This is a genomic window from Clostridium sp. TF06-15AC (genome assembly GCF_003481165.1).
Classification (GTDB): Bacteria; Bacillota; Clostridia; order Lachnospirales; family Lachnospiraceae; genus Otoolea; species Otoolea fessa.
In genome coordinates this window covers 2,961-118,303 of the sequence record NZ_QUKS01000002.1, presented here as the reverse complement: position 1 = coordinate 118,303, position 115,343 = coordinate 2,961, and the positions used below count along the sequence as shown (strand labels likewise).

117 protein-coding genes, 1 tRNA gene and 3 pseudogenes (2 of these 121 cut by a window edge) are annotated in these 115,343 nt (G+C 49.2%); 94 read left to right on the top strand and 27 right to left on the bottom strand.

The annotated features are described in order from the left end of the window. The 5 genes and pseudogenes from DXC57_RS04910 to DXC57_RS04890 all read right to left on the bottom strand — a co-directional run. Positions 1–264, bottom strand: partial view of a hypothetical protein gene (locus tag DXC57_RS04910; protein ID WP_002304315.1) — the beginning only. The gene continues 264 nt to the left of window position 1, outside the view; the window shows 264 of its 528 coding nt (coding positions 1–264); it begins with the start codon at positions 262–264; its stop codon lies off the left edge, out of view. Between the two features lie 8 nt (positions 265–272). Next, positions 273–1,199: pseudogene (locus DXC57_RS04905) on the bottom strand (ParB/RepB/Spo0J family partition protein). Beyond that, entirely contained in the window at positions 1,156–1,983 is an 828-nt protein-coding gene (locus tag DXC57_RS04900) for a ParA family protein (protein ID WP_002304313.1), read from the bottom strand. The pseudogene DXC57_RS04905 and the gene DXC57_RS04900 overlap by 44 nt, the downstream one beginning before the upstream one ends. 6 nt (positions 1,984–1,989) lie before the next feature. Next, entirely contained in the window at positions 1,990–2,919 is a 930-nt protein-coding gene (locus tag DXC57_RS04895; protein WP_002304312.1) for a DUF6017 domain-containing protein, read from the bottom strand. Further along, the gene (locus DXC57_RS04890) at positions 2,916–3,119 is read right to left on the bottom strand and encodes a hypothetical protein (RefSeq protein WP_223385014.1); all 204 of its coding nucleotides are present in this window, start codon (positions 3,117–3,119) and stop codon (positions 2,916–2,918) included. The genes DXC57_RS04895 and DXC57_RS04890 overlap by 4 nt, the downstream gene beginning before the upstream one ends. 969 nt (positions 3,120–4,088) lie before the next feature. Here DXC57_RS04890 and DXC57_RS04880 point away from each other — a divergent pair. From DXC57_RS04880 to DXC57_RS04765, 23 genes and pseudogenes are all read left to right on the top strand, one after another. Beyond that, on the top strand, positions 4,089–4,910 hold the full coding sequence (locus DXC57_RS04880) for a ParA family protein (RefSeq protein WP_002569249.1): 822 nt from the start codon (positions 4,089–4,091) through the stop codon (positions 4,908–4,910). Next, the gene (locus DXC57_RS04875) at positions 4,867–5,796 is read left to right on the top strand and encodes a ParB/RepB/Spo0J family partition protein (protein ID WP_006059569.1); all 930 of its coding nucleotides are present in this window, start codon (positions 4,867–4,869) and stop codon (positions 5,794–5,796) included. Before DXC57_RS04880 ends, DXC57_RS04875 begins: the two co-directional genes overlap by 44 nt. Before the next feature lie 11 nt (positions 5,797–5,807). Then, complete coding sequence (locus DXC57_RS04870) at positions 5,808–6,080, top strand: DUF5720 family protein (RefSeq protein WP_007862445.1); 273 nt, start codon at positions 5,808–5,810, stop codon at positions 6,078–6,080. Between the two features lie 28 nt (positions 6,081–6,108). After that, positions 6,109–6,297, top strand: coding sequence for a hypothetical protein (locus DXC57_RS04865; protein WP_006059571.1), 189 nt, complete (start codon positions 6,109–6,111; stop codon positions 6,295–6,297). Positions 6,298–6,364: 67 nt separating this feature from the next. Then, positions 6,365–7,243, top strand: coding sequence for a DUF6017 domain-containing protein (locus DXC57_RS04860; protein WP_118651411.1), 879 nt, complete (start codon positions 6,365–6,367; stop codon positions 7,241–7,243). Positions 7,244–7,279: 36 nt separating this feature from the next. Continuing rightward, positions 7,280–8,047: a phage antirepressor KilAC domain-containing protein gene (locus tag DXC57_RS04855; protein ID WP_002589066.1), complete on the top strand. Its 768-nt coding sequence runs from the start codon at positions 7,280–7,282 to the stop codon at positions 8,045–8,047. 23 nt (positions 8,048–8,070) lie between these two features. Further along, complete coding sequence (locus tag DXC57_RS04850; RefSeq protein WP_008723307.1) at positions 8,071–8,382, top strand: DUF5720 family protein; 312 nt, start codon at positions 8,071–8,073, stop codon at positions 8,380–8,382. Positions 8,383–8,482: 100 nt separating this feature from the next. Beyond that, on the top strand, positions 8,483–8,983 hold the full coding sequence (locus DXC57_RS04845) for a PcfB family protein (RefSeq protein WP_117515807.1): 501 nt from the start codon (positions 8,483–8,485) through the stop codon (positions 8,981–8,983). Continuing rightward, positions 8,980–10,809 (top strand): VirD4-like conjugal transfer protein, CD1115 family, encoded by a 1,830-nt coding sequence (locus DXC57_RS04840; protein ID WP_006059575.1) that lies wholly within the window; start codon positions 8,980–8,982, stop codon positions 10,807–10,809. The genes DXC57_RS04845 and DXC57_RS04840 overlap by 4 nt, the downstream gene beginning before the upstream one ends. Before the next feature lie 219 nt (positions 10,810–11,028). After that, positions 11,029–11,157 (top strand): annotated as a pseudogene (locus tag DXC57_RS04835) (Maff2 family protein); the annotation flags it as partial. Between the two features lie 175 nt (positions 11,158–11,332). Next, positions 11,333–11,638 carry a desmoglein-4 gene (locus DXC57_RS04830; RefSeq protein ID WP_118651409.1) on the top strand — a complete coding sequence of 102 codons (306 nt, stop codon included), beginning with the start codon at positions 11,333–11,335 and terminating at the stop codon, positions 11,636–11,638. Between the two features lie 114 nt (positions 11,639–11,752). Then, positions 11,753–12,241, top strand: a complete 489-nt coding sequence (locus DXC57_RS04825) for a hypothetical protein (RefSeq protein WP_002569239.1) — start codon at positions 11,753–11,755, stop codon at positions 12,239–12,241. A gap of 627 nt (positions 12,242–12,868) precedes the next feature. Then, positions 12,869–13,264: a plasmid mobilization relaxosome protein MobC gene (locus DXC57_RS04815; protein ID WP_002594236.1), complete on the top strand. Its 396-nt coding sequence runs from the start codon at positions 12,869–12,871 to the stop codon at positions 13,262–13,264. Further along, on the top strand, positions 13,236–14,861 hold the full coding sequence (locus tag DXC57_RS04810) for a relaxase/mobilization nuclease domain-containing protein (protein ID WP_118651407.1): 1,626 nt from the start codon (positions 13,236–13,238) through the stop codon (positions 14,859–14,861). The genes DXC57_RS04815 and DXC57_RS04810 overlap by 29 nt, the downstream gene beginning before the upstream one ends. Then, complete coding sequence (locus DXC57_RS04805; protein WP_002594234.1) at positions 14,851–15,237, top strand: cysteine-rich VLP domain-containing protein; 387 nt, start codon at positions 14,851–14,853, stop codon at positions 15,235–15,237. Before DXC57_RS04810 ends, DXC57_RS04805 begins: the two co-directional genes overlap by 11 nt. Positions 15,238–15,367: 130 nt before the next feature. Then, positions 15,368–16,108: a replication initiator protein A gene (locus DXC57_RS04800; RefSeq protein WP_002594233.1), complete on the top strand. Its 741-nt coding sequence runs from the start codon at positions 15,368–15,370 to the stop codon at positions 16,106–16,108. Next, on the top strand, positions 16,105–16,959 hold the full coding sequence (locus tag DXC57_RS04795) for an ATP-binding protein (protein WP_002594232.1): 855 nt from the start codon (positions 16,105–16,107) through the stop codon (positions 16,957–16,959). The genes DXC57_RS04800 and DXC57_RS04795 overlap by 4 nt, the downstream gene beginning before the upstream one ends. Next, positions 16,956–17,150: a transposon-encoded TnpW family protein gene (locus tag DXC57_RS04790; protein ID WP_002594231.1), complete on the top strand. Its 195-nt coding sequence runs from the start codon at positions 16,956–16,958 to the stop codon at positions 17,148–17,150. Before DXC57_RS04795 ends, DXC57_RS04790 begins: the two co-directional genes overlap by 4 nt. Positions 17,151–17,277: 127 nt before the next feature. Further along, entirely contained in the window at positions 17,278–18,903 is a 1,626-nt protein-coding gene (locus tag DXC57_RS04785) for a recombinase family protein (protein ID WP_002594230.1), read from the top strand. Positions 18,904–19,182: 279 nt separating this feature from the next. Then, on the top strand, positions 19,183–19,455 hold the full coding sequence (locus DXC57_RS04780) for a helix-turn-helix domain-containing protein (RefSeq protein WP_110441883.1): 273 nt from the start codon (positions 19,183–19,185) through the stop codon (positions 19,453–19,455). Next, positions 19,415–19,792 (top strand): TnpV protein, encoded by a 378-nt coding sequence (locus DXC57_RS04775; protein ID WP_118651405.1) that lies wholly within the window; start codon positions 19,415–19,417, stop codon positions 19,790–19,792. The genes DXC57_RS04780 and DXC57_RS04775 overlap by 41 nt, the downstream gene beginning before the upstream one ends. 50 nt (positions 19,793–19,842) lie before the next feature. After that, the gene (locus DXC57_RS04770) at positions 19,843–20,247 is read left to right on the top strand and encodes an SRPBCC family protein (RefSeq protein WP_117554236.1); all 405 of its coding nucleotides are present in this window, start codon (positions 19,843–19,845) and stop codon (positions 20,245–20,247) included. A 21-nt stretch (positions 20,248–20,268) separates the two neighbouring features. Next, positions 20,269–20,733, top strand: a complete 465-nt coding sequence (locus DXC57_RS04765) for a hypothetical protein (protein WP_117554235.1) — start codon at positions 20,269–20,271, stop codon at positions 20,731–20,733. Between the two features lie 110 nt (positions 20,734–20,843). On the opposite strand, the gene DXC57_RS04760 is transcribed toward DXC57_RS04765, so the two are convergent. Then, positions 20,844–21,650, bottom strand: coding sequence for a helix-turn-helix domain-containing protein (locus DXC57_RS04760; RefSeq protein ID WP_003020299.1), 807 nt, complete (start codon positions 21,648–21,650; stop codon positions 20,844–20,846). A gap of 483 nt (positions 21,651–22,133) precedes the next feature. On the opposite strand from DXC57_RS04760, the gene DXC57_RS04750 reads away from it, so the two are divergent. The 23 genes and pseudogenes from DXC57_RS04750 to DXC57_RS04630 all read left to right on the top strand — a co-directional run bounded on the left by DXC57_RS04750 (position 22,134) and on the right by DXC57_RS04630 (position 43,534). Continuing rightward, positions 22,134–22,322 carry a hypothetical protein gene (locus DXC57_RS04750; protein WP_005930722.1) on the top strand — a complete coding sequence of 63 codons (189 nt, stop codon included), beginning with the start codon at positions 22,134–22,136 and terminating at the stop codon, positions 22,320–22,322. After that, the gene (locus tag DXC57_RS04745; protein WP_117762298.1) at positions 22,319–22,660 is read left to right on the top strand and encodes a DeoR family transcriptional regulator; all 342 of its coding nucleotides are present in this window, start codon (positions 22,319–22,321) and stop codon (positions 22,658–22,660) included. Before DXC57_RS04750 ends, DXC57_RS04745 begins: the two co-directional genes overlap by 4 nt. Beyond that, positions 22,653–22,949 carry a DUF3847 domain-containing protein gene (locus DXC57_RS04740; protein WP_118651404.1) on the top strand — a complete coding sequence of 99 codons (297 nt, stop codon included), beginning with the start codon at positions 22,653–22,655 and terminating at the stop codon, positions 22,947–22,949. Before DXC57_RS04745 ends, DXC57_RS04740 begins: the two co-directional genes overlap by 8 nt. 298 nt (positions 22,950–23,247) lie before the next feature. Continuing rightward, complete coding sequence (locus DXC57_RS04735; protein WP_118651402.1) at positions 23,248–23,577, top strand: hypothetical protein; 330 nt, start codon at positions 23,248–23,250, stop codon at positions 23,575–23,577. A 154-nt stretch (positions 23,578–23,731) separates the two neighbouring features. After that, on the top strand, positions 23,732–25,312 hold the full coding sequence (gene mobQ, locus DXC57_RS04730; RefSeq protein WP_118651400.1) for a MobQ family relaxase: 1,581 nt from the start codon (positions 23,732–23,734) through the stop codon (positions 25,310–25,312). A 65-nt stretch (positions 25,313–25,377) separates the two neighbouring features. Continuing rightward, entirely contained in the window at positions 25,378–26,022 is a 645-nt protein-coding gene (locus DXC57_RS04725) for a CHC2 zinc finger domain-containing protein (protein ID WP_109258349.1), read from the top strand. After that, positions 25,991–27,328, top strand: coding sequence for a virulence-associated E family protein (locus tag DXC57_RS04720; RefSeq protein ID WP_117452251.1), 1,338 nt, complete (start codon positions 25,991–25,993; stop codon positions 27,326–27,328). Before DXC57_RS04725 ends, DXC57_RS04720 begins: the two co-directional genes overlap by 32 nt. Before the next feature lie 241 nt (positions 27,329–27,569). After that, positions 27,570–27,767 (top strand): hypothetical protein, encoded by a 198-nt coding sequence (locus DXC57_RS04710; protein ID WP_003020324.1) that lies wholly within the window; start codon positions 27,570–27,572, stop codon positions 27,765–27,767. Further along, the gene (locus DXC57_RS04705) at positions 27,768–29,438 is read left to right on the top strand and encodes a recombinase family protein (protein WP_007887864.1); all 1,671 of its coding nucleotides are present in this window, start codon (positions 27,768–27,770) and stop codon (positions 29,436–29,438) included. It abuts the gene before it with no gap. 90 nt (positions 29,439–29,528) lie between these two features. Beyond that, positions 29,529–29,615 (top strand): annotated as a pseudogene (locus DXC57_RS04700) (Maff2 family protein); the annotation flags it as partial. Positions 29,616–29,684: 69 nt separating this feature from the next. Further along, complete coding sequence (locus DXC57_RS04695) at positions 29,685–30,554, top strand: VirB6/TrbL-like conjugal transfer protein, CD1112 family (RefSeq protein ID WP_024724981.1); 870 nt, start codon at positions 29,685–29,687, stop codon at positions 30,552–30,554. A 13-nt stretch (positions 30,555–30,567) separates the two neighbouring features. After that, positions 30,568–31,113: an MT-A70 family methyltransferase gene (locus DXC57_RS04690; RefSeq protein WP_002589060.1), complete on the top strand. Its 546-nt coding sequence runs from the start codon at positions 30,568–30,570 to the stop codon at positions 31,111–31,113. A 14-nt stretch (positions 31,114–31,127) separates the two neighbouring features. Then, a complete protein-coding gene (locus DXC57_RS04685) occupies positions 31,128–31,583 on the top strand; it encodes a PrgI family protein (RefSeq protein WP_117515823.1) in 456 nt (151 codons plus the stop codon). Next, positions 31,540–33,939, top strand: a complete 2,400-nt coding sequence (locus tag DXC57_RS04680; RefSeq protein ID WP_006059580.1) for a VirB4-like conjugal transfer ATPase, CD1110 family — start codon at positions 31,540–31,542, stop codon at positions 33,937–33,939. The genes DXC57_RS04685 and DXC57_RS04680 overlap by 44 nt, the downstream gene beginning before the upstream one ends. 2 nt (positions 33,940–33,941) lie before the next feature. Then, positions 33,942–34,316: a DUF3851 family protein gene (locus DXC57_RS04675; protein WP_002569211.1), complete on the top strand. Its 375-nt coding sequence runs from the start codon at positions 33,942–33,944 to the stop codon at positions 34,314–34,316. Further along, on the top strand, positions 34,309–36,018 hold the full coding sequence (locus tag DXC57_RS04670; protein ID WP_117470827.1) for a CHAP domain-containing protein: 1,710 nt from the start codon (positions 34,309–34,311) through the stop codon (positions 36,016–36,018). Before DXC57_RS04675 ends, DXC57_RS04670 begins: the two co-directional genes overlap by 8 nt. A 29-nt stretch (positions 36,019–36,047) precedes the next feature. Then, the gene (locus DXC57_RS04665) at positions 36,048–36,299 is read left to right on the top strand and encodes a DUF4315 family protein (protein WP_002589133.1); all 252 of its coding nucleotides are present in this window, start codon (positions 36,048–36,050) and stop codon (positions 36,297–36,299) included. Beyond that, complete coding sequence (locus tag DXC57_RS04660; protein ID WP_002589132.1) at positions 36,289–37,041, top strand: DUF4366 domain-containing protein; 753 nt, start codon at positions 36,289–36,291, stop codon at positions 37,039–37,041. The genes DXC57_RS04665 and DXC57_RS04660 overlap by 11 nt, the downstream gene beginning before the upstream one ends. 147 nt (positions 37,042–37,188) lie before the next feature. Further along, positions 37,189–37,887 carry a hypothetical protein gene (locus DXC57_RS04650; RefSeq protein ID WP_008723343.1) on the top strand — a complete coding sequence of 233 codons (699 nt, stop codon included), beginning with the start codon at positions 37,189–37,191 and terminating at the stop codon, positions 37,885–37,887. Further along, positions 37,874–39,982, top strand: coding sequence for a type IA DNA topoisomerase (locus DXC57_RS04645; protein ID WP_040381961.1), 2,109 nt, complete (start codon positions 37,874–37,876; stop codon positions 39,980–39,982). The genes DXC57_RS04650 and DXC57_RS04645 overlap by 14 nt, the downstream gene beginning before the upstream one ends. Beyond that, positions 39,979–40,257 carry a hypothetical protein gene (locus DXC57_RS04640; protein WP_002570998.1) on the top strand — a complete coding sequence of 93 codons (279 nt, stop codon included), beginning with the start codon at positions 39,979–39,981 and terminating at the stop codon, positions 40,255–40,257. Before DXC57_RS04645 ends, DXC57_RS04640 begins: the two co-directional genes overlap by 4 nt. 6 nt (positions 40,258–40,263) lie before the next feature. Next, a complete protein-coding gene (locus DXC57_RS04635; protein WP_118651396.1) occupies positions 40,264–43,317 on the top strand; it encodes an LPD28 domain-containing protein in 3,054 nt (1,017 codons plus the stop codon). A gap of 1 nt (position 43,318) precedes the next feature. Continuing rightward, positions 43,319–43,534, top strand: a complete 216-nt coding sequence (locus DXC57_RS04630; protein ID WP_008981161.1) for a transposon-transfer assisting family protein — start codon at positions 43,319–43,321, stop codon at positions 43,532–43,534. A 434-nt stretch (positions 43,535–43,968) separates the two neighbouring features. Here the strand turns inward: DXC57_RS04630 and DXC57_RS15650 are convergent, their stop codons facing one another. Beyond that, on the bottom strand, positions 43,969–44,397 hold the full coding sequence (locus DXC57_RS15650) for a hypothetical protein (RefSeq protein ID WP_243101288.1): 429 nt from the start codon (positions 44,395–44,397) through the stop codon (positions 43,969–43,971). Here DXC57_RS15650 and DXC57_RS15645 point away from each other — a divergent pair. From DXC57_RS15645 to DXC57_RS04590, 9 genes are all read left to right on the top strand, one after another. After that, a complete protein-coding gene (locus DXC57_RS15645) occupies positions 44,384–44,740 on the top strand; it encodes a TnpV protein (RefSeq protein ID WP_024739421.1) in 357 nt (118 codons plus the stop codon). The genes DXC57_RS15650 and DXC57_RS15645 overlap by 14 nt on opposite strands. 1,496 nt (positions 44,741–46,236) lie before the next feature. After that, positions 46,237–52,401, top strand: a complete 6,165-nt coding sequence (locus DXC57_RS04625; protein WP_347501865.1) for an SNF2-related protein — start codon at positions 46,237–46,239, stop codon at positions 52,399–52,401. 1 nt (position 52,402) lies between these two features. After that, a complete protein-coding gene (locus DXC57_RS04620; protein WP_118651392.1) occupies positions 52,403–53,221 on the top strand; it encodes a DUF3849 domain-containing protein in 819 nt (272 codons plus the stop codon). 2 nt (positions 53,222–53,223) lie between these two features. Continuing rightward, the gene (gene mobC / locus DXC57_RS04615) at positions 53,224–53,562 is read left to right on the top strand and encodes a plasmid mobilization relaxosome protein MobC (RefSeq protein WP_117552757.1); all 339 of its coding nucleotides are present in this window, start codon (positions 53,224–53,226) and stop codon (positions 53,560–53,562) included. A gap of 155 nt (positions 53,563–53,717) precedes the next feature. Further along, positions 53,718–54,017 carry a CD1845 family protein gene (locus tag DXC57_RS04610; protein ID WP_117552758.1) on the top strand — a complete coding sequence of 100 codons (300 nt, stop codon included), beginning with the start codon at positions 53,718–53,720 and terminating at the stop codon, positions 54,015–54,017. 121 nt (positions 54,018–54,138) lie between these two features. Then, a complete protein-coding gene (locus tag DXC57_RS04605) occupies positions 54,139–54,735 on the top strand; it encodes a type IV toxin-antitoxin system AbiEi family antitoxin domain-containing protein (RefSeq protein ID WP_002595843.1) in 597 nt (198 codons plus the stop codon). Continuing rightward, complete coding sequence (locus tag DXC57_RS04600; RefSeq protein ID WP_002595844.1) at positions 54,732–55,586, top strand: nucleotidyl transferase AbiEii/AbiGii toxin family protein; 855 nt, start codon at positions 54,732–54,734, stop codon at positions 55,584–55,586. Before DXC57_RS04605 ends, DXC57_RS04600 begins: the two co-directional genes overlap by 4 nt. Beyond that, positions 55,583–55,909 (top strand): hypothetical protein, encoded by a 327-nt coding sequence (locus tag DXC57_RS04595; RefSeq protein ID WP_006773027.1) that lies wholly within the window; start codon positions 55,583–55,585, stop codon positions 55,907–55,909. The genes DXC57_RS04600 and DXC57_RS04595 overlap by 4 nt, the downstream gene beginning before the upstream one ends. Positions 55,910–55,963: 54 nt before the next feature. Continuing rightward, positions 55,964–57,376, top strand: coding sequence for a relaxase/mobilization nuclease domain-containing protein (locus tag DXC57_RS04590; protein WP_118651390.1), 1,413 nt, complete (start codon positions 55,964–55,966; stop codon positions 57,374–57,376). 188 nt (positions 57,377–57,564) lie between these two features. Here DXC57_RS04590 and DXC57_RS04585 read toward each other — a convergent pair whose 3' ends face one another. Further along, positions 57,565–57,879 (bottom strand): helix-turn-helix transcriptional regulator, encoded by a 315-nt coding sequence (locus tag DXC57_RS04585; RefSeq protein ID WP_002576937.1) that lies wholly within the window; start codon positions 57,877–57,879, stop codon positions 57,565–57,567. 157 nt (positions 57,880–58,036) lie between these two features. Between DXC57_RS04585 and DXC57_RS04580 the strand changes: the two genes are divergently transcribed. The 27 genes from DXC57_RS04580 to DXC57_RS04460 all read left to right on the top strand — a co-directional run bounded on the left by DXC57_RS04580 (position 58,037) and on the right by DXC57_RS04460 (position 81,903). Further along, positions 58,037–58,579 (top strand): SLOG family protein, encoded by a 543-nt coding sequence (locus DXC57_RS04580; RefSeq protein WP_006059597.1) that lies wholly within the window; start codon positions 58,037–58,039, stop codon positions 58,577–58,579. Positions 58,580–58,686: 107 nt separating this feature from the next. Continuing rightward, positions 58,687–58,857, top strand: coding sequence for a hypothetical protein (locus tag DXC57_RS15425; protein ID WP_008723379.1), 171 nt, complete (start codon positions 58,687–58,689; stop codon positions 58,855–58,857). Between the two features lie 15 nt (positions 58,858–58,872). Further along, positions 58,873–59,988 carry a hypothetical protein gene (locus DXC57_RS04575; RefSeq protein WP_024724971.1) on the top strand — a complete coding sequence of 372 codons (1,116 nt, stop codon included), beginning with the start codon at positions 58,873–58,875 and terminating at the stop codon, positions 59,986–59,988. Between the two features lie 60 nt (positions 59,989–60,048). After that, a complete protein-coding gene (locus DXC57_RS04570) occupies positions 60,049–60,282 on the top strand; it encodes an immunity 17 family protein (RefSeq protein ID WP_002576934.1) in 234 nt (77 codons plus the stop codon). A gap of 13 nt (positions 60,283–60,295) precedes the next feature. After that, positions 60,296–60,508 carry a hypothetical protein gene (locus DXC57_RS04565; protein WP_008982527.1) on the top strand — a complete coding sequence of 71 codons (213 nt, stop codon included), beginning with the start codon at positions 60,296–60,298 and terminating at the stop codon, positions 60,506–60,508. After that, entirely contained in the window at positions 60,505–61,662 is a 1,158-nt protein-coding gene (locus DXC57_RS04560; RefSeq protein ID WP_024724970.1) for a hypothetical protein, read from the top strand. The genes DXC57_RS04565 and DXC57_RS04560 overlap by 4 nt, the downstream gene beginning before the upstream one ends. 130 nt (positions 61,663–61,792) lie before the next feature. Next, positions 61,793–62,770 (top strand): hypothetical protein, encoded by a 978-nt coding sequence (locus tag DXC57_RS04555; protein WP_024724969.1) that lies wholly within the window; start codon positions 61,793–61,795, stop codon positions 62,768–62,770. Between the two features lie 42 nt (positions 62,771–62,812). Further along, positions 62,813–63,283 carry a DUF4259 domain-containing protein gene (locus tag DXC57_RS15640; RefSeq protein ID WP_006059608.1) on the top strand — a complete coding sequence of 157 codons (471 nt, stop codon included), beginning with the start codon at positions 62,813–62,815 and terminating at the stop codon, positions 63,281–63,283. A 3-nt stretch (positions 63,284–63,286) separates the two neighbouring features. Further along, on the top strand, positions 63,287–69,505 hold the full coding sequence (locus tag DXC57_RS04550) for a DUF2185 domain-containing protein (protein ID WP_243101285.1): 6,219 nt from the start codon (positions 63,287–63,289) through the stop codon (positions 69,503–69,505). A gap of 15 nt (positions 69,506–69,520) precedes the next feature. Next, a complete protein-coding gene (locus tag DXC57_RS04545; protein WP_117552760.1) occupies positions 69,521–70,384 on the top strand; it encodes a CbrC family protein in 864 nt (287 codons plus the stop codon). A 9-nt stretch (positions 70,385–70,393) separates the two neighbouring features. Beyond that, on the top strand, positions 70,394–70,945 hold the full coding sequence (locus tag DXC57_RS04540; protein WP_006059611.1) for a DUF4304 domain-containing protein: 552 nt from the start codon (positions 70,394–70,396) through the stop codon (positions 70,943–70,945). A 26-nt stretch (positions 70,946–70,971) separates the two neighbouring features. Beyond that, the gene (locus DXC57_RS04535; RefSeq protein ID WP_006059612.1) at positions 70,972–71,508 is read left to right on the top strand and encodes a hypothetical protein; all 537 of its coding nucleotides are present in this window, start codon (positions 70,972–70,974) and stop codon (positions 71,506–71,508) included. A gap of 11 nt (positions 71,509–71,519) precedes the next feature. Next, positions 71,520–71,879 carry a hypothetical protein gene (locus tag DXC57_RS04530; RefSeq protein ID WP_006059613.1) on the top strand — a complete coding sequence of 120 codons (360 nt, stop codon included), beginning with the start codon at positions 71,520–71,522 and terminating at the stop codon, positions 71,877–71,879. Between the two features lie 15 nt (positions 71,880–71,894). Beyond that, positions 71,895–72,539: a DUF3885 domain-containing protein gene (locus DXC57_RS04525; RefSeq protein WP_008723402.1), complete on the top strand. Its 645-nt coding sequence runs from the start codon at positions 71,895–71,897 to the stop codon at positions 72,537–72,539. 27 nt (positions 72,540–72,566) lie between these two features. Then, positions 72,567–73,346, top strand: a complete 780-nt coding sequence (locus tag DXC57_RS04520) for a hypothetical protein (RefSeq protein ID WP_117552761.1) — start codon at positions 72,567–72,569, stop codon at positions 73,344–73,346. Positions 73,347–73,372: 26 nt separating this feature from the next. Continuing rightward, on the top strand, positions 73,373–74,248 hold the full coding sequence (locus DXC57_RS04515) for a hypothetical protein (protein WP_007862356.1): 876 nt from the start codon (positions 73,373–73,375) through the stop codon (positions 74,246–74,248). Further along, on the top strand, positions 74,245–75,123 hold the full coding sequence (locus DXC57_RS04510) for a DUF4261 domain-containing protein (RefSeq protein ID WP_118651388.1): 879 nt from the start codon (positions 74,245–74,247) through the stop codon (positions 75,121–75,123). The genes DXC57_RS04515 and DXC57_RS04510 overlap by 4 nt, the downstream gene beginning before the upstream one ends. Further along, the gene (locus DXC57_RS15420) at positions 75,124–75,264 is read left to right on the top strand and encodes a hypothetical protein (RefSeq protein ID WP_006059618.1); all 141 of its coding nucleotides are present in this window, start codon (positions 75,124–75,126) and stop codon (positions 75,262–75,264) included. A 28-nt stretch (positions 75,265–75,292) separates the two neighbouring features. Then, positions 75,293–76,255 (top strand): WYL domain-containing protein, encoded by a 963-nt coding sequence (locus DXC57_RS04505; protein WP_006773000.1) that lies wholly within the window; start codon positions 75,293–75,295, stop codon positions 76,253–76,255. Positions 76,256–76,386: 131 nt separating this feature from the next. Beyond that, positions 76,387–76,755: a helix-turn-helix transcriptional regulator gene (locus tag DXC57_RS04500; RefSeq protein ID WP_002569119.1), complete on the top strand. Its 369-nt coding sequence runs from the start codon at positions 76,387–76,389 to the stop codon at positions 76,753–76,755. An 11-nt stretch (positions 76,756–76,766) separates the two neighbouring features. After that, positions 76,767–77,381 carry an ImmA/IrrE family metallo-endopeptidase gene (locus DXC57_RS04495; protein ID WP_002592912.1) on the top strand — a complete coding sequence of 205 codons (615 nt, stop codon included), beginning with the start codon at positions 76,767–76,769 and terminating at the stop codon, positions 77,379–77,381. 99 nt (positions 77,382–77,480) lie between these two features. Beyond that, the gene (locus DXC57_RS04490) at positions 77,481–78,017 is read left to right on the top strand and encodes a hypothetical protein (protein ID WP_002592913.1); all 537 of its coding nucleotides are present in this window, start codon (positions 77,481–77,483) and stop codon (positions 78,015–78,017) included. A gap of 300 nt (positions 78,018–78,317) precedes the next feature. Continuing rightward, positions 78,318–78,866: a sigma-70 family RNA polymerase sigma factor gene (locus DXC57_RS04485; RefSeq protein ID WP_006059623.1), complete on the top strand. Its 549-nt coding sequence runs from the start codon at positions 78,318–78,320 to the stop codon at positions 78,864–78,866. A 487-nt stretch (positions 78,867–79,353) separates the two neighbouring features. Further along, positions 79,354–79,734 (top strand): type II toxin-antitoxin system PemK/MazF family toxin, encoded by a 381-nt coding sequence (locus DXC57_RS04475; RefSeq protein WP_002569115.1) that lies wholly within the window; start codon positions 79,354–79,356, stop codon positions 79,732–79,734. A gap of 30 nt (positions 79,735–79,764) precedes the next feature. Then, on the top strand, positions 79,765–79,992 hold the full coding sequence (locus DXC57_RS04470) for a helix-turn-helix domain-containing protein (RefSeq protein ID WP_002569114.1): 228 nt from the start codon (positions 79,765–79,767) through the stop codon (positions 79,990–79,992). Positions 79,993–80,096: 104 nt separating this feature from the next. Continuing rightward, positions 80,097–80,534: a helix-turn-helix domain-containing protein gene (locus DXC57_RS04465; RefSeq protein WP_002569113.1), complete on the top strand. Its 438-nt coding sequence runs from the start codon at positions 80,097–80,099 to the stop codon at positions 80,532–80,534. Next, on the top strand, positions 80,512–81,903 hold the full coding sequence (locus DXC57_RS04460) for a tyrosine-type recombinase/integrase (RefSeq protein WP_007862346.1): 1,392 nt from the start codon (positions 80,512–80,514) through the stop codon (positions 81,901–81,903). Before DXC57_RS04465 ends, DXC57_RS04460 begins: the two co-directional genes overlap by 23 nt. A gap of 348 nt (positions 81,904–82,251) precedes the next feature. Here DXC57_RS04460 and DXC57_RS04455 read toward each other — a convergent pair. The 6 genes from DXC57_RS04455 to DXC57_RS04430 form a co-directional block, all read right to left on the bottom strand. After that, positions 82,252–82,328: transfer RNA gene (locus DXC57_RS04455), tRNA-Arg, on the bottom strand. Positions 82,329–82,949: 621 nt separating this feature from the next. Next, positions 82,950–83,828 (bottom strand): DUF3881 family protein, encoded by an 879-nt coding sequence (locus DXC57_RS04450; protein WP_022359164.1) that lies wholly within the window; start codon positions 83,826–83,828, stop codon positions 82,950–82,952. Between the two features lie 74 nt (positions 83,829–83,902). After that, positions 83,903–84,406 carry a DUF4446 family protein gene (locus DXC57_RS04445; RefSeq protein WP_107000950.1) on the bottom strand — a complete coding sequence of 168 codons (504 nt, stop codon included), beginning with the start codon at positions 84,404–84,406 and terminating at the stop codon, positions 83,903–83,905. A 51-nt stretch (positions 84,407–84,457) separates the two neighbouring features. After that, positions 84,458–85,633: a ParB/RepB/Spo0J family partition protein gene (locus DXC57_RS04440; RefSeq protein ID WP_118651386.1), complete on the bottom strand. Its 1,176-nt coding sequence runs from the start codon at positions 85,631–85,633 to the stop codon at positions 84,458–84,460. A 77-nt stretch (positions 85,634–85,710) separates the two neighbouring features. Next, a complete protein-coding gene (locus DXC57_RS04435; RefSeq protein ID WP_107000951.1) occupies positions 85,711–86,481 on the bottom strand; it encodes an AAA family ATPase in 771 nt (256 codons plus the stop codon). A 158-nt stretch (positions 86,482–86,639) separates the two neighbouring features. Beyond that, positions 86,640–87,179 carry an HD domain-containing protein gene (locus tag DXC57_RS04430; protein WP_243101281.1) on the bottom strand — a complete coding sequence of 180 codons (540 nt, stop codon included), beginning with the start codon at positions 87,177–87,179 and terminating at the stop codon, positions 86,640–86,642. A 294-nt stretch (positions 87,180–87,473) separates the two neighbouring features. Here DXC57_RS04430 and DXC57_RS04425 point away from each other — a divergent pair, with 294 nt between their 5' ends. Together DXC57_RS04425 and DXC57_RS04420 are read left to right on the top strand one after the other, a co-directional pair. Beyond that, on the top strand, positions 87,474–87,677 hold the full coding sequence (locus tag DXC57_RS04425) for a hypothetical protein (RefSeq protein WP_118651384.1): 204 nt from the start codon (positions 87,474–87,476) through the stop codon (positions 87,675–87,677). 219 nt (positions 87,678–87,896) lie between these two features. Next, positions 87,897–88,847 (top strand): alpha/beta hydrolase, encoded by a 951-nt coding sequence (locus DXC57_RS04420; protein WP_022358786.1) that lies wholly within the window; start codon positions 87,897–87,899, stop codon positions 88,845–88,847. Here DXC57_RS04420 and DXC57_RS15585 read toward each other — a convergent pair. From DXC57_RS15585 to rpmH, 10 genes are all read right to left on the bottom strand, one after another. Beyond that, positions 88,844–89,110: a hypothetical protein gene (locus tag DXC57_RS15585; protein ID WP_118651382.1), complete on the bottom strand. Its 267-nt coding sequence runs from the start codon at positions 89,108–89,110 to the stop codon at positions 88,844–88,846. The two genes, DXC57_RS04420 and DXC57_RS15585, sit on opposite strands and share 4 nt — an antisense overlap. A gap of 190 nt (positions 89,111–89,300) precedes the next feature. Then, positions 89,301–89,429: a hypothetical protein gene (locus DXC57_RS15825; protein ID WP_279221078.1), complete on the bottom strand. Its 129-nt coding sequence runs from the start codon at positions 89,427–89,429 to the stop codon at positions 89,301–89,303. A 96-nt stretch (positions 89,430–89,525) separates the two neighbouring features. Beyond that, positions 89,526–90,293, bottom strand: coding sequence for a 16S rRNA (guanine(527)-N(7))-methyltransferase RsmG (rsmG, locus tag DXC57_RS04410; RefSeq protein WP_118651380.1), 768 nt, complete (start codon positions 90,291–90,293; stop codon positions 89,526–89,528). Positions 90,294–90,553: 260 nt separating this feature from the next. Then, positions 90,554–92,461, bottom strand: coding sequence for a tRNA uridine-5-carboxymethylaminomethyl(34) synthesis enzyme MnmG (gene mnmG / locus DXC57_RS04405; RefSeq protein WP_118651378.1), 1,908 nt, complete (start codon positions 92,459–92,461; stop codon positions 90,554–90,556). Positions 92,462–92,809: 348 nt separating this feature from the next. Continuing rightward, a complete protein-coding gene (mnmE, locus tag DXC57_RS04400; protein ID WP_118651376.1) occupies positions 92,810–94,189 on the bottom strand; it encodes a tRNA uridine-5-carboxymethylaminomethyl(34) synthesis GTPase MnmE in 1,380 nt (459 codons plus the stop codon). Positions 94,190–94,376: 187 nt separating this feature from the next. Beyond that, entirely contained in the window at positions 94,377–95,045 is a 669-nt protein-coding gene (gene jag / locus DXC57_RS04395; protein ID WP_107000956.1) for an RNA-binding cell elongation regulator Jag/EloR, read from the bottom strand. A gap of 14 nt (positions 95,046–95,059) precedes the next feature. Continuing rightward, positions 95,060–96,313 (bottom strand): YidC/Oxa1 family membrane protein insertase, encoded by a 1,254-nt coding sequence (locus DXC57_RS04390; protein ID WP_347501752.1) that lies wholly within the window; start codon positions 96,311–96,313, stop codon positions 95,060–95,062. A gap of 19 nt (positions 96,314–96,332) precedes the next feature. After that, entirely contained in the window at positions 96,333–96,542 is a 210-nt protein-coding gene (gene yidD, locus DXC57_RS04385) for a membrane protein insertion efficiency factor YidD (RefSeq protein ID WP_347501864.1), read from the bottom strand. Beyond that, positions 96,538–96,897, bottom strand: coding sequence for a ribonuclease P protein component (gene rnpA / locus DXC57_RS04380; RefSeq protein ID WP_118651372.1), 360 nt, complete (start codon positions 96,895–96,897; stop codon positions 96,538–96,540). The genes yidD and rnpA overlap by 5 nt, the downstream gene beginning before the upstream one ends. Positions 96,898–97,212: 315 nt before the next feature. Beyond that, positions 97,213–97,347, bottom strand: coding sequence for a 50S ribosomal protein L34 (gene rpmH / locus DXC57_RS04375; RefSeq protein WP_087225913.1), 135 nt, complete (start codon positions 97,345–97,347; stop codon positions 97,213–97,215). A gap of 599 nt (positions 97,348–97,946) precedes the next feature. Here rpmH and dnaA point away from each other — a divergent pair. The 6 genes from dnaA (at position 97,947) to gyrA (ending at position 106,617) form a co-directional block, all read left to right on the top strand. Next, positions 97,947–99,317, top strand: a complete 1,371-nt coding sequence (dnaA, locus tag DXC57_RS04370; protein WP_022358493.1) for a chromosomal replication initiator protein DnaA — start codon at positions 97,947–97,949, stop codon at positions 99,315–99,317. 285 nt (positions 99,318–99,602) lie between these two features. Beyond that, positions 99,603–100,721 carry a DNA polymerase III subunit beta gene (gene dnaN / locus DXC57_RS04360; protein ID WP_022358494.1) on the top strand — a complete coding sequence of 373 codons (1,119 nt, stop codon included), beginning with the start codon at positions 99,603–99,605 and terminating at the stop codon, positions 100,719–100,721. A gap of 60 nt (positions 100,722–100,781) precedes the next feature. Beyond that, on the top strand, positions 100,782–100,988 hold the full coding sequence (locus tag DXC57_RS04355; protein ID WP_107000960.1) for an RNA-binding S4 domain-containing protein: 207 nt from the start codon (positions 100,782–100,784) through the stop codon (positions 100,986–100,988). 11 nt (positions 100,989–100,999) lie between these two features. Further along, on the top strand, positions 101,000–102,109 hold the full coding sequence (recF, locus tag DXC57_RS04350) for a DNA replication/repair protein RecF (RefSeq protein ID WP_118651368.1): 1,110 nt from the start codon (positions 101,000–101,002) through the stop codon (positions 102,107–102,109). Between the two features lie 22 nt (positions 102,110–102,131). Next, the gene (gyrB, locus tag DXC57_RS04345) at positions 102,132–104,045 is read left to right on the top strand and encodes a DNA topoisomerase (ATP-hydrolyzing) subunit B (RefSeq protein WP_118493319.1); all 1,914 of its coding nucleotides are present in this window, start codon (positions 102,132–102,134) and stop codon (positions 104,043–104,045) included. 46 nt (positions 104,046–104,091) lie between these two features. Continuing rightward, the gene (gene gyrA / locus DXC57_RS04340) at positions 104,092–106,617 is read left to right on the top strand and encodes a DNA gyrase subunit A (protein ID WP_117796769.1); all 2,526 of its coding nucleotides are present in this window, start codon (positions 104,092–104,094) and stop codon (positions 106,615–106,617) included. Positions 106,618–106,912: 295 nt separating this feature from the next. Here gyrA and DXC57_RS04335 read toward each other — a convergent pair whose 3' ends face one another. Further along, on the bottom strand, positions 106,913–107,926 hold the full coding sequence (locus DXC57_RS04335) for a LacI family DNA-binding transcriptional regulator (protein ID WP_118469371.1): 1,014 nt from the start codon (positions 107,924–107,926) through the stop codon (positions 106,913–106,915). A gap of 184 nt (positions 107,927–108,110) precedes the next feature. On the opposite strand from DXC57_RS04335, the gene DXC57_RS04330 reads away from it, so the two are divergent. The 4 genes from DXC57_RS04330 to DXC57_RS04315 all read left to right on the top strand — a co-directional run bounded on the left by DXC57_RS04330 (position 108,111) and on the right by DXC57_RS04315 (position 113,455). Next, positions 108,111–109,682 carry an AbgT family transporter gene (locus tag DXC57_RS04330; RefSeq protein WP_107000965.1) on the top strand — a complete coding sequence of 524 codons (1,572 nt, stop codon included), beginning with the start codon at positions 108,111–108,113 and terminating at the stop codon, positions 109,680–109,682. 127 nt (positions 109,683–109,809) lie between these two features. Beyond that, a complete protein-coding gene (locus DXC57_RS04325) occupies positions 109,810–111,627 on the top strand; it encodes an aminopeptidase P family N-terminal domain-containing protein (RefSeq protein WP_243101274.1) in 1,818 nt (605 codons plus the stop codon). Positions 111,628–111,895: 268 nt separating this feature from the next. After that, positions 111,896–112,738, top strand: coding sequence for a fumarate hydratase (locus tag DXC57_RS04320; protein ID WP_022358414.1), 843 nt, complete (start codon positions 111,896–111,898; stop codon positions 112,736–112,738). A 150-nt stretch (positions 112,739–112,888) separates the two neighbouring features. Beyond that, complete coding sequence (locus DXC57_RS04315; RefSeq protein WP_333549073.1) at positions 112,889–113,455, top strand: Fe-S-containing hydro-lyase; 567 nt, start codon at positions 112,889–112,891, stop codon at positions 113,453–113,455. 128 nt (positions 113,456–113,583) lie between these two features. On the opposite strand, the gene DXC57_RS04310 is transcribed toward DXC57_RS04315, so the two are convergent. Beyond that, positions 113,584–114,507: an AEC family transporter gene (locus DXC57_RS04310; protein ID WP_118651364.1), complete on the bottom strand. Its 924-nt coding sequence runs from the start codon at positions 114,505–114,507 to the stop codon at positions 113,584–113,586. Beyond that, a protein-coding gene (locus tag DXC57_RS04305) for a 2-dehydropantoate 2-reductase (RefSeq protein ID WP_118651362.1) crosses the window boundary here: on the bottom strand, positions 114,489–115,343 show its 3' portion. It continues 78 nt past the right edge of the window; the window shows 855 of its 933 coding nt (coding positions 79–933); its start codon lies off the right edge, out of view — the gene reads right to left on this strand; it ends in the stop codon at positions 114,489–114,491. Before DXC57_RS04305 ends, DXC57_RS04310 begins: the two co-directional genes overlap by 19 nt.

Here is a 115,343-nt window from a genome sequence, read left to right as displayed (position 1 = left end):
CATATCTTCTACATAGGACAGAAGCCGCACGGCTCTGCTGTTCAGAAGTACCTTTCCCTGATAGTCGATACCCTCACCAGCAGAGGACAATACTCGATACTCGCTAATCATCTCGGCATTTTTCTGAAACGACTTTGCCAGAAGCGCAGGAGAAATATCATCGAACTCCTCACTGTAGTTTACGAGCATATCTACCATATAATCAGGATCGCAAAGGTCGTAGAGTTCTTCCAAAGCGCCCTGAATGTTTTTGGGTGTAAACATTTTTTACCTTACCTTTCCATTGATTTTTCTCTTTTTTTCTGCCATTGCTCCAAAAGCTGAATGATTTTATCCTCCATCTGCTTGTTGGTATAGGACTTCGGGAAGTATTTTCGCAACGAATCCGTTTTGAAGGTTACTCTGTCCAGCTCTCCCTTCTTGATTTCATTCATAATCTCGCACATCGCATCCAGCGTACACTCGCCCTCCTGTGCGAGCTTTTTAATTCGCTGTGCTTGCGAAAGGGAAGGAGCTGCTTGAGCATAATCCATTGCAGAAAGAAAATCCTTCTGTTCTTCACTTGCCAGATAGGAAAGCTCCACCGCAGGATTGAATTTGATCTGACCCGTATCTACCATATCCAGCAGTTCCGGAATCAGTTCGGTCAGACGGATATAACGGTGTACCTGATTTCTGCTTTCTCCTGCCTCCTGACCGACTATATCCATTGCCTGCAACTTCATCCCAACTTGGGATGAAGTTAAATCGGTGCGTTAACCTTGATGTTTAATCGCATCCAGCTTCATCTTATAAGCAAATGCTCTTTCACTCGGCAGGATACTCTCCCTCTGCAAATTCGCATCAACCATCAAAATAATGGCTGCATCATCGTCCAGGTCACGAACAATCGCAGGCATGGTTTCCTTACCCGCAAGCTCCGATGCCCGGTGCCGCCTGTGACCAGAAACGATTTCATAACCACCGTCGGGGTCAGGACGGACAATCGCAGGAGTGAGAACTCCGAAATCTCGGACGCTCTCTGCCGTTTTCATCATTTCTTCATCATCAACCACACGGAAGGGGTGTCCCTCAAAGGGGTGTAGCTCAGAAAGCGGAATTTCCTGCACACGCTCCTGCTGGGCTTCAGCTCTGGATTGATCGGTGGAGAAAATATCATCGTACCCCTTCAAGCTGATGTTTGCGCCTTTTTTCTGCATTGTTTAACACCTCCTTCGTCAGAATTTTATAGGCTTCGGCAACTTTGCCTTTGGGATCATGCTTGAAGATACTGGTTCCCTCTGCGCTGATTTCCTCTGCACGGACAGAGCGGGGAATGTCGGTCTTGTAAACCTTCAGCTTTCCGCCGTAGCTCTCCCGAATCAGATTGCTGATGTCTTTGGAGTAGTTGGTGCGGCTGTCCACCATCGTCAGAAGAATCCCTTCAATCCTCAGTTTCGGGTTGATTTGCCTCTTGACCTTGTTGATGGTTCCAAGCAGCTGTTCCAGACCCTTTGCAGGAAGGTATGCTGCCTGAACCGGTATCAGCACATTGTCGGCAGCTGCCAACGCATTGACGGTCAGCATACCCAAAGACGGCATACAGTCAAGAAGAATGTAATCATAATTCTGTTTGACTGTATCCAGGTATTGCCGGAGAATGGTTTCCCGGCTCATGGCATTGACCAGTGCTACCTCCATACCTGAGAGTTCGATGTTGGACGGCACCAAATCAACGCCCTCCGGATGATGAAGAATCCCTTCATCGGGAGTAATAGGGTTTTCCATCATAATCTTTCCCATCAGATCGGAAAGTGTCGGAGACAGATCATCCGGGCAGGGATTGCCCAAACTGACCGTCAGGGAAGCCTGGGGATCGGTGTCTACCAGAAGCACCTTTTTTCCTTCAAGAGCCAAGCCAACGCCCAGATTCTCGGTGGTGGTGGTCTTTCCAGTGCCTCCTTTCTGATTGACCACCGCAATGATGGTTGCTTTTTTCGACATTTATCGTCACTCTCCTTCCTCTCGCTTCATTTTCAATTTCTTAAATCCTCCTTCCAAATATCCGTGTGACATATCGTGCCGAACAAGAGCATCGTAGTAGGTGTCTATTGTCGTCGGCGCATTGTATATCGTAGTCAGCATATACTGACGGATATTTCTAATCTTTGTGGTGTTCTCCTTGAAGCAGTCCATAACATATCGAATGTGTTCGGCATTCAGTTTCATAAACCGACTGCGGACAATTTCTGCCGGACGCTCCTCTGCACCAATGCGAATCAACGGTCGCTTCGTGCAAACTGTTTCAACGATCAACTCCAGAATGTTATCCAGCATTTCGGAATCGTAAGGGTAATCCTTCTTCAACAAATCCATACTGAGCTGATCCGAGAAATAATCAAAGTATTCTTGATACCGGTCATTCTCGTCCATCATTCCACCATTTCCGGAAGGAAAGATAGAATCAGTATCACTAAATTCAGTATTTTTAATATCAGTATTATTACATTGTGATTTCGGAAGTTCTTGAGTTGTGATTTCCATTGTTCCAGAATTGTGATTTTCACAATTCAAGAGTTGTGAATCCACAGCAGAGATAAAGTTCTTCACATAGATCAGGTTGGGCTTTCCCAAACCCTGGCGCTTACGTTCAATCAATCCTGCTTTCTTCTCAAGTTCACTGAGCAGCTTGATAGCCTTTTGTTCAGCACAGTTCAGAGCCATCTTCGCTTCGTCGATTGTAAAAATGATATACACTCTACCGTTTTTATCTATCCAACCATTCTTGGCAGACAGGCTCATGCGGTCAAGCAAAATGCCATACAGCATCTTGGCATCGGCAGAAATATTCCAGAACCTCTCGTTCGTGAACAACACCTTCGGAACTCGATAGAATGTGAATAGATCGGATTGCTGACCGTAAAAATAATCAAAACTCACACGGCTTCACCACCTTCTTTCTGCGGAAAACTTTCTGTTGTCAGCGGAATGCTGCGGAAAGTCGTATCCGTCTTTTCGTAAGGACATCGGGCAAAATAGTAGAAGCGGTATTCCTGTTCATACACATCCATATCAACGAAGCCCCACTTCACGCATAACCTTCTTCGTACACCAACCAATGCACGGGTGATCTCGCCCATAGGGACAGCCATCACATTCCGACTTGGGTTTCGGCGGCAAAGAGATTAAGTAGTAGCAATTATTTCTACCCAGACGGCAGCCCTTTCTGCCATTCGTCCAGAAGTAGCAGTAATGACAGTCGCTCGGCTTGTCTGCGGTATAAACAGGCTTGCTCAAATAAAACACCTCCAATCTCTTGTATTTGCCCATGGGTTTGGGCATAAAAAAAGAGCGCCTATCCATCCCCAATGCGGGGCAAATAGACGCTCTATGTACATAACGATATTTAATTTTATCTGCTATAACTGCATGGTATTCAAAACATCCGCCTTTTTTGATTAGCTGGATTTTTGGCACGATTTTGGGGCTGATTAGCAGGAAGGGCATTTTCATTAGCAAGAACAGCCCGTTTTCTGCTAAAAATTAGCTGGCGATTTTGTCTTATAACAACCGTTCGATTCTGGAGGGGTTGTCAAAAATCAAATTTTGGAGTAGAATTTTATCTCATACAGTGAAAGAGCTTTTTCGTAGCTTTTTATATAAGAAAAGCCGAAAACCCTTGAAAACAAAGGCTTTCGGCGTTGTTCACTGGCGTCCATAAGAGGATTTGAACCTCCGACCCCACGCTTAGGAGATGGACCCAGTGCATATATTCCCTATCAACAGGGATAAAGAAAATGCAGTTATATCAAGGCTTTTCTCCATGTTCTCTATAAACCTTGTACAAGCAAAATCAAGCAAAAACAAAGGATTTTAGCCCCCTATTGTTTGCACTCTGTTTGCAAAGGCGCGAAATTTGGCGTTAGCCAAAAGTTCAATTCCCGTCGAGACTTAATTATATTCATGGTATCGTGGACATAGTTTACCATACATAGAGGTTCATTACAAGAGGTATTGAGCCAGTGAAAGTGCCTGTTTTATCTTTCTCAGGAAAGGTAAAGCAGGCACTTTTTTTCATATCTAAACTTAGAAAGAAATGAGGTGAAATCATGAATACACAGATTATTGCCATAGCCAACCAAAAAGGTGGTGTCGGCAAAACAACCACTTGTGCCAATCTTGGAATTGGTCTGGCGCAGTCCGGGAAGAAAGTCCTTCTGATTGACGGAGACCCACAGGGAAGCCTGACCATCAGCTTGGGCAATCCTCAGCCTGATAAGCTGCCCTTTACACTGTCAGACGCTATGGGCCGTATTTTGATGGATGAACCAATTCGTCCCGGCGAGGGTATCCTGCACCACCCTGAGGGCGTAGACCTGATGCCTGCGGACATCCAGCTATCTGGTATGGAGGTATCTCTGGTAAACGCTATGAGCCGAGAAACCATTCTGCGACAATATCTGGACACGCTGAAGGGGCAATACTCCCATATCCTTATTGATTGCCAGCCCTCCCTGGGTATGCTTACGGTCAATGCACTGGCTGCCGCTAATAGGGTTATAATCCCCGTCCAGGCAGAGTATCTTCCAGCTAAAGGTTTGGAGCAGCTTTTGCAAACTATCAATAAGGTTCGCAGACAAATCAATCCCAAGCTGCAAATTGATGGGATTCTGCTGACGATGGTAGACAGCCGAACCAATTTTGCCAAAGAAATCTCCGCTCTTCTGCGCGAAACCTATGGCAGTAAGATCAAGGTGTTTACATCAGAAATTCCTCATTCTGTCAGGGCTAAAGAAATCAGTGCTGAAGGAAAAAGCATTTATGCCCATGATCCTAATGGCAAAGTGGCTGAGGGCTACAAAAATCTGACGAAGGAGGTATTGAAACTTGAAAAGCAGCGCGAAAAAAATAGAGCTGGCCTCAGTAGATGACCTGTTTTCTACAGAAGAAAGTCGGCAAGACGAGCAACTGGAAAAAATTCAGGAAATTCCCCTATCTGAACTGCATCCGTTCAAGGATCACCCCTTCAAGGTCAAGGATGATGATGCAATGATAGAAACCGCAGACAGCATCAAAAAGTATGGTGTGTTGGTTCCTGCGATTGCCAGACCACTGCCTGATGGCGGTTATGAGCTGGTAGCCGGTCACAGACGCCGCAGAGCCAGCGAATTGGCCGGAAAAGAAACCATGCCTGTCATTGTGCGCGACTTGGATGACGATGCTGCCACAATTATTATGGTTGACAGCAATTTGCAGCGAGAAAATCTGCTCCCCAGTGAAAGGGCTTTTGCCTACAAAATGAAGCTGGAAGCCATTAAACATCAAGGAGCAAGAACAGACCTGACTTCTGTTCAAGTTGAACAGAAGTTGAGCGCCAGAGACCAGGTGGCAAAAGAAGCCGGTGAACGAAGCGGTATCCAGGTAATGCGATATGTTCGTTTGACTGAACTGATTCCAGAGCTTTTGGATATGGTGGATGAAAAGAAAATCGCATTTAACCCAGCCTATGAACTCTCTTTTTTGAAACCGGACGAACAGCAAATGCTGGTGGAAACAATGGACTATGAGCAGGCTACCCCTTCTCTCTCTCAGGCTCAGCGAATGAAAAAGTTCAGCCAGGAAGGGAAATTGTCAGAAGATGTGATGCTTGCCATCATGTCAGAGGAAAAAAAGGGTGATCTGGATAAAGTGACCTTGAGCAGCGATACCTTACGAAAGTATTTCCCCAAAAGCTATACACCGGCCAAAATGCAGGAAACCATTATTAAACTGCTGGAACAATGGCAGAAAAAACGCCAACGAGATCAGGAACGATGAAGGGAGAGCCTATGAAAGATATTGCAGCAAGGGAACTGAAAGGCCACAACATTCTTGCAGTGGAGCGATTTTGGGACAGCACTTTCTGGATGATTGAGTTTACTGTCTTGCGCCCTACTGCTTATGGAGAACCTGGTGACGAAATGAGGCTTTTTCTCACAGAGGACGGGTATCAGTCAGCTCTGCAAAGCCAGCAGCGTCGAGAAATCAAAATTAAGAGATATGCCCATGTTATTGAGGGGCATATCCTCGACTTCAAGCCTAAAAAACACCGTCGTTCATAACCGATACAACGAAAGGAAAGGAATGAATATGTGTACTGTAAGAGAAATCCGAGAAGCTATTCAAGAAGATTGCCGCTCACAGCGTGATATGGAATCCACCGAGATTGACCGTGTTTTTCAAACCTTACCATTTTCTCAGGAAAGGGATCTGTTTGATAAACCACCAATGCCAAAACGCCCCTACCGACGCAAGAAAAAAGATACAGACAGACCCTAACCGCTGCCACAATTCTTTTATGAATTGCGGCTTTTTTCATACCTGAGAAATGAAAGGAGTGAAGTAAATGGCTGTTTTTCGTGTAGAACGCACTGGCGATTACACGGTTATGAGCAATTTTCATCTAAAAGACAAACGACTTTCTTTGAAGGCAAAGGGTCTCTTGCCGCAAATGTTATCTCTGCCTGATGACTGGGATTATACGCTGTCAGGACTCAGCTATATCAATCGAGAAAGCAAAGATGCAATCCGCTCTGCTGTCAATGAGCTTGAAACAGCCGGATACATTCGGCGCAGACAGACAACTGATGCTTCTGGTAAATTCGCAGCCAATGAGTATACCATTTTTGAGCGTCCCATCGAGGGAGAACCGATGTTGGATAAGCCGTTGTCGGAAAACCCGATAACGGTAAACCCGTCAGCGGTAAATCCGTTACCGGAAAATCCAACACAATTAAATACTAAGAAATCAAATACCCAAAAACAAAATACTCATGGATCAAATACCGATTCCATTCCCTTCCGGGAAACAGCGGCGGTAATACCGCCGGAACGGAAAGGAAGGGATGCGATGTCTGTCACAGAGATAGAAAATTATCGGGAATTGATTTTGGAGAATATCGAGTATGATTGTCTGAAGCAGCGTTATCCTCTCTACCTGGATGACCTGAATGAGATCGTAGAGCTGTTGGTAGAAACGGTCTGTGCCAAACGAAAGACCACCCGGATCTCTGGTGCGGACTTTCCTCATGAAATTGTACGCTCCCGCTTTTTGAAGCTGGACAGCTCTCACATCGAGTTTGTCATGGACTGTCTGCAAAAGAACACCACCCAGGTACACAACATCAAGCAGTACCTGCTTGCAGTGCTGTTCAACGCTCCTACCACCATGAATAACCACTACACTTCACTGGTAAATCACGATATGCACGCAGGCGGCTGGTAATCAGCCGCTTTTGTATTACACCAAAGGAGGCACAGCATGAATCAGATTGAAATTTTCAATAGTCCAGAGTTCGGAAGCATTCGCACTTTGGAACAGAATGGCAAAGTATTATTTTGCGGTACAGATGTGGCAACAGCGCTGGGATATACCAATCCACGCAAAGCCGTCCGCGACCATACCAGGGGTGGAACGAAATGTTCCATAGGGGTCCAGACTGGGAAAAAGGCAGATGGAAGCCCCGCGGTACAAATGGTCGAAATGCTCTTTATCCCCGAAGGTGATCTATATCGTCTGATCGCCCATAGTAAACTGCCGTCAGCGGAACGGTTTGAACAATGGGTGTTTGATGAAGTTCTACCTGCCATTCGCAAGCACGGAGCCTATCTCACAAAAGAGAAGTTGTGGGAGATAGCCACTTCTCCGGAAGCTCTGATAAAGCTCTGCTCCGAGCTGCTTGCTGAGCGGGAAGAAAATGCGTCGCTACGAGAGGAAAATGCCCTGCTGGAGAGTAAGGCAGCCTTTTATGATTTGTTCATCGACCTCAATCACAGTACCAACCTCCGCACCACCGCCAAAGAGTTGCTTGTCCCGGAGCGTCGGTTTGTCCGTTTCCTTCTGGAAAAGCGTTTTGTGTACCGCACCGCATCCGGTAATGTACTGCCCTATGCAAAGCCAGCCAATGAAGGACTGTTTTGTGTCAAAGACTACTGCAATCACGGGCATATCGGCTCCTATACGCTGATAACCCCGCAAGGCAAACTCTACTTTGCTCAGCTGAGAGACATGATTTTGATGGTTGTATGAGAGTGGGAAAGGAAGTGAGTTTTATGCCAGAAGGCAAAACAATCGGTCAGCTGATGGAAGAAATGCGCCAGAAAGCTGGAGCGCAGAACTATCACGGCCATGACTACATGGATCTCCAGCGATTTGCTGAGAACACCCGGCACATGATTATTTTTGATGTGCTGACGCATGACTCCCCGGTGGGCTGGAAAGGTGAACGAACCCGCCTGTTTTTGTCAGATAAGGGCTATGAAAAAGCTCTGGACAGTCAGGCAAAGGGACAGATCAAGATTCTCAGTCATGCAAAGGTCAGAAATGGAGATTTGCTCTATGACCGTTCTGAGCAAATTCGTTGAGGGCGGTTCGATGAAGAAATACCTTCTCCGGCGGCTGGTGGTCCCGCCTTAGAAATAAATGCACCACCCCTGCACATTTTGTGGAAAGGAGGCGATGAAAATGCAGGAAGAAGTGGAAAACAGGACTTTAACGCTGGTTGTCAGCGGAACAAAGTTCACCGGCAGGCTGCTCAAAGCCGCCATCAGCAAGTACCTTGCCCACCGCAAGGAAAAGAAGCTGCAAAAGCAGAGAAGCCGTGACGCGCCTGTGAAGCCCCAGGGCAAGCAGACGGTGAAACAGCTGATTGGTCAAAACCAAGGGGTTTCCAACATCGAGATCACCGACCCCTCCATCAAGGAGTTTGAGAAGATCGCCCGGAAATACGGCGTGGACTATGCGGTGAAGAAGGACCGCAGCAGCTCCCCACCCAAGTACCTGATCTTTTTCAAGGGTCGGGACGCGGATGCCCTGACCGCTGCTTTTACCGAGTACACCGGGAAAAAGGTCAGAAAGGCGGAGAAATCCGAGCGCCCGTCCGTGCTGGCAAAGCTGAGCCAGTTCAAAGAACTGGTAAAACACGTCGTCGTGGACCGGAACAAGCGGAAGGAGCTGGAACGATGAAAAAGCAGCTGAACATCAAAAAGCTCATTTTGCTGAATCTGCCGTATATCCTGATGGGGCTTTTCTCCACCAACTTCGGTGAAGCGTGGCGGATGGCCGTGGGTGCGGACGCTTCGGCAAAAATGCTCTCGTTCTTCTCCACGCTGCCGGTGGCGCTGGCCAGCTGGTGGCCCAGCCTGCACCCGCTGGACCTGCTGGTGGGCCTGTGCTGCTGCGGCGGCCTGCGGCTGGCTGTGTACCTGAAAAGCAAGAACGCCAAGAAGTACAGGCACGGCATGGAATACGGTTCCGCCCGGTGGGGAACCCATGAGGACATTACACCCTACATCGACCCGGTATTCCAGAACAATGTGATTCTGACGAAAACGGAGAGCCTGACAATGAACAGCCGCCCCAAGGACCCAAAGACCGCCAGAAACAAAAATGTGCTGGTGATTGGCGGCTCCGGTTCCGGTAAGACCCGCTTCTGGCTCAAACCGAATCTGATGCAGATGCACAGTTCCTATGTGGTCACAGACCCGAAGGGAACCATTTTGGTGGAGTGCGGAAAAATGCTCCAAAGGGGCGCACCCAAGCTGGGGAAAGACGGAAAGCCTATGAAGGATAAGCACGGCAAGGTCATTTATGAGCCGTACCGAATCAAGGTCCTAAATACCATTAACTTCAAGAAGTCCATGCACTATAACCCTTTCGCCTATATCCATAGCGAAAAGGACATCTTGAAGCTGGTAACAACGCTGATCGCCAATACCAAAGGCGAAGGCAAGGCCGGAGACGATTTCTGGGTAAAAGCAGAAACCTTGTTGTACTGCGCGCTTATTGGCTATATCCATTATGAGGCTCCGGTGGAGGAACAAAACTTCTCCACCCTCATTGAGTTCATCAACGCCATGGAAGTCCGTGAGGATGACGAGGAGTTCAAAAACCCCGTAGACCTGATGTTTGATGCACTGGAAGCCGAGAAGCCAAACCACTTTGCGGTGCGCCAGTATAAGAAATATAAGCTGGCCGCCGGAAAAACAGCCAAGTCGATTTTGATTTCCTGCGGCGCTCGCCTTGCCGTGTTCGACATTGCAGAGTTGCGTGAGGTCACGGCTTATGATGAGCTGGAGCTGGATACTCTGGGAGACAGGAAAACTGCCCTGTTCCTCATCATGAGTGACACTGATGACAGCTTTAATTTCCTTATATCCATGTGTTATACCCAGCTGTTTAACCTGCTCTGCGAAAAGGCCGACGATGTGTACGACGGCAGACTGCCGGTTCATGTGCGCTGTCTGATCGACGAGTGCGCCAACATTGGCCAGATACCCAAGTTGGAAAAGCTGGTGGCCACCATCCGAAGCCGTGAGATCTCCGCCTGTCTGGTGTTGCAGGCGCAGAGTCAGCTCAAGGCGATTTATAAGGATAACGCAGATACCATTATCGGAAACATGGATACTTCCATCTTTCTGGGCGGTAAGGAGCCGACCACTCTCAAGGAGCTGGCCGCCGTGCTGGGTAAGGAAACCATCGACACCTACAACACCGGAGAGAGCCGTGGGAGGGAAACATCCCATTCACTCAACTATCAAAAATTGGGGAAAGAGCTGATGAGCCAGGATGAGCTTGCTGTTATGGATGGCGGCAAGTGTATCCTCCAGCTGCGCGGTGTGCGTCCTTTCCTTTCGGATAAGTACGACATCACCAAGCACCCCAATTTCAAGTACACTGCCGACGCGGATGACAAGAACGCTTTTGATATTGAAGCATTCTTGTCCGCAAGGCTGAAACTCAAGCCCAATGAGGTCTGCGATGTATATGAAGTAGACACAAAGGGCGCTTAATTTCGTTCCGCTTTAGAAGGGAGTGATCTTATCTATTCGCCGCATCTGCCCTCTATGGGCCATTGGCGTACAAAGCGGACAATCGCGAGAAAAAATAATGAAAAAGGAGGACAGCCGGAATCATGCCCCCGGAAACCGGGCGGCAGATTGTTCCGGCTTTTGTATGCCTATGAAACATGACAAACCTATTTTTTAATCAGATTCCGGCTAACAAACTATATGGCATTTTTTGAACAGGCAATCACCGTTCTTCAGACCCTCGTTATCGCGCTCGGTGCCGGTCTCGGTATCTGGGGCGTTATCAACCTGCTGGAAGGTTACGGCAACGACAACCCCGGCGCCAATGCTCATGTGCGGTAAAGTAATAAAAAGATTTAGGTAGCCGCCTTAACTATTCCTAAATAAGATAATATGCACAGTATTTTCTCGTAAATAGAAAATAAATTATTGCATTTTACCAATTATTATGTTAAAATGACAATGTAACAAAGAGCTATGTATTTTTAAGGAAAGGGAGGAACTTATGAATTTAAGAAAATCTATTTTAGCACTTTCAGTAGTAGCTGGAATTGTAGCTGCTCCAATGACTGTATTTGCCGCTCATACTCATAGTTGGGGTTCTCCCCAGTACTATGGATATGAAGATGAAATGCCTGGTATATATGATGACTGGGATAAATGTGCGACACGTCATGTATATAGTTACAAACAATGTTTAATTTGTGGAGAAGTAAGCATTTATGAAGTTGAGACGATTGAAATGTCTCACAAATGGGTGAATGGTGCATGTGTATATTGCAACAAAGGTTACGCGAAAGAGATAAATTAACATAGTATCATTACCGGCAAGTTTATGATCAAAAAATAGAAAGCATTGAGAATATTTCAAAATTTCTTGAAAGTACTCTCAGTGCTTTCTTTGATAATATGAAAGGAGAAATAAATGCAAAAAAAACAACTTTCTGTATTAGTACTAATTATTTTATGCTTTTTATTAGGATGTAACAGAGAAACACCAAAAGATGAATCTCAACAAAATTATGAAGATGAATCTAATATTTCTAAAACAAATGGAGAAGAACTTGTAAATATAAACAGTGAATTGTTAGGTTCGACTCCTTTTGATATCCAAATCGATAAAACAGCATTGCAGACTAGAAAAGAAACAGAAACAGAAGTTACAATAAAGACAAATTTAACAGACTGGGGTTATACTGTTTCTTCTGAAAAAGGGAAAATATCTGATATAAATAAAAATTCATTCATATATATAGCACCTAAAGATGAGAGGGATGATACTATAAAAATACAATTATCGGACTATGAAAATGGCATATCATATGAATATACAATTCCACTTATTTTTGCGGGAAACAATGAACATTCTTTAGATAAATTCAAGGAAAATCTTTCAAGATTACCTAATAGTTAGTAAAGAGTCGATAGACTAAAGTACCACCATCCTCTTTTATTTCAACTGAATATCCATCCCGCCGCACCGCAGCGGCACATGAAGCAGTAAATCCGAAAAAGATTTGCTGCTTTTTTTGCGTCCATTTTTGGCAAATTTCCAAAAGTTCCGTATTAGACAGTGAAACCAAAAAAGGCTGCCATTTTTTTCAGACAGCGGGCAAAACGCAGCTTCCGAAACGCCTTATTGTCGGGAAAGACCGAGCCGCCGGAAAAGTTCTTGCCGGAAAGTCCGTCCATTCTGCTCTTTTGTGGTTTGTAGGGAGTAAGGGAAAAACGCCAGCCCGCAGCCTTTTATAAAAAAAGCTGGTTATAGATTTTCTGAAAAAGTGGCAGTAGCAAGTGAACGGCAGGCCGGCAGTTTCTTAGAGCAAGATTCTACCGAGGTGCCAAAATTCGCTTATCGCTCATTTTGCCCCTGCGGGAATCTTGTTGGGGAGTGCCTTCCCCAAACCCTGCTTATGCGGCTTGCGCCGCTGAAAAACCCCTCAAAATATTTTTCGGATTTTTCAAAAACAGTTCCGCTTCACACCCTGTTTTTCTCCTATTAGTGAGAGGACACCACGCACAGAAAGGAGGTCAACCACCTATGAAACGATACAACACGCCGCACCGCAGCCGGGTAGTCAAAACACGCATGACCGAGGAAGAATACGCCGAGTTTGCCCAGCGGCTTTCTGCTTACCACATGAGCCAAGCCGAGTTTATCCGGCAAGCCATAACCGGGGCAGCCATACGCCCCATCATAACCGTTTCCCCCATCAATGACGAGCTGCTTGCCGCTGTCGGGAAGCTGACCGCCGAATACGGGAGGATCGGCGGCAACTTAAACCAGATAGCCCGGACGCTGAACGAGTGGCACAGTCCCTATCCGCAGCTTGCCGGGGAGGTACGGGCGGCGGTTTCCGACCTTGCTGCCCTAAAGTTTGAAGTCTTGCAGAAAGTGGGTGACGCTGTTGGCAACATTCAAACATATCAGCTCTAAAAACGCCGACTATGGCGCAGCGGAAGCCTATCTCACATTTGAGCATGACGAGTTTACCATGAAAGCCACCCTTGATGAAAACGGGCGGCTGATACCGAGGGAGGATTACCGCATTTCTTCCCTCAACTGCGGGGGCGAGGATTTCGCTGTTGCCTGTATGCGAGCCAATCTCCGCTATGAGAAAAACCAAAAACGGGAAGATGTGAAAAGCCACCACTATATCATCAGCTTTGACCCACGGGACGGGACAGACAACGGCTTGACCGTAGACCGGGCGCAGGAGCTGGGCGAGCAGTTCTGCAAGGAGCATTTCCCCGGACACCAAGCCCTAATCTGCACCCACCCGGACGGGCATAACCACAGCGGGAATATCCATGTGCATATCGTCATCAACTCCCTGCGGATTTACGAAGTCCCGCTTCTGCCCTACATGGACAGACCAGCCGACACGCTGGAGGGCTGCAAGCACCGCTGCACCAACGCCGCTATGGAATATTTCAAGAGCGAAGTCATGGAAATGTGCCACCGGGAGGGGCTTTACCAAATCGACCTCTTGAACGGCAGCAAGGAACGGATAACCGAACGGGAATACTGGGCGGCAAAGAAAGGGCAGCTTGCCCTTGACAAAGAGAACGCCGCCAGAGAAGCCGCCGGACAGCCGACCAAGCCCACCAAGTTTGAAACGGACAAGGCGAAGCTGCGCCGGACGATACGGCAGGCACTTTCCCAAGCTGGCAGCTTTGACGAGGTTTCTTCCCTTTTGCTGCGGGAGGGTGTGACCGTCAAGAAGAGCCGGGGGCGGCTTTCCTACCTCACGCCGGACAGGACAAAGCCTATCACAGCACGAAAGCTGGGGGACGATTTTGACAAGGCTGCTGTCCTTGCCCTGCTCACGCAGAACGCCCACAGAGCTGCCGAACAGACCAAAGCCATACCCGAATACCCTGCCGCAGTTAAAAAGCCGTTACAAGGGGAAAAAGCTGCAAAAACCACCCCGGCAGACAACACCTTGCAGCGCATGGTTGACCGGGAAGCCAAGCGAGCCGAGGGCAAGGGCGTGGGCTATGACCGCTGGGCGGCAAAGCACAACCTAAAGCAAATGGCAGCTACCGTTACCGCCTATCAGCAGTACGGCTTTTCCTCCCCGGAGGAACTGGACGAAGCCTGTTCTGCCGCCTATGCCGCCATGCAGGAAAGCCTTGCGTGGTTGAAGCAGGTGGAAAAGACGCTGAACGGGAAAAAGGAGCTGCAACGGCAGGTGCTTGTCTATTCCAAGACCCGCCCTGTCCGGGACGGGCTGAAACAGCAGAAAAACGCCAAAGCAAAAGCAGCCTACCGTCAGAAGCATGAAAGTGACTTTATCATAGCAGACGCAGCCGCCCGCTATTTCAGGGAGAACGGCATTTCCAAGCTGCCGAGCTATAAATCCCTGCAAGCAGAGATTGAAAGCCTTATCAAAGAGAAAAACAGCGGCTACAACGATTACCGGGCAAAACGGGAGGAGTACCGCCGCTTGCAGACTGTCAAGGGCAATATCGACCAGATTTTACGCCGGAGCGAGCCGCAGCGCAGAAAGGAGCAGAGCCATGAACGGTAATATCCCCCGCATGGACTACCGCCAGTACCGGGCAGCCCGCCGCCTTGTGCATGAGTGCTGCAACTATGACAGCGGGAACTGCCTGCTGTTGGAGGACGGCGAGCCTTGCGTGTGTGTACAGAGTATCAGCTATTCGCTGCTCTGCCGCTGGTTTACCGCCGCTGTCCTGCCCCTTGATGAAGCACTGGAAGCCGCCCTCTTGCGCCGGGGAAGCCGGAAACGCTGCGCTGTCTGCGGGGCGTTCTTCTTCCCAAAATCCAACCGGGGGAAATACTGCCCGGACTGCGCCGGACGCATGAAGCGGATAAACGCCGCCAAACGGAAGCGGAAACAAAGGGAGAAATGTCACGCTTTAGGGCATTTCAAACCCGCATAAATCAAGGCTTTTTTGGAGGGTGTCAAAGGGTGCGTGATACATTTATCCTTTTCCCTTAAAAACGCCCCCTAAAAGCGTAACAGAACCCACAGACAGACACCACAAGGAGGTGAACCCTATCGCTGATTATATGACCGCAGGAACGGAGCTGCCCGCTTACCTGCCTTACCCCCGTTTCCTGCTGGAAACAGACCTATCCCACACCGCAAGAGAGTTATATGCGCTGCTGTTAGACCGTTCCACCCTTTCGCAGAAGAACGGCTGGCAGGACAGCGAGGGACGGACATACATTGTCTACCCCATAGCAGAGATAGCGGAAATGCTGGATAAAGGCTGCACCACCATAAAGGGCGCACTGAACGAACTGGACGCTGCCGGGCTGCTGGAACGCAGACGGACGGGCTTTTCTGCCGCCAACCGTCTGTATGTGAAAGTGCCGCCTATCCCAGTGGTACAGTTTTCCGACCAACTGACGGACGGAAAACCGCCCCTCATAAGGGCGGGAAACCGACCAACTGACAGCCGGAAAACTGACCTTATGACGGTCGGAAAACCGTCCCCTAACCAAACTAATATAAACAACCTAATAGAGAGCCAAACAAAAGGAGCGAGTGAGGGGCAGCCCCCCGCCGCTTATGGCAGATATAAAAATGTATTTCTTTCTGACACAGAACTTTTGGAGCTGGAACAGGACTTCCCCGGCAAGTGGGAGTATTACCTTGACCGCCTTTCCTGCCACATCGCTTCCACCGGGAAGCAGTACCAGAGCCATGCAGCCACCATTTACAAGTGGGCGCAGGAGGACGCTGCCAAAGAGAAGCCAAAGAAAGGCATACCGGACTATTCATTCAAGGAGGGAGAAAGCCTATGACCGATACAATCCACAACACCATACTGCCTATGACCGACACCACAGCCGAGCCGGAGGATTACACCGGGGAGGACGGGCTTTTATACTGCGGCAAATGCCGGAAACCCAAAGAAGCCTATTTCCCGGAGGGCAAGACCTTTTTCGGGCGTGACCGCCACCCGTCAGAGTGCGACTGCCAGCGGGCAGCCCGTAAGGAACGGGAAGCCGCCGAGAAGCGGCGCAGCCACCTTGAAACGGTGGAACGGCTGAAACGGCAGGGCTTTACAGACAAGACCATGCAGGACTGGACATTTGCCAACGATAACGGCAGCTGCCCGCAGATGAAGAACGCCGCCGGATATGTGGCACGCTGGGAACAGATAAAGGACGGGAACTACGGGCTGCTCTTGTGGGGCAGGGTAGGCACTGGGAAAAGCTATTTTGCCGGGTGTATTGCAAACGCCCTCATGGAGCAGGAAGTCCCGGTGTGCATGACAAACTTTGCAGCAATATTAAACGACCTTGCCGCCAGCTTTGCGGGCAGGAACGAATATATTTCCCGCCTTTGCAGCTTCCCCCTGCTCATCATTGACGATTTTGGAATGGAGCGTGGCACAGAATACGGTCTGGAACAGGTCTACAATGTGATTGACAGCCGCTACCGGAGCAGGAAGCCGCTGATTGTGACGACCAACCTCACGCTGGAGGAATTGCAGCACCCGGAGGACACCGCCCACGCCCGGATTTATGACCGCCTGCTTGAAATGTGTTCCCCTCTCTGCTTTACCGGGGAGAATTTGAGGAAAGCCGCCGCACAGGGAAAAATGGAACAGCTGAAACGGCTGCTTGCCGGAAAGGAGATTTGCCTATGACCGACACCCAGAGAAACAAACGCCCTGCCCGCCGCCCGGACTGCGTGACCGAAACGAGGATAGGCAACACAATCCTTGTGGTGTCTGGCTTTTTCAAGGAGGGGGCGACCGACACCGCCGCTGACAAGATGATGAAAGTGCTGGAAGCAGAAGCCGCCGCCGGATATTTGACCTGTGATAAGCCTGATTGAAAAACCGTCATTTTTACCGACCGTAAAGAAGCAGATTTGACGCTTTTGCCGCTATACAGACAGCCGCCCCATGTGGTACAATCAAGGTACGGAATAGTGGGGCTGGCTGTCGGAAACGGAGGAATTTATGTTAAGACAGACCACCCAGCAACTCATTACCGCCCTTTACCCAAGACTGTCCCATGAGGACGAGCTGCAAGGCGAGAGCAATTCCATTTCCAACCAAAAGAGGATTTTGGAAACCTATGCCAAACAGAATGGATTTTCTAATCTGCGCTGGTACACCGACGACGGTTATTCCGGTGCGAACTTTCAAAGACCCGGATTTCAAGCCATGCTTGCAGACATTGAAGCAGGGAAAGTCGGGACAGTTATCGTCAAGGATATGTCGAGGTTAGGGCGAAACTACTTACAGGTGGGAATGTACACAGAAATGATTTTCCCACAGAAAGGTGTCCGCTTCATCGCTATCAATGACGGAGTGGACAGCGCACAGGGGGAAAATGATTTTGCCCCGCTGCGGAACATTTTTAACGAATGGCTGGTGAGAGATACGAGCAAGAAAATCAAGGCAGTAAAACGCTCTAAGGGCATGAGCGGAAAGCCCATCACAAGCAAGCCCGTCTATGGCTACCTCATGGACGAGGACGAAAACTTTATCATTGACGAGGAAGCCGCCCCGGTGGTACGGCAGATTTACAGCCTTTGCCTTGCCGGGAACGGTCCGACCAAGATAGCCCGTATGCTGACCGAGCAGCAAATCCCCACGCCGGGGACGCTGGAATACCGCAGGACGGGCAGCACCCGCCGCTACCACCCCGGCTATGAGTGCAAGTGGGCGACCAATACCGTGGTTCATCTGCTGGAAAACCGGGAATATACGGGCTGTCTGGTAAACTTTAAGACCGAGAAGCCGTCCTACAAGCTGAAACACAGCATAGAAAATCCCCCGGAAAAGCAGGCGGTTTTTGAGAACCACCATGAGCCTATCATTGACCGGGAAACGTGGGAACGGGTGCAGGAGTTACGCAAGCAGCGCAAACGCCCCAACCGTTATGACGAAGTGGGCTTGTTCTCCGGCATACTCTTTTGTGCCGACTGCGGCAGCGTCATGTACCAGCAGCGATACCAGACGGACAAGCGCAAGCAGGACTGTTATATCTGCGGAAGCTACAAGAAACGCACCGCCGACTGCACAGCGCACTTTATCCGCACTGACCTCTTGACCGCTGGCGTACTCTCCAATCTGCGGAAAGTTACCAGCTATGCGGCAAAGCATGAAGCCCGGTTTATGAAGCTTTTAATCGAGCAGAATGAGGACGGGGACAGACGCAGGAACGCCGCCAAGAAAAAGGAGCTGGAAGCCGCCGAGAAACGCATAGCCGAGTTATCTGCTATCTTCAAGCGGCTGTATGAGGACAGCGTAACCGGGCGCATATCGGACGAGCGTTTCACAGAGCTGTCGGCAGACTATGAAGCCGAGCAGAAAGAACTGAAAGAACGTGCCGCCAGACTGCGGGAAGAACTTTCCAAAGCGCAGGAAGCCACCGCAAACGCTGAAAAGTTTATGAATGTGGTACGCAGGCACACTACCATTGAAGAACTTACCCCTACTCTGCTGCGGGAGTTTGTGGAGAAAATCGTTGTCCATGAAAGCGTTGCCCTTGACGGGAAACGCCGGGGCAAGTTACGCAGACAGGAAATCGAAATCTATTATTCTTTTGTCGGCAAGGTAGAACTGCCCGACACCTAACCGCCCGACCTATCCGACATACCTCATGTGCCGGATAGGAACGGCAAAATTTTTTACACTTCTATTACTTCTTTATCACACATAAGCAAAGAGCCAGGGCATGAAGCAGTTCATGGCTAATTAAAGGGAACAAAAAGAAAGGAAAAGCACAATCCAGACGGTATCAGCGGCAGTCCACAAGAATAAATTGTGATTTCACAAGATTGGTGCTATAATAAGAGAAAAGTTCCTGCCGGGGCAGCCGCCCCGGCGGTATGGATAGAAAGGCAGGAAAGCAATATGCACATCAGCTATAAACCACTCTGGCACACACTGTTAGAGCGTGATATGAGAAAAGAAGATTTAAGGCTTGCCGCTGGTATGACAACGAATATGATTGCCAACATGAGCAAAGAGGGAAAGCACATCAGCATGGACACATTAGCCCGTATCTGCGAAACGCTGAATTGTGAGATTACCGATGTGATTGAGTTAGTACCAGACGAGCTTGCTTCCACAGGAGGTAAGGAACATGAACGAATTGAAACCAAGAATAACGGAAAACGGAATTGATTATATCCTTGTCGGAGATTACTATATCCCGGATTTGAAGCTGCCGGAGGAACACCGCCCTATCGGAAAGTACGGACGGATGCACCGGGAATATTTAAGAGAAGTCCACCCAGCCAGATTGAACACATTGACCCTGACCGGGGAGTTATGGACATACCTTGCAGACCTGAATGAACAGGCACAGGAACGGTTAGACACCATCATAGAGCAGATGAAAACTGCCGAGGGCGTAACCGAGGAATTGAAGCGTACTTCTCAAATGGAATGGGTGCAGCGTTGCAATAACATTCACAACCGGGCAGAAGAAATTGTATTGCATGAGATGATTTATTCATAATGGTATGGTAGAATGATTATGACAAAATAGAGTTTGAAGGGGGCATGAAAATGGCAATCTCAAATATAAATACGATTATCAATGATGATATTCATAAAGTTTGGGATATTGTTTTTGCTGTTGATAAATATAGTGAGTGGCGAAGCGATTTAAGCAAAACAGAAATCATAAATGATAAGCAGTTTATTGAGTACACGAAAGACGGATATGCAACTATATTTTCTATTACTGCTGTTGAGCCATATAAACGTTGGGAATTTGACATGAAAAATAGCAATATGACCGGGCATTGGATTGGTATTTTTACAGCTAAGGGAAATGAAACACAAATTGATTTTACAGAAAATGTGACACCTAAAAAGTGGTTTATGAAACCTTTTGTAAAACTCTATTTGAAGAAGCAGCAAACTCAATTTGTTCTGGACTTAAAAAAAGCATTGGAACAACAATGTTGAAGTTGTAAAGGAGAGAATACTATGAATAGAATCAAATATGCAGAACAGTTATATGCTCTTATTTCTATGTGCTTAGGCTGTGCTTTTATCGTTTTTGGTTTGCTTAGTTTTATTGGAATATTACAGCCTACATCAACGTCAATAGTCCAAAGTCAAAGGAACATTGGGATTGTTTTTTCTGTACTTGGTGTCGCTTTTTTAATTGCACAAGCAATTTTTACAGCTCTTGCTTCTGCAAAGAAGAAATCCTATTACGAGTTGATTTCTAACGGAATTAAAGTTAATGGGATTGTAGAAAAAGTATATATGCAGAAGTTTCTACAATATGGGAAAAAGTCCCCGTACAGAGTTCTTTACAGCTATACATACGGAGGGAAGATTTATCATCACAAAAGCCATCTCTTATGGGATAAGCCGTATATGAAAGAAACAGATTCGATTGCAGTATATATAAATGATTCAGAGAAATCGGCAATTCAATTATAGGGCGTATTTTAGTTGTATCCTTAGTTTATCGCCCTAAATTTTAACTGAATAACCACAGCACAAACCGCTGCTACATGGAAGCCAACAAACCATGCAACAGCGGTTTTTCTTTATCGTTTTTTCCTCTGGCTGATAGGCGTTCCCATTTTCTTTGATTTTTTGAGAATCCGAATGAGCCAGCGAAATTCTTCATCTGACAGATTTTTATAGTTGATACCAAGCTGCTTGCAGTAAAGTACAACGAGCTTTTCATCCCGGCTGCCCTTGAAATTTTCGACCGCTTCCAGATTTTCTTTCAGTTCATCGGCAACGGTGGTCTGGGGTGCACTCTCACTGTCCTTTTTGTGGGCTTCCCGAATATCCCGGATAATGAGGTTGAGGTCATCCAGAACCATGTGACTAAAATACTCATCATCGCTGATATGGGCGGCTTGCAGCACTTTCAAATGCGGGTCATCTTCGCCGGGGCGATACCGTTCAATGATTTCATGCCGGACGGTATCGACAAGTGCATTGAGATTTTGAATCTGCATGGTGGCAATCCCGTCCACATAAATCTCAATGTCTGCAAGAAACTTGATAAAATCTTTATGTGTGGCAAGCTCACAGAGCAGACGGTTGTTAATCCGACCGCTTTTCAGCAGTGCTACCATCTCATCATTCAAATGCAGCTCCGTCAATGACGTGTTGATCTGCTCCCTGTTCTCTGTCCGGCACAGTAGATAATCAACGGAAACCCCATAGAAGTCTGCCAGCGTGATAAGGTTGCCATGATTGATTTCCTTAAAATCCTCTTTTTCATAACTTCCGAGAGCAGATTTGGAAATACCCGTCAGCTTTGATAGTTCTTCCAGATTTAAGCCTTTGTCCTTGCGGAGTTCCCAAAGGCGTTCCTGTATGCTTGTTGCTCCTTTCATGGGCGCACACTCCTTTCCGGCGGTTTCATTGCTGCCGCTTAACTGGATTATATCACACTTTCCGCAATCGTGGAAATTTCTGATTTTTACTCCTAATTCCTACTTTGTGGACATACGGCACAGGGCACAAAAATGTTCTATGATACAGGTAGTTCATCGATGGATTATTCCAATCGAATGACCAGCCTGTGTGGGATATGCTTCCCCGGCGATGTAGTGCCATGACTTTTGGCAGGGATATGGAGGAACCCTGACCGAAACGAGCATACCAAAGGGAGCGATACGCCGCTGTGAGATTCAGGGGAGGAACGACACCGGGGAGAACTGGCGAACTGACACCGAAATGATACCGAAACACGACAATCTGATAGGGGGATAGTCTACCCTATCGCTGATACTTCGGGAGATTTTAGGCGGTTCTATGACTGTAATTTTGCCGAAAATCGCCCCGAAACCATACACTAAAACGGGAGGAAACACAATATGCCGAGAATGAGCAAAAAGAGGAAGCATGAGCTTTCCTTTTACCTCAATGACCGGGGGCGTGTCACTTACAACGAATTATGCCGGAAATGCCAGCATGGGTGCAGGCAGAGCTTCCGGGCAGTTGTGATTGACTGCCCCCGTTATTTATCCAAACGAGCAAAGAAAAAGGAGGAACACACCGAATGAATTTTGAATTTATGACGATAGACACACCATTGCCGCCCTGTATGCCCTTTCCCATAGCGTTGACAGGCTTTCCAGTCAGCAGCACCGCAAAGGTCATGTACTGCCGGATGCTGGACGCTATGCTATCCAAAGGGCAGGAGGACGAGAACGGAATCCTGTTTGTCTGCTTCCCTGTCACAGCCATTGCCGCAGTCTTGTCCCGCAGCCCCATGACGGTCAAGCGTTCTTTGAATGAACTGGAAACCGCCGGACTTATCATGCGGGTGCGTCAGGGCGTTGGAGAACCAAACCGGATTTATGTACTGATACCGGGAAAGGGGGACGCTGCCCTTGCCTGATACCTCAAAGCTGGAAAAGCTAAACCGGGAGCTGGAGAAAAGCGAAAAGAAACTGCGGAAAGCAATCAATGATGAAAAGGCATTGCAGCACCAGTTAAAGCAGCTTACCCGAAAGGAACGGACGCACCGGATCTGTACTCGTGGCGGTATGCTGGAAAGTTTTCTGCAAGAGCCGGAACGCCTGACAGATGATGATGTCATGCTGTTGTTGAAACTCATTTTTCACAGGCAGGACACGCAGGAACTATTGAAAAAACTGCTGGAACGGGAGAAGCCGGAAACCCCTTAGTTTACTAAGGGCGCAATTATACACCACCCAGAGGTTGGTGCATTGCGTTCTCCGAAGGCTCCTCGCCGGAGGGCTGTGATTTTCCGCAGTCATGGTCTGCTCCAAATCATACAGGGGACGCTACGCTTCCCCTGCGCTGGCTGCCGCCAGCTACCCTTTTGTGGACTTGCCATCTGGGGACACCTTGCGATGCAAGCTGTTCCCAGCCGACAAGTTTCATAAAATACGCTATCTTTTCGATAGGCGATGCAGTATAATAAAGTCAGTGACAAATTAGAAGTTGCGAAAGGAGAACAAAATGTGGGGAGTATGTCTTGATAGTAACGCCATACAAGATGGATTATTTCAGACCGTTATTCAATACAAAAGAAAAGAGAATGGTGAAGTGGTGATTATATCCCCAAAAACTACATACAAACTGGATATTAAGCATGTTAAAGAATTGTCAGCACCTCCCCAATATATTTATGGAGAATGTGTTTCCCCTTGTAATCATCCCGATATGATAGGTATAGTTTGTGATATTGCTTGGCATTTCAAGTTAAACTGCTATTTCTATATAATTAAAGTCAATGGTAGACCGAAAAGCAAACGATACTACGATGGTGATTTGAACCCTATTGTATAACTTCCAGTTTGACGCTCTCCCCTTACATCGGGACAACTTGTCCCGAACTTTTACAACTAAATACCCGCCGCCCACACAGCGGCACATCAAGCAGGAAATCTGAAAAAGGTCTCCTGCTTTTTTTCTGCCAAAAATCGGAAAGGAGGAACACAAAATGCCCTGTCCACACAATCAAATCTCTATTGTACAGCGCAGCAATCGCCAGTCTGCTGTTGCCGCCGCTGCTTACCAGAGTGGCGAAAAGCTGTTCTGTGAATACGACCAGCAAGTGAAGCACTACCCAGAAAAGCGTGGTATCGTCCACAATGAAATCCTGCTCCCGGCAAATGCCCCACAGGAATATACAGACCGCAATACCTTATGGAACGCCGCCGAAGCGGTGGAGAAGCAATGGAACTCTCAGCTTGCAAGGCGGTGGGTGCTTACCATCCCAAGAGAGATACCACCCGACCAATATGCTGTCCTTGTCCGGGAGTTTTGTGAGCAGCAGTTTGTTTCCAAAGGCATGATTGCTGATTTTGCAATCCATGACCCCCATCCGCCGGGACACAATCCCCACGCCCATGTCATGCTCACTATGAGGGCAATGGACGAACATGGAAAATGGCTTCCCAAGAGCCGCAAGGTTTATGACCTTGACGAAAACGGGGAACGGATCAAACTTCCGTCCGGCAGGTGGAAAAGCCACAAGGAGGATACGGTTGACTGGAACGACCAGAAGTATTGTGAAATCTGGCGGCATGAATGGGAGGTTATCCAGAACCGCTATCTGGAAACCAATGACCGCCCGGAGCGTGTGGACTTGCGTTCCTATGCCAGACAGGGGCTTGATATAGTCCCCACTATCCATGAGGGTGCTGCTGTCCGCCAGATGGAAAAGCGTGGTATCCAGACGAATATCGGCAACCTGAACCGGGAAATCAGAGCCGCCAACAATCTGATGAAGTCCATCCGGCAGCTTATCCAAAACCTCAAAGGCTGGATTACCGAGCTGGGAGAAAAACGGAAAGAGCTGCTTGCACAAAAAGCGGCGGAGGAAGCGACACTTCTTCCCAATCTGCTGATGAAGTACATGGAGATACGAAAGGAAGAACGGAAGGACTGGACGAGGGCTGGACAGAACCGGGGGACTTCACAGGACTTAAAGGCAGTCAGCGAAGCCCTGTCCTATCTCCGGCAAAAGGGGCTTTCCACTGTGGAGGACTTAGAAGCATTTCTGGAATCTTCCGGGAAATCAGCCGCAGATTACCGCAATCAGATGAAGCCAAAGGAAGCCCGAAGCAAAGTGATTGACGGGATTCTTGCCAGCCGGACAGACTGCAAGGAATGTAAGCCTGTCTATGAGAAGTACCAGAAGATATTTTTCAAGAAAACAAAGGAAGCGTTCAAGCAGGAACACCTGGAGGTTGCCCGGTATGAGAAAGCCGCCGCCTACCTTGCCAAGCACCCGGACGATAAGGATAAAACGAAAAAGGAGCTGCAACAGGAGCAGGAAACGCTTCTCAGCGAAATCGCAGACCTGAAAGTACCGCTGACCGAGGTACAGGAGGACTTGAAGAAACTGCGGGACATCCGCTACTGGGTACGGAAAGCCACACCCGGCACAGAGGAAAGCAAAGAGCCGCCCAAGAAGCAGCCTATCAAGGAAGTCTTGCAGGATAAGGCGGACGAGAAAAAAGCACAAAGAACTGCCCCGGTGCAGACAAAACACAAACAACAGGATATGGAACTTTAACAGGCACTTGCCATTTTCAGATTGAGAATGTCAGGTGCTTTTCTTTTTTTCAAGGAGGGATAGATTTGAATGTATTTGAAGCTGTGAAGCAGTCCGTCACAACAAGACAGGCTGCGGAGCATTATGGAATCCGTGTAGGCCGGAACGGGATGGCTTGCTGCCCGTTCCATAACGATAAAACCCCAAGCATGAAGCTGGATCGGCGTTACCACTGCTTCGGCTGCGGTGCGGATGGGGATGTGATTGATTTTGCCGCCGCCCTGTATGGGCTGGGAAAGAAAGAAGCTGCCGTACAGCTGGCACAGGACTTCGGGCTTTCCTATGAGGACTGGAAACCGCCGGGGAAGGTAAAAAAGCCCAAGCCCCGGCAGAAATCCCCGGAGGAACAGTTTCAGGAAGCAAAAAACCGTTGCTTCCGTATTCTTACCGATTATCTTCACTTGCTTATGGCATGGAGAACGGACTACGCCCCGCACTCCCCGGAGGAAGCCTTTCATCCCCGGTTTGTGGAAGCCTTACAGAAGCAAGACCAAGTGGAATATCTGCTGGATGTGCTGCTGTTCGGGGAGACAGAGGAAAAAGCGGCTTTGATTACGGACTACGGAAAGGATGTGATACAGCTTGAACAGCGAATGGCAGAGCTTGCAGCCGCAGACGCAGCAGGAACTAAAAAACACCATGAACGCCATGCAGCCGCCCCAGAGCATTGAGGAAATCAAGGCGGGGCTGGAAACCACCGAGAAAGGCGGTGTCCGTCAGAGCATCCGGAACTGCCTGACCGTATTCCAGCGTGACCCTCTGCTTTCCGGGGCTATCGCATACAACATTCTAACTGACCGCAAGGACATCATAAAGCCCATCGGCTTCCACAGAGAAAGCACCGCCCTGAACGATACGGACATGAAGTATCTGCTTCTCTATCTGGAAGAAACCTACGGGCTTACCAATGAGAAAAAGATTGATAACGCCATCGGGATTGTGGCGAATGAAAACAAGTACCATCCCATCCGGGACTACCTAAGTGCCCTTGTGTGGGACGGGACAGAACGAATCCGTTTCTGTCTGCGGCACTTTCTGGGGGCTGACGCAGACGATTACACCTATGAAGCGTTGAAGCTGTTCCTGCTGGGTGCAATCTCACGAGCCTTTCAGCCGGGGTGTAAGTTTGAAATCATGCTCTGTCTGGTAGGCGGTCAGGGGGCTGGCAAGTCCACCTTCTTCCGTCTGCTGGCAGTCCGGGACGAGTGGTTCTCCGATGATTTGCGGAAGCTGGACGATGACAATGTGTATCGCAAGCTGCAAGGTCACTGGATTATCGAAATGTCGGAAATGATGGCAACCGCAAACGCCAAGAGCATTGAGGAAATCAAGTCATTTTTAAGCCGGCAGAAAGAGGTTTACAAGATACCCTATGAAACCCACCCGGCAGACCGCCCCCGTCAGTGCGTGTTTGGCGGCACTTCCAATGCCCTTGACTTCCTGCCCCTTGACCGTTCCGGCAACCGCCGCTTTATCCCCGTCATGGTGTACCCGGAGCAAGCCGAGGTTCACATTTTGGAGGACGAAGCTGCTTCCAGAGCCTATATTGAGCAGATGTGGGCGGAAGCGATGGAGATTTACCGAAGCGGCAGGTTCAAGCTGGCTTTCAGCCCCGCCATGCAGCGGTATCTCAAAGAACACCAGCGGGATTTTATGCCGGAGGACACCAAAGCCGGGATGATACAGGCATACCTTGATAAGTACACCGGGAGCATGGTCTGCTCCAAGCAGCTCTATAAGGAAGCCTTGAACCATGCTTTTGACGAACCGAAGCAATGGGAAATCCGGGAAATCAACGAGATAATGAACCAGTGTATTGACCGCTGGCGGTACTTCCCGAATCCAAGAATGTTTTCCGAATACGGCAGACAAAAGGGCTGGGAGCGTGAAAACCCGGCAACGGACTCCGGCAACCCGTCTGAAAAAACGATGGACGGTTTTGTGGAGGTCACAGAACAGATGGAGCTTCCATTCTGAAAATGACAGCCCGTTGCACCCCCTGTTGCTATCCCGTTGCCGAGCCGGTTGCCGGGGAGAATCCCGAAACTATCGGCTTTTCTCCCTTATAACAACCAAAACAACAGAAAAATAAAAGAAAAGTATAAATAGTAACCACCGCCAGATTGAGATTGTTTGCAAGGTCTTTTGAAGCCCGTTGCCGGACTTCGTTGCCGACACCCTCTGTCTGGCTATTTTCATGTATGGAGGATAACTGCCTATGGCAAAAAACAAAACAGAGATTCATGTTACAACGGTATTTGACGGGGAACTGGACGCAACCGATGTGTTCGTCAGCCTGATTTCCCAGAAATACGGTAAGACAAATACGAAAGAATATCTTGCTAAAAGGAAAGATATGAGCTATAATGAAGATGAGGTTCAAAAGAGCCAGATACCGTCTGGATTGTGTGGGTAAATGGCTATGATGAACGAAATGGAATACAGAACAATCGGTTCGGCACTTGCCGGAGGGTATCGTGCAGCGGTCTATTGCAGACTGTCAAAGGACGATGACCTGCAAGGCGAAAGTGCCAGTATCGCAAACCAGCGGGATATGCTGGAAAAATACTGCGAAAAGCAGGGATGGGAGGTTGTGGCAGTCTATCAGGATGATGGCTTCACAGGTCTTAACATGGAGCGTCCTGATTTACAGAGAATGTTGAGAGCCATTGAGCGCAGGCAGATCAACCTTGTCATCACGAAAGACCTCAGCCGACTGGGGCGTAACTATCTGCAAACCGGGCATTTGATTGAGGACTTTTTCCCAAGAAACGGTGTCCGCTATATCGCCATGAATGACGGTATCGACACCCTGCGGGATAACAACGATATTGCCCCGTTCAAGAATATCCTGAACGAGATGTACAGCAAGGATATTTCCAAGAAAGTCCATTCCTCTTATCTTCTGAAAGCGCAGAAAGGACAGTTTACCGGGTGTCTTGCCCCCTTTGGGTATCGGAAAGACCCAGAGGACAGAAACCATCTGCTCATTGACGAGGAAACCGCCCCGATTGTGCGGCTGATTTTCGGATATGCCCTGAACGGTCATGGTCCGAACTATATCCGCAGACGGCTGGAGGAAGAAAAAATCCCCTGCCCCACATGGTGGAACCGGGAACGGGGGCTTCGCAATACCCGCACCAAATGGGAAAAGAAAGACCCAGAAAACGGACGGTATATGTGGGACTTCTCCGTTATCAAAGACCTCTTGATGAATCCCGTCTACACCGGGGCGATTGCTTCCCAGAAAAAAGACTACCGTTTCAAAATCGGCACGATTGGAGAAAAGAAGCCGGAGGACTGGATTGTGGTGGAGGGACAGCATGAACCGCTGATTGACCGCATGAGCTTTGACATTGTGCAGAACAAGCTGAAATCCCGCCAGCGTCCGGGGCAGACCAATGAAATCAGCCTGTTTGCCGGACTGATAAAATGCGGCGAGTGTGGGAAGTCGCTGACGATACGCTACACAAACGCAAAACATCCCCAGCAGATTTATTCCTGCAAGACCTACAATGCCTTTGGAAAGAACCACTGCACCCAGCACCGGATTGACTATGACACCCTTTACAGCCATGTGCTGCGGAAAATCCGGGAATGTGCCAGAGCTGCCCTGATGGACGGGAAAGCGGTTGCCGACCGCCTGACTAATACCTGTGAAGCCGAGCAGCGGGAACAGCGGGAAGCAATGGAACGCTCCCTTACAAGGGACGAGGAACGGATTGAGGTTCTGGATAAAATGGTCATGCGGCTGTATGAGGATATGATTGCAGGGCGTATCAGTGAGCAGAATTTCAACACCATGCTGGAAAAGACACAGACCGAGCAAGCGGAGCTTAAAGCAAAAGTGTCCGAGGGCAGAAAGCGGCTGTCCGATGAAGTCCAGCTTGCCAATGACGCAAAACAATGGGTGGAAGCCATTCAGGAATACGCCAATATCACAGAGCTGGACGCAGCCACCCTTAACCGCTTAATCAAAGAAATCGTCGTGCATGAGCGCATTGACGAAGATAAAACAAGACACATTTCTATCGAAATTCATTTTAATCTCAAACCCATCCCAGAGGTGGAACAGGTCACTGCCTGACCTGTCCCGCCGGGACGGTTCTCTTAAAAACACCATATAGATTTTTTGTACGCCGCCGCCCGCCATCGAGCAGAGTTTTACACCTAATTGGGTATAAAACAGCTCATGGCCGGTGCTGGTGTAGCCGTGGTAGGCATGGTCCTTGTACCTCTGCTCTCCGGGCTTTTCTCTGTCTAAGCGTCTCCGTATGAAATCCTTGCCGCTCCCGCAGTTTTGCGGGGGCGGCGGAAAGGAGGTTGACACCGTATGGATTTCTTACTTGAAGCCCTGACAAATTGGCTGAAAGAAATGCTGGTGGGCGGCATTATGAGCAACCTTTCGGGGATGTTTGACAGTGTAAACCAGCAGGTCGCGGATATATCCGTACAGGTAGGCCAGACCCCACAGGGATGGAATGGCAGTATTTTCAGCATGATTGAGAATCTGTCCAACTCCATCATGGTGCCGATTGCAGGCGTGATCCTGGCTATCGTGATGACCGTAGACCTGATCCAGATGATCGCAGACAAGAACAACCTGCATGATGTGGACACCTGGATGATTTTCAAGTGGGTGTTCAAATCAGCCGCTGCCATCCTCATTGTCACAAATACATGGAATATCGTGATGGGCGTCTTTGATATGGCGCAGAGCGTAGTGGCGCAGGCGGCAGGGGTTATCAATTCGGATGCGTCCATTGACATTTCCTCAGTTATGACCGATCTGGAACCGAGGCTGATGGAAATGGATCTGGGACCGCTGTTCGGACTGTGGTTCCAATCCCTCTTTATTGGCATTACTATGTGGGCGTTATATATCTGTATCTTTATCGTTATTTATGGCCGTATGATCGAAATCTACCTTGTGACTTCGGTGGCTCCCGTTCCAATGGCTGCAATGATGGGTAAAGAATGGGGCGGTATGGGACAGAATTACCTCCGATCCCTGCTGGCGCTGGGCTTTCAGGCGTTTCTCATTATCGTCTGCGTGGCAATTTATGCTGTGCTGGTGCAGAACATCGCTCTGGAAGATGACATCATCATGGCAATCTGGAGCTGCGTGGGCTACACCGTACTGCTGTGCTTTACGCTGTTCAAAACCGGCAGTCTCGCAAAATCAGTCTTTCAGGCGCACTAAAGGAGGGTTCTGTATGAAAAAATATCAAATCATTTACGCAGACCCGCCATGGAACTACAAAGTATATTCCAAGAAAGGATTGGGACGCAGTGCAGAAAGTCACTATCCGACCATGAGTATCGAGGATATTTGTGCGCTGCCAGTAGGCAACTTGGCGGATAAAGACTGTGCCTTGTTTTTATGGGTCACGATTCCATGTTTACTGGAAGGTCTCTCAGTTCTGAAGGCATGGGGATTTACCTATAAAACCGTCGGCTTTGTTTGGGTAAAGCAAAATCGAAAGGCAGATAGCTTGTTCTGGGGAATGGGATATTGGACGCGCTCCAATGTGGAACTTTGTATCCTCGCAACGAAAGGACATCCCAAGCGTATAAACGCAGCTGTTCATCAGGTCATTGTCTCTCACATTGAAGAACATTCAAAAAAACCGCAGGAAGCCAGAGAACGCATTGTCTCATTGATGGGTGATCTCCCGCGCATAGAACTGTTTGCTCGTCAATCCACACCCGGTTGGGATGTGTGGGGAAATGAAGTGGACAGCTCTATTTCATTCCCATAAAGGAGGTGGATAATATGGCTTATGTACCCGTACCCAAAGATTTAACCAAAGTCGAAACCAAGGTCATGTTCAATCTGACACGAAGGCAGCTGGTCTGCTTTACCGCCGGGGCGCTTGTAGGTGTACCGCTGTTCTTGTGGCTCCGTGAGCCTGCGGGAAACAGCATGGCTGCCATGTGTATGATGCTGGTCATGATGCCCTTCTTCCTGCTGGCAATGTATGAAAAGCATGGACAGCCCCTGGAAAAGATCGTGGGCAACATCCTCAAAGTAGCTGTGATCCGTCCCAAGCAGCGTCCCTACCAGACCAATAACTTTTATGCCGTATTAAAGCGGCAGGAAATGCTCGATAAGGAGGTGTATGACATTGTTCACCGCAATGAAAAGCTGGCTGCGCCGTCTGCTGGGAAAACCGGAAGAAAAGACCGTGCATCCGGTAAAGACAAAGAAAAAGCTGTCCCGCGCCGATAAGAAGCAGATCGAAGCGGCCATTGCCCGCGCCAACCGCACGGACAAAAAAGGAAAATCGGCACAGGACAGTATCCCCTATGAACGAATGTGGCCGGACGGGATCTGCCGCGTATCGGACAGCCACTACACAAAGACCATTCAGTTTCAGGACATCAACTATCAGCTCTCCCAAAATGAAGATAAGACCGCGATCTTTGAGGGCTGGTGTGATTTCCTCAATTATTTCGACAGCTCGATTCACTTCCAGCTGTCTTTTTTGAACCTTGCGGCATCGGAGGAGACCTTTGCCAACTCCATTTCCATTCCGCCCCAGGGGGATGCCTTTGACAGTATCCGTGAGGAATATACCACGATGCTGCAAAATCAGCTGGTCAGAGGCAACAACGGTCTCATCAAGACCAAATACCTGACCTTTGGTATCAACGCTGACAGCATCAAAGCCGCCAAGCCCCGTCTGGAGCGTATTGAGACCGATATACTCAATAACTTCAAGCGTCTTGGTGTAGCCGCCAGAACATTGGACGGTAAGGAAAGGCTTTCCCAGCTTCATGCGGTATTCCACATGGATGAACAGCTCCCGTTTCAGTTTGAATGGGACTGGCTGGCTCCTTCCGGCCTGTCCACGAAAGATTTTATTGCACCAAGCTCCTTTGAGTTCCGCACCGGCAAGCAGTTCCGTATGGGCAAGAAATACGGGGCTGTTTCTTTTTTGCAGATTTTAGCCCCAGAGCTGAATGACCGTCTGCTGGCTGATTTTCTGGATATGGAAAGCTCGCTCATTGTGAGTATGCACATTCAGTCGGTGGATCAGGTGAAAGCCATCAAAACGGTAAAGCGTAAGATTACCGATCTGGACCGCAGTAAGATTGAGGAACAGAAAAAAGCAGTCCGCGCCGGATACGACATGGACATCATTCCTTCTGACCTTGCCACCTACGGCAGCGAAGCGAAAAAGCTGTTGCAGGATTTGCAGAGCCGAAACGAGAGAATGTTCCTGGTCTCCTTTTTGGTGCTGAACACAGCGGACACCCCCCGTCAGCTTGGAAACAACATCTTTCAGGCAGGCTCTATTGCCCAGAAGTATAACTGCCAGCTGACCAGACTGGACTTCCAGCAGGAAGAAGGGCTGATGAGCTGTCTGCCCCTGGGACTCAATCAGATCGAGATTCAGCGAGGGCTGACCACCAGTTCTACGGCTATCTTTGTACCATTCACCACACAGGAATTATTCCAGAACGGCAAGGAAGCCCTGTACTACGGCATCAATGCCCTGTCCAACAACCTCATCATGGTGGATAGAAAGCTGCTGAAAAACCCCAACGGCTTGATTTTGGGTACGCCGGGTTCCGGTAAGTCTTTCAGCGCCAAGCGTGAGATTGCCAACTGCTTTTTGCTTACCAATGATGATGTCATCATCTGTGACCCGGAAGCGGAGTACGCACCTCTGGTGGATCGTCTGCATGGGCAGGTCATCAAGATCTCGCCTACCTCAACCAACTACATCAATCCGATGGATCTGAACCTGGACTATTCGGATGATGAAAGCCCGCTGTCCCTCAAGTCTGACTTTATCCTCAGCTTGTGTGAGCTGATCGTGGGCGGTAAGGACGGATTGCAGCCGGTGCAGAAAACCATCATCGACCGTTGTGTGCGTCTGGTCTATCAGACCTACCTCAATGACCCGCGCCCGGAGAATATGCCCATACTGGAGGACCTATATAACCTGCTCCGTTCACAGGAGGAAAAGGAAGCCCAGTATATCGCCACGGCCCTTGAAATCTATGTAACCGGCTCCCTCAATGTGTTCAATCACCAGAGCAATGTGGACATCAATAACCGCATTGTCTGCTATGACATTAAGGAGCTGGGCAAGCAACTCAAGAAAATCGGTATGTTGGTGGTCCAGGATCAGGTGTGGAACCGCGTTACCATTAACCGCGCTGCCCACAAGTCCACCCGTTATTACATCGACGAGATGCACCTGCTTTTGAAGGAGGAGCAGACCGCCGCTTATACGGTGGAAATCTGGAAGCGATTCCGCAAATGGGGCGGTATTCCGACAGGTATCACCCAGAATGTCAAAGACCTTTTGAGCAGCCGCGAGGTGGAGAACATCTTTGAAAACTCCGACTTCGTGTATATGCTCAACCAGGCAGGCGGAGACCGTCAGATTCTCGCCAAGCAGCTGGGCATTTCCACGCACCAGCTTAGCTATGTGACCCACTCCGGTGAGGGCGAGGGCCTGCTGTTCTATGGCTCCACCATCCTGCCCTTCGTTGACCACTTCCCGAAGAATACTGAGCTTTACCGCATTATGACCACCAAACCCCAGGAACTGAAAAAGGAGGATGAATAACTATGAAACAGAATATTTGCGAACTTGATACCATGATTTTTTTCCGTGAGGCATTGGAGGCTCACGAATTCATGTTGCTTCCGGTAATGGCCTCCGCTGTTGTTGAGTGTCGTACCGCTGACAAAGAACTCAAAACCTTGAATGAGGATGGCGAAATTGGTCTTGCCCGTCTCTTTTCGATTTGGGCGAATATGATGTGTGCCCCTGGTGCAGCAACCATTGTAGGGTGCAGACCTATCACAATGCTCTCTGAGATTCTGGCGCAAGTCCATGCGTATCTCACCGTGCATCCGCTATATGATCCGGAAGGTTTGGCCCTCTATGTGGAGCTGCACCACATGATGGATGCCATCCTAATGGGTGATTGGTTTGAATAAAGAGCCGCGCCTGCGCTTTACTGATGAGGAACGGGCTGACCCTGCACTGGAAAAGCCGATCCGCAAAACGGAGAAAGCTACGGCCAGAGCAGATAAGGCGCAGGCCAATATTCCAAAGAAAAAAGTCAGACAGACGGTCATTGACCCGGACACCGGGAAAAAGACCTCGAAGCTGACCTTTGAGGACAAGAAAAAACCACCTTCCAAACTTTCTCAAGGGGTTAAGGAAGCTCCCGTCCATCTGGTCGCGGGCAAGTTTCACAAAGAGATCCGGGAAACAGAACAGGACAATGTGGGCGTGGAAAGCGCCCACAAGTCCGAGGAGGCGGTGGAGACCAGCGCTTATCTGGTGCGGGAGGGCTATCGCAGCCACAAGCTGAAGCCGTACCGCAAAGCAGCCCAGGCCGAGCAGAAGCTGGAAAAGGCAAATGTAAATGCCCTGTACCAGAAGTCCCTACGGGAAAATCCTCAGTTTACCAGCAACCCTCTCTCCCGCTGGCAGCAAAAACAGAGTATCAAAAAGCAGTATGCCGTCGCCAAGCGCACCGGTCAGACTGCCGGAAATACCGCCCAGGCTGCGTCCAAAACCGGAAAAGCCGCAAGGACGGTAAAAGAAAAGGCACAGCAGGCAGGGGCATTCGTCATGCGCCACAAGAAGGGCTTCCTGATGGCAGGGGTTTTTTTCCTCATCGCCTGTATGCTGATGAATACCATGTCCTCCTGCTCTATGATGGCACAGAGTATTGGTTCTGTAATTTCCGGCACTACCTATCCATCGGATGACCCGGAAATGCTGGCGGTGGAGGCAGATTATGCAGACAGAGAAGCTCGGTTGCAGGAGAAAATCGACAACATCGAAAGCAGCCACCCAGGGTATGACGAGTATCGCTATAACCTGGATATGATTGGCCATGACCCCCATGAGCTGGCGGCAGTTCTCTCTGCTGTCTTGCAAGGCTATACACGCCACAGCGCACAGGCAGAGCTGGATCGTGTGTTTGATGCACAGTATCAGCTTACGCTGAGAGAAGAAATTCAGATTCGCACTTACACTGACGAAGATGGTGATGAGCATGAATATGAATATCGTATTCTCCATGTAACTTTAACAAGCCGTTCCATTGCCTCTCTTGCGCCAGAACTACTGACTCCGGAGCAGATGGAGATGTACCAGGTCTACCGACAGACTATGGGCAATAAGCCGCTGTTATTTGGTGGCGGTTCTCCCGATACAGGTGTTTCTGAAGATTTGACTGGTGTTGAATTTATCAATGGCACCCGCCCCGGCAATCCGCAGCTGGTGGAACTGGCGAAAAGTCAGGTGGGCAATGTGGGAGGACAACCTTATTGGAGCTGGTACGGCTTTGACTCCCGTGTGGAATGGTGTGCCTGCTTTGTATCATGGTGCTATGGTCAATCCGGTCGAACGGAACCACGCTTTGCTGGTTGTCAGTCTCAGGGTGTTCCGTGGTTCCAGTCTCATGGACAGTGGGGCGCACGAGGATATGAAAACATCGCCCCCGGTGATGCCATTTTCTTCGATTGGGATCTGGATGGTTCCGCAGACCATGTGGGAATTGTTGTCGGCACCGATGGCAGCCGTGTTTATACCGTGGAGGGAAATTCCGGCGATGCCTGCAAGATCAAAAGTTATGACCTGAATTATCAGAGTATCAAGGGCTACGGCCTGATGAACTGGTAACAGAGATTTTTTAGAAGGAGTGATAGACGATGGCAAAGAACAAAATTGAACGCATTGACCAGGAGATTGCTAAGGTCCGCGAGAAGATCGCAGAGTATCAGGAAAAGCTCAAGGCGCTGGAGGTACAGAAAACCGAGGCAGAAAATCTGGAGATCGTCCAGATGGTGCGCGCACTGCGTATGACCCCGGCTCAGCTGAGCGCCATGCTGTCCGGAGGCACAGTTCCCGGCAGTTTTGCTGATGACAACAACGAACAGGAGGAAAACAGCTATGAGGAATAAACGATTGCTCCGAACACTTTCCGCCCTTTGCCTGACGCTGGTGCTGGCATCGGGCTTTACCGTTCCCGCTTTTGCCCAGGGCGCAGCGCCGCCCCCGGCAGAGGATACCACCAATGACAGCAATGTGGTGGTGGAAGAAACGGAAAAAGCACCTCCGCTGACCCCGGAGGGCAACGCCGCTCTGGTGGATGATTTCGGGGGCAATAAACAGCTCATTACCGTTACCACCAAGGCGGGCAACTATTTTTATATCCTGATCGACAGGGCCAACGAGGATAAAAAGACTGCTGTTCACTTTCTGAACCAGGTGGATGAAGCGGACCTGATGGCGCTGATGGAAGATGGAAAACCCAAAGAGGAGCCGCCTGCTGTGTGCAGCTGCACGAAGAAATGTGAAGCAGGGGCAGTTAATACGGCCTGTCCGGTCTGTGTAACTGATAAGAGTAAATGTACGGGAAAAGCACCGGAACCTCCGGCAGAAACACCGGAGCCGGAAAAAGAGAAGCCTGCCGGACTGAACCCGGCTGCGCTGATCCTTCTGCTGGCTCTGCTGGGCGGCGGTGGCGTATTTGCCTACTTGAAGCTCGTTAAGAATAAGCCTAAGACCAAGGGCAATGACAGTCTGGACGATTATGATTATGGTGAGGAAGATTCCGAGGAATGGGAAACCGAAGATGAGGAAGTCCTTGAGGATGGTTTTGAGGGTTCTGACCCTAATGAGGAACGCGATAGAGCAGATTGAACCATTTGAGCGTAGCGTATTTCAAATCATTGCGGGATAAGGGACAGAGGACAGGGAGAAATTCCTGTCCTCTGCTGCTCTACTCACTCTCTTACTGTAAATCCACACCCAAAATCAGCACATGGTCAAAGAAAGGAGGACCTCACAATGAACACATGGAACTGGTTATTACACTTTCTGATTATTTTTGATCTGGTCGCCTTCGGAATTTACTTTGGAGGAGACATTCTTTTCACTGCTATCAGCAAAGTTCAAAAAAAGTCAAAGAAGGACGATGACTTGGATCTTTATGATTTTGAAATTGAGACCGCACCCCAAAAGCGCTCTTTATGTGTGGACTCAATCCGAATGCTTTATTCTGGTGAGATAGATGAATTTGTGGAAAAGGAACTGTTGCCTGATGCAGCGGAGACCATGAACGCTTTATCTGAAGCTGAAAAAACAGCAGTTAGCCTGTTACTAAAAGCTTATATCGGTTTTTTGAGCGAAGAAGCAACGGTAGATGAACAAAGTTTTCCCATGGTTAAGGAACTGTTGTCTTATACACAGGGCAGCAAAGAAGATGGTGAAAAAGATGCCATAGATTGTCTGATGGAAGATACGGTCAGCAGAACCCACAGACATCGAGAATATTACAACAATTATCAACGCTATCAACTGATGCAGGTGGATAAAGAGCGTGTGATTATGGCCTGCAATATCATAATCAATGATTTGATTGGCAGGTTGTACCGATATGATTATCGCTTTGGCTATGACATTACACTTGCCTCAGAACACAGCATTGCAAAAAAACTGTCTGATAATTGGCAGAATGAATGGGAGGCTGAAGATGATGAGATATAAACTGGTAATCGCTGAAAAACCATCGGTTGCACAAAGTCTGGCTGCGGTAATCGGTGCAACTGCTCGTAAGGATGGGTATCTGGAGGGTAACGGCTGGCGTGTCAGCTGGTGCGTGGGCCATCTGGCTGGTCTTGCGGATGCAGACAGTTATGATCCCAAGTATGCCAAGTGGCGATATGATGACCTGCCTATCCTGCCGGAGCATTGGCAGATGGTGGTGGGAAAGGATAAGAAAAAGCAGTTTGATATTCTCAAAAAGCTGATGAACGCCCCAGATGTGACCGAAGTGGTAAATGCCTGCGATGCCGGACGCGAGGGCGAGCTGATCTTCCGCAGCGTCTATGAGCTGGCAGGCTGCCAAAAGCCGATGAAAAGGCTCTGGATTTCTTCAATGGAGGACTCCGCCATAAGGGAGGGCTTTGCAAACCTGCGTCCAGGTGTAGATTATGATGGACTTCGGAAAGCTGCTCTCTGCCGTGCCAAGGCCGACTGGCTGGTAGGGATCAATGCCACAAGGCTTTTTTCCGTGCTGTACCACCGCACCCTCAACATCGGGCGCGTGATGTCCCCAACGCTGGCACTCATTGTCCAGCGAGAAGCTGAAATCGACACATTTAAGCCGGTTCCTTTTTATACCGTGGCGCTGGAGCTGCCCGGTCTTACCGTATCCGGGGAGCGCATAAGTGACCGAGCAAGCGCAGAGCAGCTGAAAGAAGCTTGCCAGGATGCAGCTGTCACAATCAAAAAGGTGGAGTGCAAGGAAAAGTCTGAAAAGCCGCCTGCCCTCTATGATCTGACTACTCTGCAAAGAGATGCCAATCGCCTGCTTGGATTTACAGCCCAGCAGACCCTGGACTATCTGCAAAGCCTGTATGAAAAGAAGCTCTGCACCTATCCCCGTACTGACAGCCGCTATCTGACCGGTGATATGGCAGACAGCCTGCCGGTGCTGGTGAATCTGGTTGCCAATGCTATGCCGTTTCGCAAAGGGATCGCCATTACCTGTGATCCGCAGACGGTCATCAACGATAAGAAAGTAACCGACCACCACGCAGTAATTCCCACCCGAAATCTCAAGGATGCAGACCTTTCTGCCCTTCCTGCGGGAGAAAAAGCAGTGCTGGAGCTGGTGGCCCTGCGTCTGCTGTGCGCCGTGGCCCAGCCCCATATCTATTCGGAAACCGTTGTGATTGCAGCGTGTGCCGGTGGGGAATTTACCACCAAAGAAAAAACGGTGAGGCACCCCGGATGGAAAGCACTGGAGGACGCTTACCGTGCCAAAACGAAGGATGCAGAGCCGAAAAAAGAGGGTGCAGAGAAAGCCGTGCCAGAGCTGACTGAAGGACAGACCCTTTCGGTTTCTGCGGCAATCGTCAAAGAAGGCAAAAGCAGTCCGCCCCAGCACTTTACGGAGGACACCCTGTTGTCCGCGATGGAGACTGCCGGAAAAGAGGATATGCCGGAGGATGCCGAGCGAAAAGGTCTGGGGACACCGGCCACTCGTGCCGGTATTTTGGAAAAGCTGGTATCTGCCGGTTTTCTGGAACGAAAAAAGAACAGGAAAACGGTGCAGCTTCTCCCTTCCCACGATGCAGTCTCCCTGATCACAGTCTTGCCGGAACAGCTGCAATCGCCGCTTCTGACTGCCGAGTGGGAGTACCGCCTGGGAGAGATCGAGCGCGGGCAGCTTGCCCCGGAGGAGTTTCTGGACGGGATCAGCACCATGCTGAAAGATCTGGTGGGAACTTATCAGGTCATCAAAGGAACTGAGTACCTGTTCACTCCGCCCCGTGAGGTGGTGGGCAAATGCCCTCGCTGCGGCGGTGAAGTTGCAGAACTGCAAAAAGGCTTCTTCTGTCAGAATGATTCTTGCAAATTTGCAATCTGGAAAAATAACAAATGGTGGGCTGCCAAGAAAAAACAGCCGACCAAGGCTGTGGTGTCTGCACTGCTTAACGATGGCCGTGTCCGTGTGACGGGGCTATATTCGGAGAAAACCGGCAAGACCTACGATGCCACTGTGGTTTTGGAGGACGATGGACAGTACGCCAACTTCAAGCTGGAATTTGATCAGCGGAAAGGAGGCAGCCGATGAAGCTCTCTTTAGTGGAACGGGAAACCATTCTCCTTTATAACCAGGCAGAACCAATGGCTGAGGTCTACACCCACGATCCCCGTCTGATGGAGAAGCTGGAACTGCTGGCAAAAAAGCACCCCGACCAGATCACCCGAAAGGACGCCCATAACTTTACCGTCCCAAAGCGGTGTGTATCAGTCCGGGAGCCATATAGCGCAGAACGCCGCAAAGCCGCCAGTGAGCGTGCGAAAGCTGCCGGATACCAGCCCCCTGTGAGAAAGTCCAGCAGTTAAAGGCACATGGCAGAGAATGTATTTGAAGCAGTCAAGCAGTCGGTCAGCACCAGAGATGCGGCAGCGTTTTATGGGATCGAGGTCAAACGAAATGGCATGGCCTGTTGTCCCTTTCACGATGATAAGAACCCCAGCATGAAGCTGAACGAGGAATATTTCTACTGTTTCGGCTGCGGAGCTACTGGCGATGTGATCGACTTTACCGCAAAGCTCTTTGACCTCTCCCCAAAAGAAGCGGCAGAGAAATTGGCACAGGACTTTGGCCTGATCTATGACAGTCAGGCCCCTCCCCGCAGGAGGTATGTCCGGCAGAAAACCGAGGCACAGCAGTTTCGTGAGGATCGGCAGCGGTGTTATCGCGTACTGTCCGATTACTACCATCTGCTGAAAAAATGGGAGAGCGACCATTCTCCCCGGACACCGGAGGAGAAACCGCACCCCCGCTTTGTGGAAGCAATCCATAAGAAAATCTATGTGGAGTACCTGCTGGATCTTTTTCTTTATGAAAGTGAAGAAGAACAAAAGGCATGGATTGCAGAACACACAGCAGAAATCACACACTTGGAAAGGAGATTGAAAATCATGGCTGAGAACAAACCCACCAACCGAGAGCGGCTAAGGGAAATCACAGACGGCATCGAGCAGGGCATCAAGGAACTGTTTGAGAGTGAAAAGTATATGCGCTATCTGTCCGTTATGTCCCGCTTCCACCGCTATTCGGTAAACAACACCATGCTCATCTATATGCAGAAGCCGGACGCCACTTTGGTAGCCGGATACAATAAGTGGAAAGCCCAGTTTGAGCGTCATGTTAAAAAGGGAGAACATGGCATTACCATCATCGCCCCCACACCGTACAAGAAGAAAATCGAGGAGCAGAAACTGGACCCGGATACCAAGGCTCCGATTTTGGATAAAGACGGAAAGATCATCACAGAGGAAAAAGAAATCGAGATCCCCATGTTTCGCCCGGTCAAGGTCTTTGATGTGAGCCAGACTGATGGGAAACCTTTGCCGGAGCTTGCTTCCTCCCTTTCCGGAAATGTGCCAAATTATGAGGCATTCATGGAGGCCCTGCGCCGCAGTGCGCTGGTGCCGATCACTTTTGAAGCAATGGCCGCCGATACGGACGGCTATTTTTCTGCCGATCATCAGAAAATTGCCATTCGCCAGGGCATGAGCGAGGTGCAGACGGTTTCGGCCACGGTTCATGAGATTGCCCACAGCAAGCTCCACAATCAGAAAAAGATTCAGATTGCCAATGACGAGCAATATCAGGAGATCGAGCTGTTTGATAAACCCGGTCTGTTCTCCAATGGGCGGATTGTCCGTGATAATCTGCCGGAGGACGTTTATTGCTATGACCTGCGCGGTTCTGACTACGACCCCGGAGAGCAGGTCTGTGTAGAAGAACGAGTGGTTGTAAACCATGCAGGTTCCGTTCTGCTGACAGAGCCGTTGGAGCTGGCGGAAGATGGACGCCTGATGCTGACCGAGGAAGAAGGGCTGAATTTTGTTGGCGGCTTTTCTACCCTCGCCCAGTTTTTGCAAGAACAGAGGAAAGACCGCCACACGGAGGAAGTGGAGGCTGAAAGCATCTCCTATGCAGTCTGCAAGTATTTTGGCATCGAGACCGGAGAAAACAGCTTCGGCTATATTGCAAGCTGGAGTCAGGGCAAGGAACTGAAAGAGCTGAGAGCCAGTTTGGAAACCATCAACAAGACCTCCGGCACTTTGATCTCTGACATTGAGCGCCACTATAAGGAAATCTGCAAAGAGCGTGGAATTGACCCCAATGCAAAAAAAGAGCCGGAAATGGCGGTTCTTGATGCGGAGGCAAACCAGCAGGAGGCTTTGTTTCTAATTGACGATGCCACCTATCTTCATATCCAGCCTTGTGACAGCGGCTGGGACTACACCATTTACGATGCCGCGTCCATGAAAGAGCTGGATGGCGGTCAGCTGGATATGCCGGAGCTTTCCCGCATGAAGGCAGTTCTCCAGATTTGTGATGACAACGATCTGGACAGAGACTCTGTAAAATACGCACCGTTGTCCATGATCGAGACTTTGCAGGAAGCTGCCTACCAGCAGATGCAGGCAGAGGCCAGTCAGATGACTGCTTCTTCTCAGCTGCCGGAAGCACAAGAGCAGGCGCTGGATGAATACCCTATGCCTGATGAGCAGGTATCCACACCGGATATGCAGGAATACGGCTACTTCTATGATGGGATGCTCCCTGTCACCAGAGAACGGGCGCTGGAACTGGATGCCGCTGGTTTGACCGTCTATGTGCTGCATGAGGACAATACGGAGAGCATGGTGTTTGACCCGCAGGAAATCATGGATCATGGCGGTCTTTTTGGCGTGGACCGTGAGGAATGGGAGAAAAGCCCTCAGTTCCACGAAAAGGTCATGGAGCGTCAGGAACATCAGCAGGAACGAGAACAGGCATTTCTCTCCCAGAATAGAGATTGCTTTGCCATCTATCAGGTAAGCCGTGACGATCCGCAGAATGTGCGCTTTATGAATCTGGATTGGTTAAAGTCCCATGACATTTCCATAGACCGCAGCAATTATGACCTAATCTACACCGCTCCGCTGAGTGAGTCTGGCACTGTGCCGGAGCAGCTGGAAAAACTCTATCAGCAATTCAATCTGGAAAAACCCGTGGACTTTCACAGTCCCTCCATGAGCGTCAGCGACATCGTTGCGATCAAGCAGGACGGTAAGGTATCCTGTCATTACTGTGACAGCGTTGGTTTTACCCAGATCCCCGGATTCTTGCCGCAAAATCCGCTGAAAAATGCGGAAATGGCCATGGAGGACGATTACGGCATGATCGACGGTATCATCAACAATGGCCCAAAAGAGCCGACCGTGGCAGAGCTGGAACAGCAGGCCCGAAGCGGTCAGCCCATTTCCCTGATGGACTTGACTGACGCCATTCATCGGAAGGAACGGGAAAAGAAAAAGTCCGTCATGGAGCAGCTGAAAAGCCAGCCCAAAGCAGAACACAAAAAGACAGCGCAAAAAAAGAGCGCAGAAAGGGAGATTTGATATGGGAAACTTTACTTTTGAGGAAATGAACCTGATGTGCATTTACAATACCGGCAGCCGCACCGGGCTGATCGACAGCCTGCGTGAAATGCGCGGCGAGCTTTCGCCGGAGGAAACGGAACTGAGGGAGCTAACCGACAGCGCCCTTACGAAGCTCTGTGCGATGACCGATGAGGACTTTGACCAGCTGGAGCTGTACCCGGATTTTGACCAGTAAACACCATAACCGCAGGGATGGGGTGGCAATTTGCCACCCCACCTTTTACCCCAAAACTGAAAGGAGGACAGAATACCATGCCAACCAAAGCTGAACTATATGCACAGATGGCGGACAAGGTGGCAACACAGCTCACGGGGAGCTGGCAGGAATGGGCAGAGTTTCTCACCACTGCTTCTCGCCTTTACAAGTACCCGTTCCATGAGCAGCTGATGATCTACGCCCAGCGACCGGACGCTACCGCCTGTGCAGAGTACGATTTGTGGAATGAAAAGATGGGCCGATATGTAAGGCGCGGTTCCAAGGGAATCGCTCTGGTGGATGATTCCGGGGACAGACCTCGCCTGCGTTATGTCTTTGACATTTCAGACACCGGAACCCGTGAACATTCCCGCACTCCCTGGCTGTGGCAGCTGGAGGAGCGCCATCTGGATTCAGTGCAGGCCATGCTGGAGCGCACCTATGATGTTTCCGGTGATGACCTTGCAGGACAGCTTACCGAGGTAGCCGGAAAACTGGCTGAGGAATACTGGACGGAGCATCAGCAGGACTTCTTCTATATCGTTGACGGTTCCTTTTTGGAGGAATATGATGAGTATAACATCGGAGTGCAGTTCAAGGCAGCCGCCACCGTCAGCATCACTTACGCTTTGATGTCCCGCTGCGGACTGGAGCCGGAACGCTACTTCGACCACGAAGATTTCATGGCGATCTTTGATTTCAACACCCCGTCCACCATCGGGGCGCTGGGAACAGCGGTCAGCCAGATCAACCAACAGGTGCTGCGGCAGATCGGCGTCACCGTCCGAAATGCAGAGCGCGAAGCCAACCAAGAAAGGAGCAAACAAGATGAACAATCCCATGACCTATATCCAGAACGGAGACTATCTGATTCCCGACCTGAAGCTGAGCCAGCAGCCGGAGAAACCTCTGGGCAAGTACGGCAGGATGAGGAAAACCTACCTGAAGGAACACCATCCCATCCTCTACAACCAGATGTTGCTGAGCGAGAAGCTGTACCCGCACCTTCTGGAGATCGACGAGACCGCCCAGAACAGACTGGAGCAGATGATACCCCAGCTGGCGAAGGAAGCAGGAGCCACCGAGGAACTGAAAGCCAGCGATCCCATGAAGTGGGTGGGGCTGATGAACACCTGCAAAGCCCAGGCAGAGGAAATCCTGATGGCGGAGCTTATCAACAGCTGACCCTAAACCTGTTCCTCTCCGAAGCGGAACAGATCCAATCCATAGATGAAGCAGAGAATGTAGCGCATACATCCTCTGCTTTTTCTTTTACCCAAAACGACATTGACCATGTGCTGCGTTTGGGCGGCAATACAGACCGCCAGAGGGAGTGTGTGGTTGCAGCCTTTGAAAAGCAGAAAACCACCGCTGAGATTGCCGAGATACTGAAAACGCTGTACCACGGCGGCAACGGCCTTGGTAGTGTGAGCGCATGGTATGCTGAGGATGGTATCCATCTTTCCCACGGGAAGTCTGTCCGTTATGACAGGTCTGCTCAGGTTGTTTCCTGGGAGAGCGCCGCAGAGCGTATCGGGGAGCTTTTGGAGAGCGGCCAGTTTGCCTCCAATGTGGAACTTGCAGAAGCGGCAGGCTATGAACGCTCCCTCCTTGCCACAAAGTTCTGGAACCTATATCACGATCTCAGTGAGGACGCCAGAGAAGCCGGATATTTGTCCTGCCTGTCAGAGATCAAAGGCAATGGGTTCCCGGAGGAGACCCACCGCCTGACGGAGCAGTTGAATGACCCGGCTTTCCGCCAGACACTCAAGGAAGAATACGCCGCCTTCTGGACTGCCTATCAGCAGGACCGTGACCTGTTGCGCTTTCATTACCATAGGCCAAGGGAAATCTGGGAGAACCTGAAAGACCTTGACCTGCCCCGCAGGACTTTTTCTTCGGACCTTTCCCAAGTGCCAACCGTCCAGCATTTCATTACAGAGGATGAGATCGACACCGCCATGACCGGCGGCAGCAGTTTTGCCGGAGGAAAAGGCCGTATCTATGCGTTCTTCATGGAAAACCATACGGATAAGGAAAAAGTGAGATTCCTTAAAGACGAGTATGGCATTGGCGGACGCTCTCATGCCCTGTCCGGCGCAACACACAGCGGCGAAGATCACGATGGGAAAGGACTGCACTATAAAAAGCAGGACTGCCCGGATGTTCACTTGAACTGGGAAAAGGTTGCCAAGCGCATTACCTTACTTGTCCAGAAAGGCCGCTATCTTACCGAACAGGAACAGGCGCAGTATGACAAAATCCAGGCTGAAAAGGAATTGGCCGAAGAAGATGCCATCCAAGCCCAGCAGCCGGAGGTGGAGGAAGAAACGCCAAAGCCTACCCTTCGGGAGCAGTTTGAGCAGTATAAGCCTGTGGTGACTGCCGCCATATCTGAGGATGTGGCATATCGAAATGCCTGCGGTCATTCCGACCGTGAAAATGCTGTCATCGAGGGCAATGCCGCTGTGCGCCGTGTAGTCCTTGGTTCTAAGGATATGGAGCTGATCCGACTCTATTCGGATGTGCCGGAGTTCCGACAGCGACTGCACCGGGAAGTGATCGACGAAACCTATCCAAAGCTCCATGAACTTCTGCGCCCTCTTTCTCAGGAAGATATTGATACTGCCATTTGTGCATGGAACGGCAATATCGAGAGTAAACACGCTGTCGTCCGTTATATGAAAGACCATGCAAGAGAAAAAGATACCGCTGCATGGCTGGCTCAGGAATACGGCGGCAGTAACAGCAACAGCCTGTTTGTTGTCCGTGCCGGCAGCCCGGAGGAAACGCAGCTGCCCTGGCCGAAGGTACAGCGCCGGATTGCCCAGCTCATTCAGGAGGACCGGTTCTATACCGAAGAAGAACAGAACCGCTTTGACGACATCGACCCAATCGCCATCCGGGAAGCTCTGGAAGAAAGAGGGATCGTCAACGGACAGGTGACAGACCCGAAAAAACTGGACAATGCCCCGTTTATCCAACAGGTGATGTCAGATGCAGAGCAGATCGCAGATGCCGAGACAGAGCAGACTTCCGAAGTTTCCATTTCCGATGAGGAATATGACGCAGTTCGCCGCCCAATTCCGCAAAAGACTTCTTACGACCCAGCCGCCCCGGTCTATGCCGTGGGCGATACCGTGTATATCGAGGATGACGCCTATCAGATCACAGAGCTGCGGGAGGACACCGTACAGCTTCTGCCCACCGGCATGGTATATCCCATCTATCGGGCAGAGCGCAAAGAACAGTTCGAGCAGCTGCTTCGGGCAGACCGCCGCAATGCTTACTATACCGAGTTTCTTCCCATTGACCCGGACAAGGCAGATCAGGACTTGCGGGATGTATTGGCTCATGGACTGATGGATGAAGCGGATAAAAAGCAGATTTCCACACTGCTGCAATCCGGCAGGAGCAACAGCGAGATCGCCTACTGGCTGAGCAGAGCCTATTCCGGTGGGATTGAGACACTGAATCTGGAGACCGGCGATATTGCCGATTACCGTACCACGGCACAGGGCGTAGAACTGGAAGTCATGGATGCAGAGGAAAAGCGTCTGGCTATGCTGTATTTCCGCTGGGATGAGGTTGCGCCTTTGCTGCGCGGGATGTATGCCCGTCAGCAGGACGGTTTTGGACAGGAACAGCCCCAACCGGCTACCGAATCCCCGACCTTCCATTCCGAGACCATGGCCGTCTATCCGGGCGATAAGAACCATCTGCCTTATGATGTGGTGGTGGAACGACTGCATATCGAGGAGCCGGAGCCACCAGCCCCTGTGACTGAGCCGGAGAAAACCTTTGAGGAAGTGTTGGATGAACACCCGGTTTCCATTCAGGTCAATGGCCAGTGGCAGACCTTTCCCAATGCCAAAGCTGCCGAGGAAGCCTCCTATGAGGAATACAAGGCTAACCTGCGCCGCAATGCAAAAAACTTCCGCATTACCGATGAGCATTTGGGCGAAGGCGGTCCGAAAGCCAAGTTCCAGGCAAATGTCAATGCGATTCGTTTGCTGAAAGAGCTGGAAGCTGCCGGACAGCAGGCAAGCCCCGAACAACAGGAGGTTCTTTCCCGCTATGTGGGCTGGGGCGGTCTCTCTGATGCGTTTGAACCGGAGAAACCGGTATGGGCTTTAGAGTATGCCCAGCTAAAAGAACTGCTGACCCCGGAGGAATATGCCGCCGCCAGAAGCTCTACCCTCAACGCCCATTACACCAGCCCTACGGTCATTCAGGCCATCTATGAAGCGGTGGGGCGCATGGGCTTTGAGACCGGAAATATTTTGGAGCCATCTATGGGTGTGGGCAACTTCTTCGGTATGCTGCCGGAGGAAATGAGAAACAGCCGTTTGTACGGTGTGGAGCTGGACCCGGTTTCCGGGCGTATCGCAAAGCAGCTCTATCCCAAGGCGGACATCACAGTAGGCGGCTTTGAGACCACTGACAGGCGTGACTTCTTTGACCTTGCCATCGGCAATGTGCCTTTTGGTCAGTATCAGGTCAATGACAAAGTCTACAACAAGCTGAATTTCAACATTCATAATTACTTTTTCGCCAAAGCACTGGATCAGGTGCGTCCCGGCGGTGTGGTGGCTTTTGTGACCTCCCGCTATACCATGGATGCCAAGGATTCCACCGTGCGCCGCTATCTTGCCCAACGTGCCGAACTGCTGGGTACTATCCGTCTGCCCAATGATGCGTTCAAAAAGAATGCCGGTGCCGAGGTTGTATCGGACATCATTTTTCTCCAAAAGCGGGACCGTCCGCTGGACATCGTGCCGGAATGGACTCAGACCGGACAAACGGAGGATGGGTTTGCCATCAACCGGTATTTTATCGACCACCCGGAAATGGTGCTGGGCAGACAGGAGCCGGTAAGCACTGCTCATGGTATGGACTACACTGTGAATCCTATCGAGGAACTGGAGCTTTCCGACCAGCTGCATGATGCCGTGAAGTACATTCATGGCACTTATCAGGAGGCAGAGCTGCCGGAGCTGGGCGAAGGCGAAGCTATTGACACCTCCATTCCTGCCGACCCCAATGTGAAGAACTATTCCTATGCCATTGTAGACGGGCAGGTGTACTACCGGGAAAACAGCCGTATGGTGCGCCCTGACCTCAACGCCACCGCCGAAGCCCGCGTGAAAGGTCTTGTGGGACTGCGTGATTGTGTGCAGGAACTGATCGACCTTCAGATGGATGCAGCGGTTCCGGACAGCACCATTACCCAAAAGCAGGCGGAACTGAACAGCCTCTATGATAGCTTTTCTGCAAAATATGGCCTTATCAATGACCGTGCAAACCGACTGGCCTATGCAGATGATTCTTCCTATTACCTGCTCTGTGCGCTGGAAGTCATTGACGAGGATGGGAAACTGGAACGCAAGGCAGATATGTTCACCAAGCGGACCATCAAGCCCCATCAGGCGGTGGCTGTGGTGGATACGGCAAGCGAAGCACTGGCGGTGTCCATCTCGGAAAAAGCCTGCGTGGATATGGACTATATGAGCCAGCTTACCGGAAAAACAAAAGAAGCACTGGCCGGAGAACTGCAAGGCGTGATCTTCCGTGTACCGGGACAGTTGGAGCAGGACGGAACGCCCCATTATGTGACTGCTGATGAATACCTCTCCGGCAATGTACGCCGCAAACTGCGTCAGGCGCAGCGGGCCGCACAGCAGGACCCGGTTTATGCAGTCAATGTGGAAGCTCTTACCGCCGCCCAGCCCAAAGACCTGGATGCGTCGGAGATTGAGGTGCGTCTGGGCGCTACCTGGATTGACAAGGAATATATCCAGCAGTTTATGTATGAGACCTTTAATACCCCGTTTTATCTCCAGCGCAGTATCGAGGTCAACTATTCGTCCTTTACCGCTGAATGGCAGATCAAGGGGAAATCTTCTGTATCCTACAACGATGTGGCAGCTTATACCACCTATGGGACCAGTCGTGCCAATGCCTACAAGATTTTAGAGGACAGCCTGAACCTGCGGGATGTCCGCATCTATGACACCATAGAGGACGCAGACGGAAAAGAGCGCCGCGTACTGAACGCCAAGGAGACCACCCTGGCGGCTCAAAAACAGCAGGCGATCCGGGAAGCCTTTAGGGACTGGATCTGGAGAGACCCGGAGCGCCGCCAGACTTTGGTGCGCCAGTATAACGAAGAAATGAACTCTACCCGTCCCCGCGAATATGATGGCAGCCACATCACTTTTGGGGGCATGAACCCGGCCATTACCCTGCGGGAACACCAGAAAAGCGCCATTGCCCATGTGCTGTATGGAGGAAATACCCTGTTGGCACATGAAGTAGGCGCAGGCAAAACCTTTGAGATGGTGGCCGCTTCGATGGAAGCAAAACGCCTGGGCTTGTGCCAGAAATCTCTCTTTGTGGTTCCAAATCACCTGACCGAGCAGTGGGCGTCGGAGTTTCTGCGTCTCTATCCTTCCGCCAACATCTTAGTCACCACCAAAAAGGACTTTGAGACCCATAACCGAAAGAAGTTCTGCGCTCGTATTGCGACGGGTGATTATGATGCCATCATCATGGGACATAGCCAGTTTGAGCGTATCCCCATCAGCCGGGAGCGTCAGGAACGGCTTCTCTATGAACAGATCGACGAGATCACCGAGGGGATTGCAGAGGTACAGGCCAGTGGCGGCGAGCGTTTTACCGTCAAGCAGCTGGAGCGTACCAGAAAGTCTCTGGAAGCCAGACTGGAAAAGCTGCAAGCCGAGGGACGAAAAGACGATGTGGTGACTTTTGAGCAGCTGGGTGTGGATCGGCTGTTTGTGGACGAGGCCCATAACTATAAAAACCTGTTTCTATACACAAAAATGCGGAATGTAGCAGGTTTATCCACATCGGACGCGCAGAAATCCTCCGATATGTTTGCCAAGTGCCGCTATATGGATGAGATCACCGGAAACCGTGGCGTGATCTTTGCCACCGGCACACCGGTCAGCAATTCCATGACCGAGCTTTACACCATGCAGCGTTATCTTCAATATGAACGCCTGCAAGAGCTGAACATGACCCACTTCGACTGCTGGGCTTCTCGATTCGGGGAGACCGTCACAGCATTGGAGCTGGCACCGGAAGGCACCGGCTACCGGGCAAGAACGAGATTCAGCAAGTTCTTTAATCTGCCGGAGCTGATGAACCTGTTCAAAGAAGTGGCCGACATTAAGACTGCCGACCAGCTGAATCTGCCTACCCCGGAAGTGGAATACCACAACATCGTGGCGCAGCCTACCGAACATCAGCAGGAAATGGTCAAGGCCCTTTCGGAGCGCGCATCGCTGGTACACAGCGGAACCGTTGACCCGTCCCAGGACAATATGCTCAAGATTACCTCGGATGGCCGTAAGCTGGGGCTTGACCAGAGGATCGTCAACCAGATGCTGCCGGACGAACCTGGCACAAAGGTCAATCAGTGTGTGGACAACATCATGCAGATCTGGCGGGACGGCAAAGCTGACAAGCTGACCCAGCTGGTGTTCTGCGACATTTCTACACCACAGGCCAAAGCTCCTGCAAGCAAGGCGGCGAAAACGCTGGATAATCCACTGCTTCACGCATTGGAAGGCGCTGTGCCTCTGCCGGAGCAGGAACCGACCTTTACGGTATATGACGATATTCGTCAGAAGCTCATTGCCCAGGGGATGCCTGCTGATCAGATCGCTTTTATCCATGAGGCCAATACCGAGGTGCGGAAAAAGGAGCTGTTCTCCAAAGTCCGTACCGGTCAGGTGCGTGTGCTTATGGGCAGCACCGCCAAGATGGGCGCAGGCACCAATGTGCAGGACCGTCTGGTGGCACTTCATGACCTGGACTGTCCGTGGAGACCGGGAGACCTTGCCCAGCGCAAGGGCCGTATCGAGCGCCAGGGCAACCAGAATCCCCTTGTCCATGTGTATCGCTATGTGACCGAGGGAACTTTCGACGCATACCTCTGGCAGACAGTGGAGAATAAGCAGAAATTCATCAGCCAGATCATGACTTCTAAATCGCCGGTGCGCTCCTGCGATGATGTGGATGAAACGGCGCTTTCCTTTGCCGAGATCAAGGCTCTGTGCGCCGGAGACCCCCGTATCAAAGAGCGTATGGATCTGGATGTGGAGGTATCCCGCCTGAAGCTGATGAAAGCCGACCACCAGAGTAAGCAGTACCGCTTGGAGGATCAGTTGCTCAAATATTTCCCGGAGGAGATTGAAAAGCACAAGGGCTTTATCAAAGGCTTTGAATCTGACCTGGAGGTTTTGGCAGCTCACCCGCACCCGGAGGACGGCTTTGCCGGTATGGAGATTCGTGGAGATCTGCTGACCGATAAGGAGAACGCCGGTGCTGCCCTTTTGGATGCCTGCAAGGAGGTCAAAACCTCCGATCCGGTGCAGATCGGCAGCTACCGGGGCTATGCCATGTCTGTGGAATTTTCCGCTTGGAAACAGGAATATACGCTCCTGCTAAAAGGACAGATGACCCACAGGGCAACCCTTGGTACAGACCCTCGCGGAAATCTTACCCGTATCGACAATGCCCTCGCCCAGATGCCGCAGCGTCTGGAGGCGGCAAAGGCCCAGATGGATAACCTCTATCAGCAGCAGGCTGCGGCAAAGGAGGAAGTTGGAAAGCCATTCCTTTATGAAGAAGAACTAAAAAGCAAAAACGCCCGTCTGGTGGAGCTGGATACCCTGCTCAACATCGACGGAAAGGGACCGGCACACGATGAAGCTGTCGTTGCCAAAAGCACACGGCCTTCGGTATTGGACCATCTAAAACGCCCGGTGCCGCCCCGCAGTACAGACAAGAAGCCAAAACAGCATGAGGAGGTGCGATAACATGAATACCAACGATCTAAATACAGCCCTTTATGAAAAGATGGCTGCCGAACAGGACAAGTTCCGGGACTGGCTGAAAAGCCAGTCCCCGGAAGAAGTCTTAAACCATGCCTATGAGTACACCATCCGCGAGGACATTGTGATGGCGATGGAGGAACTGGAGCTGACTGATGCCCAGGCTCAGGCACTTTTGGAATCTCCCTCTCCGCTGGCGGATGTGTACCGTTATTTTGAAAAGCTGGAGACCGGCTATATGGATGTGATCCGGGACAGTATTGAGAACCGTGCCGACGATGTGTGCAGAGCTAAAGAGGAACTGCGAACAACACCGGTCTATCCCCATTCTGCCGCCTATGCGAGAGAACATGGGGAGTTGGAGCAGTACCGGGCTTCCAACAATGCAAATCTCCAATGCAAGGAGTCCATTGAAGCGGCGGTGCGGGAACACTTCGACGGAATGTATCTCAGTCACGATGCGGCAAAGGGTGTGATCGAGATCTATGGCATGGAGCGTGTGGCTATGGTTCTGGCTAACACCGTCCAGCTTCAGGACTGGGATGGGCGCTACTCCCGACGCAACAAAGAATGGGCTAAGACCATTCCCAACGATAATCCCGAAACTGTCCGTTGTGGTTATGCCTTAAACAGCCACCCTGCTGTGCTGGATGGCTTTATTGATCTGGTGCGTGTAGAACAGCAGCGCAGCCGTACTCAGGGAGAAAAACTGCAACCGTCCCGCCCCTCAGTACGGGATAAGCTCAAACAGGAGCTGCCTGCCCATAAGCCTGCCGCCCCGAAGAAACGGGAGCCGGAGCGATAACTATGGCAAAGCGTAAGCGGGATATGCAATTAAACTTTAGAGTTTCAGCGGAGGAGCTTGCTGTGATTGAGCAAAAAATGTCTCAGTTTGGAACCTCCAACCGTGAAGCCTATCTAAGAAAAATGGCGCTGGATGGGTATGTAGTCAAGCTGGAGCTGCCGGAGCTGAAGGAGCTTGTTTCCCTGATGCGCCGAAACAGCAACAACTTAAACCAGCTGACCCGTAAAGTGCATGAGACTGGGCGGGTTTATGATGCTGACTTGGAGGATATATCCCAGCGGCAGGAACAGTTATGGGAGGGTTTGAAGGAAATCCTTACCCAGCTTTCCAAACTCTTATAACAGGGATAGATACTCCATTTGCGGAGGGAGGAACGGCATTACTTCGCTGCTCCTCTCTCCGCTTTTTCTTTTTATCGGTATCCTTGTCTTTTGCCTGCCCATGCCGGATAATATGATTAGAAAAGATACCAAGAACGCTGCAAGGAGGAAATAACATGAAGATTTTGAAAGGGCTTTTGATGATTATAACTGCACCGGTCATTTTGGTGCTGACGCTTTTTGTCTGGCTCTGCACGGGGCTGATCTACATATCCGGTCTGGTGCTTGGTCTGCTCAGCACTGTAATTGCTCTGCTTGGCGTGGCTGTGCTTATTACCTATTCCCCGCAAAATGGTGTGATTTTGCTGGTTATGGCATTTTTGATTAGCCCTATGGGGCTGCCGTTGGCTGCAATCTGGCTGATGGGTAAGGTGCAGAGTTTGAAATTTGCCATTCAGGATTGGATTTATGGATAAAAAATACGCAAAGCCACAAAATGCCAAACACCGTCTGTTAAATTTGGAAAGAGAAACTATATATCCACGACTTTACTTTTGAACTAATATTGAATATAATATTAGTACGAAAGGAAGTGACATGATGGGACAATTTGAACAGCTGGATCAGATGCTAACAGCACAAGAAGGAATGCTGCGAACATCACAGGTCGTATCCTCTGGAATTTCAAAGCCGGTATTTTATGATTATGTGCGTTCACGAGATTTGGATAGAGTTGCACATGGGATTTATCTGTCCAAAGATTCCTGGGTGGATGCCATGTATCTGCTTCATTTGCGATTTGAACAAGCAGTATTTTCACATGAAACAGCTTTATTTTTTCACGATCTGACAGACCGTGAACCAATAGAATATACAGTTACGGTCAAAACTGGATGCAATCCAAGCAAAATGAAAGCAGAAGGCATTCAAGTTTTTACGATTAAAGCAGACTTACATGATGTAGGACTTACAACAGCGAAAACTCCGTTCGGGCATACTGTGCCGGTTTATGATATGGAGCGAACGATCTGTGATTTGCTCAGAAGCCGTAGCAGAATTGAAATTCAGACCTTTCAGGGAGCACTGAAAGCGTATGCCCGTAGAAAAGATAAGAACCTGCGAGCTTTAATGCAATATGCCGGGATGTTCAAGGTGGAAAAAATTTTACGACAGTATTTGGAGGTACTTTTATGATAAAAACAGCAAGGCAGCTTAAAGATTTAATACGAAACCTTTCCAGAGAAAAATCCGCAGATGCTCAGATTTTAATGAGGAACTACATGATGGAGCGTTTTTTGGAGCGTATTTCTCTTTCTGAGTATCGTGATAAGTTTATCTTGAAGGGTGGTATGTTGGTAGCGGCTATGGTTGGATTGGATGCCCGCTCTACGATGGATTTGGATGCAACCATAAAGGGAGCTAATGTTAATGTGGAGGATATTGAGAATCTAATTTCATCAATCGTAACTGTTCCGATTGATGATGGTGTTAAATTTCAGCTGAAAAGTATTTCGGAGATTATGGATGAAGCAGAGTATCCGGGGATTCGTGTCAGCATGAGTACAACATTCGATGGTGTAGTGACCCCTTTGAAAATTGATATTTCTACGGGAGATGCAATCACTCCAAGAGAGGTTCGGTATTCATTCAAACTTATGCTGGAAGATCGCTCCATTGATATTTGGGCTTATAATTTAGAAACTGTGCTGGCAGAAAAACTGGAAACCATTATTACCAGAACCACAACCAATACCCGCATGAGAGATTTCTACGATATTTACATTTTAGAACAGCTGCATGGAACCACGCTGAACCCGAAAATTTTACATGATGCGCTTCTGGCAACTGCTCATAAACGGGGATCGGAGAAGTATCTTAACCAGGCTGAAGAAGTTTTTGACGAAGTGGAAAATGATTCGGTTATGCAAAAACTTTGGGAGGCATACCGTAAAAAGTTTTCTTATGCTTCTGATTTGGAATGGGATGTGATTATGAAAGCAATTCGCAGGTTATATGTTCTTTGCGAGAAGGGCATCAGCTTATGAAAAAGCATGGACACTATTGTAAAGTTTGTGGTGAATACAAAGCCAACGAAAAATTTTCAGGCAAAGGTCATGCATCCCACATTTGTAAATCCTGTGCTTCGCTACCAGCAGAAAAGCAGGCTGAACTGATGACACTGAATCGTCTTTTGAATCTTCCATGGAGGCTATCGAAAGAGCAGTTGTCCTGGCTGAAAAATCGACTAAAGGATAGGCGGCCTGATGTCCGTGCATTGGCGCAAGAGCAATATGAAATGAGATTTCCACCAAGACACTTAGAAGATGATGAGTTCAATTTTTTCGATGAAGAAAGTTTTATAGAATAGTGAAAGCGGTCTGCTATGGCAGGCCGTTTTCTTTTCGGGAAGGAGGTCTGACCTATGGCAACCACGAGAATCATGCCGCTTCATGTCGGCAAGGGCCGCACAGAAAGTCGGGCGATCAGTGACATCATCGACTATGTGGCCAATCCCAAAAAAACAGATAGCGGCAGGCTTATTACCGGCTATGCGTGTGACAGCAGGACTGCGGATGCAGAGTTCCTTCTGGCAAAGCGGCAGTACCTTGCCACGACCGGACGAGTGCGCGGTGCGGATGATGTGATTGCCTATCATGTGCGCCAGTCCTTCCGCCCCGGAGAGATCACTTCGGAAGAAGCAAACCGGCTGGGCGTAGAATTTGCCAAGCGTTTTACCAAGGGCAATCATGCCTTTGTGGTCTGCACCCACATAGACAAGTCGCACATTCACAATCACATTATCTGGTCATCGGTCAGCTTAGAATATGACCGGAAATTCCGAAACTTTTGGGGCAGCACCAAGGCAGTCCGACAGTTAAGTGACACCATCTGCGTCGAAAACGGACTGTCCATTGTGGAGAATCCGAAACCTCACGGAAAGAGCTATAACAAGTGGCTGGGCGATCAGGCAAAGCCCTCTCACCGAGAGCTGCTGCGTGTAGCGATTGACAACGCATTATCACAAAGTCCTGCTAATTTTGAGGAACTGCTAAAGCTGCTGCAAGAGTCCGGCTGTGAAGTATCAAAGCGCGGAAAATCGTATCGTTTGAAACTCCCCGGCTGGGAGAAAGCCGCCCGAATGGACAGCCTGGGCGAAGGATATGGATTAGATGATTTGCAGGCGGTTCTCTCCGGGAAGAAAACGCATACCCCACGAAAGAAAATAGTTACACAGGCAGAGACGCAGAAGGTCAATCTGCTGGTGGACATTCAGGCAAAATTGCAGGCTGGAAAAGGTGCTGGCTATGCTCGATGGGCCAAGGTGTTCAACCTCAAGCAGATGGCGCAGACCATGAATTACTTGTCAGAGAATAACCTGCTGGAGTATGCGGTTTTGGAAGAAAAGGCTGCGGCTGCCACGGCACATCACAATGAGCTTTCGGCGCAGATCAAAGCGGCTGAAAAGCGCATGGCAGAGATTGCTGTTCTGCGTACTCACATTGTAAATTATGCCAAGACCCGTGAGGTCTATGTGGCATACCGCAAGGCAGGCTACTCTAAGAAATTCCGGGAGGAACATGAGGAAGAAATTCTGCTCCACCAGGCTGCTAAGAATGCCTTTGATGAGATGGGCGTCAAGAAGCTGCCCAAGGTCAAAGAGTTACAGACGGAGTACGCGAAATTGCTGGAAGAAAAGAAAAAGACCTATACCGAGTACCGGCGTTCCCGTGAGGAAATGCGGGAGCTTTTAACGGCAAAGGCCAATGTGGATCGAGTGCTGAAAATGGAGGTAGAACAGGATGTTGAAAAAGAAAAAGACCACGGCCAGCGATAAGCTGGTCCTGGTCAAAAGCGTTCGTAGAACGCGCAGCCACAGAATGAAATTCTGTGTTCAAAGGGGCTTGGGGGCACTGCCCTCAACAAGCAGTTTGTGGCGAAATGGATAGCCACAAGCATTGCTTGCCACAATATGCTGCGCATAAAATAAAAAACTAACGACGGGACATTTACTGCCTCCTATCGTTAGTTTTCTGTGTTTAAGCGACTTATAAAACCAATCAGCATAATCAGATCGTCATCTGACATCTTTCTCATTCCGTCCAAAGCCTTCTTGATAAGCTGAGGGTTATTTTCCTGTGCATCAAAAAATTGAAGCGGTGTGATTTCAAAATATTCACAGATGTTGAGAAACTGCTTCATAGACGGCATAGAACGCCCAGAAGAAATCGCCTGAATATAGCTTCTGTTCTGCCCTAACTCCATGCTCATCTGATATTCTGAAACGCCTTTTTTCAATCGTAATTCTGTGATTCGATTGCGGATAAATTCTTCGTCCATACGCTCACCTCTCTGCTCTTTTAGCATAGCAGAAAGCAATTCTTGATACTTCGTATGTGTTGTGTTATAATTTTATAATACAACCTTTATACGCATTATTATTTGCGTTATTTTTGCTTTATATGCGTAATCAAGGCAGTTATCAAGGGTGATTTATATGAATCAGTATGCCTGCGCCATTACCGGCCACCGACCAACAAGATTTTGCTTTGGATATAATGAGGAAGATCCCCTATGCCAAAAATTAAAAGAATGTCTCCTGGAGCAGTTTCGGATACTTCATGACGAGAAATTTGTCCGTACTTTTTTTGTCGGCGGTGCTCTTGGTGTGGATATGTGGGCTGGAGAACAGCTGCTGACATTGAGGGCACAAACGGGATACGAAGATATTAAAATTGTCGTTGTAGTTCCCTTCATCGGTTATGACTCTAAATGGCCGGATCAGAGTAGACATAGATTGAAAAAGCTGATCCAAAACGCAAACGATTCCATTGTTATTTCACATTCTGCGGATGTTTCCAGTTATAAAAAAAGGAATTACTATATGGTCGATCATGCAGAGTACCTCATCGGTGTGTTTGATAATCAGAAAAAGCTGCGTTCAGGCACAGCACAGACAGTCAACTATGCCTTACATCAGGGAAAAGTAATCACTCTGATCCATCCAGACACTATGGAGATAACAGCCCCTGCGCCTTAACAAATTCACAAAAATTTTTCATTAGCATTTCCAACAAAATATTTTCATTGAAGGGGTGCTGTGATATAATAAGATATAAAACTACGCTCAGAATAAATGGTGCCGCTATGAACAAATATATTGGACAGCAATTTGCTGCTTTAAGATACGAAAAAAATATTTTGGTTGTTGAAGAAACTACATCTGCTGGTGGATGCGGCTCCTTCAACGCGGCTTCTTCATGTCCTGCGTCAGCCTGTCTTTATGACAGTGCGGCGTGGGGCTTTTTTATTGCCTGAAAGGAGTATGAGAACATGAGTCTGAAATATACCTGCCCCAGCTGTGGAACCCCATTGGGTTATGAGGGATTGTGTTGGAAATGTAAGTGCGAGCAAGAACGGCAAGCTGCTCTGGCCTGGATGCCGGAACAAATTGTCGAAAAACAAAGAAACTTGATACAGAACATCCAGAGGCTGGCTGATATGGAGGACCCAGAGTTCGCCGACTTTTGGCAGCTGCTTGGCTACCATGATGCCATCACCCCGGAGATTCAGCGAGTGGCACTGGCCGCAGAGGTGTTCTGGCCCTGTGAGATCTATTATCATGCTCCCGCCGATGTGCGGGATGGTCTGATCCATGCGCTGTTGTCCGCAGAATATTCCAGCGCGGCCTCCAACCTGATGAGTTGCCTTGCTATGCAAGGAGATGACAAGGCAATGGAGACTCTGCTGGAGCTGGAGCGAAATCCCCGGCCCTGGCGCAAGGGCCTCTATGTAGACCCATCCAGCTATGCGCAGATCGGAGGCTGGACCTTCGACAAGGAGGGCCAGAAAATCCAGCTCAACTTCGATACCTGCTATCCTATGGTCAAAGGAACCACCAGCGAGAAATCTCCCGTCCGCATTGGCCGGGCACGGGAGGACACATGCCCCCACTGTGGCGGACGCATGGTGGACATGCTGGTGCTGGATGGCCGGGATGAGCGGCTGAAATTTCTGGGGTTGGATGGTATTCTGACTGCCACCTGCTGCCCCAACTGTGTGGGATTCTTGAAAGGTCCAGCCTTTAACAGTTTTACCCTGGATGGCGGCGTGGAAGTCTTTCCCTCCGAGCTCTTTGACGGGGCGGAGAAAACGGATTGCTATGTCAGTCCCGAGGACTACAAGGCCCTCACGGAAAATCCCTTTGTGCTGGGCGAAGCGCCCGTGCCCCTGTTTTACGGTGCGGCCTGCCAGGATGTGAACACGGTGGGTGGCTTTGCCAACTGGGTACAGGACGCGGAATATACGACCTGCCCCCACTGCGGGAAACCTATGAAATATCTGGCCCAGATCCAGTGGGATACGGTGTTTGACTGTGCGGAGGGCACGCTCTATGTGGAATTCTGCCCGGACTGCCATATCGTGTCCATGCAGCACCAGCAGACCTAAAAAAGTCGCACGGTATGAAAAGAGAAATACCAGCAGGTATTTGCGTAAGGAGGAAGTAGAATGAACAGCGAACAGATCACAGCATTTTTGCAAGAGCATTGGTACATTGCCTCGGTGCTCATCGGGGCCGTGATTTTAATTGGAGCAATCCGCAACTGGAACTGGCTCTGCGACCCCACTGGTACGCGGGATGCCCACCGCCACAGCAGAGGATACCGGCGGGTGGTGTTCTTTCTGTTGGGTGTCCTCCTGATTGTGGTGAGTATCTGGGGATTTGTGCTGAAGTTGAAATAGGAGGAGCAATCCCATGACCCAAGAAGAACAGATCCGACTCTATCGGCTGATGGAAAAACTCAACTGGTTTTTCCACCAAGAGATGCACTACCTGAATAGAGATATTGCGGAAAAGACCGCACGGGAGTGTTACCCGGAGATTCGGGATTTTACATACGATATTTTGTGGAACGACCTGCCCAGAGAGGTGCAGGGACAACTTATGAACGAGGATGAGACGCTATGAATACTACGATGACTTTAGAACAACTGCCTCCCAAGGGTGTAAAGCGAGAACAGGCCATTTTGGCGCTGGGCAAAGAGGAAGCAAACGGCGAACTGCTTCTCCAGCTTGTGAATACAGAAAAGGGCAAGTGCAAAACGGCTGCTCAAAAGGCTTTGGCGCAGCTGGAGTATGCCCCTGCTGCCCCACTGTGGGCCAAGCTGGTCAAGGGCAAATGGATGGGCAGCCATATCATGTCGGATGCCTGCTCGGATTGTGTATCGGAGCAGATTGCCCCAGTCATCCTGAAAACCCTCTCCCTGCTGTTGGATGAGGCGGATACAAAACCGCTGGAAGAGGGACAGGTGGAACAGATGAATTTCTGTTTTCATTTGATGCTGGGCAAAGCCTCCCCCAAGATGTTGGAGGTGTACCGTTTTCTGGCGGAAAATGCGGAACGGATCGGCCATCTCAAGCACACCCCCTTTTATGATGGTGACAAATGCACTACATGGCACATTTCCCAAGGACTGGGGCTCTATAAAGTAAAGCCAAAGGAAATGGAGAAGATTCCGGCTTTGATTCTGACCGCCTCCTTGATTCGAAACCCGGATACACGACTACAAGCACTGGCCGATGAACTATATGAACGCTATGGCGGCAGTTGGCTGATTCCAGTCTTTATGAAAGCAATTATCACCCAGCCCAAGGAACAGGTGTATGAAACCTATTCGCTCCTGCTGGGCACTCCCAAAGAAATCTACCTGTTCAATGCTCTGGGGATGCTGGATTACCGCTGTTATCCGGAGGACTGGATCTATGAACGCCTGGGGCCTGATGGAATGACTGCGTTCATCTTTTGGGGCTATGACCGCTACGGGTCCTATGACACGACCTTTATGTTTGAACGCTATGTGGAGCTGGATGAGCGGTGGCTTTTTGATCTGGCCAAAGACCCTGAAGGTCGAAAGCCTACGGTGACTTGGCAAAGTTACAACCGGAGTGGTGTTCTGTACGAAAGCTACGACGAAATGTTCATCAGTCTGCTGCCCCGCAAGGTGGAAAACCCGGAACTGAAGTGCGTTCTGCGGGACTACTTCCGCATCCGCAGCCAGAAAAAGAAAGTGGCTAAGAGCATCACCGTTTACCAGGATGCTGCGGAGCGATTCGGAGATTAAGCAGGAATGGAGCGACTGGTATGATCGGAACAGATGAAAACCGGGCAGTGCTCCATGTGGAGGTCATCTTCTGGAGCGGCAAACGAAAAATACCGCCCAGCCTGGTCAGCGGGAAGTAGGAGGACTTGCTATGAACGAAAAACTATTTCGCACCCAATTTAATCAAATGGAAACCACCGAGAAGCAGGCGCTGATGGAAAGCCTGGCTGCTCGTTATGATATGACCTTTCTCGGTCTACATACCTTTGACCGCTGGGGCCAGAACTGCACCACCGGCATCTTCAAGAAAGATGGCCGGGAGTTCGTCTTTGTCCCCGGCGATACCGTCACCCTGGGCTGGGAGCAGTTTGCCGTGGGACTGAATCAGGAGAGCCGGGAGGAATTAGAGTATCTGTTCCGGGAATGGGAAATGGAACCGCAGAACCCGGAGGAGATGATCCGGGAAAGTATGGCTCCCGTTCGGCAGGCGGCCATTGGCCCCATGCTGGTGGGCCGGGAGCTGGAGGAACTCTGCTGGGAGCCAGTCAAGATGGACGATCCCAGGCTGACCGCCCACCCTGACTGGCTGAAGGAATTTCGTGATTTTGCCTGGAGTGACAGCAGCAGTCTTACCTTGCATCAGTCGGCCCGCATTGAGCGGACGGAAAAGGGCTTTCAGATCTGCATCTATAACCGCACAGACTACGATGCGCTTCTTGCCGGGCTGGAAAAGCAGGGGCTTTCGCTGCCTACGGCGGACGAGTGGTCCTACCTGTGTGGCGGCGGGTGTCGGACCCTGTTCCCGTGGGGAGATGGGTTAGACTACTCCATGCGTCTGCGCTGGTTTGAGGACATGGATGAGGATGAGAACCGGCCCTATGACATGGAGGAACCCAACTTCTTCGGCCTGTCCATCGCCTACGATCCCTATATGCGGGAAGTGGTGCAGGCTGATAGACTTACCACCTGTGGCGGCGATGGCGGATGCAATATCTGCGGTGGGCTGGGCCCATTTCTCGGTTTCCTACCCTGTTCGCCCCACTGTAAGCCGGAAGTGCAGGAGGACAATGAACTAAACGGAGATTATGACTTTTATCGGCCTATCATTCGGCTGGAGAACCATGATTGACAATAGAAGCTTGATACAAAATAAAGAAAGAGAGGTGCCGACATGGGAGCATGGGGCATAAAAGCATTAGAGCGTGACGAAGGGCTGGATGTACTGGACATCCTCAAAAATGAATATGTACCGGAGCATCCGGTAATGGATCTGGGCGAGATGATCGAACTGATGAAAGAGGAAGTCATGCTGGGAGCTGACTTCTCACAAATCGACTTCCTCTTTGACAATACTGCGATGGCTCTGGCGGAGCTGTATTTCCAATGGAAGGATAATGGCAAGCTGGACTACGATTATGAAGAAGCTATATGGGATAAAGTCACCGGTTTCACAGCATCCAAAGAAGCCCTTGCTTTCCTGCTGCGGCAGCTCACCGACATCAAAAACGAGGTGCCGGACGAGGACGGCATCCGTGAGATTGTGGATCTTTGGAAGAACGAGGACAGCGGTGAGATCGCTCCTGTGTGGTCAGAGCATTTGGACTGGCTCATCAAGCGGCTGATCTCGGAACAGGAGGCATGACGCATGTATATCAAAAAATACTGGGGCAACTTTATCGGAGGCTCGGACGACAGCCTGAACCTTATGGCATTTTTGGAGGATCAGAAACAAGAGGAGATCCCCCTCAGCGAGATTTTCGCCAAGATTGGTCTGGACAAGCAGAACTGGGACTTCCGCCAGACCGTGGAGTATCTGGAGTTCACCCATTCGGACGGCGTGGAGATGGACTTCCACTTCGCCATTGATGTGGTCACCGACCTGGCCGCCATCCTGCTGGAGTGCAGCGTCAGTGGCAGTGTAAACCTTCAGGATCTGGACGAGTACAACACCCCCGCCCGCCGTATCCGCATCACTGCTACGCCGGAGGAGCACGAGGCCATGGACAAGGCCCTGGCGGACTTTGTCCATGCCCCGCTGGAATACGACATCAGCGAGATGATGGGCGAGGATGAGATCACGGATATGGCTTCTCAGGTGGAGATGCTGCGGAAGGAGCTGTACGAAGCCTCTGGCCGCAACCGGAACTACCATGTAAAGGCGGAAGATGTAAAAGATCTGCTCCCCGACTGGGAGGGTGCCGATGGCTGTATCGCCACCAACCGCATCACAGTGGAGGGCTGCAAGGTTGGCTACTGCTACAGGGAGAAGCCGGACGGCGGCTGGGACAGTGGCTGGCGCTTCACCGCTGGTGACGAGAGCGAGGCGTACATGGACGACCCCAACAACGCCGGGATTTACAAGCTGAACACAATTTGCAACGACGATCCCGACATCATTCCTCTGCTGAACACCCCCGCCCCCTGCGCCTTTGAGCGGGATGAGAACGGAGTGTTCCAGCAGATCAAAAACTGGAAACCGGATGAGGACGAGGAGGACCCTGATATGGACATTTTGAAGCAGTGCCAGAAGTGGCATGAGGAGGACAAACACCTGAAAATCGTTGACGCGCTGGAGGCCATCCCCGCCGAGGAGCGTACCCCGGAAATTGATATGGAGCTGGCCCGCGCCTACAACAATCTGGCGGACCCCAGCGAGCCGGAGGGAAGGAAGCTGCTTCACCAGGCACTGGAACTGATGCAGTCCCATGAGGAGGAACTGGGAGATACTTATTCCTGGAATTTCCGTATGGGGTATGCCTATTATTATCTGGATCAGGAGGGCCGCGCTCTGCGGCATTTTGAAAAAGCTCTGGAACTGCATCCCGGTGATGATCCGAAGCTCAACACCCGACAGGACATGGAGGAACTAATTGACTCGTGCAAGAAGGGTATTTCTCTGCCTCAGTTCTCGGAGTGCTTCCGGGAAAGGACAGAGGACTGGTGGGAAACCTTTGCCGAGATGGAAGCAGAGCTGCGCCAGATGATGGACGAGGACAAAGACCATACCCGCGGCGCAGAACTCGTGGCCCAAATGCAGGAAACCCTGAATCTGGTTTTTGATGAAATCTCCTTCGAGATGGGCTTCAACGGCGAGAAGTACGAGCTGATCCTCACTCCGGAGGGTGACAAGGTCAAGCTGTTTGAGCTGGTCTACTTCCAGAAACACGCCTCCAAGGAGGTGCTGGAGCACTGGAACATCCTTGTGGGCCGTCAGCCCCTCCCGAACATCGGCCTGCGTACCGAGGACGGATGGAATATCTCTGGGGATGATGTGCAGATCTGGCTGGAGGAACAGGGTGAAAACAGCTTCGCCATCTCCGCTTACTGTGAAAAGCTGCTGCCTAAGCTTCAAGAGGAAGAAGGCCGGGCCTGGTGGATGCTCACTACCCTCACCGACCAAGTGCTGGGCGAGATCTCCCACATGAGATACATAGACAGCTTTGATGTGCTGGAGGAACCCAAGGCAGAGCCGTCCTTCCTCCTGTCCCAGCTGCCCGACAAACTGCGGGAGCAGGGCCTGGAGCTCTCCACCGACCCGGAAGCCTATCTGGAGAGCTACCTTGGTTACAAAATGGAACCCAAACAGGACCCGGACGCCGATTGGCGGCTGGATGTAATGGCCGGTTCCACCTGCTGTGTGCCGCTCATCAACGGCTATCTGAATGCCGACAATGATTTTATGGACGATCTCCATGCCGACGGCGCGGTGGCGGGCTTCTTCTGCTATCCCCTGGATACCCTGCGGGAGGAGGAAGGCAGTCAGAAAATTTTCGACTTCCGGGACAAACTGGAGGAAGTGCTCACCGGCGGGGATGGTTCGGAAGTGCTCACTCTCACCGGCGGGGCTACCGGCCTCTACTGTGGCTATGTGGACTTCATCGCCTGGGACATCCAAGAGGCGCTGAACATGGCGAAAGAGTTCTTTGAAGGCACGGACATCCCATGGGCCATCTTCCACACCTTCCGCCGTGAAGCCGGTTCTGTACCCCTAAAGCAACAAGATGATGGGACAGAAACTGAGAATCAGGATGACGAGTTGGACGAAACGCTGACGGGCATGGACTATATTCCTTACACCCAACAGAACGCCGAAGCATTCTTCGCTCAGCTGGAGCAGTGGAACGACGAAGACGAGTACACCCGCTGTATCCAGGCACTGAATGCCATCCCGGAGGACTGGAGGAACTATCGCACCGCCTACGCCTTGGCACGGGCGCTAGAAAACTACGCCATTATCGGGGACCATGACGAGGGCACCCCTCGCTATAAGGGAGACAAGGCCCTGTGCCGCGCCATCGAGGTGCTGGAGTCCGTCCGGGAGGAAGGCCAGGACAAGGCGGAGTGGAATATGCGGATGGCCTATGGCTATCAGTATCTCTACGGCCAGGAGGAAAAGGCCATTCCCTACGCTCAGCGGTGGGCAGAGTTGGACCCGGAGGATGAAAATGCCCCGGCAGTAATTCGGGAGTGTAAGGCGGAGATTCGGAAACGCCAGCGCAGCCGGAAGAAGAAGGCCAAATTCGTGCCCGGTGATACTCCATTTGAGGGCTTCGACCTCACCAACTTCTGGGATGATAATTGGTATGCACTGAAAGAATTTGTCAGTGAGCCGCCTTCCGATGAGCTGATCGCCAGCGTAGAGGAGGAACTGGGCTACAAACTGCCCGCCGCCTACATCTGGCTGATGAAGCAGCACAACGGCGGCATTCCGGTGAACACCTGCTATCCCTGCGATGAACCTACCTGCTGGGCAGATGACCATGTGGCCATCACCGGCATTTTCGGCATCGGACGAGAAAAGAGCTGCTCCCTCTGCGGAGAGCTGGGCAGCCAGTTTATGATCGATGAGTGGGAGTATCCTGCCATCGGTGTGGCCATCTGTGACTGTCCAAGCGCCGGACACGATATGATTTTCCTGGACTACCGAGCTTGCGGTCCCCAGGGAGAGCCTGCGGTAGTCCATGTGGATCAGGAAAATGATTACAAGATCACCCATCTGGCAGATAGCTTTGAGGAATTTATCCGTGGACTGGAGCATGAATCCCTCTATGATCCGGATGAAGATGTAGAGGATCTTGAGGATGACGCCGACGAGGAGGGAACCGACCATAAGGGTTCCTTTGCCGGGTCTGTGCTCCTCTCCAAAGCGGAATGGGACAAGGAGCAGTTGATCCGGAATCTACGGGAAGAATGGGGCATCGTAGATGAGGAGCCGGATGAGGGCGACGAAGATGATGAGAACAGCGATGACGCTGTGGTAATGCGGGTCGGCGGCATGATGCTGATCGTGACACTCTTCCACGGTCACATCCCGGACAATGAAGCGGAGATCAACGCCGAAAACAACTATATGTGGCCAGAGGCCGTAGAGGTGGCCAAAGCGCACAAGGCCCATATCGTGGTGGCTGTATTGGGCGAGGAGGAAAAACTGCTGGAACGGGGTAAGCTGTTCACTAAGGCGATGGCAGTGTGCTGCAAGCAGAAATATGCCACCGGTGTCTACACCAGCGGCGTGGTATTTGAGCCTCGTTTCTATGAGGGCCTTGCCGATATGCTCAAAGAGGACGAACTGCCCATCTTCAACTGGGTTTGGTTCGGCCTGTACCGGAGCGAGGGGGGCCTAAACGGCTACACCTACGGCATGGATGTGTTTGGCAAGGAGGAAATGGAGGTGTTGAACACCGACGCTGAGCCGGAGGAACTGCGGGACTTTTTGGCCAGCCTTGCCTCCTATGTGCTGGCGTGTGATGTGACACTGCAAGACGGCGAGACCATCGGTTTTTCTGCGGACGATAAGCACACCATCACCCGCAGCCCCGGCGTCTCCCTGCCGGAGGAACAGATGACCCTGAAGATCGGTTACGAGCCTATAAAGGGAGATCCGGAGGATGACAGCTGCGACCACTCAGACAATGATGACACGCAGGATGAGGAAGAATTCAGTAATCCCGAAGTCTACACCGAGGAGGAGATGGAAGCCGTCGAGGGGCACATTGAGCAGTATTTCGGCAAGTTCGAGAATGTGTTCCATGAGCTGGTTTCTCCCGACATCCATGTGGACATCTGCGTGGTGCCGCCCTCTGAGGAGCGGGACTACTGCACCCTGGTCACCATGGGCATGGGCGCTCACCGGATGAATGTGCCGGAGGAACTGGCGGAATATAAGCTGGAGCGGGCGGAGCTGGCCATTGCCCTGCCTGCGGACTGGAAGCTGGATCAGGAGTCCATGAAAGACGAAAAGTGGTACTGGCCCATCCGCCTGCTGAAATCCTTGGCCCGCCTTCCCATTGCCAGCGATACCTGGCTGGGCTTCGGCCATACCATGGACAATGAGGAGGATTTTGCAAAGGACACAAAGCTGTGCGCCGCCATTCTGACTGGTCCCCAGGATACCGAAGATGGCAGCGAGGTCTGCATCCTGCCGAGTGGCGAGGAGGTCAACTTCTATCAGGTGATTCCTCTCTACCGGGATGAATTGGAATATAAGCTGGCCCATGACGCGGACGCCCTGCTGGGCAAAATGAACGGCATCAGCTTTGTGGTGGAGCCTGATCGTCAGGATGCTATCACCCGTGGCACCCTTTCCAATGATGATTTTGACGGTGAGATGGACGATGCCTCCTATCATATCGAGAGCATTGAGGAGAAGGAACTGCCAATTGACCCCATCAACGCTTATAACCACATGGCCATCTACCTGCGCTGGTGCATGGAGCACGACCTGATGGGTGAGGACTTCCTGAAAGAATACAGCGAAGTGGCCAAACAGGTCAAAGCTGATCCTGCCAGTGTGGATCTGCGGGAGTTTATCCGGGATGAGCTGGACGGCTGTCTGTTCTCTGTGCTATTCAATCAGCAAGGCCGTGCCTTTGCAGGCTATTACTACGGAGAGGGCGACAGCCCCTACTATCCTGCCGATGTTGACGACAACGCCCTCCGCTTCTTCGGCCCGGAGCGGTATCACTCTGATGAGTTCCAGGATGAAGCCTACCTGTTCATCCCCTTTGACGAGGACTACTATCAGGCTATGGCAGAGGTGATCGGGGAACGGTTTGAAAACTGGCAGGGACAGGACTTCGACGAGGACACGCTGGAGCCTTCCGAGGTTGCTCAGGCCATCATGGAGTATCTGGACTGCGAGTGTACCTATTTCCCATCCATGGCAGATGATGACCCCATCATGTCGGCATACAGCTACGCCCAGCGGCTGGGGGTACGGGAGGGCTTTGTTCCCGTGCTCATCAAGGCGGATGATGAAACGCTGTTGGAGTGTCTGGTGATGAACGCCGATCCGGAGCACAATGCGGACTTCTACGAATTTGACCTCAAAACAGTAGAGGAGTATCGAAAGAAGATGCTCTCCGCTCCCATCAAGGACGGAAAGGCGGTTCTGGAGGAATTGACCGGCCAGCGCAAGGAAGAAGCCGAGGACGATGACATGGACTGGGAGGCGGAAGTCCTGGGCGAGATGGAGGGCGGCTATGACAATGACCGCTTCTCCTGCTATTGGGATTCGGATAGCCACATGACCTATCCGCTCATTCTGGCCAAAATTCCGGTCAAGAACCCCTGGGAGATCTTCGCCTATCTGCCCTTTGGAAATTGGAATGAGTGCCCCGACACGCCGGACCTGATGGCAGTGGCGAAATACTGGTTCGAGCAGCATGGTGCCATCCCTGCCGCCATGAGCCACGATGAATTGGAGTTTGAACTTCCGACTCCGATCTCCAAGGAAAGAGCTATGGAAGTGGCTGTGGAGCAATATGGCTTCTGCCCAGATCTGGATCAGAATGAGGATGGAAGCATTGGCTCCTTGGCAGATGTCCTGTGGCAGTCCACTGTCTGGTATTTCTGGTGGGATTGATGGGAGGTGCGACCAATGACAGAATATCAGAAAACCTATATCGAACTAAAAAAACAGTTTGTTGCGACCAATGAAGGTCCAGACAATGTCCGCGCTCTATATACCTTCAAGGAAGAACTTGAGCAGAGTGAGGATCAGCAGGCCAAGGAAGTGCTGGTGGATGTATATGACCTGCTGGACTTTAAGAAGGACGCCTACGAACTGCTCTGCCAAATCGGAAATCGTTCCGATAAAAAGACCCTCAAGCGGCTGGGCACGCTGAAGGACTATGCGGAAAACTGGGGCAATCATTATGCCCTCCCCAAGCCCAAAACGCCGGAGGAAAAGCAGAAAGAGAAGGAACGGCAGGCCCAGCTGGGCCTGCCCGCCTTCCGGTATCACCCAAACCCTCTGGAAACTGGGGCTTTTGAGGAATCCGCAGACGGCGTTGTCTGCGACTGCTGTGGCAAGACGACCCATATTTTCTATACAGCCCCCTTTTACGCCGTGGAGGATATTGCATATCTGTGCCCAGAGTGCATCGCCAACGGCGAAGCAGCCCGGAAATATGACGGCTGCTTCCAGGACGATTGCTCTCTGGATAATGGTGTAGACGATCCAGAGAAGCTGGACGAGCTCATCCACCGAACTCCCGGCTACTCCGGTTGGCAGCAGGAATACTGGCGCGCCCACTGTGGCGACTACTGCGCCTACCTGGGCCATGTGGGTGCCAGAGAACTGCGGGCGCTGGGTGTGCTCGAGGAAGTGTTGGACGATCCCATGTGGGATGACGAACAGAAGAAAATGATTCAGGAATCCGTCAATGGCGGGCATCTGCAATGCTATCTGTTCCAGTGCCTCCACTGCGGAAAACACCTGGTCTGGATGGATTTTGATTGAGGTGGCAACATGGAGAAGAAGGATTTTCCCAAGGGAACCAAGCCCCGTGAGATCTTCGTCTATACCTGTGAGCGGATCGCGGAGCCTTTGAACCCGCTGGGCTACAAATACCGCAAGAGCAAAAATGACATCTACAAAAAAGACGGCATCTTTGTGTTCTCCTTTTACTTTTCCCCCTCCATCCGCTTTGGCTCCACCACTTTTACTGCCTTCTTCGATGTGAGTTCCCCGGTGATTGCCCAGTGGCGCAGTGAGCAGGAAGGGACGGAGGAAACCTATGATGGTATCGTGGGTACCTCCATCGCCCGGCTGACCCACCGGTATGATGACTTCCCCCGCTATGAGGTATCTACTCTGCTGGAGCGGGAACGCTCTATCCAGGAAATTTCCGGGCAGATCCAGGACTATGCACTACCATTCTTTGCCCGGTTTTCCAATCTGCCCAAGCTGCTGGACGATGTGGAACAGGAGGGGTTCTTCCCCCATCGGAAGGGGTTCGATGTCCCTAAGCGGAATCGGGAGTTCATCGAATGCTTCCGGGAGTATCTCCAAAAGCAGTAGGAATCAGCAGAAAGGAAACAACACCTATGTCAAACAGTAGAGTATCCACTTGGAGTGGAATCCGGAACAAATTGGAGAATGACTACCTGTGCCCGGCACTCCGGGGCCACATCCAGTATTTTGCCACCAGTTACAGCAAAAGCGCCGACCATGAGGGCCGGGCCGCCATTCGTGTGGACGGCGTGGAAGTGCTGCGGAGCAACTACTACACCTATTTTGAAAATGTGTGGACGAAATTTCATCACTTGCGCTCCACCACGCTGAAAGATCACGACTCCGCAAAAGAGGCCATCAATCAGGCTCATGCCTATGCGCTGGAGCAGGGCACCTTTGACCAAAAGGTGTTCTATGAGGCGTTTGGGATCTTTGACAACCAGAGCATCGAGAAAAGCCTTGTCAGCGAGAATCCCCTTGTCCGTATCTTTGCCCTTCTGGATCGCAGGCTTGGCAAGCGCCGCCTGCTGGCTTTGGAGGACTCCATGGAGCAGGAACTGGACTGGGTGCGGGCTTTCTATGTGATCCGGTTGCAGGCCGAAGGGCTGATGGAAGCGAATAACATTTAGGAGGAACCACCATGTCACAGATCGCGTCCTTTTATCTGATAAAAAATAACCAGCGGCAGGAGTTGTCCGACGGTGACTGCTCCGGCGCGGTCTATATGGCCATCTGGGACTGGTGTGAGAGCGAACTGGATCTGGATGTCCGTTTTCCTGCTCCCCAGACGGAAGACACCCTGGACTGCGCTCTGCTGGAGGGAGAGCTGGCGTCTCAACTGCTGGCAGCTCTGCGGGAGCAGGATCTCCCGGAGCTGGCCGCTGAAATTGCCCCGGACTGGGATCTGCCCACCGAGGCGGTGCAAAGCGGGCTTAATACGCTGCGCTCCCATCTGGAACTGGTGCAGGGCGATGCTGCTCTGCTGTATGAAATGACATGAGAACGGAGGGATACCATGCTGGCAAAGCGGTTTGAACACATTTTACATGATCTGGGCATGGCTGGGCTGGAACACCCTCTGTTCTACCATGCACCGGTGGGCATTCGTTTTAAGATCGGCGGGGAGGAACCAATCTATCTGGATAGGCGTGCGGCGAAGCTGAAAACCAACCCCGCTTATGTTCAGGGGGCGCTGGACCGAGCCGCCGCGATCTATCGGGCACTTCCGGCGGTGCCGGACCTTCTGCGGATCGACGGGTATCCCGATGAAGAACCCGCCGAGTCCCTGCTGACCGTTATCCGGCAGCGAGTGGGCCTCCCAGTTCCCGATGAACAACTTTCGGCCACAGAGCAGGATGAAGATGGGGATACCCATGCACAAGTGCAGTTTTACTGGGATCTCAGCAAGATCAGCTTTCAACCAGAGCTGCTTCTTCGGGAAATCATTCTGGGGGACATCGGCGGCTGGAACGGCTTTGTGTCCAGCGTCTATCTGGCTGGGCCGGGGCCGTTCCTCTACCATTTGTACGATGACCGTGGGCTGGATGTGCTGGGCGGCTCACAGAAGCTGCTATTGCCTCTCTATCATCAATTTCATGACTGGATTTTGGAATACGATCTGGAGAAGATTGACCAGATGTTCGCTCCAGCAAAAGAATGACTGCATAACAGAAAAGGAGACATTGCTATGGGACTTGATATTTACGCCGGGCCGCTGACCCGGTACTATTCTCACAACTGGAAAACTGTTGTTCAGCAGTGGGCGGAGGAAAACGGATACACCTTTAACCGCATCACCCCGGACGGGGAACCTGCTGATAACGAGGAAGAAATGTCCCCGGCTGAGGTCCAGGCGGCGGTGGAGAACTGGCGGGATCAGATCTTGAGCGCCATTTCTCAGCCGGGCCAGCCCCCCTACGCTCCCTGGCTTGAAGATAATGAGAAACCTTATTACACCGACAAGCCGGATTGGGATGCCTTCGGCGCTATGCTGCTGGTGGCCGCCTGTCGTACATACGAGGAACCGGTGCCTTCCACCGTGGAGAAGGACTGGATCTTCGGGGAGCATCCTCTGGTCGCCCGCCTTGCATCAGATGAGGAGCGGGTGTGGTCCCTGTTTCGTGGGGCTACCTGGTGGCTCCCTCTTTCTGACAGCTTTCTGTTCCAAGGGTCCTTGCCTACCGATGACACCGCCGCTATCGCCACCTTGGGCGGACTGCGGAAGGAGCTGGAAAAGCTGAACCAGCTGGCGTGGCAGGCCGATGAGGACACTATCCTTGGCTGGGCAGACACGGAGGGATACCCGGTAGACGGAACCGTAGACTCAGATGGACAGTACAGCAAGGCAGACATCCCGGAACACACCCAGTATGACACTCAATCCCTTGCCAAGTTTGCCTTCTCCATGTTCTGGCGGGCCATGCGGTTTGCCGAGGAGCAGCAGGTGCCTATCCTGCTTGACTATTAAAGAGAATTCGTCAGGGGGTGGAGACCGTGGAACAAAAACGGCCGGCAGATATAATTCAGGAACTTCTGGACTACCTGTGGAACGGCCTGGGCCTGGAGGAAAAGGGCTGGAAGCGTCTGAAAAAGGGCGACTTCAAAAAGAAAATGAAAAACGGGCTGACCTATCAGATCTGGTTTGACCGGAGCCGCTACAATTACATAGACTACGAAATCGGCCATGGGAATGTGGAGGTGGGCTTCAGCTGTATCATAAAGCAGGGAGATGACTACCTCTACTCTTTCAGAATTGAACCCACAACAGGCGGTTCATTCTTTCGGATGCTGACAGAGGACCTGCGGCTGAACACCGGGCTGCTGGACACCTTTCTGCCCCTGGTCAAAGCCAACTACCTCGACTTCATCGACCGCTTCGAGGCAGACCCCGTGGAGGCATTACAGCCGGTCTGCGCCCCCTTCACCGAGGCGGAGGACTACAGCTGGTTCATCTATGTGCGGGAGCAGATGGTGGAACGGTACGGAACGGCGGAGCAGATGGAGGAGTACCGCCGTCAGGCGGAATTGCGCGGAACGCCTGGACACAAGGCAAAGAACTGGATGGGTTCGATGTTGTTCCACCTCTCCCACGCCAATGATGTGGATCAAGCCTGGGCCTCAAGCCGCACCAGAGAGGAACTGGACCAGGTGGTGGAACCCTTTGTGCAGGCCAAGCGGCAGACAGGACAGTGGACACAGGAGGATGAGGCGGGCTATCAGCTCTACCGGCAGGAAACAGATCCGAAGAAGCGCACCTTTCGGGTATGGTATCTCATCGCCAACCCCCGCGGCCTGCCGAAAGAGTTTGTCCAGAAAGAGCTGGAGTTTCGGTGGAAACTGTTCCCAGAAAAGAAGGAGGAACCCAAATGAGCAATAAAGCTTTCCAGCAAAATCTGGACGACAAAAAAGGCCCCCAGCCCGGAGGTCCCTATCTCATTCAGATGCTGTTCAAAGAGCCGGTAGAAATGCCGGATAAAGAAAAAATGACTGCCATAATGGAGAAGCACATCGGATCAACAGAGTGCTTCTGTTATGATAAGAAAATGGCCGGCTTTGCCGCCCTGGATCATGTCGCGGAATTTCAGGACGGCAAGTGCCCGGTACAGCTGATGGTGATGAAATGCGACAAGTTCAAGGGCAAAGGCTTTGATGCCTTTCTGATGAGCCAGATGTGGGACTGCCAGGAGGACCGTGACCGGATCTTCCGGGAGTGCAAATATCAGGTGGTGGCCACCGATATGCTGACTGCGGCGCTTCCAGCGCTGGAGCGTGCCAACCTGGATGCCGACTTTCTGGAGGCTCTGGCAGAGCTGTACCCCACCTGTGAGGCGTTCTATTTCCAGAACTGCGGCAAGCTGTTTCTGGCAGAGGATGTGCGCTCCCATCAGATTGAGGGGCCGGATCGGTTCATCCGCTTTGGCGTCAATGTCCGTTTCTTCAGCATCGAGGGCACGGAGGATATGCTCATCGACACGGTGGGCATGAGCACCCTGTTTTTGCCGGATCTCCAGTACCACTTCCACGGCATGGACCCCAACTGGGTGGTAAACCACGCCTATAATGCAGCGTCCTATATTCTGGAGCATGATAACCCCATTGAGGATGGGGAAACCATAGACGGCGTGGCGGATGGCCAGATGTGCCGGGAGATCCAGTGGAAGTGCCAATATGAAGATGCCTTGATCCAGCCGCCCAGAGGGGTGCTGGACATCAACATGGGAAACTATGCTTCGGGAGGACGCTGAATGAATGGCGTTGTGCTCCTGGTAGGCGGACTTCTGCTTGTGGCGGTGATCAAGCTGATTATAGATCGAAATTGGATCGGCCTGCTTCTCTGTGCTGTCGCCCTGCTTCTGGTCTTTGGGGCTGGACACCATACAAAATAGGCCATTTTAAGAATCGAGGAGGTGAAGTATGCAGAATTCAACAAATATGCGGATACTGGAATTACTCCGGTTTCTCTATGAGCGGACCGATGAAAACCATCCCGCCACAGTATCTGACATCATTGCCCATCTGAATGGAAAAGGAATTCAGGCAGTGCGGCAGACTGTTTACGCAGATACCAATGCGCTGATCGATGCGGGGATTGATATTGTGGTGGTTAAGAGTACCCAAAACCAATATTTTATGGGAAACCGCCTGTTTGAGTATCCAGAACTGAAAATGCTGACAGACGCAGTAGCATCCTCGAAGATCATTTCTGCCAAGAAGTCTGAGGAGCTGGTGCAGAAATTATGCCGTCTGACCAGTCTACATCAGGCAAAGCAGCTTCAAAAATTTGCTGCTTTATCCAGCCGTGTCAAACCGCATAATGAAAAGGTTTACTACATCATTGACAATATCCAAACAGCGATTGGAAACCATCAGCAAATTCGGTTCCAATACTATGAATATACTCAAGAAAAAAAGAAAATCTTAAAGCATGATGGATATTATTATGTCGTAAATCCTTATGCGCTTGAATGGAAAAATGACCATTACTATTTGATTGGATTTTCTCTGAAGCATCAGAAAATTGCTCACTTCCGTGTAGATCGGCTAACAAGTGTAGAAAATCTGGAAACTTACTTTATGCCGATAGAGGGATTTGATGTAGCCTCCTATACAAATAAAATGGTTGATATGTTTACATCGGAGTCATCGAAGGAAGTAACCCTTCTATGTGAAAACGAATTGATGAGAGTAATCATAGATCATTATGGAGAAGATGCTGCTGTTGATAGGTATGATGATACACACTTCACAGCCAAAATTGAAGTGAACCCCAGTGGAACTTTTTATGGCTGGATATTCAAATTCAAAGGGAAAATAAAAATTCTCTCTCCCAAAGAGTGCATTACGGAAATGCAGCAAATCGCTCAGGAATTTATATAGCGCAAAAGAGGTGTTATTGATTTTTAACACCTCTTTTCAAATGAAATTTTTATCCTTGAAGTGAACAGATGTTCGATATACAATATAAGCAAGATGTTCGCAGTTCGTCGAACAAATGAGAGGTGAATGCTGTGGGCAATATAACTTTTGGATCATTTATAGCCGAGAAACGCAAGGCGCACAAATTCAATTTACGCGATACAGCCAAGCATTTGAATATTGCTTACGGTTATCTGTGTGATATTGAGCAAAGCCGCCGTCCTGCACCCAATGGAGATTTTGTGGAACGCATCTCTGCCTTTCTGAATTTGGATAAATCAGAACATGAGTTGCTTTTGGATCTGGCTGCAAAATCACGCAATACAGTATCTGCTGATTTGCCAGACTATATCATGGAAAAAGATATTGTTCGGGCAGCCTTGCGTGTGGCAAAAGAAGTAGATGCTACCGATGAAGAATGGCAGACATTTATGAAAATGCTAAAGGAGCGTAAACGATAGGGGGGAGAGCTTTGTCAATTCCACAAATCCGTACAGAAGCAATCGAGGCAGTAGGGCGAAAAATCCTGATGGAATATGATCCCTCTCTGCTATCCGGGCAACCATGTCCTGTGCCAATCGAAACCATTATCGAGACAAAGTTTGATCTAATCCTGGAGTTTCATACACTAAGAAAAAACCCCAAGATATTAGGGGAAACAATTTTCGATGACGGTGCTGTTGTCTTATATGACCAGATACAGAGACAGTATCGAATGATTGCAGTAAGAGCCGGTACAATCTTAATTGATGAACGGCTTTGTGATCCGTCAAAATTAGGGCGGCTCCGTTTTACCTGTGCCCATGAGCTGGCTCATTGGGTACTACATAAGAAGTTGTACTCCGGTACTGGAGATGTTGCTGCTTATAACGGAAATGTTTCTTCCGACGAAAGTCATGGCATAATTGAGCGTCAGGCGGATACTCTGGCTTCTGCTCTGCTGATGCCTTTACCGCAGATCAAAAAATGTTTTTACCGGCTTAAAATAGGCCGGACAGATGAACAGCTCATTGCTGAAATGGCAAATATTTTTGAGGTTTCCAAGCAAGCAATGCAGATTCGTCTAAAATCCAGAAACCTGATATAACCAAATGGGGGAATAGAGAGAGGCACTGCCCTCTCTCACGCTGCTATGCTATTTTGTACCTAATATGTTCGCAATATTGCGAACAAGGAGGGATGTTCTATGAGAAAAGAAAGCACAACAATCCAAAAATGTAACAGCAGGCTAACAGCTTTGGGGCTTAACAGCGACGCTGCGTTTCATAGAAGTAAGCTGATTCTAAAGATTTACCGTGATGTAGTCTGGGTTCTGAGTGAACGGGCAGAAGAATTACAAGAAACTGCTTGGATTATGGGAGAACAAGATATAGAGTCTGGCCTCTGCTATCTTGAAAATTTTGCACCAGATATTGAACTGCAAGCCTTTGAAGAAAAAGTTTGCTGCCTTGTTCAAAATCAAATGCTGGTCAATATTATTGACCGTGCACTCCTTCGTCTGAAACGGTATCCGGATCGAGGAGAACTTTACTATGAAATTTTGACTAAGCAATTTATCTATCGGTTCAACAGTACAGAGAAAGAATTGCTGGAAGAACTAAATATAGAGCGCAGTGTCTTTTATGACCGAAAACGAGAAGCCATCTATTTATTTTCTGTTTGCTTGTTTGGATATTCTATTCCAGAAGTCCTGGAGGAGCTGCCCCGACTAAATCCCGACTAAATCCCGACAAATCCCCGACCTAATCCCTACTCCCTTCCGACTTCCGACCTGCTATACTTGTTATAGTGGCAGGAATGCGCTAAATTGAATACTTTTCTACATAAGGCCCGGCATTAACCGGGCTTTTTTCATTCCTGCTGCAATATGGCGGCAGGAACATGGCTGGAGGTGAAAACACTTCCGGCCTTTTTCTTTGCCCGGTATTAGGAGGCCGGTATGCGCTGGGAGGCGTACATAGCAAAATATCCATGACACCGTTCAAATTCGCTGACTACCAAGAATTTGAACGGAGGAAAGGATATGACGAGAGTATTCATTTGGAAAAATAACAGCCCACAGGAATGGGAGGAAATCAGTTTTTCAGCGTTCAGTAAGGCACGCCGCAATGGTTGCTTTACTGGGCGCTTTTTTGTTGAAACAGTCAAAATGTTCCGTGATGAAGATGACCGCATTATCATGGAATGTTCTCGCAAAGATTTTGAAAAATACCAACAGGAGGACCGCCACAGCCGCTATCTCCAGGAACATGAGAAAAGTCGCTCTATATTCCCGGCTTCTCATGTGGGAGATCGTGACGGCACAGAGGAAGGTTATCAGGATACAGATTTGTTTGTGGATGAATCTGTTGATACTGCGGAACAAGCTATTCAGAATTTACTTCTTGAGGATTTACACCAAGCTCTATTGAAACTGAGTCCGGCAGAACGAGATTTTATATTGTCCTATTATGAAATGAAAATACCAAATGCAACTTGTTTAGCCCAACGATATGGTATTACTCGGCAAGCCGCAGATAAGCGATTGAAAAAAATTGAAGAAAAAATAAAAAAGTTGGTTGCGATTTTCTAAAAAAGTGGCAGTAGCAAGTGAGAGGGAAATCCTTTCACTTGCACCTTGACAACCTCATATACGAATCATTAAGTTTGATCCTCTTTGGGCGTAATAGCCGCTACATCAGCGGTATATTTTCTGAGAGCTGCCACTCGCATAACAGGCCAACCCATTTTTGCTGTATAGATGAGTTTTCGGTTTATCAGAAATATATCAGGCTGGAATACATCGGATGGCATCCGGTCATGGCATAACAAGGAGGAAAGCTCTCTTACAGCCATAGTCCGAGCGTGATAATAACCGTCGCAGGCCATGGGTAAGACCAAACGAAGTGGAGGTGAAACTCCTGAGAAGCAGGCCAGCCACCTGCGGCTTAATGATTACCCAAATCCCTGGGGTGTCGTGGACAAGTAAGGGATAAAACAGGCGCTAAATTGAAGGAGACTCTGTAATTTGCAGAGCCTCCTTCTTACATAATCAAATCTCAAAACATAGGAGGATGAACATGAAAGAAGATTGGATTTATAAGCGTGGGGATTTATATTATGCCAATTTGAACCCTTATTTTGGATCAGAGCAAGGCGGCACCCGTCCTGTCCTGGTTCTTCAAAACAATGTGGGGAATTTTTTCTGCCCCACTTTGATCGTAGCTCCACTCACCAGTAAATGGATTAAGAAAAAGGAGCTGCCCACACACTATGCACTGGAGAGCGTTCCAGAGCTTGGACTGAAATCTGTTGTTCTGCTGGAGCAAATTAAAACGATTGATAAAAGGCGTGTTTTATCGTACATTGGGCGCGTATCTCGCGAAGAAATGAGAGCGATTGATGATGCTCTGCAAGTTAGTTTAGATATTCATATTCCGGAGGAAATGGAGGCTCCGTAAGGCCACTTACCGGATAAAGGAGGCGTTTTTATGTTTGAAGCAAGAATTGCGGAATTGAACCGCTTTAATGAACAAAATCCTGTCAGCTATGACAAAAGAACCTATACGGTCGATGAGATTCAGGACATTTTGGGTATCAGTCGTCCCACAGCATATAATCTGGTAAAACAGGGTGTATTCCACAGCGTCAGAGTCGGCGGTCATATCCGCATTTCCAAAAAGAGCTTTGATGACTGGCTGGATCACGCAGATGAATGATTTGTCAAGGATGCCGATCTCCAAATCGACATCCTTAACTTTTTTTCTGCTTTCTCTTACAATGAGGCCATAGCAAGAAAAACTTTATAGAGGAGGCAAAAGCCATGCAAAAACAAAGAGTAAAGACCAGTATGTCTGTACCAGAGATGGGCAAAATGCTTGGGCTTGGTAAAGTAGAATCCTACTGGTTGGTTAAAAAGAACTATTTCAAAACAATTCAAGTGGCCGGACGAATGAGAGTTATGCTGGATAGCTTTGAAGATTGGTATGCCGGCCAGTTCCACTATAAAAAAGTGGATGGTACACCGCCCGGAGAGAAATGGAGGCATACTACGATGTCAGTTCCGGAAATGGCGGATCTTTTGGGGCTGAAATCTGGCACAGCTTATGACCTTGTTAAAAGGGGCTATTTTGAGACGACCTTGATTGATCGAAGAATTCGTATCATTACCAGCAGTTTTGAAGCCTGGTATCAAAAGCAAACTCATTATGTGAAAATCTCAGAAAGGAGCAATGAAAATGGCATCTATCGTGAAGCGTAAAAGCAAATATTCTGTGGTGTATGATTACACAGATGAAAACGGAAAACGCAGACAGCGTTGGGAAACCTTCAGCACAAATGCAGAAGCAAAAAAACGAAAAAAGCAAATTGAGTATGAGCAGGACTCTGGAACCTTCTTTATTCCTACGGCAAAGACCCTGAACGATCTGCTCGATGAATATATGTCCATCTATGGTGTAAATACCTGGGCAATGTCAACATATGAAAGCCGCCGTGGTCTGGCGAGAAACTACATAACTCCTATTATCGGAGATATGTTACTATCCGACATCACTCCAAGGATGATGGATAAGTATTACCGTGATCTGCTCTCTGTGAAAACGGTAAGCGTCAACAACCGCAAACCCACAAGCGAATATCTGACCCCGCATACAGTAAGAGAAATTCACAAGCTACTTCGCAGTGCCTTTAATCAGGCGGTGCGTTGGGAACTAATCAGCCGTAACCCTGTCCTGAATGCGACACTTCCCAAAGAAGAACATAAAGAACGGGATATATGGACTGCCGAAACGCTGAGCAAGGCTATGGAAGTCTGTGATGATCCTATCCTCTCCCTTGCCTTAAATCTGGCGTTCTCCTGCTCTTTACGCATTGGCGAAATGCTGGGCCTTACCTGGGACTGCATTGATATTGCACCACAGAGCATAGAAAATGGTTCAGCTTATATATTCGTCAACAAAGAGCTGCAACGGGTTACACGAGGTGCATTGGACGATTTGAGCGACAAAGGTGTTATTAAGAAGTTTCCACCTTGCATAGCCAGTACCCATACTGCTCTGGTCCTGAAAGAGCCTAAAACCAAAACCAGTATTCGCCGCGTGTACCTGCCGAAAACAGTTGCCTATATGCTGGTAGAGAGAAAAAAAGAAATTGATGAGCTGATGGATCTGTTTGGAGATGAATACATCGACAATAACCTGGTCTTTTGCTCCAGCAATGGCCGTCCGATGGAAAGTCAGGTGATTAACCGTGCTTTCAATAAACTTATCAAAGAAAACGGACTGCCTCATGTTGTGTTCCATTCTCTTCGCCACTCCAGCATCACCTACAAGCTGAAACTCAATGGCGGCGATATGAAATCAGTCCAGGGTGACTCTGGTCATGCTCAGGTTAAAATGGTTGCGGATGTCTATTCTCACATCATCGACGAGGATCGGTGCATAAACGCTCAGCGATTGGAGGAAGCTTTTTATTCCTCTAAGACTCCTGACCCTGTTGAAGATACAGAGCCTAAAACTGCGGATACTGCCGTCACTGAAAGTGATGAAAGTGATGCAGCGAAGATACTGGAACTGCTTAAAAATCCCGAAACTGCCGCACTGCTCAAGCAGCTGGCAAAAGCTTTATAAAGTCCCTCCCTCAGAAGAACGCCTCTCACTTTGTGAGAGGTTTTCTTCGTTTGAACCACTTTGCACAGTGACCAAACACTTTTTTTGTTAGCAAGGTTCTGAAAGCATTTTTGAGCGATGTTAGCAAATTCGCGATTTTGTTTGCAACTTCCTCTAATTTCTGCTAACAAATGTTTGCAAGTTCCTTTGGTAAAAATCGAACCTCTGACTTACCGCCTTTCTTAGCAAAAGGCCAAATCTCGTTAGCAAATGTTAGCAAACCAAGGTTTTTTGCAAAAAAGCCACAAAAGCCGCAGAAATAAGAAAAGCCGAAAACCCTGATAAATCAAAGGTTTTCGGCGTGTTTGCTGGCGTCCCTGGCGGGATTCGAACCCACGGCCTTTCGCTTAGGAGGCGAACGCTCTATCCTGCTGAGCTACAGAGACTTATATTAAATTGAGACTGGCAACGATCACTTTTCCCCGTAAGGCAGCTGGTAGAGCACAACCTTAGGAGGCGTGTGCTCTATCCAGCTGAGCTATATGGACGTGTCTGATATATGATTATAGCCCGATCAAAGTCGAACTGCAATCCCTTATTTAGTTTTTTTTGAGGTGGCCGTTGTAACGCAACCTTAGGAGGCGCTTGTTATATCCATTTAACTATGGGAACAAATGCCGTATTTTCGGGCTTTTTCAGCCTTTTCGGTCACGGCGACCAACTTTATGAACTCAATCACTTTCGTGATGAATTATCTCTTTCTTATCTCTTCTGATTTTTCAGATTTTGCTTCCTTAAGTGACCCTCAAACGCTACCCTTTTTCTTCAAAAGGGTTCCGCCATGGTTCTACCTTAGGAGGCGAACACTCTATCCCACTGAGCTACAGAGATTTATATGTTTCACGTGAAACATATATCGTCTTTTCATACTGCACTTTATTATAATTCATTTTCATGTGTTCCGCAACTATTTTCTCTTCCCACTTGCTCCGTATGCAATTTCTGTTCTACCGTCTCATTTGCTTTTATCTCCATCCGGACCTGAATCCGACGATTTTTATAGACCTTTACGCAAAATGAGCCGTTCCCATCATCCATATTTTTCCTTTAAACCGACGTCCCGGAAGCGGTTCTCCAAGCAGGTCCATCTTATTGATACCCACGCGGAAATACAGATCGTTGCATTCCACCTTGAGATCATAGATTTCCTCGCCGGTAAACCGGTTTTTCTTACATATAACCTCTTTGATCTCGCCTAAAATCGAATACTGATCGCACTCGATCCCGCTTGGCATAAAAGTTGTATCGACGATCGAATAAATATCCTCTCTCGTCGCCCGGCGCGATGCCATCGAATAGAGATCCAGATCCTCGATTGTTAAGGACTCCATCGCATCCTCGTCGCCATTTTTTGCCGCTTCCAAAAGTTCATCCCGGTTTTTCGCCGCCACTTTGGCTTTTTCAATCTGCAGCGCCGTCTTTTTGATCGGAAGAAGCACCTTGCCCCGATTGGCAAATCCTGCCAGGCTGACCGAAGTCACCTGTAAGCGCTCGCGCTCTTTCCGGTAACACTCCCTGTATTCGATCGGATTCAAGAGATAAAAGATCAGCGAAAGCCCTACCTTATACTCATCCAGAAGCCCCGCATAGGTTTCCTTCTCCGTATGACGCTGAATGGAACATTCTGCCCGCGAGGTTACCTCCTCGTTCAGGATATAGGGATAATAATACTCTATCTCCATCTCATCCTGCTCATTCAGCTCCCCATACATCGCCACGCCGATCCCCGGCGCAACTTCTGTCTTGATCTCATATAATTCGGTCTCCCTGTCAAGCTGAAGACAGCTGGAGGTTCCCGCCTCTCTCGCCAAACAGCGAAGCAGGGCACGGATGTCCTTCTTCTTCTGATACATACTAAATCCGGCAGCTCGCAAAAAACGATGCATATTGACTCCTTCTAACTACAATCCGCAGCTGCTGCCAACACATACAGCCGCCTCATTTCTATCCTTTATTTTCCTTACTTATACCCAAGCGCACGCTCCAGTGCTTCCTTCTCTTCACTTCCTAAAAGCACCTCGGTCTTGCCCTCTACGACATCCTTCAGATACAGGTAACAGCCTTCACGGCTGTGAACAGAATTCAGCACAAATCCCGTGTTGTTATCATCCAGCATGGCAATGACAAAACTCAGATTGCCGCCCATGCCCTTAAACGCATTGTACTTGACAATACCTGTTTTCTGGTATCCAGCCTGCGCCTTGGAGACAACCGAATCCACCAGGCGTTTTGTATCTCCGTCCTTTGCCCGCAGATACTCGGTCTCATCCACCAGTTCCATGATCGTGTCTTCGAGCGTCTCCGCATCTTTTCCCCGCATAAACATATCATATCTGCGATACAACTTCCGATACTGCGAAAAACAGATGACGGATGCAATAAATGATATGAGTGTCAGGATCGCCAGAACGATCACGATAACCCCCGGATCGATGCCAATCCCGCTAAAAATACTGCTCTCCATCTTTCATTCCTCATTTCCCATCATCCGTCCCCTGGGACGAATTTTGTGTGATTACTGTCTTAATGACTCCAAAAGCTCTATCAGACGTTCCAGTTCCGCTGATGAATAGTATTCGATCTCGATTCTGCCTTTATTCTTATCCTTGCGGTTGATCGAAACCTTCGTTCCCATAACCCCTTTCAGCTTCTCTTCCACATCCTTGAAAAAGACCTCCATATCGCGTTCCGGATCTGCTTTCTTTTTCGCCTTTTTCGGCTTCAAAAGCTCTTTCACCAGACGCTCGACCTCGCGGACGCTCAAATGATTTTCTACTGTTTTAAGCGCCAACTGGTACTGTTTTTCACCATCTTCCAGCGAAAGAAGCGCTCTCGCATGACCTCCGGTAAGCCGGTCCTGAATCAGCATCTCCTGCACTCTCTCATCCAGTTTCAAAAGACGCATGCTGTTCGTGATCGTCGCACGGTTCTTCGCTACGCGCTCTGCCACATCCTCTTGACGCAGCCCAAACTCCTGAATCAGCATCTGGTAGGCTTTCGCCTCCTCAATCGGATTTAAATCTGCACGCTGTACATTCTCGATCAGGGCGATCTCCATCGTCTGCTGTCTCGTATACTCGCGCACGATCACCGGAACTTCCCGAAATCCTGCCAGTTTGGCAGCTCTCCACCGGCGCTCTCCGGCAATCAGCTCATAACGATCGCCCTTTTTCTGAACCAGAAGCGGCTGCAGCACGCCGTAACGGCGGATGGATTCTGCCAGCTCTCCGAGCTGTTCTTCATCAAACATCTTACGCGGCTGGCTGACATTTGGCTCAATCTCCGAAATATTTAGAAATTTCTCTTTTTCCACCTCAACGATCTTTACGACCGGCTCCGCTTTTGCCGTCTGTGTCTTCGATTTTGCCGCCGTCTCCCCGGCTGTGCGGGTTTTTCCTTCTGTCGTCGTCTTTCCGGATGCCTTTGCAACTCCCACACGGCTGCCTTTTCCCACTGTTTTCGCAGCTGTCTTTCCGGCAGACGCCGATTTTTTCTGTTTTTTAGATCCCGGAAGCACCATATCCAGCTCTTCCAGGCTCTTTTTCTCTATCTCCTGTTCCGTCTCACGAACGGAAGTCTTTTTTCCGGCTTCATCCGATGGCTTTGCGCTGCTTTTTCCCGCTTCTGCATCCTCGTAATCATTTCCAAAAAAAGCTCCCAGTCCTCTGCCAAGCCCCGTTCTCTTTGACATTTCCTTCCTCCTCACGAACCTCCCGACGCCCCCGGCAGGCATCCTTTCTGAATTTCACTTCACCGTTATTTTCCTGCCTACAGCTCTTCTCCCCGGCTGATCACCTCTGCTGCCAGCAGACGGTAGCTCTCTGCACCGGTCGAGCGGCTGTCGTACAGGTTGATCGGCATTCCGTGGCTCGGCGCCTCCGCCAGTCGCACATTTCTCGGTATGATCGTCTTGTAAATCCGCTCATTTAAGTTCTGTTTTACATTCTCTACGACCTGCAGGGAGAGATTCGTTCTCGCATCATACATGGTAAATACCACGCCCTCCAGCTCCAGCGACGGATTCATCTTTTTCCGGACCAGACCGATCGTCCGGAGTACCTGGCTCAGTCCTTCCAGCGCATAATATTCGCACTGGATTGGCACCAGCACCGTATCTGCCGCTACCAGCGCATTGATCGTCAAAAGACTCAGCGACGGCGGGCAGTCGATGATAATAAAATCATACTGATCGCGGATTGTCTCCAGATAACCGTTTAACACCGACTCTTTATTTTCCACATCCAGAAGTTCAATCTCAGCTCCTGCCAGATTCGAATCCGAAGGAAGAACATCCAGATTTTCCTGAACATCGCGCATCAGACAGTCCTCCAGTGTGCAATCGCCCAAAAGCAGCTCATAGACTGTATCTTCAATCTGTTCTTTTTCCAATCCCAAACCAGTGGTTGCATTTCCCTGCGGATCAAAATCGATCGTCAGAACCCTCTGTCCCGCCTCTGCCAGGCATGCCGACAGGTTGATCGCCGTTGTCGTTTTACCTACGCCGCCCTTCTGATTTGCAATCGCAATCGTTCGTCCCATACCGTATTCCTTCCATTTCCTCGGTTTTATCTCACATGAAAGACAGGAAAAAGCCTTCCCGCAGGCATCCGCACAGCGATTTCCAGCTTTTTCCCGTTCTTGTCTTGCCTAATAGTATAACACACTTAAAACTCATTTCCTACTTTTTTAGAAAAATTTCATTTAAAATGTTTCACGTGAAACATCGGCTCCACCGTCTCCCCCAGAGCACACCATTTATCTGCCAGACACACAATCCATGCCTCGCGGCACTGAGGCGGCACCGGTATCAGCGGAAACATATGACGTGCGATGATATTTTTTTCCTTCCAATTTAAATGGTAATCTCTCTGTGCATTTCCAAGCGCTGTTTTCGAGTGACGGAAGCCGTGCAGGCGGTGCGAGGAATCCTTCTGATGCCAGTCATACAAAAAATAATCGTGCAGCAATGCCCCTCTCACAAGTGATTTTGGTTCCAAGCGAATCTGCCACCGTTCCATCATCCAAAGGCTTGTGTAGGCAACATTGAGGCTGTGGCGGTAAATGGATGTCGTACCATGCTGCATCGCCAGCTTCTCCTCGTCTAAGCGCCCTTCCTGCTTCAGTTCGCGTATCGTTTCCGCCAGCAGCCGCTGCCTGCCCGCCGACAACTGAAAAGATTTCTCTGTCTTCCATTCCATACGATGCTGAAAGCATAACTTATTTTCCTTCTTTATCATATCGCGCATTTCTTTCCCCATCGATTGATTTTTTGATACGTGAACATTATAATAAGTTTAATATCTATTTTCAATGAAATTTTGTTTACATAAAATGGCATGTTCATAACTGTTCACAGGTAGAAATTTTCTGAACTGAAAATTCCGAACGCTACCGTTCTGGTTGCAGATTTTTCCGATTTAAAATGCGAAGCATCGGCAAAATCCCGTTACTTGGGCACACATCTGTGAACTGATATTCTGTGAAAAACACGCTGGAAATAGCTGAACTGGAATACAGGAAAATATGATATAATGAGTGCAAGTGAGCCAGAAAGCTGCTTGCAGATTTATGGCGAACGGCGAATGGCGATCACGATAGCTGCGTCAGCAGTGGTAAGCATCGAAGATGCGAATCGTGATATAATGAGCGCAGAAGAAAAGAATGCGGCTGCGAAGCAGACATATTCTTTTCTTGCGCCATTAAGGAACGAACAGCCATGCGAAGCAGGGCGGTAGAGCGCGATAGCGCGGGTTCGTGAGTGGACGGGTGAGAATACGTTCATATGATATATATGAACACTTAGCGATGCATTTTCGATCCTAGTGCGAGTCATACCTAAATACTTAATGAAGCAGAGCCAAAGGCGATAGCTGAATTTAGTATTTATGGTATAATAGAATTACTTGATGAGATATTTTCGAGTTTAATTTTTCGATTCAAAAGGAGCTTTCTATATGAACACAAAAAACAAGATCATGACCTGCCTGATGCTGTCCGCCGGCGGCGCAGTTTCACTGGCACTTTTAAATAAATATATTCAATTTTCTGCCACCTCCCGCGGTCTGACCCGGGAAGAGAATTCTCTCTGCTACAAATGGCGGCTGGGAAATATCTACTATACAAAATGCGGTTCCGGCAAACCGCTTCTGTTGATTCACGATCTGCACTTTGCATCGAGCGGTTATGAGTGGGAATCCATCCGCGAACAGCTCAGCCGCTCCTACACCGTCTACACGCTCGACCTTCTCGGCTGCGGACGTTCCGAGAAGCCGAACCTGACCTACACAAATTACCTGTTTGTCCAGCTGATCTGTGATTTTATCAAATCTGAGATCGGACATCGGACCAACATTCTCTCCACCGGTGATTCAGCGGCACTGTCTATCATGGCGTGCAGCAACTCTCCAGAACTGTTTGATCAGATCATGCTCATCAACCCGAGCAGCCTTACCGACTGTTGTCAGCTTCCGGGTAAAAATGCCAAGCTTTATAAGCTTCTTCTGGATCTCCCGCTGGCTGGAACGCTCATTTACCACATTGCGTGCAGCCGCTCTATGATCGAAGAGGCATTCCGCACCAAATATTTTTACAATCCGTATACCGTAAAACCAGTTCAGATCGACCGCAGCCACGAAGCCGCACATCTCGGTGAATGTCCGAAAGCGATCTTCTCCAGTATTGAATGCCGCTATACCAAGTGCAATATTTCCAATGCTCTCAGGAAGATCGACAACAGCATCTTCATCATCGGCGGTTCCGAGGAACCGATGATCGAGGCGACGATTCAGGATTACAAGATTTATAATTCCGCAATCGAGTCCTCTATCATCCCAAAGACCAAACATCTGCCGCAGTTAGAACAGCCGGATGCCGTGATGGATGCGATCCATATGTTTTTTTCTTAAAAAAGGATAATAAGTATGCATACCGCGGAGCGTTTTTTCGTCATAGGACGAAGCTTATTACTGTTCATGCATACGTGCCCAGTAACGGAATTTGCCGCATTTAAATACGGCAAATTCCTGCTGCCACCACGTTTTCTTACGGCACTTTCGGTTCCAAAAGTGCCTACCCGTGAACAGCTACTCTCTCTTTCCCACATCTCCATAAAAATTGCTTTTTCATACTCATGCCATGATGCAGATACCATTTTTCCAGTATCTTTCATATTCACAGCGTCATCCTTCCGTACGCCTTGTTTGTTTCTTCTTGATAGGAACGGTCCTATTGTTTCATCCAGGTCCCGCCGCACTATCTATATACAAACAAAGCCCCCGGAATGCTCCTCTTTATTCTACATTATTCCCACTCGATCTCTTCGGCTTTCGCACAAAAAAACTATATTCTGTAACGAAAACTCAAATTTTATAAATTTTCCCTATTATTTCCAGCTCTGCCATCGCCTCTACCCGCTTCTCCAGATTTCCTCCGTCATATACCTGATACGGCTTCTGGAACACAATCTTCCAGAACAAATATTCAGTCATACATTTTTGTTTAAACCCCGCCTATATGAAAAAGAAAGACTGCATATCCTACGTGTTCCATATACAGTCTTTCTCTATCCACCTTTTGTGATTGCTTTATTTCAACGGCTCCCGCGACGGCGTTCCCGCTTTTCTCGGATACTTCTTTCCCGTCCTCTCTGTCTTATGAATCCGGACCAGGTTACGCTCATCCTCATTGGCAAGGTGGAAGGAAATCACATCCTCCAACTCGCCGCCCAGCTTGCGGATCGCACCTTTTCCCGTCTTCATCTCTTCCTCCAGTTTGCCTGATTTGTACGGTACAAACCAGCCTCCCACCTTGACAAATGGCAGGCAGTATTCCGACAGCGTGGACAGATTTGCCACCGCGCGTGAAACGCAGAAATCAAATGTTTCACGTGAAACATTATCATGTGCCGCATCCTCCGCCCGTCCGTGAACCGCCTGAATTTTTTCCAGTTCCAATGCCTGAATTACCTCGTTCAGAAAGTTGATCCGCTTATTTAAAGAATCGAGAAGCGTGACCTTTAAATTTGGAAATGCAATCTTTAACGGGATACCCGGAAATCCAGCTCCCGTTCCAACATCGATCAACGTATACTCTTTCTCTGCCAGATCCGGCACTGCTTTCACAAGTGCCAGACTATCCGAAAAATGTTTGGTCACAACTTCCTTCTGTTCCGTGATCGCTGTCAGATTCACCATCGTATTCCAATGAATCAACAGTTCATAGTAATCGTAGAACTGCTTGATCTGGTGTTCATTTAACGTGACGCCCATCTCCTGCGCTTCTTTTTGAAGCTGCTCGGTAAAGTCTGCCGGAGCCAGAACCACACCGCTTTCTACTTTATTTTCTTCTGCCATAAATATATCCTTTATGATATGTTCTATTTTTTCTCAGGTTCTTATCTATCTTACATTTTGAGTTGCTGCAATGCGTTTACCTGTTTCCATGCAGTCTCTGAATCGTTACTGTTCACGCATACGTGCCCAGTAACGGAATTTGCCGTGGCTTCGCATTTAAATACGGCAAATTCCTCCTGCCACCAGGTTTTCTTACGGCACTTTCGGTTCCAAAAGTGCCTGCCCGTGTACAGTAACTCTGAATCCGCTCGTTTCTATATTTACAGTTCTTTCTTCTTTTCCCCATGCCCCGCATGGCGGCTCTGCTCTAAGTGTACCAGCAGCACCGAAATATCCGCCGGTGACACGCCCGCGATTCGGGATGCCTGACCGATATTTGCCGGTTTATAGAGATTTAATTTCTGTACTGCCTCACGGCGCAGGCTTCCGACCGTGGAATAGTCGAAGTTTTCATCCAGCTTCCGGCTCTCCATCTTCTTGAACTGTGCAACCTGCTGCAGCTGGCGGCGGATATAGCCGTCATACTTGATGTTGATGTTGATCTGCTCGATCACATCTTCCGGAAGTTCCGGACGGTTCGGATCCAGCTCTGCCAGTGCTTCATAGCTTAACTCCGGACGGCGTACCAGCTCTGCCAGCGTTGCCGCGGTCTTGAGCGGGGTGCTTCCGTGGCGCTCTAAAAATTCCTGCACTTCTTTTCCAGCGCCAATGTTGATCTTCTCCAGACGCTTTGCCTCTTCCTCGATTATGTTTTCTTTCCAGAGGACACGCTCATACATCGCATCACTGACCAGTCCAATCTCATGCCCGATCGGGGAAAGACGCAGATCCGCGTTGTCCTGACGCAAAAGCAGGCGGTATTCCGCACGCGACGTCATCATCCGGTACGGTTCATGGTTTTCTTTGGTAACCAGATCGTCGATCAAGACACCGATATATGCCTGGGAACGGTCGAGGATGATCGGTTCTTTTCCCAGCACTTCGCGCGCCGCATTGACACCCGCCATAAAGCCCTGTACCGCCGCTTCCTCATAACCGGAGCTTCCGTTAAACTGACCGCCGCTGAACAATCCCCGGATCGCCTTAAATTCCAGCGATGCCTTTAACTGGCGTGCATTGATACAATCGTACTCAATTGCATATGCATTTCGAACAATTTTTACATTTTCGAGTCCCGGCACGGTACGGTACATCGCGTACTGCACATCCTCCGGCAGGGAACTGGACATACCGCCCAGATACATTTCATTCGTATAAATTCCCTCCGGCTCGACAAAAACCTGATGACGGTTCTTATCTGGAAATTTTACCACCTTATCCTCGATCGATGGACAGTAACGCGGACCTGTTCCCTCGATCGCGCCCGAAAAGAGGGGCGATCGATCCAGGTTGTTGCGGATGATCTCATGTGTTTTCTCATTGGTATAGGTCAGCCAGCAGGACACCTGCTCCTTCTGCACCGACTCCGGATCGGTGGAAAAAGAAAATGGCACAACCCTCTCATCGCCGAACTGCTCTTCCATCTTAGAAAAATCGATGCTGCGCTTATCGACACGCGCCGGTGTGCCCGTCTTGAAACGGAACATCTCGATTCCCAGCTTTTTCAGGGAGTCTGTCAGATGTTTTGCCGCCTGCAGACCATTCGGTCCGGTCGGATTACTCACATCGCCATAGATACATCTCGCTTTCAGGTACGTTCCCGTTGCCAGCACCACCGCCTTGCAGTAATACGTCGCGCCGGAGTACGTTTTCAGTCCTTTGATCTGACCTTCTTCCACGATCAGCTCTGCCACCTCTCCCTGACGGATCGTCAGGTGATCGGTATTTTCCATGGTACGGCGCATCTGGCGGGTGTATTCCTGCTTGTCCGCCTGCGCGCGGAGCGAATGCACCGCCGGTCCCTTGGACTGGTTGAGCATCTTGGACTGTATAAAGGTTTTATCTATATTTTTTCCCATCTCGCCGCCGAGCGCATCCAGCTCGCGCACCAAGTGGCCCTTCGAGCTTCCGCCGACATTCGGGTTGCACGGCATCAGGGCGATGCTGTCCACGCTGACGGTAAACACGATCGTCTCGAGTCCCAGTCTCGCGCTTGCCAGCGCCGCCTCACAGCCGGCGTGTCCCGCCCCGACGACCGCTACATCATAATTTTCTGTTAAACAGGGCATGTTTCCTCTTTCCTCTCTATCTCTGCGTTCTATTCAAGTCGAACGTCCGTGAGACTTGGCGCGTGATTCTGGTCAGCGTAAGCTGACATATTCTTTACAGAATCACTGCGCATCCTCGCGGAGCGTTTATCTCAGTCGGAGACAAGGCTTCCACTGAGACAAATTTGCTATTACTCACCACGGGAGTCTTCTCGACTGAGATAAACACTGCGGCTCATGCGCCGTATGATTCGCAGCCGATTTTACTGTAGCTGCACATTTCAATTCGATCAAACGCCTCATATGCTTTCTTATTTTCAGGTCCACCCTATCATACCACAGGGAAAGAAACCTTGCAAAAAAATTGATCTATTTCCCCATACAAAAATGGCTGAAAATCTCATTCACCAGATCCTCTTCCAGTGATTCCCCAAGGATCGTTCCAAGATGTTCATAGGCATCCATCAGATCAATCGAGAAAAAATCCTCCGGCATCGCATTGTCGATGCTTGTCTCGACCAGGCGCAGGCTTTTCAGCGCCTGCTCCATCGCCGTCTTGTGACGGACGTTTGTCAGCATGACCTGATCGTTGAAATTCAGGTTTCCCTGCAAGAACATCGTCTGAATTTTTTCCTCCAATCGATCAATTCCCTGCTGTTCCTTCGCCGATACCGGGATCACTTCCTGCCCGCACGCTTCGCGAAGCGCTTCTTCTGTGAGAACCGGTTCCAGATCTGTCTTATTTAAGAGGACGATCACCTTCCGTCCCCGGATCAAATCGAGGATCTGACGGTCATTTTCATCCAGCTTCCTTGATCCATCGACCACATACAAGATCAAATCTGCCTCATCCGCAATTTTTCTCGCCCGTTCCACGCCAATCTTTTCAACGATATCCTCCGTTTCCCGGATGCCCGCCGTATCGATCAAATTTAAACTAAGCCCGCGCAGACGGATATTTTCCTCCAGCGTATCGCGTGTCGTACCGGCGATCTCTGTCACAATCGCGCGATCCTCTCCCAGCAGTACATTCATCAGGGACGATTTTCCTGCATTCGGCTTACCTAAGATCACGGTTTTGATCCCCTCCGTCATGATACGCCCGTTGTCAAACGTCCCGATCGACGTCTCCAGTTCCATCTCAATCGGCTGCAGCGTCTCCCGAAGGCGCTCCGGGTATCCGTCCAGGGAAATATGCTCCGGATCATCAAGTGCGGACTCAATAAAGGCGATCTCATAGATTAGTTTTTCGCGGAGTTCCCGCACTTTCCGCGACATTGAACCGCTCAACTGGCTGACCGAAGACTGCAGCGCATACTCATTTTTCGACTGGATCACATCGATCACGGCTTCCGCCTGCGAAAGATCAATTCTGCCATTTAAAAACGCCCGCTTCGTAAATTCGCCTGGTTCCGCCAGCCGCGCCCCACATTTTACCGCCAGCTCCAGAATCCGCTTCATCACCAGAACGCCTCCGTGACAGTCAATCTCTACCGTGTCCTCCGCCGTATAACTGTGCGGACCGCGCATCAAAAGAAGCAGCACTTCATCGATCCGTTCCTCTCCATCCCGAATATATCCATAATGAATCGTATACGTTTTCTGCTCTGAAAGCCTCTTCCCCGCCACCGCCGGTTCAAACATCCGCTCCGCCACCGCCACAGCGTCCGAACCGCTAATCCGGATAATCCCAATCCCCGAACTCGAAAGCGCCGTCGCGATCGCGGCGATTGTATCTGTATATACCATATATATAAATCCTTCCTTGCTTTTTATCTTCTTATTCTATACCATATGGAAGCATTTTCCCATCTTTATTTACAAATCTAGTCTAATATTTATTTCTTTTTTCATGTTTTCACGATAAACCTCTCGCGCTCGATCCCCCACAAAAAAGAAGGTCTAGATACCTCCAGACCTTCTTCGTCACACTTATTTACTTCTCATATCTCCCATACCCGTCACTTCTCTCGCGTCTGCCCTCACGCTTCAGCGAAATAATCACATGCCGGAACGGATCCTCGCCCTCGCTGCGGGTGGTGACATACTTGTCATTCTGCAGCGCTGCATGAATGATCCGTCTCTCATACGGGTTCATCGGCTCCAAAGATACGGAACGTTTCGTTCTCTTTACCTTGTAAGCAATGTTCTTTGCCAGTGTCTCAAGCGTCTCTTTCCGTCTCTCGCGGTAATTCTCGGTATCGAGCTTCACGCGGACGTAATTCTCGCTCTTCTTGTTGACAACCAGGCTGACCAGATACTGGAGAGAATCCAGGGTCTGACCTCTCTTACCGATCAAAATACCCATATCCTCGCCGGAGAGGTCAATGTTCATCTCGCACTCTTCCTCATTGAAAGCCGCTGCGATCTTCACATCTAAGTTCATCGCATCAAATACCTGGCTTAAAAAGTCGATCGCACGATCCTCGAGCGTCTCTTTTTTCTTAGCACGGATGATCGCCGGTTTCGCGCCGATCCCCAGAAATCCGGCGCTTCCTTTTTCGACCACTTCGTACTCTAATTTATCACTGGTGGTTTCCAGTTCAATCAGTGCCTTTGTTACTGCCTCATCGACTGTCTTAGCGGTAACCGTAATCATATCCATCCTGCGCCCTCCTTCTATTTTTTCGCGTGCTTATCGTTGTACTTCTGCACCATCTTGGCCTTGGAAGCCAGACTGCCCGGCTTCGGATCGGAATTGTAAAATGCTTCAGACGCCTCCATCTGCTTTTTATTGCGGGAGATCTTGTCCTCTTTCGCCTTGCTTTCCGCATCCTCGCGTGCCTGAAGCGCCTTTAAATTCACGCTTGCCTTCTCGCTGACATTGGCCGGCGGCAGACCTTTTCTCGCTCTCTTCTTGTTCATCTTCTCCACGTTGCGGCGGATCAGATCATCGACATCGATCTTGTTCATATGTGCATTTACGATCAGCTGCTGAACGAGCTGGAATGCACCCTGAACGACCCAGTAGATACCGATCGCGGACGGCAGGGAGAAACAGAAGAATACGGACATCAGCGGCATCGTGATCATCATGCTGTTCATCATGCTCGCGCCCGGCGCGTCCTGATCCACCTGCTGTAAATTGGAAATCAGCTTGGTGGAGAGCCACTGGGTCAGACCCGCAAGGATCGGGATGATCCATGCGATCGTGATGTGGTTAAAACCGGTAAACGGCGGAGTTGCCAGATTGATGCCGAAGAAATAGTTCATCTGCTCAATCTTGCTCGCATTTTCTGCGATCGTCGAAGAGATCTGCGGGAATAAACTTTCCAGCGTATCCCATCCAGCCGGTGTCAACTTATATAACATATCTACGACTTTGTTTGCCACGGTGTAGTCTACCTTGTCCACCGCCATGCCGACACCGCTTGCCAGCTCGGAAATCTTGTTGATGTAATCCGGCTGCCCCATCAGCGGGTTCGCTACGTTGTCAAAAAAGACACGTACTGACGGTACGTATGCCGGAATGTTGTAGATAACCCGGTACAAAGCGAAGATAATCGGAAGCTGAATCGCCATCGGCAGACATCCTGCCATCGGATTCGAGCCATATTTCTCATAGACTGCCTGCATCTCGACCTGTTGTTTAGCCATCGATGCCTGATCGGTTTTTCCCTTATACCTATTCTGAACCGCCTTGATTTCAGGGTTCATAAGCGACATAAGTTTTGACGATTCCTGCTGTTTGATCGTCAGAGGAAATAACAGTAACTTTGTGATAATGGTAAACAGGATGATACACAGACCGATATTCATGATCCCCATGCTGCTGGTAATCCGGAATAAAAAGTCCATGATATAACCAAACACGCTGGCGATCGGTCCCATGATCGAACCTGCCTTTGTCGCAACTAAAACGCTAACGTCCAATGAACTACCTCCTCATCCTTTACGGAACTGGATCATAACCGCCTTCTGCAAATGGATTACAGCGAAGAATCCGCTTACATACCAAAATCATACCTTTTACAGCGCCGTACTTTTTAAGTGCCTGGATGGCGTACTCCGAGCACGTCGGCGTGTACTTGCAGTGAGGTCCTGTCATAGGGGAAATATAGAGCTGATATCCCCGAATCATCTTTATCAAGATCTTCTTAATCAATATTCTCACTTCGATTCTCCAGAATGTTATGCAGTCCGCATAAGTGCAGGTATGCACTCTCAATTTTTTTGAAGTCTGCTTCTTTCGCTGCCGGTCTGGCAACGACTACGATGTCTAATCCGAGTCTGACTCTGTCCTTATTTAACCGATAGCTCTCCCGTACCAACCTTGTCACGTGATGGCGGACCACGCTGTTTCCAACCTTTTTGCTGACGGAGATACCGATCCGAGGATCCTTCCCGTCATCCACCCGCTTCACGTACATAACCAGAAGCTTATTGGCATAGGATTTCCCTGTCTTGTAAACCTTTTGAAATTCGCTGTTCTTCTTAATTGAATTAAAACGCTTCATTAAAATCACCAATGATAAATAATATAAAAAAGAATGTGCCCTGGCACATTCTCGCGCCGAGCGCGGTCGCTTGCGACATGTTTCTGCTTCGCGCAAGTGCGCATCCTCGCGGAGCGTTTTTTATTCATAGGACGCAATTTCCTATGAATAAAATAGAATCCGGCTCGCCGGATTCACGCACCGAGGTGCGATTGCATTAGCAATCATTTTCCCCTGCACCGAGTGTGCATCGCAGAGCTTTTCTTAATTTCATAGAACTTTTTCTATGAATATTAAGAAAGGCCACAATCTATAACTCGATTGCGGCCTCGTTCATTAAGCAGATAATTTTGCTCTACCTTTTGCTCTTCTGGCAGCCAGAACTTTTCTTCCACCTGCGCTGCTCATTCTCGCACGGAATCCATGAACTTTTGCTCTCTGTCTTTTCTTCGGCTGAAATGTCATCTTCATGTCTGCATACACCTCCTCATCCATAATATAGTAAGAGAAATCCACGCTTCCTCCGGCTCACGCCGAAATCCGCATTCTTCTCAACATAGTTAGACTATTGTAATTAAACATCTTCTCCATTATATAGAAGAATTCCGCATTCGTCAACCACTATTTTGATCTTTTTAATCCTCATAGAACAAGGAATTTCTGTGGTTTTTCCACCATTTCGATCCTGCTTCCCCACAGATCGATCGTCGATTGCTGTCGCGGTGCCTTGTTGTATACAGTATACACGCCGAGGCATTTCCATTTTGTGGATAAAAAAATCCTTATTTTATCAGCATTCCCGCCACCTATTCACAGCTTATCCTCCACTTATCCACATTTTGGGGATAACTTGTGGAAAAGCCGTGGAATACGATCTGGATAAGCTTCTGATTGTTCACACCCATTCACCAAAAAGCCTTATTTTTCGGCGTTTTTTCCACGTGGATAACTGAATTTCACTTATTCACATTGCGGGTTTTTATTGAAAAATGTGGACAAATCATGTAGAATAGAACTTAGATTGGGTTATTTTGCAGTTTTGGCTGCTTTTTACGTTTAGGAGACACAGTATGATAGAGAAAATTAAGGAAAAATGGGATGAAATTCTCCTCCATATTAAAGAAGAACACGAACTGACGGACGTTTCTTTCAAAACATGGCTGCTTCCGACGCAGCCTTATTCCATGAAAGACGGCACCCTTCAGATCCTGGTTCCGGATGTGCAATTTCTCGGCTATATCAAAAAAAAATACGGACTTTTGATCCAGATTACCATCGAAGAACTAACCGGAATCGAGTGTGAGGTCGATTTTGTCACCATCGAACAGGTCGATGAGCCGCAAAAAGAGACGGACAAAAGCCATCTGATCAACCGCCCGTCCGAGGTCAGCCGCCAGCTCATCCAGGATGCGAACTTAAATCCGCGCTACACATTCGACACCTTCGTCGTCGGCGCGAACAATAACTTAGCGCACGCCGCTTCCCTCGCCGTGGCAGAATCTCCGGGTGAGATCTACAACCCTCTCTTCATTTACGGGGGTGTAGGTCTGGGAAAAACGCATCTTATGCACTCGATCGGACATTTTATCTTAAAAAACAATCCAAAAGCGAAGGTTCTCTACGTTACAAGTGAGAAGTTTACGAACGAACTGATCGATGCGATCCGGAACAAAAACAATATTTCCACCACGGAGTTCCGTGAAAAATACAGAAACAACGACGTCCTCCTCATCGATGATATCCAGTTTATTATCGGTAAGGAATCAACACAGGAAGAATTTTTCCATACCTTCAACGCACTCTATGAAGCGAAAAAACAGATCATTATCTCCTCAGATAAGCCGCCGAAAGAGATCGAGACGCTGGAAGAACGGCTTCGTTCCCGTTTCGAATGGGGCTTGACCGTCGATATCCAGTCGCCGGATTATGAAACCCGTATGGCGATCCTCCGCAAAAAAGAGGAACTCGAGGGCTACAATATAGATAATGAAGTGATCAAGTACATCGCCACCAACGTCAAGTCCAACATCCGTGAGCTCGAGGGCGCCCTCACCAAGATCGTCGCCCTTTCCAAGTTAAATAACAAGGAGATCACGACGGAGCTGGCGGAGGAAGCGCTCAAGGATCTCATTTCCCCGAACGCGGAGAAGGAAGTGACCCCGGAGCTGATCATCCAGGTCGTTGCCGATCATTTTGGTATCACTCCGCTTGACATTTCCTCCCAGAAGCGCAACAAGGAGATCGTATTCCCGCGCCAGATCGTGATGTATATCTGCCGTTCGATGCTCGGAACTTCCCTGCAGAATATCGGCAAATATTTAGGCGGTCGGGATCACACGACGATCATCCACGGTCACGACAAGATCGCTGCCGATATGGAGAAAAACGAATCGCTTCGCAATACAGTGGAAATCTTAATGAAAAAGATCAGCCCACAGTAGGTTTCTTCCACATTTTCGCGTGGAAAAGTGGTTGAAAACCTGTGGATAACTTTTCCCACATTTTGCTCCATTTCAGGGCTGTGGATAATTCAAAAGTTATCCAGCCGGTTCCGGACAGTTTTGCACAGCCTTTTTAACCATTCAAAAGGAGTCTGAACCCCTATATTTTCAGGGCTGTCCGGAGAATTCCACATATTCACAGCCCCTACTACGATTGCGACGAAATTTATATATATCTTTTCTTTCCGTTCCACGTTATTTTTAGCAAAGGAGTTATCAACAAACATGAAGCTTTCATTTGAAAAAGATCATTTAATGAACGGCATCAACATTGTTCTGAAGGCCGTTCCTTCCAAAACCACCATGCCGATTCTCGAATGCATCCTGATCGATGCTGTTTCGGATGAAATCAAACTGACCGGCAACGATATGGAGCTGGGAATTGAGACGAAGGTCGAAGGAACGATCCTGGAACGTGGAAAAATCGCTCTTGATGCCAAGCTTTTTTCCGATATTATCCGCAAGCTCTCCGGCGAAAATTCTACGATCACGATCGAATCGGATGAAAAATACAACACGACGATCACCTGTGACAAGGCTATTTTCCAGATTCAGGGCAAGGACGGCGATGAATTTTCCTATATTCCCCACATTGAGCGGGATAAATTCATCACACTTTCCCAGTTTACCTTAAAAGAGATCATTCGCCAGACGATCTTCTCGATCTCGCCGAACGACAGCAACAAGATGATGACCGGTGAGCTGATGGAGGTCACCGGCAATGAACTTAAGCTCGTTTCCCTCGACGGACACCGCATGTCGATCCGCAAAGTTGCATTAAAAGAACAGTACAGTGATATAAAAGTCATCGTTCCTGGCAAGACTTTAGGTGAGATCAGCAAGATCTTAAACGGTGACAACGACTCTGAGGTACAGATTTTCTTCAGCACCAACCACATCATGTTTGAATTTGACGACACGATCGTGTTATCCCGCCTGATTGAGGGCGAGTATTTCCGGATCAATCAGATGCTTTCCTCCGATTATGAGACGAAAGTTACCTTGAACCGCCGCGATTTCATGGATGCGATCGACCGTGCGAGCATTCTCGTCCGTGAAAATGATAAGAAACCTTTGATCTTAAACTTTACCGATGAAGAAATGGAGTTAAAGATGCATTCCGCTTTCGGTACGATGGATGCCCGTCTGGCGATTACCAAGTTTGGAAAAGACCTGATGATCGGCTTCAACCCGAAGTTTTTGGGTGATGCGCTGCGAATCATCGATGATGAGGAAGTGACTCTGTACATGATGAATCCGAAATCCCCGTGCTTTATCCGGGACGAGGAGGAGACTTACATCTATCTGATCCTGCCGGTCAATTTCAATGCGGCAGCGATCTAACCTGCCATTTTTAGACATGGCAGGTGCAGGCAGACAGTGACAGAAAGGATCTGAAATAAGATGGAGATAAAACTGAGAGATGAATTTATAAAACTGGGTCAGGCGCTTAAGGCAGCTGGTCTGGTAGAGTCCGGCGTGGATGCTAAATTTGCGATTCAGGACGGGCTTGTGAAGGTCAATGGTGCGGTGGAGATGCAGCGCGGCAAGAAGCTTTACGACGGAGACAAAGTCGAGTATGACGGAGAGACCGTAACAATCACCAAATAAAGGATGGTTTCATGTTTATCGAATCGATCGAACTCAAAAATTATCGCAATTACGGGGAATTACATATGGATTTTGATCCGGGGACGAATGTTCTCTACGGAGACAACGCGCAGGGTAAAACCAATATCCTCGAAGCGGTCTACGTGTGTGCGACGACCAAGTCCCACCGCGGCAGCAAGGACAGGGAGATCATCGAATTCGGAGAGGACGAGTCCCACATCAAGATGCAGCTTCGCAAGGACGATGTGCCATACCGGATCGACATGCACCTAAAGAAAAATAAGACGAAGGGCGTGGCGGTCAACGGGATTCCGATCCGGCGGGCGAGCGAGCTTTTTGGCATCGTTAACGTGGTGTTTTTTTCGCCGGAAGATCTGAATCTCATTAAGAACGGGCCGGCGGATCGGCGCCGTTTTATTGATCTGGAATTATGCCAGTTAAACCGGCTCTATGTTCATTCGCTGGTGCAGTACAACCGGGTAGTGATACAGAGAAATAAGCTCTTAAAGGAGCTGTTTTTCCATCCCGAGTACGAGGAGATGCTGGATATATGGGATATGCAGCTTGCTTCCTACGGGCGGGAGGTGAGCCAGTACCGGCGGAAATTTATCGGTGAATTAAACGAATTGATCCGTCCGATCCATCAGAAATTGTCGGGCGGAAAGGAAGAGCTTGTTATTCAGTATGAGCCGAACACGGAGGCAGATCAGTTGGAAGCGGCAGTCAAAAAGAGCCGCGAGGCGGACCGGAAGCAGAAGACGACGCTGGTCGGACCACACCGGGATGACTTAAGTTTCTATGTCAATGGGATTGACATCCGGCGCTTCGGTTCACAGGGACAGCAGAGGACGGCGGCATTATCGCTCAAACTGGCGGAGATTGAGCTGGTTAAAAAGATCAAAAAGGAGTATCCGATCCTGCTTCTCGACGATGTTTTGTCGGAGTTAGATGGAAAACGGCAGGATCATCTGCTCGCCAGCATCCGCCACATACAGACGATCATTACCTGTACGGGCTTGGATGATTTTATCAGCCACAGCTTCCAGATAGATAAGACCTTTCGGGTCGTGAGCGGGACGGTCACCTGTGAACGTCCAAACAAGACAACTAGTCAGACATAAAACAGCAAGTGAAGGAGGAACTATGGGTTCAGAATACAGTGCAGATCAAATACAGATATTGGAGGGATTGGAGGCGGTCAGAAAGCGTCCTGGTATGTATATAGGCAGCACATCTGTAAGAGGCCTCCATCACCTGGTGTATGAGATAGTAGACAACTCCGTGGACGAGGCGCTCGCTGGATACTGCAGCCACATTGAGGTGCAGATCAATGCGGACAATTCGATCACGGTACAGGATGACGGTCGTGGCATTCCGGTTGACATCCAGAAAAAGGCGGGTCTTCCGGCGGTTGAGGTCGTATTTACGATCCTGCATGCGGGCGGCAAGTTCGGCGGCGGCGGATACAAGGTATCCGGCGGTCTGCACGGCGTAGGCGCATCGGTTGTAAATGCCCTTTCCGAGTGGCTGGAGGTTGAAATCTGCCGCGATGGAAAGGTATATAAACAGCGCTATGAGCGCGGCAAAACGATGTATCCGCTGAAAGTAGTCGGTGAGTGTGCTCCGGATAAGCACGGCACACGGGTCGTATTCCTGCCGGATAAGGAGATTTTCGAGGAAACGGTCTACGACTATGATACGTTAAAAGTACGCCTGCGTGAGACGGCATTCCTGACGAAAAACTTAAAGATCACCCTGCGGGATGACAGAGAAGTGAAGCATGAGAAGACCTTCCACTATGAGGGCGGTATCAAGGAATTTGTCACCTACTTGAACCGAAGCAATGAGAAGCTTTATGAACCGGTTATCTACTGCGAGGGCATCAAGGACAAGGTATTTGTCGAGGTGGCGATGCAGCATAACGATTCCTACACGGAAAATATCTACACCTTCGTCAATAATATCAACACACCGGAGGGCGGTACCCATCTGGCCGGCTTTAAGAGTGCTCTGACCAAGACTTTTAATGACTATGCGAAGAAAAATAAGCTTCTGAAGGAAAATGAGCCGGCACTCAGCGGTGAGGATATCCGCGAGGGCCTTACAGCGATCATCAGCGTTAAGATCGAGGAGCCGCAGTTTGAGGGACAGACGAAGCAGAAACTCGGCAACAGCGAGGCCCGCGCGGCGGTCGATGCGATCGTGAGCGAGCAGCTGACGTATTTCCTGGAGCAGAATCCAACGGTTGCCAAGATCATCTGTGAGAAATCAATTCTTGCCAAGAGAGCCCGCGACGCAGCCCGCAAGGCGCGCGAGATGACGAGACGTAAATCAGCGCTCGACGGCATGGCGCTTCCAGGAAAATTAGCCGACTGTTCCGACAAGAATCCGGAAAACTGCGAGATCTACATCGTAGAGGGAGATTCCGCGGGTGGTTCTGCGAAAGAGGCTAGAAATAAATCCAATCAGGCTATTCTGCCCCTTCGAGGCAAGATCTTAAACGTAGAAAAAGCAAGACTGGATCGAATTTACGGCAATGCGGAGATCCGTGCGATGATCACGGCATTTGGTACCGGTATTCATGAAGATTTTGATATTTCAAAACTTCGTTACAACAAGATCATTATCATGACCGATGCCGATGTGGACGGTGCTCATATCAGTACCCTGCTTTTGACGTTCCTGTATCGTTTTATGCCGGATCTGATCCGGGATGGACATGTATATCTGGCACAGCCGCCGCTTTATAAGATCGAGAAGAATAAGCGTGTCTGGTATGCATACAGCGATGATGAGCTGAATTCGATTCTGACTGAGATTGGCCGTGACAACAACAATAAGATCCAGCGTTATAAAGGTCTGGGCGAGATGGACGCGGAACAGCTTTGGGAGACTACTATGGATCCGGAGCGCCGAATTCTTCTCCGTGTACAGATCGACAGTGAGACTGCTTCGGAGGTTGATCTGACATTTGCTACCCTGATGGGTGATCAGGTTGAGCCGCGCCGTGAGTTTATCGAGGCAAATGCGAAGTACGTAAAGAACCTGGATATTTAATTAAATTTAAGTCACTTAAATCCTTTTGAGGACGAAAGGAGTATAGATGGAACCAAATATATTTGACAAAATTCATGACATTGATCTGAAAAAGACAATGGAAACGTCTTACATCGATTATGCGATGAGCGTTATCGCCGCCCGGGCACTCCCGGACGTGCGCGACGGCTTGAAACCGGTGCAGAGACGAGTGCTTTATTCGATGGTTGAGCTGAATAACGGTCCGGATAAGCCGCACCGTAAATCCGCCCGTATCGTCGGTGATACAATGGGTAAATATCATCCGCACGGCGACAGCTCCATTTACGGCGCATTGGTTAATATGGCTCAGAAATGGGCTACCCGTTACCCGCTTGTAGATGGACATGGAAACTTCGGTTCCATGGACGGCGACGGCGCTGCAGCGATGCGATACACCGAGGCAAGGCTGAGCCGTATTTCCATGGAGATGCTGGCAGATATCGGCAAAAATACCGTTGATTTCATGCCGAACTTTGATGAGACTGAGAAAGAACCGACGGTTCTTCCGGCTCGTTTTCCCAATATTCTGGTAAATGGCGGCACCGGTATCGCCGTTGGTATGGCAACGAATATTCCGCCTCACAACCTGCGTGAGGTGATTGCTGCCGTTGTCAAGATCATAGACAACCGGGTGGAGGAAGACCGCCCGACTACCATCGAAGAACTGATGGAGATCGTAAAGGGACCTGATTTTCCGACAGGAGCAACCATCCTTGGAAAAGCGGGCATCGAAGAAGCTTACAGAACCGGACGCGGCAAGATCCGTGTACGGGCTGTATACAATATCGAGGCCATGGCAAATGGCAAGAGCCGTATCATCGTGACAGAGCTTCCTTATGCAGTGAATAAGGCTCGTTTGATCGAAAAGATCGCAGAGCTTGTAAAGGATAAAAAGCTTGATGGAATCACGGATCTGCGTGATGAATCCAACCGTGAGGGACTTCGGATCTGCATTGAACTGCGCCGTGATGTGAATGCCAATGTCATCATGAACCGTCTGCTGAAGCATACACAGCTGCAGGACACCTTTGGTGTGATTATGCTGGCGCTGGTTAATAATGAGCCGCGTATCTTAAATCTGCAGCAGATTCTGGAATATTACTTAAAGCACCAGGAAGATGTTGTAACCAGAAGAACCAAGTATGATCTGAACAAGGCAGAAGAGAGAGCACACATTTTGGAAGGTCTCTTAAAAGCACTGGATCATATCGATGAGGTTATCAAGATTATCCGCGGTTCTGCCAATGTTCAGGCGGCGAAAGCTCAGTTAATGGAGCGTTTTGATCTTTCGGATGCACAGGCACAGGCCATCGTAGATATGCGTCTGCGTGCTCTGACCGGTCTGGAACGCGAGAAACTGGAAAATGAATATAAAGAGCTGGAGGCAAAGATTGCAGAGTTGAAAGCGATTCTGGCAGATGAGAAGAAACTTCTGTGTGTTATCAAGGAGGAGATCTCCCTCATCGCTGATAAATACGGAGATGACCGCCGTACCGCCATCGGATATGATGAATACGATATGTCTGCGGAGGATTTGATCCCGGATGACGATATCGTTGTGACCATGACCAATTTTGGCTATATTAAGAGAATGTCCAGCGATAATTTCAAGAGCCAGAACCGCGGAGGCAAGGGAATCAAGGGCATGCAGACTATTGAGGAAGATTATATCGAAGATCTGCTGATGACCACAACCCATCATTATGTGATGTTCTTTACCAACAAGGGACGCGTATACCGTCTGAAGGGATACGAGATTCCGGAGGCAGGACGCACTGCCAGAGGTACTGCCATCGTGAATCTGCTTCCGCTGATGCCAGGCGAGAAGATCACATCCATCGTTCCTATGAAGGAGATCGATGATGAGAAATATCTCTTCATGGCAACCCGCAATGGTATGGTTAAGAAGACTCCGATGAAGGAATACAGCAATGTCCGCAAGAACGGTCTTCAGGCGATTGTACTTCGTGATGACGATGAATTGATCGAAGTTAAGGCTACCGATAATACCGAAGATATTTTCCTGATCACAAAGAAAGGTATGTGTATCCGATTCCATGAGACCGATGTCCGCGTGACAGGCCGTGTTTCCATGGGGGTTATCGGCATGAAGTTTGATGAAGGCGATGAAGTCATCGGTATGCAGATGGCCAGCCAGGGAGAATGCCTGCTGGTAGTATCGGAAAATGGTTATGGAAAACGCACTCCGATTGATGAATTTACAGCCCAGAACCGAGGCGGCAAGGGCGTGCGCTGCTATAAGATCATCGACAAAACCGGTGATTTGGTGGGTGCAAAGCTGGTAGATAATGAGCGCAAGATCATGCTGATTACCAATGAAGGCATCATCATCAAGATGGCAGTCAGCGACATCTCGATTATCGGACGCAATACCTCCGGTGTGAAGCTGATGAGTATTGATGCTGAATCCGGCATAGCAGTTGCAAGCATCGCCAAGGTGCGGGAGAGCGACAAGGATGAGGATGAAGAAGACGAATTTCTGGAGGAACAGGACGGAGAAGAAACCGAATCTGAGAATACAGAAGAATAAAAGTTACAGTTCAGCCATGCGCTGGTTTGAATGAGAAAGTGTGTTGCAAGCTTGCTTGCATAAGCACTTTTTCATCCAAATCAGCATATGGTGGACCCACCATGCTTCTTGTTTTCATGAATATGGAAACAAGAAGATGTCATGGCTGAACTGTAACGAATAAAAAGTAAAAAAGATCAGATATCCTTGATCTTTGAAAAGAAAATCATAAAAAAGAGAACATCCGGCAATTCATAAACTGGAATTAGCGGGTGTTCTCTTTTTGATCTTTATAAGGCGCAGTATTTTAACAGCGTCACAGCGTCGTTTCTCTCTGAATGAGTCGGCACCTGAATTCCTGGTAGGTAAATTCAGATTCACGGTTTTCGATCATAGCAAGAAGAAGTTTGGCAGCATACTCGCCCATTTGATCGTAGGGAATATCAATGCCGCTGATAGAAGGATAGTCCATTTCATAGAAATTCACCTCGTTCAGGAAGATATGGCGAATTCTCTGAGGGATGGAAAAGCCTGTTTTTAATATTTCACGCTGCAGCAGCAGTCCAATGTCGTAGTTTTGAGAAATGGCAAGATCAAAACTGCGGTTTTCCATGTATTTAGCTAAAAATTGCTGCAAATGAATCAGATCACGATCCTTGATAGGGCAGATCACGTGCTCCAGATGGCAGTTCGGTGCCGTCCGGCGAAGCAGGGATTCAAAAAGCGGATATTTATTATTAACTAAAAGACCGTCATTGCTGATGGAAAAATACCGCACTTCGCGGATTCCCTTTTCCAGACAGAAGGAGGCACATTCCTGCAGGGCATATTCAAATGCATGGGGGAACGGCGTTTTTTTTGAGAAAACCCCGTCCATACAGATAACCACATAGGGAATATGATTTTCATCGGCTGGTTTTGTAAAAGCAGCGTGATCATCGTTGGAAATAAAAATGAGTCCATCGATCACGTTGGAATAATAGCTTTTGACATAATCCGGAGAAGAATCTATATCATCCATTTCATTGAAAATCGTGATGGTATAGTCGATCTGGGACAGGTACTGGCTGATTCCGGTAAAAGCGTTTAAGAAAGCCTGGCGGCTGTAATCCTTTGCACATACAATTCCGATGGACGTGCAGTTTTTGGTCCGCATGCTTTTGGCGGAAGCATTGGGATAGTAGTGAAGTGTTTCAACGGCATCTAAAACCTTGCGTCTGGTTTCCTCACTGATCTTCTGATTCTGGCGATTATTGATCACATAAGATACAGTCGCCTGAGAGACTCCGCAGAGTTTTGCGATGTCTTTTGCAGTAACATTTTTTTTCATAATTTTGTAGACTCCTTATAACACTTTTACAGTTTATTAAATTTCTCTAAAAATGTCTATAGAAATTCACTAAAATACACAATAATTTAATATTACTAAAAAAACAATTGAAATGCCGATCCTTTTGTGATATTCTAACAATACAAAATTTACTTATACGTATAAGTTAGGAATGGAGGAAAAAATGGGAAAAGCAAACGAACAAGCAAAAGATAAGCCTTCGTTATTAAACCGCTGGCTGAACGGAATTGAGAAAGTCGGAAATAAACTTCCGCATCCGATTTCTATTTTTGCAATTTTAGTTCTCTTTGTTATCGTTCTTTCTGCTGTCTGTGAGATGGCTGGAGTTTCGGCAACAGGTGAACTGGTTAACCGTTCTAAGGGAGTCGTAGAGACTCAGACGGTTCAGGCTGTCAGCCTTTTGAATGGTGAGGGGCTTGTGTACATGCTGACACATGCAATCACTAACTTTACAGGATTCGCTCCTTTGGGAGTTGTCCTGGTAGCTATGTTTGGTATCGGACTTCTGGAGGACAGTGGTTTAATCGGAGGCGCATTAAAGTCTGCTGTAGAGGTTACTCCGGCTAAGTTAATCACTCCGATGATCGTATTCTTAGGCGTTATGTCCAACCTGGCTGACGCAGTTGGATACATTGTTCTGATTCCGATTGCTGCACTGATGTTTATGGCATACAATCGTCATCCGGTAGTTGGTATGGCTGCAGCATTTGCAGGTGTATCCGGTGGTTTCTCTGCAAACTTATTAATCGGTACTCTGGATCCGCTTCTTTGCGGTATTACCAACGAGGCTGTAAAGATGGTAGACCCGACTTATGTAGTTGAGCCGACCGGAAACTGGTACTTCATGATGGTATCTACCTTCCTGATCACAATCTTAGGTACTATCATCACTGAGAAAGTCGTTGCACCGCGTTTTGGTGAGTATCACGGCAATGGGGAAGAGAATGAAACAAGCTCTGAGTATAAATTAAATGACCAGGAAAGAAAGGCTCTGAAAGTAGCTGGTTTAACCTTACTGGTTATGATTCTGGTTCTGGTAGCTTTCTGTCTCCCGGCTAACTCTGTTATGAGAGCTGAGGATGGAACACTGTTAGGAAACTCTCCGTTTATGGAGGGCATCATCCCGATTATCACTGTACTTTTCTTCGTACCGTCTGTTGTATATGGTCATATGACTGGCGTATATCACGGAGAGAAGGATGTCTGCAACGCTATGGGACGTGCCATGGGAACCATGAGCTCCTACATCGCTCTGACCTTTGTGGCAGCACAGTTTATTAACTTCTTTGGTTATACCAAATTAGGAACGATCCTTGCATTAAAGGGAGCTGAGTTTTTTAGAAACTCCGGTATCGGAACTATCCCGACCATGATCTTATTCGTTCTTTTTGCAGCATTCATCAACCTGTTCATGGGTTCTGCATCTGCAAAATGGGCTCTGATCGCGCCGGTATTCGTACCGATGTTCATGCTGTTAGGTTACACACCGGAGTTCGCTCAGGTTGCTTACCGTATCGGTGACTCCTGTACAAACGTTATCACTCCGATGATGTCCTATTTCGCAATGATTATCGTATTCATGAAGAAATACGATAAAGAGGCTGGTATCGGAACTCTGGTTTCCACCATGCTTCCGTACAGTATCTGCTTCCTGATTGGATGGAGTATCCTGTTAGTATTATGGATCGTACTTAACCTTCCGTTAGGACCGGGCGTTGGAATGTTTCTTGGCTAATGGGGCTGAATCGTTACGATAATTTAAATAACTAGAATAAGATGTACTCTGGGAATGTTTTATGCGGAATGCATAGACATTCCAGGAGTACATATTTTTTCAAAAAAATTGCATGAAGGAGGAAATAATGAACCAGACAAATATAAAAATTGGACAATTAAGAGATCGCATGAAAGAACTGGGAATCGATGCATACCTGGTTCCGACTGCGGATTTTCATGAATCTGAGTATGTAGGCGAATTCTTTAAATGCCGTCACTTTCTGACCGGTTTCAACGGAACCGCTGGAACGGCTGTTATCACTATGGACAAAGCCGGACTCTGGACAGACGGAAGATACTTTGTACAGGCAGAAGAGCAGCTTTCAGGCAGTGAGATCAAATTATACCGCATGGGTGAACCTGAATTCCCGACTCTGGACGAGTTTTTAGAGGAGGAACTTCCGGTTGATGGATGCCTTGGATTTGACGGCCGTGTTGTAAACTCTGAGCTGGGGTATGGTCTTCAGAACTTACTGCAGGAAAAAAATGTAACAATCAACTGCAGCAAGGATCTGGTAGGTGAGATCTGGACTTCCCGTCCGGCTATGTCCTGCGAGCCTATCTGGAGCCTGGATGTAAAATATGCCGGAAAGAGTACCGTAGAGAAACTTTCAGATCTTCGTGATGCCATGAAGAAAAATAAAGCACAGATTCATCTTATGACGGCTCTGGATGAAATCGCATGGTTATTCAACCTTCGTGGAAACGATATTGTAAATAACCCGGTATTTCTGTCCTATGCACTTATTACACAGGATGAAGCCTATTTATACGTACAGAAAGAAGCTATCAAAGAAGATACTAAGATGGGAAAAGCAGTTTGTGCGGCTTTAGCTGAGGCAAAGGTTCAGGTAAAAGAGTATGCGGAATTCTTACAGGATGTGGCAGCCCTGAAGAATGAGAAGATTCTTCTGGAACGCAAGAAAGCAAGCTTTGCTGTATGCGAGAGCATTGATGCTTCCTGCCGCATCATAGACGAGATGAATCCTTGTGCGACCATGAAGGCTGTTAAAAATGCGACCGAGATCGAAAATATGCGTAAGGCCCATTTAAAAGATGGCATTGCTGTTACCAAGTTTATGTACTGGCTGAAGCATACCATCGGAACCTGCGATATGACAGAGATGACAGCGGCTCATAAAATTGAAGAACTGCGAGCAGAGCAGGGCAACTATATCGAGCCAAGTTTCGTAACCATTGCCGCTTACAAGGAAAATGCAGCAATGTGCCATTATCATCCAAGCGATGAGGTATGCAAGAAATTAAAACCGGAAGGTCTTCTGCTGGTAGATTCCGGCGGACAGTATTTAGAGGGAACTACTGATATCACAAGAACCTATGCGTTAGGACCTCTGACCGAGAAGGAAAAAGAGTATTACACAATCGTAGCAGCCGCTATGCTGAAGGTATCAACCATGAAGTTCCTTCACGGCTGCCGGGGAATCAACTTAGACTACACCATCCGTGAAGCATTCTGGAAACGTGGTCTTGATTTTGCACATGGTACCGGACATGGTGTTGGATATCTTTCTAACGTACATGAGAGACCGAACGGACTGCGCTGGAAAGTTGTTCCGGAGCGTCAGGACAGCGCTGTGATCGAGCCGGGCATGATCTGCTCCGATGAGCCAGGTCTGTACTTTGCTGGCGATTTTGGAACCAGAACCGAGAACCTGATCTTATGTGTCGAGGATGAAAAGAACGAGTACGGACAGTTCCTGAAATTCGAATTTCTGACCAAGGCTCCCATTGACTTAGAGGCACTGGATACACGTTTCATGGATGACGCGGATATTGAGCGCTTAAATACATACCATAAAGACGTATACGAAACCATTTCTCCGTACATGAATGACGAAGAAAAAGAGTGGTTAAAACACGTGACAAGAGAAATTTCAAGATAATATGATGTTACAGTTCAGCCATGCGCTGGTTTGAATGAATATGGAAACAAGAAGATGTCATGGCTGAACTGTAACAATATGATACCTCCTGAATAGATAGAGATAAATTCGAAATCTATTCAGGGGGTATTTTTATTACATATATTCGGAAATGATTGCAAGATTATTTAATTTCTATTATGATGATATAAGAGTCATTAATGATTAAGAGATACGGTTCTATCTGCGTAAGCAGATAAAAATTTCATGGAAGAAGGGTAGTTTTCAAATGAGAAGAATCAATGTTGAAACCATTACACAGAATATCAAAGAAATGTGCATTGAGGCCAACCATTTTCTGTCACCGGATATGAAAAAGGTGTTTGATGAGGCGGCAGCGAGTGAAGAATCTCCATTGGGACGTCAGATTTTAGGCCAGCTGGAAGAAAACTTATGTATCGCTGGTGAGGAGATGATTCCGATCTGCCAGGATACCGGAATGGCAGTTGTGTTTATCAAGGTAGGACAGGATGTACATCTGATCGGCGGTTCTCTGACCGATGCCATCAATGAGGGCGTGCGTCAGGGATATGTAGACGGATATCTCCGTAAATCCGTGGTTAAGGATCCGATTTACCGTGAGAATACGAAGGATAACACACCGGCTATCATTCATTATGAGATCGTAGAGGGTGAGCAGGTAGAGATCACGGTGGCTCCGAAGGGATTTGGAAGTGAAAACATGAGCCGTGTGTTCATGCTGAAACCGGCAGATGGAATCGAAGGAGTCAAGGATGCTATTCTGACAGCGGTGCGGGATGCGGGACCGAATGCCTGTCCTCCGATGGTAGTAGGCGTTGGAATCGGTGGAACCTTTGAAAAGTGTGCAGAGATGGCCAAGCACGCGCTGACCAGAAATCTGGAAGAGGAATCACCGGTTGAGTATGTGCGTGATCTGGAAAAAGAAATGCTTGAAACGATCAATAACCTTGGGATCGGTCCTGGCGGTTTAGGCGGACGGACAACCGCCCTGGCTGTCAATATTGAAACCTACCCGACCCATATTGCAGGGCTGCCGGTAGGCATCAATATCTGCTGTCATGTAAACCGTCATGCGCACAGAGTGATTTGATGAATATTTTTAGGATTGCGAAAGTGCGAAGCACATAGCAATCCGGTATCAAAAGGGGAAAAATCTCTTGTGACCCAAACATCGTTTGATAGTATAAAGAATGTACTCTCGGAGTCTTTCCTGCACAAAAGGATACCGAGAGCACATAAGATAGATTTGGAGGAAAATATGGATAGAACAATCACAGCTCCAATTGACAGGGAGACATTAAAAAGCCTGCATGCAGGTGATTATGTATATATAAGCGGAACCATCTATACGGCACGTGATGCAGCTCATAAGCGCATGATAGAGACACTGGATGAAGGAAGAGAACTTCCCCTTGATCTGAAAGATAATGTAATTTATTATATGGGACCGTCACCGGCCAGAGAGGGCCGTCCGATTGGTTCTGCAGGTCCGACCACAGCCAGCCGTATGGATAAATATACTCCAAGACTTCTGGATCTCGGCATGGGAGCCATGATCGGAAAAGGAAAGAGAAGCCAGGCAGTCATCGATGCCATCGTTCGCAATGGTGCCGTTTATTTTGCGGCAGTGGGCGGAGCCGGAGCAATTCTTTCAAAGTGCATTAAGGAATCGGAAGTGATTGCATACGATGATCTGGGAACAGAGGCGATCCGAAAATTGACGGTAGAAAATATGCCTATGATTGTGGTAATTGATTCCGAAGGAAACAATCTTTACGAGACCGCGGTAAAGGAATATCAGAGATAGGATAATAAGATATCAGATGTGGGATGACTCCCATCCCGCAGCAAGAATGCAGATGCATTTTTGAGTTTTATGAAGAGAGGTTATTGGCTGTTTGGCAAATAACCTCTCTTTTGTCGTGAAGAATAAAGTTATAATTGATAGAGATAAACCATGATTGGCATGGTTATCATACAAAGCAGAGTGGTAATTACGTTAATGGCACCAGCATAGCGGGCATCTTTTCCATATACCTGGGCCATCTGCGTGATTGTGGAGGCGGATGGGGTGATTGTGGCTAACAGGGTGACAAGCAGAATTTGTGAACCATTCTCAGCAAAAGAAGCAAGGCCGCTGAATTTAAGAAGTAAAATTGTCAAAAGCGGTACACCGATGAGCCGCAGAATCGTGACAAGTCCAATATGGGGAAAAGCCAGAATTTCCTGGGGCGTGGTTCCGGCAATCAGCATTCCTGAGATCAGCATGGCCAAAGGACCAATCATGCTTCCCAGGGAGCGGACAGCGCTGTCCACTGGACCGGGAAGTGAAATCTGTGCCAAGAATAGAAAAATACCGAATAAAATGGCAATCATATTTGTATTTGTTATGATTTTTTTAAAATCAGGCTTCTTTTCTTCACAGATCATCATTTTGCCATGACTCCAGAGAAGAAAAAGCTGTACAGAGACGTAGGCGCTGGAATAAATAACCCAGTCTGGTCCTAGAATAGAGGAAACAAGCGGTATAACAAGATTTCCTGCATTAGAGTAGATGATAGAGGCTTTTTCGACTCCGTTAAGATGAAGAAGAGGTCCTATAAAGTAAAAAAGGACAATCAGGATGAGATGGATCAATACAGCAGCAGCCACCGCCAAAAGAAGCCCATTTAGGATGGAAGGGTTGCAGCTGACCTGAAAAGCAGATAAAATCGAACAGGGGACTACGATATAGACAGACAGGCGTGAAAGAATGCGGCTGTCATCTGAGCGGCAAATGCCAGTCTTTACCAAAACAAAGCCTAAAAACATGATGATAAATAATGCCGCAATTTTACCAACTAAAATTCCAATGGACATAATACTTTTGCTACCTCCTCATAACAGGGCATAGAGACAGAATATTTTTTTGCAAGTCGGAGTGGCTCCATGACAAGTCCGTCCAGTTCCGATGATTTTCCTTCCATTATGTCACGCTGCATGGAAGTGGTGGCATCGGCAGATAAGTTGGAAAGAATCTCCAGATTTATTTTTACATAGTCTTTTTCAAAGGGATATCCCATGGCAGCAGCCAGAGCGCTGATTTCACGAATCATGGATTTAAATAATTCACGGGCAGGTCCTTCCTTTTGAAAATCTCCGGCCACGGCATGAAGGTAGACTCCGGAAGCTCCGATAGGGGAGACATAGGAAAATTTCTCCAAAGCATCCCTTTGGATATGGGTGGATAAAACTCCATCGATACCGCTTTCGCAAAGATCCGATTGAATGGCTGATAAAATCGGAGAAATATAGAAAGGATCCCTGGGACCGAAGACAACCCTTAAGATAGGACCGTGCTGAACCAGAACACCGGGATGTTCTAAGGATGCAGAAACATAGATGCATCCATCCAGAACGGTACAATCCGGTAATTCTTTCTGCACCCTGGCACCGGTTCCATATATATTTAAGATGGGAATAATAATTGTGCGGGGACCAGCGGTCTGTCGGATAAAAGGAAGGACGGAATCAAGGGAATATTCTTTTACGCATATAAAGATAACCTCCGGAGCCGGGGAAAGAGCACAGGATTCTTCCATGGATAATGCACGAACCTCAAGATGTTCTTCCGTCTGATCCCAGAGATGACGAATGATGAGACCGTTATTACGCATAGCATCAAGGTTGGAACCACGGGCAATGAATGTAACATC

Coding starts and splice junctions, on each gene's coding strand:
- DXC57_RS04900 (WP_002304313.1), bottom strand. CDS start 1,983: ATGTCGAAAAAAGCAACCATCATTGCGGTGGTCAATCAGAAAGGAGGC.
- DXC57_RS04890 (WP_223385014.1), bottom strand. CDS start 3,119: ATGGGCGAGATCACCCGTGCATTGGTTGGTGTACGAAGAAGGTTATGC.
- DXC57_RS04880 (WP_002569249.1), top strand. CDS start 4,089: ATGAATACACAGATTATTGCCATAGCCAACCAAAAAGGTGGTGTCGGC.
- DXC57_RS04870 (WP_007862445.1), top strand. CDS start 5,808: ATGAAAGATATTGCAGCAAGGGAACTGAAAGGCCACAACATTCTTGCA.
- DXC57_RS04865 (WP_006059571.1), top strand. CDS start 6,109: ATGTGTACTGTAAGAGAAATCCGAGAAGCTATTCAAGAAGATTGCCGC.
- DXC57_RS04860 (WP_118651411.1), top strand. CDS start 6,365: ATGGCTGTTTTTCGTGTAGAACGCACTGGCGATTACACGGTTATGAGC.
- DXC57_RS04855 (WP_002589066.1), top strand. CDS start 7,280: ATGAATCAGATTGAAATTTTCAATAGTCCAGAGTTCGGAAGCATTCGC.
- DXC57_RS04850 (WP_008723307.1), top strand. CDS start 8,071: ATGCCAGAAGGCAAAACAATCGGTCAGCTGATGGAAGAAATGCGCCAG.
- DXC57_RS04845 (WP_117515807.1), top strand. CDS start 8,483: ATGCAGGAAGAAGTGGAAAACAGGACTTTAACGCTGGTTGTCAGCGGA.
- DXC57_RS04840 (WP_006059575.1), top strand. CDS start 8,980: ATGAAAAAGCAGCTGAACATCAAAAAGCTCATTTTGCTGAATCTGCCG.
- DXC57_RS04830 (WP_118651409.1), top strand. CDS start 11,333: ATGAATTTAAGAAAATCTATTTTAGCACTTTCAGTAGTAGCTGGAATT.
- DXC57_RS04825 (WP_002569239.1), top strand. CDS start 11,753: ATGCAAAAAAAACAACTTTCTGTATTAGTACTAATTATTTTATGCTTT.
- DXC57_RS04815 (WP_002594236.1), top strand. CDS start 12,869: ATGAAACGATACAACACGCCGCACCGCAGCCGGGTAGTCAAAACACGC.
- DXC57_RS04805 (WP_002594234.1), top strand. CDS start 14,851: ATGAACGGTAATATCCCCCGCATGGACTACCGCCAGTACCGGGCAGCC.
- DXC57_RS04800 (WP_002594233.1), top strand. CDS start 15,368: ATGACCGCAGGAACGGAGCTGCCCGCTTACCTGCCTTACCCCCGTTTC.
- DXC57_RS04795 (WP_002594232.1), top strand. CDS start 16,105: ATGACCGATACAATCCACAACACCATACTGCCTATGACCGACACCACA.
- DXC57_RS04790 (WP_002594231.1), top strand. CDS start 16,956: ATGACCGACACCCAGAGAAACAAACGCCCTGCCCGCCGCCCGGACTGC.
- DXC57_RS04785 (WP_002594230.1), top strand. CDS start 17,278: ATGTTAAGACAGACCACCCAGCAACTCATTACCGCCCTTTACCCAAGA.
- DXC57_RS04780 (WP_110441883.1), top strand. CDS start 19,183: ATGCACATCAGCTATAAACCACTCTGGCACACACTGTTAGAGCGTGAT.
- DXC57_RS04775 (WP_118651405.1), top strand. CDS start 19,415: ATGAACGAATTGAAACCAAGAATAACGGAAAACGGAATTGATTATATC.
- DXC57_RS04770 (WP_117554236.1), top strand. CDS start 19,843: ATGGCAATCTCAAATATAAATACGATTATCAATGATGATATTCATAAA.
- DXC57_RS04765 (WP_117554235.1), top strand. CDS start 20,269: ATGAATAGAATCAAATATGCAGAACAGTTATATGCTCTTATTTCTATG.
- DXC57_RS04760 (WP_003020299.1), bottom strand. CDS start 21,650: ATGAAAGGAGCAACAAGCATACAGGAACGCCTTTGGGAACTCCGCAAG.
- DXC57_RS04750 (WP_005930722.1), top strand. CDS start 22,134: ATGCCGAGAATGAGCAAAAAGAGGAAGCATGAGCTTTCCTTTTACCTC.
- DXC57_RS04745 (WP_117762298.1), top strand. CDS start 22,319: ATGAATTTTGAATTTATGACGATAGACACACCATTGCCGCCCTGTATG.
- DXC57_RS04735 (WP_118651402.1), top strand. CDS start 23,248: ATGTGGGGAGTATGTCTTGATAGTAACGCCATACAAGATGGATTATTT.
- mobQ (WP_118651400.1), top strand. CDS start 23,732: ATGCCCTGTCCACACAATCAAATCTCTATTGTACAGCGCAGCAATCGC.
- DXC57_RS04720 (WP_117452251.1), top strand. CDS start 25,991: ATGAACGCCATGCAGCCGCCCCAGAGCATTGAGGAAATCAAGGCGGGG.
- DXC57_RS04710 (WP_003020324.1), top strand. CDS start 27,570: ATGGCAAAAAACAAAACAGAGATTCATGTTACAACGGTATTTGACGGG.
- DXC57_RS04705 (WP_007887864.1), top strand. CDS start 27,768: ATGGCTATGATGAACGAAATGGAATACAGAACAATCGGTTCGGCACTT.
- DXC57_RS04695 (WP_024724981.1), top strand. CDS start 29,685: ATGGATTTCTTACTTGAAGCCCTGACAAATTGGCTGAAAGAAATGCTG.
- DXC57_RS04690 (WP_002589060.1), top strand. CDS start 30,568: ATGAAAAAATATCAAATCATTTACGCAGACCCGCCATGGAACTACAAA.
- DXC57_RS04685 (WP_117515823.1), top strand. CDS start 31,128: ATGGCTTATGTACCCGTACCCAAAGATTTAACCAAAGTCGAAACCAAG.
- DXC57_RS04675 (WP_002569211.1), top strand. CDS start 33,942: ATGAAACAGAATATTTGCGAACTTGATACCATGATTTTTTTCCGTGAG.
- DXC57_RS04665 (WP_002589133.1), top strand. CDS start 36,048: ATGGCAAAGAACAAAATTGAACGCATTGACCAGGAGATTGCTAAGGTC.
- DXC57_RS04660 (WP_002589132.1), top strand. CDS start 36,289: ATGAGGAATAAACGATTGCTCCGAACACTTTCCGCCCTTTGCCTGACG.
- DXC57_RS04650 (WP_008723343.1), top strand. CDS start 37,189: ATGAACACATGGAACTGGTTATTACACTTTCTGATTATTTTTGATCTG.
- DXC57_RS04645 (WP_040381961.1), top strand. CDS start 37,874: ATGATGAGATATAAACTGGTAATCGCTGAAAAACCATCGGTTGCACAA.
- DXC57_RS04640 (WP_002570998.1), top strand. CDS start 39,979: ATGAAGCTCTCTTTAGTGGAACGGGAAACCATTCTCCTTTATAACCAG.
- DXC57_RS04635 (WP_118651396.1), top strand. CDS start 40,264: ATGGCAGAGAATGTATTTGAAGCAGTCAAGCAGTCGGTCAGCACCAGA.
- DXC57_RS04630 (WP_008981161.1), top strand. CDS start 43,319: ATGGGAAACTTTACTTTTGAGGAAATGAACCTGATGTGCATTTACAAT.
- DXC57_RS15645 (WP_024739421.1), top strand. CDS start 44,384: ATGAACAATCCCATGACCTATATCCAGAACGGAGACTATCTGATTCCC.
- DXC57_RS15650 (WP_243101288.1), bottom strand. CDS start 44,397: ATGGGATTGTTCATCTTGTTTGCTCCTTTCTTGGTTGGCTTCGCGCTC.
- DXC57_RS04625 (WP_347501865.1), top strand. CDS start 46,237: ATGAAAGACCATGCAAGAGAAAAAGATACCGCTGCATGGCTGGCTCAG.
- DXC57_RS04620 (WP_118651392.1), top strand. CDS start 52,403: ATGAATACCAACGATCTAAATACAGCCCTTTATGAAAAGATGGCTGCC.
- mobC (WP_117552757.1), top strand. CDS start 53,224: ATGGCAAAGCGTAAGCGGGATATGCAATTAAACTTTAGAGTTTCAGCG.
- DXC57_RS04610 (WP_117552758.1), top strand. CDS start 53,718: ATGAAGATTTTGAAAGGGCTTTTGATGATTATAACTGCACCGGTCATT.
- DXC57_RS04605 (WP_002595843.1), top strand. CDS start 54,139: ATGATGGGACAATTTGAACAGCTGGATCAGATGCTAACAGCACAAGAA.
- DXC57_RS04600 (WP_002595844.1), top strand. CDS start 54,732: ATGATAAAAACAGCAAGGCAGCTTAAAGATTTAATACGAAACCTTTCC.
- DXC57_RS04595 (WP_006773027.1), top strand. CDS start 55,583: ATGAAAAAGCATGGACACTATTGTAAAGTTTGTGGTGAATACAAAGCC.
- DXC57_RS04590 (WP_118651390.1), top strand. CDS start 55,964: ATGGCAACCACGAGAATCATGCCGCTTCATGTCGGCAAGGGCCGCACA.
- DXC57_RS04585 (WP_002576937.1), bottom strand. CDS start 57,879: ATGGACGAAGAATTTATCCGCAATCGAATCACAGAATTACGATTGAAA.
- DXC57_RS04580 (WP_006059597.1), top strand. CDS start 58,037: ATGAATCAGTATGCCTGCGCCATTACCGGCCACCGACCAACAAGATTT.
- DXC57_RS15425 (WP_008723379.1), top strand. CDS start 58,687: ATGAACAAATATATTGGACAGCAATTTGCTGCTTTAAGATACGAAAAA.
- DXC57_RS04575 (WP_024724971.1), top strand. CDS start 58,873: ATGAGTCTGAAATATACCTGCCCCAGCTGTGGAACCCCATTGGGTTAT.
- DXC57_RS04570 (WP_002576934.1), top strand. CDS start 60,049: ATGAACAGCGAACAGATCACAGCATTTTTGCAAGAGCATTGGTACATT.
- DXC57_RS04565 (WP_008982527.1), top strand. CDS start 60,296: ATGACCCAAGAAGAACAGATCCGACTCTATCGGCTGATGGAAAAACTC.
- DXC57_RS04560 (WP_024724970.1), top strand. CDS start 60,505: ATGAATACTACGATGACTTTAGAACAACTGCCTCCCAAGGGTGTAAAG.
- DXC57_RS04555 (WP_024724969.1), top strand. CDS start 61,793: ATGAACGAAAAACTATTTCGCACCCAATTTAATCAAATGGAAACCACC.
- DXC57_RS15640 (WP_006059608.1), top strand. CDS start 62,813: ATGGGAGCATGGGGCATAAAAGCATTAGAGCGTGACGAAGGGCTGGAT.
- DXC57_RS04550 (WP_243101285.1), top strand. CDS start 63,287: ATGTATATCAAAAAATACTGGGGCAACTTTATCGGAGGCTCGGACGAC.
- DXC57_RS04545 (WP_117552760.1), top strand. CDS start 69,521: ATGACAGAATATCAGAAAACCTATATCGAACTAAAAAAACAGTTTGTT.
- DXC57_RS04540 (WP_006059611.1), top strand. CDS start 70,394: ATGGAGAAGAAGGATTTTCCCAAGGGAACCAAGCCCCGTGAGATCTTC.
- DXC57_RS04535 (WP_006059612.1), top strand. CDS start 70,972: ATGTCAAACAGTAGAGTATCCACTTGGAGTGGAATCCGGAACAAATTG.
- DXC57_RS04530 (WP_006059613.1), top strand. CDS start 71,520: ATGTCACAGATCGCGTCCTTTTATCTGATAAAAAATAACCAGCGGCAG.
- DXC57_RS04525 (WP_008723402.1), top strand. CDS start 71,895: ATGCTGGCAAAGCGGTTTGAACACATTTTACATGATCTGGGCATGGCT.
- DXC57_RS04520 (WP_117552761.1), top strand. CDS start 72,567: ATGGGACTTGATATTTACGCCGGGCCGCTGACCCGGTACTATTCTCAC.
- DXC57_RS04510 (WP_118651388.1), top strand. CDS start 74,245: ATGAGCAATAAAGCTTTCCAGCAAAATCTGGACGACAAAAAAGGCCCC.
- DXC57_RS15420 (WP_006059618.1), top strand. CDS start 75,124: ATGAATGGCGTTGTGCTCCTGGTAGGCGGACTTCTGCTTGTGGCGGTG.
- DXC57_RS04505 (WP_006773000.1), top strand. CDS start 75,293: ATGCAGAATTCAACAAATATGCGGATACTGGAATTACTCCGGTTTCTC.
- DXC57_RS04490 (WP_002592913.1), top strand. CDS start 77,481: ATGAGAAAAGAAAGCACAACAATCCAAAAATGTAACAGCAGGCTAACA.
- DXC57_RS04485 (WP_006059623.1), top strand. CDS start 78,318: ATGACGAGAGTATTCATTTGGAAAAATAACAGCCCACAGGAATGGGAG.
- DXC57_RS04475 (WP_002569115.1), top strand. CDS start 79,354: ATGAAAGAAGATTGGATTTATAAGCGTGGGGATTTATATTATGCCAAT.
- DXC57_RS04470 (WP_002569114.1), top strand. CDS start 79,765: ATGTTTGAAGCAAGAATTGCGGAATTGAACCGCTTTAATGAACAAAAT.
- DXC57_RS04465 (WP_002569113.1), top strand. CDS start 80,097: ATGCAAAAACAAAGAGTAAAGACCAGTATGTCTGTACCAGAGATGGGC.
- DXC57_RS04460 (WP_007862346.1), top strand. CDS start 80,512: ATGGCATCTATCGTGAAGCGTAAAAGCAAATATTCTGTGGTGTATGAT.
- DXC57_RS04450 (WP_022359164.1), bottom strand. CDS start 83,828: ATGCATCGTTTTTTGCGAGCTGCCGGATTTAGTATGTATCAGAAGAAG.
- DXC57_RS04445 (WP_107000950.1), bottom strand. CDS start 84,406: ATGGAGAGCAGTATTTTTAGCGGGATTGGCATCGATCCGGGGGTTATC.
- DXC57_RS04440 (WP_118651386.1), bottom strand. CDS start 85,633: ATGTCAAAGAGAACGGGGCTTGGCAGAGGACTGGGAGCTTTTTTTGGA.
- DXC57_RS04435 (WP_107000951.1), bottom strand. CDS start 86,481: ATGGGACGAACGATTGCGATTGCAAATCAGAAGGGCGGCGTAGGTAAA.
- DXC57_RS04430 (WP_243101281.1), bottom strand. CDS start 87,179: ATGATAAAGAAGGAAAATAAGTTATGCTTTCAGCATCGTATGGAATGG.
- DXC57_RS04425 (WP_118651384.1), top strand. CDS start 87,474: ATGAGTGCAAGTGAGCCAGAAAGCTGCTTGCAGATTTATGGCGAACGG.
- DXC57_RS04420 (WP_022358786.1), top strand. CDS start 87,897: ATGAACACAAAAAACAAGATCATGACCTGCCTGATGCTGTCCGCCGGC.
- DXC57_RS15585 (WP_118651382.1), bottom strand. CDS start 89,110: ATGAAAGATACTGGAAAAATGGTATCTGCATCATGGCATGAGTATGAA.
- DXC57_RS15825 (WP_279221078.1), bottom strand. CDS start 89,429: ATGACTGAATATTTGTTCTGGAAGATTGTGTTCCAGAAGCCGTATCAG.
- rsmG (WP_118651380.1), bottom strand. CDS start 90,293: ATGGCAGAAGAAAATAAAGTAGAAAGCGGTGTGGTTCTGGCTCCGGCA.
- mnmG (WP_118651378.1), bottom strand. CDS start 92,461: ATGCCCTGTTTAACAGAAAATTATGATGTAGCGGTCGTCGGGGCGGGA.
- mnmE (WP_118651376.1), bottom strand. CDS start 94,189: ATGGTATATACAGATACAATCGCCGCGATCGCGACGGCGCTTTCGAGT.
- jag (WP_107000956.1), bottom strand. CDS start 95,045: ATGGATATGATTACGGTTACCGCTAAGACAGTCGATGAGGCAGTAACA.
- rnpA (WP_118651372.1), bottom strand. CDS start 96,897: ATGAAGCGTTTTAATTCAATTAAGAAGAACAGCGAATTTCAAAAGGTT.
- rpmH (WP_087225913.1), bottom strand. CDS start 97,347: ATGAAGATGACATTTCAGCCGAAGAAAAGACAGAGAGCAAAAGTTCAT.
- dnaA (WP_022358493.1), top strand. CDS start 97,947: ATGATAGAGAAAATTAAGGAAAAATGGGATGAAATTCTCCTCCATATT.
- dnaN (WP_022358494.1), top strand. CDS start 99,603: ATGAAGCTTTCATTTGAAAAAGATCATTTAATGAACGGCATCAACATT.
- DXC57_RS04355 (WP_107000960.1), top strand. CDS start 100,782: ATGGAGATAAAACTGAGAGATGAATTTATAAAACTGGGTCAGGCGCTT.
- recF (WP_118651368.1), top strand. CDS start 101,000: ATGTTTATCGAATCGATCGAACTCAAAAATTATCGCAATTACGGGGAA.
- gyrB (WP_118493319.1), top strand. CDS start 102,132: ATGGGTTCAGAATACAGTGCAGATCAAATACAGATATTGGAGGGATTG.
- gyrA (WP_117796769.1), top strand. CDS start 104,092: ATGGAACCAAATATATTTGACAAAATTCATGACATTGATCTGAAAAAG.
- DXC57_RS04335 (WP_118469371.1), bottom strand. CDS start 107,926: ATGAAAAAAAATGTTACTGCAAAAGACATCGCAAAACTCTGCGGAGTC.
- DXC57_RS04330 (WP_107000965.1), top strand. CDS start 108,111: ATGGGAAAAGCAAACGAACAAGCAAAAGATAAGCCTTCGTTATTAAAC.
- DXC57_RS04325 (WP_243101274.1), top strand. CDS start 109,810: ATGAACCAGACAAATATAAAAATTGGACAATTAAGAGATCGCATGAAA.
- DXC57_RS04320 (WP_022358414.1), top strand. CDS start 111,896: ATGAGAAGAATCAATGTTGAAACCATTACACAGAATATCAAAGAAATG.
- DXC57_RS04310 (WP_118651364.1), bottom strand. CDS start 114,507: ATGTCCATTGGAATTTTAGTTGGTAAAATTGCGGCATTATTTATCATC.